This window comes from Enterobacter sp. JMULE2, assembly GCF_013337145.1.
GTDB classification, from domain to species: Bacteria; Pseudomonadota; Gammaproteobacteria; order Enterobacterales; family Enterobacteriaceae; genus Enterobacter; species Enterobacter mori.
This window is the reverse complement of sequence record NZ_SGWD01000015.1, coordinates 229,846-345,188: the sequence shown is the minus strand read 5'-3', so window position 1 is coordinate 345,188 and position 115,343 is coordinate 229,846. Positions and strand designations below refer to the sequence as shown.

General features: G+C 53.3%; 93 protein-coding genes, 5 tRNA genes, 3 rRNA genes and 1 pseudogene (2 of these 102 only partly in view). 68 read left to right on the top strand and 34 right to left on the bottom strand.

The window, feature by feature from the left end; genetic code table 11:
• Together rof and EXW94_RS19630 are read right to left on the bottom strand one after the other, a co-directional pair.
• A protein-coding gene (rof, locus tag EXW94_RS19635) for a Rho-binding antiterminator (RefSeq protein WP_010426685.1) crosses the window boundary here: on the bottom strand, positions 1-195 show its 5' portion. It extends 66 nt beyond the left edge of the window; 195 of the gene's 261 nt are visible here — the first part of the coding sequence; it begins with the start codon at positions 193-195; its stop codon lies off the left edge, out of view.
• On the bottom strand, positions 182-382 hold the full coding sequence (locus EXW94_RS19630; RefSeq protein WP_008501889.1) for a YaeP family protein: 201 nt from the start codon (positions 380-382) through the stop codon (positions 182-184). The genes rof and EXW94_RS19630 overlap by 14 nt, the downstream gene beginning before the upstream one ends.
• Before the next feature lie 196 nt (positions 383-578).
• Here EXW94_RS19630 and EXW94_RS19625 point away from each other — a divergent pair, with 196 nt between their 5' ends.
• Genes EXW94_RS19625 through nlpE form a run of 3 tightly spaced genes read left to right on the top strand, consistent with a single transcriptional unit; the run spans position 579 to position 2,276 of the window.
• Positions 579-1,124, top strand: a complete 546-nt coding sequence (locus EXW94_RS19625; protein ID WP_126545040.1) for a YaeQ family protein — start codon at positions 579-581, stop codon at positions 1,122-1,124.
• A complete protein-coding gene (gene arfB / locus EXW94_RS19620) occupies positions 1,121-1,543 on the top strand; it encodes an alternative ribosome rescue aminoacyl-tRNA hydrolase ArfB (RefSeq protein ID WP_120159259.1) in 423 nt (140 codons plus the stop codon). Before EXW94_RS19625 ends, arfB begins: the two co-directional genes overlap by 4 nt.
• 34 nt (positions 1,544-1,577) lie before the next feature.
• Positions 1,578-2,276, top strand: coding sequence for an envelope stress response activation lipoprotein NlpE (gene nlpE, locus EXW94_RS19615; protein WP_089599129.1), 699 nt, complete (start codon positions 1,578-1,580; stop codon positions 2,274-2,276).
• A gap of 50 nt (positions 2,277-2,326) precedes the next feature.
• On the opposite strand, the gene proS is transcribed toward nlpE, so the two are convergent.
• The 6 genes from proS to metN all read right to left on the bottom strand — a co-directional run bounded on the left by proS (position 2,327) and on the right by metN (position 7,905).
• The gene (gene proS / locus EXW94_RS19610; protein WP_120159260.1) at positions 2,327-4,045 is read right to left on the bottom strand and encodes a proline--tRNA ligase; all 1,719 of its coding nucleotides are present in this window, start codon (positions 4,043-4,045) and stop codon (positions 2,327-2,329) included.
• A 111-nt stretch (positions 4,046-4,156) separates the two neighbouring features.
• The gene (gene tsaA / locus EXW94_RS19605; RefSeq protein ID WP_120159261.1) at positions 4,157-4,864 is read right to left on the bottom strand and encodes a tRNA (N6-threonylcarbamoyladenosine(37)-N6)-methyltransferase TrmO; all 708 of its coding nucleotides are present in this window, start codon (positions 4,862-4,864) and stop codon (positions 4,157-4,159) included.
• Positions 4,861-5,265: an Rcs stress response system protein RcsF gene (gene rcsF / locus EXW94_RS19600; protein ID WP_010426664.1), complete on the bottom strand. Its 405-nt coding sequence runs from the start codon at positions 5,263-5,265 to the stop codon at positions 4,861-4,863. The genes tsaA and rcsF overlap by 4 nt, the downstream gene beginning before the upstream one ends.
• 106 nt (positions 5,266-5,371) lie before the next feature.
• Positions 5,372-6,187 (bottom strand): methionine ABC transporter substrate-binding lipoprotein MetQ, encoded by an 816-nt coding sequence (metQ, locus tag EXW94_RS19595; RefSeq protein ID WP_010426661.1) that lies wholly within the window; start codon positions 6,185-6,187, stop codon positions 5,372-5,374.
• 40 nt (positions 6,188-6,227) lie between these two features.
• A complete protein-coding gene (locus tag EXW94_RS19590; protein ID WP_003856130.1) occupies positions 6,228-6,881 on the bottom strand; it encodes a methionine ABC transporter permease MetI in 654 nt (217 codons plus the stop codon).
• Entirely contained in the window at positions 6,874-7,905 is a 1,032-nt protein-coding gene (gene metN / locus EXW94_RS19585) for a methionine ABC transporter ATP-binding protein MetN (protein WP_028015600.1), read from the bottom strand. The genes EXW94_RS19590 and metN overlap by 8 nt, the downstream gene beginning before the upstream one ends.
• Positions 7,906-8,093: 188 nt before the next feature.
• On the opposite strand from metN, the gene gmhB reads away from it, so the two are divergent.
• From gmhB to dkgB, 8 genes are all read left to right on the top strand, one after another.
• Positions 8,094-8,660, top strand: coding sequence for a D-glycero-beta-D-manno-heptose 1,7-bisphosphate 7-phosphatase (gene gmhB / locus EXW94_RS19580; protein WP_042713778.1), 567 nt, complete (start codon positions 8,094-8,096; stop codon positions 8,658-8,660).
• Between the two features lie 368 nt (positions 8,661-9,028).
• Positions 9,029-10,570, top strand: a 16S ribosomal RNA gene (locus EXW94_RS19575).
• Positions 10,571-10,638: 68 nt separating this feature from the next.
• Positions 10,639-10,715 (top strand) — tRNA-Ile (locus EXW94_RS19570).
• 110 nt (positions 10,716-10,825) lie between these two features.
• Positions 10,826-10,901: transfer RNA gene (locus tag EXW94_RS19565), tRNA-Ala, on the top strand.
• 181 nt (positions 10,902-11,082) lie between these two features.
• Positions 11,083-13,987 (top strand): 23S ribosomal RNA (locus EXW94_RS19560).
• 72 nt (positions 13,988-14,059) lie between these two features.
• Positions 14,060-14,175 (top strand): 5S ribosomal RNA (rrf, locus tag EXW94_RS19555).
• Together the 16S, 23S and 5S rRNA genes with 3 tRNA genes alongside form the textbook arrangement of a ribosomal RNA operon.
• Positions 14,176-14,231: 56 nt before the next feature.
• A tRNA-Asp gene (locus EXW94_RS19550) sits at positions 14,232-14,308 on the top strand.
• A 163-nt stretch (positions 14,309-14,471) separates the two neighbouring features.
• Positions 14,472-15,275, top strand: a complete 804-nt coding sequence (dkgB, locus tag EXW94_RS19545) for a 2,5-didehydrogluconate reductase DkgB (protein ID WP_174340791.1) — start codon at positions 14,472-14,474, stop codon at positions 15,273-15,275.
• Between the two features lie 22 nt (positions 15,276-15,297).
• Here dkgB and yafC read toward each other — a convergent pair whose 3' ends face one another.
• The gene (yafC, locus tag EXW94_RS19540) at positions 15,298-16,212 is read right to left on the bottom strand and encodes a DNA-binding transcriptional regulator YafC (RefSeq protein WP_174340790.1); all 915 of its coding nucleotides are present in this window, start codon (positions 16,210-16,212) and stop codon (positions 15,298-15,300) included.
• A gap of 104 nt (positions 16,213-16,316) precedes the next feature.
• On the opposite strand from yafC, the gene EXW94_RS19535 reads away from it, so the two are divergent.
• The 3 genes from EXW94_RS19535 to EXW94_RS19525 all read left to right on the top strand — a co-directional run bounded on the left by EXW94_RS19535 (position 16,317) and on the right by EXW94_RS19525 (position 19,285).
• Positions 16,317-17,492 carry an MFS transporter gene (locus EXW94_RS19535; protein ID WP_108418201.1) on the top strand — a complete coding sequence of 392 codons (1,176 nt, stop codon included), beginning with the start codon at positions 16,317-16,319 and terminating at the stop codon, positions 17,490-17,492.
• Between the two features lie 138 nt (positions 17,493-17,630).
• Positions 17,631-18,431, top strand: coding sequence for an endonuclease/exonuclease/phosphatase family protein (locus EXW94_RS19530; protein ID WP_042717509.1), 801 nt, complete (start codon positions 17,631-17,633; stop codon positions 18,429-18,431).
• Between the two features lie 77 nt (positions 18,432-18,508).
• Positions 18,509-19,285 carry a class I SAM-dependent methyltransferase gene (locus tag EXW94_RS19525; protein ID WP_126817865.1) on the top strand — a complete coding sequence of 259 codons (777 nt, stop codon included), beginning with the start codon at positions 18,509-18,511 and terminating at the stop codon, positions 19,283-19,285.
• A 53-nt stretch (positions 19,286-19,338) separates the two neighbouring features.
• On the opposite strand, the gene mltD is transcribed toward EXW94_RS19525, so the two are convergent.
• Together mltD and gloB are read right to left on the bottom strand one after the other, a co-directional pair.
• Positions 19,339-20,703: a murein transglycosylase D gene (gene mltD, locus EXW94_RS19520; RefSeq protein ID WP_089600679.1), complete on the bottom strand. Its 1,365-nt coding sequence runs from the start codon at positions 20,701-20,703 to the stop codon at positions 19,339-19,341.
• Positions 20,704-20,771: 68 nt separating this feature from the next.
• Positions 20,772-21,530 (bottom strand): hydroxyacylglutathione hydrolase, encoded by a 759-nt coding sequence (gloB, locus tag EXW94_RS19515; protein WP_174340789.1) that lies wholly within the window; start codon positions 21,528-21,530, stop codon positions 20,772-20,774.
• Between the two features lie 32 nt (positions 21,531-21,562).
• Between gloB and EXW94_RS19510 the strand changes: the two genes are divergently transcribed.
• Complete coding sequence (locus EXW94_RS19510) at positions 21,563-22,279, top strand: class I SAM-dependent methyltransferase (RefSeq protein ID WP_010426636.1); 717 nt, start codon at positions 21,563-21,565, stop codon at positions 22,277-22,279.
• Here EXW94_RS19510 and rnhA read toward each other — a convergent pair whose 3' ends face one another.
• The gene (gene rnhA / locus EXW94_RS19505) at positions 22,280-22,747 is read right to left on the bottom strand and encodes a ribonuclease HI (protein ID WP_010426635.1); all 468 of its coding nucleotides are present in this window, start codon (positions 22,745-22,747) and stop codon (positions 22,280-22,282) included. It lies immediately after the preceding gene.
• A gap of 64 nt (positions 22,748-22,811) precedes the next feature.
• Here rnhA and dnaQ point away from each other — a divergent pair, with 64 nt between their 5' ends.
• From dnaQ to EXW94_RS19485, 4 genes are all read left to right on the top strand, one after another.
• Positions 22,812-23,543 carry a DNA polymerase III subunit epsilon gene (gene dnaQ / locus EXW94_RS19500; RefSeq protein WP_199906608.1) on the top strand — a complete coding sequence of 244 codons (732 nt, stop codon included), beginning with the start codon at positions 22,812-22,814 and terminating at the stop codon, positions 23,541-23,543.
• A 132-nt stretch (positions 23,544-23,675) separates the two neighbouring features.
• Positions 23,676-23,752: transfer RNA gene (locus tag EXW94_RS19495), tRNA-Asp, on the top strand.
• A 467-nt stretch (positions 23,753-24,219) separates the two neighbouring features.
• Positions 24,220-37,254: an Ig-like domain-containing protein gene (locus tag EXW94_RS19490; protein ID WP_174340788.1), complete on the top strand. Its 13,035-nt coding sequence runs from the start codon at positions 24,220-24,222 to the stop codon at positions 37,252-37,254.
• Positions 37,255-37,344: 90 nt separating this feature from the next.
• On the top strand, positions 37,345-38,286 hold the full coding sequence (locus tag EXW94_RS19485; protein ID WP_108415632.1) for an OmpA family protein: 942 nt from the start codon (positions 37,345-37,347) through the stop codon (positions 38,284-38,286).
• Between the two features lie 91 nt (positions 38,287-38,377).
• Here EXW94_RS19485 and EXW94_RS19480 read toward each other — a convergent pair whose 3' ends face one another.
• Positions 38,378-39,073: a LuxR C-terminal-related transcriptional regulator gene (locus tag EXW94_RS19480; RefSeq protein WP_174340787.1), complete on the bottom strand. Its 696-nt coding sequence runs from the start codon at positions 39,071-39,073 to the stop codon at positions 38,378-38,380.
• Positions 39,074-39,562: 489 nt separating this feature from the next.
• On the opposite strand from EXW94_RS19480, the gene EXW94_RS19475 reads away from it, so the two are divergent.
• From EXW94_RS19475 to EXW94_RS19380, 20 genes are all read left to right on the top strand, one after another.
• A complete protein-coding gene (locus tag EXW94_RS19475) occupies positions 39,563-40,702 on the top strand; it encodes a polysaccharide export protein (RefSeq protein ID WP_100167202.1) in 1,140 nt (379 codons plus the stop codon).
• A 2-nt stretch (positions 40,703-40,704) separates the two neighbouring features.
• Positions 40,705-41,154 carry a protein tyrosine phosphatase gene (locus tag EXW94_RS19470; RefSeq protein ID WP_375336649.1) on the top strand — a complete coding sequence of 150 codons (450 nt, stop codon included), beginning with the start codon at positions 40,705-40,707 and terminating at the stop codon, positions 41,152-41,154.
• A 17-nt stretch (positions 41,155-41,171) separates the two neighbouring features.
• Positions 41,172-43,319, top strand: coding sequence for a polysaccharide biosynthesis tyrosine autokinase (locus EXW94_RS19465; protein ID WP_174340786.1), 2,148 nt, complete (start codon positions 41,172-41,174; stop codon positions 43,317-43,319).
• A 283-nt stretch (positions 43,320-43,602) separates the two neighbouring features.
• On the top strand, positions 43,603-47,475 hold the full coding sequence (locus EXW94_RS19460; RefSeq protein ID WP_174340785.1) for a filamentous hemagglutinin N-terminal domain-containing protein: 3,873 nt from the start codon (positions 43,603-43,605) through the stop codon (positions 47,473-47,475).
• A gap of 88 nt (positions 47,476-47,563) precedes the next feature.
• Positions 47,564-49,183 carry a ShlB/FhaC/HecB family hemolysin secretion/activation protein gene (locus EXW94_RS19455; RefSeq protein WP_174340784.1) on the top strand — a complete coding sequence of 540 codons (1,620 nt, stop codon included), beginning with the start codon at positions 47,564-47,566 and terminating at the stop codon, positions 49,181-49,183.
• Between the two features lie 17 nt (positions 49,184-49,200).
• Positions 49,201-49,569, top strand: coding sequence for a holo-ACP synthase (gene acpS / locus EXW94_RS19450; protein WP_010427837.1), 369 nt, complete (start codon positions 49,201-49,203; stop codon positions 49,567-49,569).
• Between the two features lie 20 nt (positions 49,570-49,589).
• Entirely contained in the window at positions 49,590-50,345 is a 756-nt protein-coding gene (locus EXW94_RS19445) for an SDR family NAD(P)-dependent oxidoreductase (protein WP_010427839.1), read from the top strand.
• 3 nt (positions 50,346-50,348) lie between these two features.
• Entirely contained in the window at positions 50,349-50,897 is a 549-nt protein-coding gene (locus EXW94_RS19440; RefSeq protein ID WP_010427841.1) for a 3-hydroxyacyl-ACP dehydratase FabZ family protein, read from the top strand.
• A 21-nt stretch (positions 50,898-50,918) separates the two neighbouring features.
• Positions 50,919-51,200, top strand: coding sequence for an acyl carrier protein (locus EXW94_RS19435; protein WP_029484982.1), 282 nt, complete (start codon positions 50,919-50,921; stop codon positions 51,198-51,200).
• A gap of 29 nt (positions 51,201-51,229) precedes the next feature.
• A complete protein-coding gene (locus EXW94_RS19430) occupies positions 51,230-52,390 on the top strand; it encodes an aminomethyltransferase family protein (protein WP_108415637.1) in 1,161 nt (386 codons plus the stop codon).
• Between the two features lie 100 nt (positions 52,391-52,490).
• Complete coding sequence (locus EXW94_RS19425; protein WP_174340783.1) at positions 52,491-55,049, top strand: beta-ketoacyl-[acyl-carrier-protein] synthase family protein; 2,559 nt, start codon at positions 52,491-52,493, stop codon at positions 55,047-55,049.
• 4 nt (positions 55,050-55,053) lie between these two features.
• Entirely contained in the window at positions 55,054-56,271 is a 1,218-nt protein-coding gene (locus EXW94_RS19420) for a beta-ketoacyl synthase (RefSeq protein ID WP_108415639.1), read from the top strand.
• A gap of 18 nt (positions 56,272-56,289) precedes the next feature.
• Entirely contained in the window at positions 56,290-57,240 is a 951-nt protein-coding gene (locus EXW94_RS19415) for an ATP-binding protein (protein WP_108415640.1), read from the top strand.
• A 10-nt stretch (positions 57,241-57,250) separates the two neighbouring features.
• Positions 57,251-57,958: an ABC transporter ATP-binding protein gene (locus EXW94_RS19410; RefSeq protein ID WP_089598145.1), complete on the top strand. Its 708-nt coding sequence runs from the start codon at positions 57,251-57,253 to the stop codon at positions 57,956-57,958.
• On the top strand, positions 57,942-58,589 hold the full coding sequence (locus EXW94_RS19405) for a hypothetical protein (RefSeq protein ID WP_126816704.1): 648 nt from the start codon (positions 57,942-57,944) through the stop codon (positions 58,587-58,589). The genes EXW94_RS19410 and EXW94_RS19405 overlap by 17 nt, the downstream gene beginning before the upstream one ends.
• The gene (locus EXW94_RS19400) at positions 58,590-59,900 is read left to right on the top strand and encodes an ABC transporter permease (RefSeq protein ID WP_010427857.1); all 1,311 of its coding nucleotides are present in this window, start codon (positions 58,590-58,592) and stop codon (positions 59,898-59,900) included.
• A gap of 24 nt (positions 59,901-59,924) precedes the next feature.
• Positions 59,925-60,698, top strand: coding sequence for an outer membrane lipoprotein-sorting protein (locus EXW94_RS19395; RefSeq protein WP_174340825.1), 774 nt, complete (start codon positions 59,925-59,927; stop codon positions 60,696-60,698).
• Positions 60,695-62,083: a hypothetical protein gene (locus EXW94_RS19390; protein ID WP_174340782.1), complete on the top strand. Its 1,389-nt coding sequence runs from the start codon at positions 60,695-60,697 to the stop codon at positions 62,081-62,083. The genes EXW94_RS19395 and EXW94_RS19390 overlap by 4 nt, the downstream gene beginning before the upstream one ends.
• 10 nt (positions 62,084-62,093) lie before the next feature.
• Positions 62,094-63,026, top strand: coding sequence for an ACP S-malonyltransferase (locus EXW94_RS19385; protein WP_010427862.1), 933 nt, complete (start codon positions 62,094-62,096; stop codon positions 63,024-63,026).
• Positions 63,027-63,036: 10 nt separating this feature from the next.
• Positions 63,037-64,026 carry a hypothetical protein gene (locus EXW94_RS19380; protein ID WP_174340781.1) on the top strand — a complete coding sequence of 330 codons (990 nt, stop codon included), beginning with the start codon at positions 63,037-63,039 and terminating at the stop codon, positions 64,024-64,026.
• Between the two features lie 72 nt (positions 64,027-64,098).
• Here EXW94_RS19380 and EXW94_RS19375 read toward each other — a convergent pair whose 3' ends face one another.
• The 5 genes from EXW94_RS19375 to EXW94_RS19355 all read right to left on the bottom strand — a co-directional run bounded on the left by EXW94_RS19375 (position 64,099) and on the right by EXW94_RS19355 (position 71,180).
• Positions 64,099-65,847 carry a TolC family protein gene (locus EXW94_RS19375; RefSeq protein WP_174340780.1) on the bottom strand — a complete coding sequence of 583 codons (1,749 nt, stop codon included), beginning with the start codon at positions 65,845-65,847 and terminating at the stop codon, positions 64,099-64,101.
• Positions 65,848-65,851: 4 nt separating this feature from the next.
• Positions 65,852-67,201, bottom strand: coding sequence for an HlyD family type I secretion periplasmic adaptor subunit (locus EXW94_RS19370; protein WP_108415646.1), 1,350 nt, complete (start codon positions 67,199-67,201; stop codon positions 65,852-65,854).
• Positions 67,198-69,447: a type I secretion system permease/ATPase gene (locus EXW94_RS19365; RefSeq protein ID WP_108415647.1), complete on the bottom strand. Its 2,250-nt coding sequence runs from the start codon at positions 69,445-69,447 to the stop codon at positions 67,198-67,200. The genes EXW94_RS19370 and EXW94_RS19365 overlap by 4 nt, the downstream gene beginning before the upstream one ends.
• A gap of 250 nt (positions 69,448-69,697) precedes the next feature.
• Entirely contained in the window at positions 69,698-70,333 is a 636-nt protein-coding gene (locus tag EXW94_RS19360; protein ID WP_226347927.1) for a hypothetical protein, read from the bottom strand.
• 184 nt (positions 70,334-70,517) lie between these two features.
• Positions 70,518-71,180, bottom strand: a complete 663-nt coding sequence (locus EXW94_RS19355) for a hypothetical protein (protein WP_226347926.1) — start codon at positions 71,178-71,180, stop codon at positions 70,518-70,520.
• Between the two features lie 810 nt (positions 71,181-71,990).
• Here EXW94_RS19355 and EXW94_RS19350 point away from each other — a divergent pair.
• Genes EXW94_RS19350 through EXW94_RS19320 form a run of 7 tightly spaced genes read left to right on the top strand, consistent with a single transcriptional unit; the run spans position 71,991 to position 79,765 of the window.
• Positions 71,991-72,710: a FadR/GntR family transcriptional regulator gene (locus tag EXW94_RS19350; RefSeq protein ID WP_174340779.1), complete on the top strand. Its 720-nt coding sequence runs from the start codon at positions 71,991-71,993 to the stop codon at positions 72,708-72,710.
• Entirely contained in the window at positions 72,707-73,720 is a 1,014-nt protein-coding gene (locus tag EXW94_RS19345; protein ID WP_120159498.1) for an ABC transporter ATP-binding protein, read from the top strand. Before EXW94_RS19350 ends, EXW94_RS19345 begins: the two co-directional genes overlap by 4 nt.
• Positions 73,717-74,799 (top strand): ABC transporter ATP-binding protein, encoded by a 1,083-nt coding sequence (locus EXW94_RS19340; RefSeq protein ID WP_174340778.1) that lies wholly within the window; start codon positions 73,717-73,719, stop codon positions 74,797-74,799. The genes EXW94_RS19345 and EXW94_RS19340 overlap by 4 nt, the downstream gene beginning before the upstream one ends.
• Before the next feature lie 2 nt (positions 74,800-74,801).
• A complete protein-coding gene (locus tag EXW94_RS19335; RefSeq protein WP_174340777.1) occupies positions 74,802-76,316 on the top strand; it encodes an ABC transporter substrate-binding protein in 1,515 nt (504 codons plus the stop codon).
• Positions 76,317-76,334: 18 nt separating this feature from the next.
• On the top strand, positions 76,335-77,276 hold the full coding sequence (locus EXW94_RS19330; protein ID WP_008500268.1) for an ABC transporter permease: 942 nt from the start codon (positions 76,335-76,337) through the stop codon (positions 77,274-77,276).
• A 2-nt stretch (positions 77,277-77,278) separates the two neighbouring features.
• Entirely contained in the window at positions 77,279-78,154 is an 876-nt protein-coding gene (locus tag EXW94_RS19325; RefSeq protein ID WP_063431376.1) for an ABC transporter permease, read from the top strand.
• Positions 78,155-78,163: 9 nt separating this feature from the next.
• Positions 78,164-79,765 (top strand): gamma-glutamyltransferase family protein, encoded by a 1,602-nt coding sequence (locus tag EXW94_RS19320; RefSeq protein ID WP_174340822.1) that lies wholly within the window; start codon positions 78,164-78,166, stop codon positions 79,763-79,765.
• Positions 79,766-79,850: 85 nt separating this feature from the next.
• On the opposite strand, the gene EXW94_RS19315 is transcribed toward EXW94_RS19320, so the two are convergent.
• Together EXW94_RS19315 and fadE are read right to left on the bottom strand one after the other, a co-directional pair.
• The gene (locus EXW94_RS19315; RefSeq protein WP_108415652.1) at positions 79,851-80,621 is read right to left on the bottom strand and encodes an amidohydrolase; all 771 of its coding nucleotides are present in this window, start codon (positions 80,619-80,621) and stop codon (positions 79,851-79,853) included.
• Between the two features lie 108 nt (positions 80,622-80,729).
• The gene (gene fadE, locus EXW94_RS19310) at positions 80,730-83,174 is read right to left on the bottom strand and encodes an acyl-CoA dehydrogenase FadE (protein ID WP_100167170.1); all 2,445 of its coding nucleotides are present in this window, start codon (positions 83,172-83,174) and stop codon (positions 80,730-80,732) included.
• Between the two features lie 239 nt (positions 83,175-83,413).
• Between fadE and lpcA the strand changes: the two genes are divergently transcribed.
• Positions 83,414-83,992 carry a D-sedoheptulose 7-phosphate isomerase gene (gene lpcA / locus EXW94_RS19305; protein WP_010427884.1) on the top strand — a complete coding sequence of 193 codons (579 nt, stop codon included), beginning with the start codon at positions 83,414-83,416 and terminating at the stop codon, positions 83,990-83,992.
• A 150-nt stretch (positions 83,993-84,142) separates the two neighbouring features.
• On the top strand, positions 84,143-84,910 hold the full coding sequence (locus EXW94_RS19300) for a class II glutamine amidotransferase (protein WP_010427885.1): 768 nt from the start codon (positions 84,143-84,145) through the stop codon (positions 84,908-84,910).
• Here the strand turns inward: EXW94_RS19300 and dpaA are convergent.
• Entirely contained in the window at positions 84,881-85,621 is a 741-nt protein-coding gene (gene dpaA / locus EXW94_RS19295; protein ID WP_174340776.1) for a peptidoglycan meso-diaminopimelic acid protein amidase, read from the bottom strand. The genes EXW94_RS19300 and dpaA overlap by 30 nt on opposite strands.
• A gap of 299 nt (positions 85,622-85,920) precedes the next feature.
• Between dpaA and EXW94_RS19290 the strand changes: the two genes are divergently transcribed.
• The 8 genes from EXW94_RS19290 (at position 85,921) to dinB (ending at position 93,127) form a co-directional block, all read left to right on the top strand.
• Entirely contained in the window at positions 85,921-87,264 is a 1,344-nt protein-coding gene (locus EXW94_RS19290) for a Na(+)-translocating NADH-quinone reductase subunit A (protein ID WP_174340775.1), read from the top strand.
• A 2-nt stretch (positions 87,265-87,266) separates the two neighbouring features.
• A complete protein-coding gene (locus EXW94_RS19285) occupies positions 87,267-88,502 on the top strand; it encodes an NADH:ubiquinone reductase (Na(+)-transporting) subunit B (RefSeq protein WP_174340774.1) in 1,236 nt (411 codons plus the stop codon).
• Positions 88,495-89,289: a Na(+)-translocating NADH-quinone reductase subunit C gene (locus EXW94_RS19280; protein WP_174340773.1), complete on the top strand. Its 795-nt coding sequence runs from the start codon at positions 88,495-88,497 to the stop codon at positions 89,287-89,289. Before EXW94_RS19285 ends, EXW94_RS19280 begins: the two co-directional genes overlap by 8 nt.
• Positions 89,282-89,920, top strand: coding sequence for an NADH:ubiquinone reductase (Na(+)-transporting) subunit D (locus tag EXW94_RS19275; protein WP_014882676.1), 639 nt, complete (start codon positions 89,282-89,284; stop codon positions 89,918-89,920). Before EXW94_RS19280 ends, EXW94_RS19275 begins: the two co-directional genes overlap by 8 nt.
• 6 nt (positions 89,921-89,926) lie before the next feature.
• Positions 89,927-90,523 carry an NADH:ubiquinone reductase (Na(+)-transporting) subunit E gene (gene nqrE, locus EXW94_RS19270; protein WP_003863217.1) on the top strand — a complete coding sequence of 199 codons (597 nt, stop codon included), beginning with the start codon at positions 89,927-89,929 and terminating at the stop codon, positions 90,521-90,523.
• Between the two features lie 10 nt (positions 90,524-90,533).
• Positions 90,534-91,757 carry an NADH:ubiquinone reductase (Na(+)-transporting) subunit F gene (gene nqrF / locus EXW94_RS19265; RefSeq protein ID WP_126816693.1) on the top strand — a complete coding sequence of 408 codons (1,224 nt, stop codon included), beginning with the start codon at positions 90,534-90,536 and terminating at the stop codon, positions 91,755-91,757.
• Between the two features lie 2 nt (positions 91,758-91,759).
• Positions 91,760-91,960 carry a (Na+)-NQR maturation NqrM gene (gene nqrM, locus EXW94_RS19260; protein WP_029484987.1) on the top strand — a complete coding sequence of 67 codons (201 nt, stop codon included), beginning with the start codon at positions 91,760-91,762 and terminating at the stop codon, positions 91,958-91,960.
• A 108-nt stretch (positions 91,961-92,068) separates the two neighbouring features.
• Positions 92,069-93,127, top strand: a complete 1,059-nt coding sequence (dinB, locus tag EXW94_RS19255; protein WP_174340772.1) for a DNA polymerase IV — start codon at positions 92,069-92,071, stop codon at positions 93,125-93,127.
• Positions 93,128-93,203: 76 nt separating this feature from the next.
• Here the strand turns inward: dinB and pepD are convergent, their stop codons facing one another.
• Entirely contained in the window at positions 93,204-94,661 is a 1,458-nt protein-coding gene (pepD, locus tag EXW94_RS19250; protein WP_010427902.1) for a cytosol nonspecific dipeptidase, read from the bottom strand.
• Positions 94,662-94,921: 260 nt separating this feature from the next.
• On the opposite strand from pepD, the gene gpt reads away from it, so the two are divergent.
• From gpt to crl, 3 genes are all read left to right on the top strand, one after another.
• Complete coding sequence (gene gpt / locus EXW94_RS19245) at positions 94,922-95,380, top strand: xanthine phosphoribosyltransferase (RefSeq protein WP_010427903.1); 459 nt, start codon at positions 94,922-94,924, stop codon at positions 95,378-95,380.
• Positions 95,381-95,484: 104 nt separating this feature from the next.
• Positions 95,485-96,729, top strand: coding sequence for an esterase FrsA (gene frsA / locus EXW94_RS19240; protein WP_108415658.1), 1,245 nt, complete (start codon positions 95,485-95,487; stop codon positions 96,727-96,729).
• Between the two features lie 57 nt (positions 96,730-96,786).
• Positions 96,787-97,188 (top strand): sigma factor-binding protein Crl, encoded by a 402-nt coding sequence (gene crl / locus EXW94_RS19235; protein WP_010427905.1) that lies wholly within the window; start codon positions 96,787-96,789, stop codon positions 97,186-97,188.
• A 110-nt stretch (positions 97,189-97,298) separates the two neighbouring features.
• Here the strand turns inward: crl and phoE are convergent, their stop codons facing one another.
• The gene (gene phoE, locus EXW94_RS19230) at positions 97,299-98,351 is read right to left on the bottom strand and encodes a phosphoporin PhoE (protein WP_010427906.1); all 1,053 of its coding nucleotides are present in this window, start codon (positions 98,349-98,351) and stop codon (positions 97,299-97,301) included.
• Positions 98,352-98,655: 304 nt separating this feature from the next.
• On the opposite strand from phoE, the gene proB reads away from it, so the two are divergent.
• The 3 genes from proB (at position 98,656) to EXW94_RS19215 (ending at position 101,211) form a co-directional block, all read left to right on the top strand.
• Complete coding sequence (gene proB, locus EXW94_RS19225) at positions 98,656-99,759, top strand: glutamate 5-kinase (RefSeq protein ID WP_089598125.1); 1,104 nt, start codon at positions 98,656-98,658, stop codon at positions 99,757-99,759.
• Positions 99,760-99,770: 11 nt separating this feature from the next.
• Positions 99,771-101,024: a glutamate-5-semialdehyde dehydrogenase gene (gene proA / locus EXW94_RS19220; protein ID WP_120159510.1), complete on the top strand. Its 1,254-nt coding sequence runs from the start codon at positions 99,771-99,773 to the stop codon at positions 101,022-101,024.
• Between the two features lie 111 nt (positions 101,025-101,135).
• Positions 101,136-101,211, top strand: a tRNA-Thr gene (locus EXW94_RS19215).
• 100 nt (positions 101,212-101,311) lie between these two features.
• Here the strand turns inward: EXW94_RS19215 and EXW94_RS19210 are convergent.
• The 10 genes from EXW94_RS19210 to EXW94_RS19165 form a co-directional block, all read right to left on the bottom strand.
• Positions 101,312-102,154: a DUF4942 domain-containing protein gene (locus EXW94_RS19210; protein ID WP_174340771.1), complete on the bottom strand. Its 843-nt coding sequence runs from the start codon at positions 102,152-102,154 to the stop codon at positions 101,312-101,314.
• Between the two features lie 83 nt (positions 102,155-102,237).
• A complete protein-coding gene (locus tag EXW94_RS19205; protein WP_174340770.1) occupies positions 102,238-102,441 on the bottom strand; it encodes a DUF957 domain-containing protein in 204 nt (67 codons plus the stop codon).
• Positions 102,442-102,469: 28 nt separating this feature from the next.
• The gene (locus EXW94_RS19200) at positions 102,470-102,961 is read right to left on the bottom strand and encodes a DUF5983 family protein (protein WP_174340769.1); all 492 of its coding nucleotides are present in this window, start codon (positions 102,959-102,961) and stop codon (positions 102,470-102,472) included.
• The gene (locus tag EXW94_RS19195) at positions 102,958-103,335 is read right to left on the bottom strand and encodes a TA system toxin CbtA family protein (RefSeq protein ID WP_174340768.1); all 378 of its coding nucleotides are present in this window, start codon (positions 103,333-103,335) and stop codon (positions 102,958-102,960) included. Before EXW94_RS19195 ends, EXW94_RS19200 begins: the two co-directional genes overlap by 4 nt.
• Before the next feature lie 130 nt (positions 103,336-103,465).
• Positions 103,466-103,834: a type IV toxin-antitoxin system YeeU family antitoxin gene (locus tag EXW94_RS19190; protein ID WP_217436505.1), complete on the bottom strand. Its 369-nt coding sequence runs from the start codon at positions 103,832-103,834 to the stop codon at positions 103,466-103,468.
• Positions 103,835-103,857: 23 nt separating this feature from the next.
• Positions 103,858-104,079 (bottom strand): DUF987 family protein, encoded by a 222-nt coding sequence (locus EXW94_RS19185; protein ID WP_174340767.1) that lies wholly within the window; start codon positions 104,077-104,079, stop codon positions 103,858-103,860.
• Between the two features lie 20 nt (positions 104,080-104,099).
• Positions 104,100-104,579, bottom strand: a complete 480-nt coding sequence (gene radC / locus EXW94_RS19180) for a DNA repair protein RadC (protein ID WP_174340766.1) — start codon at positions 104,577-104,579, stop codon at positions 104,100-104,102.
• Between the two features lie 11 nt (positions 104,580-104,590).
• Complete coding sequence (locus EXW94_RS19175) at positions 104,591-104,986, bottom strand: antirestriction protein (protein WP_254797862.1); 396 nt, start codon at positions 104,984-104,986, stop codon at positions 104,591-104,593.
• A 339-nt stretch (positions 104,987-105,325) separates the two neighbouring features.
• Positions 105,326-106,144, bottom strand: a complete 819-nt coding sequence (locus tag EXW94_RS19170; protein ID WP_174340764.1) for a DUF932 domain-containing protein — start codon at positions 106,142-106,144, stop codon at positions 105,326-105,328.
• A gap of 117 nt (positions 106,145-106,261) precedes the next feature.
• Positions 106,262-106,492: a DUF905 domain-containing protein gene (locus EXW94_RS19165; protein ID WP_174340763.1), complete on the bottom strand. Its 231-nt coding sequence runs from the start codon at positions 106,490-106,492 to the stop codon at positions 106,262-106,264.
• Between the two features lie 426 nt (positions 106,493-106,918).
• Here EXW94_RS19165 and EXW94_RS19160 point away from each other — a divergent pair, with 426 nt between their 5' ends.
• The 3 genes from EXW94_RS19160 (at position 106,919) to EXW94_RS19150 (ending at position 110,460) form a co-directional block, all read left to right on the top strand.
• Complete coding sequence (locus EXW94_RS19160) at positions 106,919-107,581, top strand: inovirus-type Gp2 protein (RefSeq protein ID WP_174340762.1); 663 nt, start codon at positions 106,919-106,921, stop codon at positions 107,579-107,581.
• A gap of 464 nt (positions 107,582-108,045) precedes the next feature.
• Complete coding sequence (locus EXW94_RS19155; RefSeq protein ID WP_174340761.1) at positions 108,046-108,660, top strand: inovirus-type Gp2 protein; 615 nt, start codon at positions 108,046-108,048, stop codon at positions 108,658-108,660.
• Between the two features lie 258 nt (positions 108,661-108,918).
• Entirely contained in the window at positions 108,919-110,460 is a 1,542-nt protein-coding gene (locus tag EXW94_RS19150; protein ID WP_174340760.1) for a YfjI family protein, read from the top strand.
• A gap of 142 nt (positions 110,461-110,602) precedes the next feature.
• On the opposite strand, the gene EXW94_RS19145 is transcribed toward EXW94_RS19150, so the two are convergent.
• The gene (locus EXW94_RS19145; protein WP_174340759.1) at positions 110,603-110,995 is read right to left on the bottom strand and encodes a helix-turn-helix transcriptional regulator; all 393 of its coding nucleotides are present in this window, start codon (positions 110,993-110,995) and stop codon (positions 110,603-110,605) included.
• Positions 110,996-111,534: 539 nt separating this feature from the next.
• Here EXW94_RS19145 and EXW94_RS19140 point away from each other — a divergent pair.
• The 3 genes and pseudogenes from EXW94_RS19140 to EXW94_RS19130 form a co-directional block, all read left to right on the top strand.
• Positions 111,535-112,302, top strand: coding sequence for a DUF6933 domain-containing protein (locus EXW94_RS19140; protein ID WP_174340758.1), 768 nt, complete (start codon positions 111,535-111,537; stop codon positions 112,300-112,302).
• A gap of 163 nt (positions 112,303-112,465) precedes the next feature.
• A pseudogene (locus EXW94_RS19135) lies at positions 112,466-113,298 on the top strand (transposase); the annotation flags it as partial.
• A gap of 282 nt (positions 113,299-113,580) precedes the next feature.
• Positions 113,581-115,343, top strand: partial view of a type VI secretion system Vgr family protein gene (locus tag EXW94_RS19130; protein WP_174340757.1) — the 5' portion only. 541 nt of this gene lie beyond the right edge of the window; 1,763 of the gene's 2,304 nt are visible here — the first part of the coding sequence; its start codon is at positions 113,581-113,583; the stop codon falls past the right edge of the window.

Genomic DNA, 115,343 nt, shown 5'->3' with positions numbered 1-115,343 from the left:
AAGCTCGCGCGTCGCGCCGGCATCTTCCACTATCAGATATTCCACATTCTTACGTGAAACCAAATCGCTGGCCTTCGCCTTCAACACTTCGCCATCTTTTAGCTCCAGCGTCAGTATTAAATGATGCTGGCAGGCGAGTTCGAGGTTGTCATAGTCATCACAATTGATGGGTTGATAAGTATCATTCATCGACATAATCGCTCACCAGTAAATTCGCCGCAGCATACGCTGCTTTTTCCCTGACCGACTCTGAAAGGCTCTCATCAGAGGCCACTTCATTAAGCACCTTCAATACACAGCCCAACGCGTCCGGGACATACCCTAGATCGCCGCTGGCGATTTCCGCATACCGTTTGCGAATTAACTCACAATAATTATTCACATCCCCTCCCGCCAGCGCACTGACTTACTGTGAGATATCATTAAGCCTACGAAGATAAACTCGGTTTAGCAAGGTGACTATACCATACTCATTTAAGCAATATCAGCGCCTTGATAGCGCACTATTCATCACCTCGTAACAGCGTTTTGCTCCGGTTTTCGCTACAATGTCAGCCTGAATCGAAAGGAGTTCTCTGATGGCGCTGAAAGCGACAATTTATAAAGCTGTGGTCAATGTGGCGGATCTTGACCGCAACCAGTTCCTTGATGCGTCATTGACGCTGGCGCGTCACCCCTCTGAAACCCAGGAACGCATGATGCTGCGCCTGCTGGCGTGGATTAAATACGCCGACGAGCGTTTGCAATTTACACGTGGTTTGAGTGCGGAAGATGAACCCGAAGCCTGGCTGCGCAACGATCATCTCGGTATCGATTTGTGGATTGAGCTTGGCCTGCCGGATGAGCGCAGGATTAAAAAGGCGTGCACCCAGTCCGCTGAGGTGGCGTTATTCGCGTATAATCAACGCGCTGCGGAGATCTGGTGGCAGCAAAACAAGAGCAAGTGCGGACAGTTTAAAAATCTCACCGTCTGGTATCTGGATGATGAGCAGCTGGCGCAACTGAGCGAGTTTGCTGGCCGAACGATGGTCCTGCAGGCGACGATTCAGGACGGTGCGATCTGGCTTTCTGATTCTCAGAATAATCTGGAAATCCATTTAACGGCGTGGCAACCGGCGTCATGATTGTTTTGTCCCGAAACGTCAGCATTCCGGATAACGAGCTGGAGATCACTGCCATCCGGGCGCAGGGCGCGGGCGGTCAGCACGTTAACAAGGCCTCAACGGCTATCCATTTGCGCTTTGACATTCGGGCCTCCAGCCTGCCAGAGTATTATAAAGAAAGTCTGCTTGCCGCCAGCCATCATCTGATCACCAGCGATGGCGTCATTGTGATTAAAGCGCAGGAGTACCGCAGCCAGGAGTTAAACCGGGAAGCGGCGATTGCGAGGCTGGTGGCGATGATTAAAGACTTAACGACAGTGCAGAAAAGCCGTCGGGCAACGCGGCCCACACGTGCATCGAAAGAGCGCCGGCTGTCGTCAAAGGCGCAGAAATCCACAGTGAAAGCACTACGCGGTAAAGTTCGTCGCCCTACAGAGTGACGAAAGGGAACACACTTTTCATAAGGAATTCATTGTGAAAAAAGTATTATGGTCAGCGCTGGCAGTGAGTACGCTGTTTGCGCTTTTTGGGTGTAACAACCGTTCGGAAACGCAGGTATTACAGCCTACGCAAACCGAAGAATTAAAGCCGATGCAGCAGAGCTGGCGTGGCGTATTGCCTTGTGCAGACTGTGAGGGCATTGAAACATCCCTGTTCCTGCAAAAAGACGGCACATGGGTAATGAACCAGCGCTATCAGGGCGCGAAAGAGCCTTCTTCGTTTGGGACTTACGGAACCTGGGCACGTACGGCTGAGAAGCTGGTCCTGACGGATACGACCGGTGAGAAAACCTGGTTCCGCCCTAAAGGTGACAGCATGGAAATGCTTGACCGTGAAGGCAATCCTATTGAGTCTCAGTTCAACTACACGCTCGCCCCGGTAAAAGCGGCACTGCCTGCTACGCCAATGGCGATGCGAGGAATGTATTTCTACATGGCAGATGCGGCAATCTTCACCGATTGCGTCACCGGTAAGAAAGTCAGCGTGGCAAACAATGCTCAGCTGGAGCGTGATTACGCCGTGGCGCGCGGCAACGACAGCAAGCCGGTTCTGCTGACGGTGGATGGTCACTTTACCCTGGAGCCGAACCCGGACAGCGGTGAGATGGTGAAAACACTGGTGGCCGATAAAGACGCGAAATTTGTTGCAGGTAAAAACTGCGACAGTAAATAAGCTGACGTCACGCCATTAAAAAACCCCGCCGGAGCGGGGTTTTTTGTTTCTTAACCTTTAATGGCTTTCACCAGGTAATCAAGAATGTCGCCAGTCTTGATCATCTGTTTCTCGCCGCTGCGACGGTATTTGTATTCAATCTCGTCGCTGTCGAGATTACGGTCGCCGATGACAACGGTGTGCGGAATACCGATCAGTTCCATATCAGCAAACATCACGCCAGGACGCTCTTTACGGTCATCCATCAGCACGTCGATGCCCTTGGCACGCAGCTCAGCGTAAAGTTTTTCCGCCAGTTCCTGCACGCGGTAAGACTTATGCATGTTCATTGGCAGAATCGCAACCTGGAACGGCGCGATGTTGTCCGGCCAGACGATGCCGCGCTCGTCGTAGTTTTGCTCGATAGCCGCAGCAACAACACGCGTCACCCCGATACCGTAGCAGCCCATTGTCAGAACCTGGTTACGGCCATCTTCGCCCTGAACGGCAGCGTTCATCGCGCGGGAGTATTTATCGCCTAACTGGAAGATATGACCCACTTCGATACCACGCTTGATCATCAGCGTACCCTGGCCGTCCGGGCTTGGATCGCCTGCAACCACGTTACGGATGTCAGCCACTTCTGGCGTCGCCACGTCGCGATCCCAGTTGATGCCGAAGTAGTGCTTACCGTCGATGTTTGCTCCAGCAGAGAAGTCGCTCATTGCGGCAACCGTGCGGTCAATAACAACCGGAACCGGCAGATTGACTGGACCCAGTGAACCTGGACCCGCATTTACAACGGCGCGGATTTCCGCTTCCGTGGCGAAGGTCAGCGGGCTGGCAACCTGCGGCAGCTTCTCGGCTTTCACTTCGTTCAGCTCGTGATCGCCACGGACCAGCAGGGCAACCAGCGGGTATGCGCTACCCTCGGTGGATTTCACCAGCAAGGTTTTTACCGTTTTCTCAATCGGCAGGTTGAACTGTTCAACCAGCTCAACGATGGTTTTGGCGTTTGGCGTATCAACCAGCTTCATCTCTTCGGTGGCAGCAGCGCGTGGCGTTTTTGGTGCCAATGCTTCAGCAAACTCGATGTTTGCCGCGTAATCAGAGGAGTCAGAGAAGATCACATCGTCTTCACCACTCTGTGCCAGTACCTGGAACTCATGGGATGCGCTACCGCCAATAGAACCGGTATCAGCCTGCACCGCGCGGAAATCCAGACCCATGCGGGAGAAGATTTTGCTGTACGCAGCGTACATGGCGTCGTAAGTCTCTTGCAGCGACTCCTGAGAAGTATGGAAAGAGTAGGCGTCTTTCATCAGGAATTCGCGAGAGCGCATGACGCCAAAGCGTGGACGCACTTCGTCACGGAATTTGGTCTGGATCTGGAAGAAGTTCAGCGGCAGCTGCTTGTATGAGCTCAGCTCATTACGGATCAGGTCGGTAATGACTTCTTCATGCGTTGGGCCGAGGACAAACGGACGATCGCCGCGATCGGCAATACGCAGCAGTTCCGGACCGTACTGCTCCCAGCGACCGCTCTCCTGCCACAGTTCAGAGGGTTGAACAACCGGCATTAACACCTCGATAGCACCGGCGTTGTTCATCTCTTCACGCACGATGTTTTCGACTTTTTTCAGGACGCGCACGCCGGTCGGCAGCCAGGTGTATAACCCGGAGGCCAGCTTGCGGATCATCCCGGCGCGCAGCATCAGCTGATGGCTGATCACTTCGGCGTCGGCAGGTGTCTCCTTTAACGTGGAGAGCAGATATTGGCTAGTACGCATGTTGTTACGGTTCCGTTTCGACGAGTAGAGCTGGCTTAAAGGCCAACCTGACACAAAAAAGTGGTTTAGTTTACCAGTGTGGCAAAGATGCCAAAAGAGAGGAGGTTAAAATTACCTGGGTTCCAGGGCAAACACTTCAAAACCTGCCCCGGTAACGCGCCAGCGGACGTTAAAATCCAGTAGCCAGACGGCATAGGTTTTACCGGCTTCCTCTTCTTTTCGGTAGGCGGGACGAGGGTCCTGCGCCAGTACTTCACCGATAAAGTCCCGAAGATGGGGATAACGCTTCTCGAGCTGATGTATCTGGACGGTGAGTTCAGGCGTGAAGTGTACCGGCATATCAGCCTGTGGGGCGTCCTGAGCATAACTTGCCCGGGCGTCCGGTAGCGCTTCAGCGAAAGGCAAATATGGCTTGATGTCGATAACCGGCGTGCCATCCACCAGGTCAAGACTGCCTAACTCGAGGATCACCTGATCCTTCTGACAGCGTATACCTTTCAGTTCAACCAGCGACATGCCGATGGGGTTGGGGCGAAAGGTCGAACGGGTGGCGAAAACGCCCATTCTTGCATTTCCTCCCAGACGGGGAGGGCGCACCGTAGGGCGCCAGCCACCTTCCATGGTCTGGTGAAATACAAAGACAACCCACAGGTGGCTGAAGGCGTCGAGCCCGCGTACCGCATCGGCCTGATTGTAGGGCGCGATCAGATGAAGCTCGCCGCCGCCCCGTGTCACCAGACCGGGCTGGCGCGGTACGGCGAATTTCTCTTTATAAGGAGAGTGGATAACGCCTATTTGCTCAAACTGAAATGCACTCATTTCGCCGTAATGTTTAGTGCAGAACCGATACAAACAGCCTGACGATAACATCCTGGCGTACCGCTGGTCACTTCACAGCTGTGCAGCAGCACCGCGTTGGCTTTCATTTTGGACGCGTTAATCTGCATACGCTTGCGGGCCGTTGGAATGTTTGGAGGAGAGTCCTGATTTGTTGCCTGGCAGGATTCGCCGCTCACTTCACCCAGTTCACGGAATGGCTTGCCCACGAGATCGTCGGCTTTAGTGATAATGCGTACCGGTGCAGGGCGAGGCGCTTTCGGTTTTGCTGGCTCCGCTTTAGGCGGGGTTGCTGTGCTTTGAACAGGTTCAACAGGAGATCTGCTTAGCATAGAACAGCCGCTCAGCATGAGTGCTAAGAGACAGATCGGTAAAGCACGCATAATAGTTCCTCAATGGATAATCAAAACAACGGATATTGAATCAGTTGCCTGCATAAATGACAAGACGGGCATAAGCCCGTCCTGATGATATTACACTGAGAGGAGATTACCAGCCTTTAACAGCACCGCCGTTAAACACCTTGTTGGCTTCCTGGTAAACTTCGTCAGACTGATAAGCCTGAACAAATTTCTTCACGTTTTCCGCGTCTTTGTTGTCTTCACGAGTCACGATCAGGTTGACGTATGGAGAGTCTTTATCTTCAACGAAGATGCCGTCTTTCGCAGGGGTCAGGCCGATCTGGCTGGCGTAGGTGGTGTTGATCACCGCCAGCGCGATCTGTGCATCGTCAAGTGAACGTGGCAACTGTGGTGCTTCCAGCTCAACCAGTTTCAGATTTTTCGGATTCTCGATAACGTCCAGTGCAGTCGGCAGCAAACCCACGCCGTCTTTCAGTTTAATCAGGCCCACTTTCTGCAGCAGCAGCAGGGAGCGACCGAGGTTTGTTGGGTCGTTAGGGATCGCGACCTGGGAGCCAGGCTGCAGTTCATCAAGCGATTTGATTTTTTTCGAGTAACCGGCAATTGGGTAAACGAAGGTGTTACCGGCCGCAACGAGCTTGTAGCCGCGATCTTTGATCTGCTGATCCAGGTATGGTTTGTGCTGGAAGGCGTTGGCGTCAATATCGCCTTTGCTCAGCGCTTCGTTCGGCAGCACGTAATCGTTGAAGGTTACCAGCTCAACGTCCAGACCATATTTTTCTTTCGCCACTTTCTGCGCAACTTCAGCAACCTGCTGCTCAGCACCCACGATAACGCCCACTTTAATGTGGTTTGGATCTTTTTCGTCCTGACCGCAACCCACCAGTGCCAGAGAGCCGATCAGCGCGCCTACCGCTGCAAGGGTCTTTAATTTAAACGCCATGTTTTATCCTTAACTCGTCGAGTTTGTGTTGTGTGTAACGTTATTTGTGAGTAACAGCCCGGACGATGCGATCGCCAGAGAATTGGATTAAGTAAACCAGCACAACCAGCAATACCAGAACGGTATTCATTACGGTAGCGTTATAACCAATATAGCCATATTGATAGCCGATCTGGCCTAAACCGCCAGCACCCACTGCGCCACCCATCGCCGAATAGCCGACCAGCGTGATGAGCGTGATGGTCGCTGCGTTCACCAGGCCAGGCAACGCTTCAGGCAGCAGCACTTTGCGTACGATCTGCATCGGCGTTGCGCCCATTGCGCGGGAGGCTTCGATCAGACCGGTTGGGATCTCCAGCAGGGCGTTTTCCACCATACGGGCGATAAACGGCGCTGCACCTACGGTTAGCGGAACGATGGCCGCCTGCAGACCGATAGACGTTCCGACGATCACGCGGGTAAACGGAATCATCCATACCAGCAGGATAATGAACGGGATGGAACGGAAGATATTCACCAGCGCAGAGAGGGTGCGATACAGCTTCGCGTTCTCAATGATTTGACCCGGACGCGTCACGTACAGCAGGACGCCGACCGGCAGACCAATCACAAAACCAAAGAAGCCCGATACAAAGGTCATTGCCAGCGTTTCCCAAACGCCGCGAACCAGCAGCCACATCATCGGCTCAGACATAACCCAGTACCTCTACTTTTACATGATGTTCTTGCAGCCAGGCAATCGCCGCCTGGGTTTCTTCTTGTGTCCCGTGCATTTCCGTCAGCATGATGCCGAACTTCACGCCACCGGCGTAATCCATCTGCGCGCTAATGATGTTGTTGTTCACATTAAAGCGACGTGCAGTTTCGGAAAGCAGTGGAGCGTCAACGGACTGACCGGTGAATTCCATACGCAGCATTGGGACGCTGTCTGCCGTTGCTTCTGTTTTCAGACGTTCCAGATAATCTTCCGGAATATCCAGATGCAGCGTGGACTGAATAAACTGCTGCGCCAGCGGAGTTTTCGGATGCGAGAACACTTCACTTACCGTGTCCTGCTCGATCAGTTCACCGTTACTGATGACCGCCACGCAGTCACAGATGCGTTTCACCACATCCATTTCGTGCGTAATAAGGAGGATCGTCAGGCCCAGGCGACGATTAATATCTTTCAGCAGTTCCAGAATCGAACGAGTGGTCGCCGGGTCCAGTGCGCTGGTCGCTTCATCGCACAGCAGCACCTTAGGATTACTTGCCAGCGCGCGGGCAATGGCCACACGCTGTTTCTGCCCACCGGACAGGTTCGCCGGGTAGCTATCATGTTTATCGCCCAGACCCACGAGGTCGAGCAGTTCGGTGACGCGACGCTTCACTTCTTCTTTAGGCGTGTTGTCCAGCTCCAGCGGTAATGCGACGTTACCGAAAACGGTACGGGAAGCCAGCAGGTTGAAGTGCTGGAAGATCATGCCAATCTGGCGGCGTGCTTTAGTGAGTTCTTTCTCTGAGAGGGCGGTAAGCTCTTGCCCGCCAACTTCAACGCTGCCCTGGGTTGGACGCTCAAGCAGGTTAACACAACGGATCAGCGTACTTTTACCTGCACCCGATGCGCCAATGACGCCATAAATTTGACCAGCAGGAACATGCAGGCTGACATTGTTCAACGCCTGAATGGTTCGGTTCCCCTGCTGGAACACTTTGGTGATATTGGAAAGTTTAATCATTAGATTATTTTTATCATATGTAAGTTAGCCGTGGCATTTTGTTCTGCCAGATACGGGTGATGACCGTAAACAAAACGGATGTTAAGGCATCCAGACGTCTAAATCAATCCAACTCTGTGCGATGAGCACTTTATTGCGCTGCGATTCATGAGATACTAGCGGAACATGCCTTTTTCAGGAGCAAACCGGTGGCAAAATCAGTACCCGCAATTTTTCTCGATCGTGATGGCACTATTAATGTGGATCATGGTTACGTCCACGAGATTGATGAGTTCGAGTTTATCGAGGGCGCAATAGATGCCATGCGCCAGCTGAAAGAGAGGGGTTATGCGCTGGTGGTTGTGACTAACCAGTCCGGTATTGCACGCGGTAAATTCACCGAAGCGCAGTTCGAGACGCTGACGGAATGGATGGACTGGTCGCTGGCCGATCGCGGTGTGGATCTCGACGGCATCTATTATTGTCCACATCACCCGCAGGGAACGGTAGAAGAGTATCGCCAGACCTGTGATTGCCGTAAACCGCATCCGGGGATGTTCATCTCTGCGCAGGAATTTCTGCACATTGATATGGCTGCCTCTTATATGGTGGGCGATAAACTGGAAGATATGCAGGCAGCTGCTGCTGCGGGTGTTGGGACCAAAATATTAGTTCGCACCGGTAAGCCAGTGACGCCAGAAGCAGAGAATGCAGCAGATTGGGTAATTAATAGTCTGGCAGACCTGCCTGAAGAGATTAAAAAGCACCAAAAATAGCCTTTTTGGTGAAAAGGTGAGCGGTCGAAATAAAAATGCATATTTCCGCTTGTCATTCCTCGGCGGCTCCCTATAATGCGCCTCCATCGACACGGAACATGTGAATCACTTCACAAACAACCGGGTCGGTTGAAGAGAAAAAATCCTGAAATAACGGGTTGACTCTGAAAGAGGAAAGCGTAATATACGCCACCTCGCAACGGTGAGCGAAAGCCGCGTTGCACTGCTCTTTAACAATTTATCAGACAATCTGTGTGGGCACTCAAAGTGACATGGATTCTTAATGTCTTCGGACAATAAATGAATACCAAGTCTCTGAGTGAACATACGTAATTCATTACGAAGTTTAATTCACGAGCATCAAACTTAAATTGAAGAGTTTGATCATGGCTCAGATTGAACGCTGGCGGCAGGCCTAACACATGCAAGTCGAGCGGCAGCGGGAAGTAGCTTGCTACTTTGCCGGCGAGCGGCGGACGGGTGAGTAATGTCTGGGAAACTGCCTGATGGAGGGGGATAACTACTGGAAACGGTAGCTAATACCGCATAATGTCGCAAGACCAAAGAGGGGGACCTTCGGGCCTCTTGCCATCAGATGTGCCCAGATGGGATTAGCTAGTAGGTGGGGTAACGGCTCACCTAGGCGACGATCCCTAGCTGGTCTGAGAGGATGACCAGCCACACTGGAACTGAGACACGGTCCAGACTCCTACGGGAGGCAGCAGTGGGGAATATTGCACAATGGGCGCAAGCCTGATGCAGCCATGCCGCGTGTATGAAGAAGGCCTTCGGGTTGTAAAGTACTTTCAGCGGGGAGGAAGGTGTTGAGGTTAATAACCTCAGCAATTGACGTTACCCGCAGAAGAAGCACCGGCTAACTCCGTGCCAGCAGCCGCGGTAATACGGAGGGTGCAAGCGTTAATCGGAATTACTGGGCGTAAAGCGCACGCAGGCGGTCTGTCAAGTCGGATGTGAAATCCCCGGGCTCAACCTGGGAACTGCATTCGAAACTGGCAGGCTAGAGTCTTGTAGAGGGGGGTAGAATTCCAGGTGTAGCGGTGAAATGCGTAGAGATCTGGAGGAATACCGGTGGCGAAGGCGGCCCCCTGGACAAAGACTGACGCTCAGGTGCGAAAGCGTGGGGAGCAAACAGGATTAGATACCCTGGTAGTCCACGCCGTAAACGATGTCGACTTGGAGGTTGTGCCCTTGAGGCGTGGCTTCCGGAGCTAACGCGTTAAGTCGACCGCCTGGGGAGTACGGCCGCAAGGTTAAAACTCAAATGAATTGACGGGGGCCCGCACAAGCGGTGGAGCATGTGGTTTAATTCGATGCAACGCGAAGAACCTTACCTACTCTTGACATCCAGAGAACTTTCCAGAGATGGATTGGTGCCTTCGGGAACTCTGAGACAGGTGCTGCATGGCTGTCGTCAGCTCGTGTTGTGAAATGTTGGGTTAAGTCCCGCAACGAGCGCAACCCTTATCCTTTGTTGCCAGCGGTTCGGCCGGGAACTCAAAGGAGACTGCCAGTGATAAACTGGAGGAAGGTGGGGATGACGTCAAGTCATCATGGCCCTTACGAGTAGGGCTACACACGTGCTACAATGGCGCATACAAAGAGAAGCGACCTCGCGAGAGCAAGCGGACCTCATAAAGTGCGTCGTAGTCCGGATTGGAGTCTGCAACTCGACTCCATGAAGTCGGAATCGCTAGTAATCGTAGATCAGAATGCTACGGTGAATACGTTCCCGGGCCTTGTACACACCGCCCGTCACACCATGGGAGTGGGTTGCAAAAGAAGTAGGTAGCTTAACCTTCGGGAGGGCGCTTACCACTTTGTGATTCATGACTGGGGTGAAGTCGTAACAAGGTAACCGTAGGGGAACCTGCGGTTGGATCACCTCCTTACCTTAAAGAACCTGCCTTTGTAGTGCTCACACAGATTGTCTGATGAAAATAGCAGTAAAAATCTCTGCAGGCTTGTAGCTCAGGTGGTTAGAGCGCACCCCTGATAAGGGTGAGGTCGGTGGTTCAAGTCCACTCAGGCCTACCAAATACTTCCTGATACTGCGTTGCGGAACAACTCGCATACTTCAGTATGCTTCGTTATTCCACGCCTTGTCTCAGAAAGCATTACCGGTACAGAGATTAGCATTTTGCGATGGGGTTATAGCTCAGCTGGGAGAGCGCCTGCCTTGCACGCAGGAGGTCTGCGGTTCGATCCCGCATAGCTCCACCATCCTTTTACTGCGAACACAAGAAAACTTCAGAGTGAACCTGAAAAGGTGCACTGCGAAGTTTTGCTCTTTAAAAATCTGGATCAAGCTGAAAATTGAAACGACACACATGTTATGTGTGTTCGAGTCTCTCAAATTTTCGCAAGTCGGTGATGAATCGAAAGAAACATCTTCGGGTTGTGAGGTTAAGCGACTAAGCGTACACGGTGGATGCCCTGGCAGTCAGAGGCGATGAAGGACGTGCTAATCTGCGAAAAGCGCCGGCGAGGTGATATGAACCTTTGACCCGGCGATGTCCGAATGGGGAAACCCAGTGTGTTCCGACACACTATCGTTAACTGAATACATAGGTTAACGAGGCGAACCGGGGGAACTGAAACATCTAAGTACCCCGAGGAAAAGAAATCAACCGAGATTCCCCCAGTAGCGGCGAGCGAACGGGGAGCAGCCCAGAGTCTGAATCAGCTTGTGTGTTAGTGGAAGCGTCTGGAAAGTCGCAGGGTACAGGGTGATACTCCCGTACACGAAAGCACACTTGCTGTGAACTCGAAGAGTAGGGCGGGACACGTGGTATCCTGTCTGAATATGGGGGGACCATCCTCCAAGGCTAAATACTCCTGACTGACCGATAGTGAACCAGTACCGTGAGGGAAAGGCGAAAAGAACCCCGGCGAGGGGAGTGAAAAAGAACCTGAAACCGTGTACGTACAAGCAGTGGGAGCCTACTTGTTAGGTGACTGCGTACCTTTTGTATAATGGGTCAGCGACTTATATTCTGTAGCAAGGTTAACCGTATAGGGGAGCCGAAGGGAAACCGAGTCTTAACTGGGCGTTAAGTTGCAGGGTATAGACCCGAAACCCGGTGATCTAGCCATGGGCAGGTTGAAGGTTGGGTAACACTAACTGGAGGACCGAACCGACTAATGTTGAAAAATTAGCGGATGACTTGTGGCTGGGGGTGAAAGGCCAATCAAACCGGGAGATAGCTGGTTCTCCCCGAAAGCTATTTAGGTAGCGCCTCGTGAACTCATCTTCGGGGGTAGAGCACTGTTTCGGCTAGGGGGCCATCCCGGCTTACCAACCCGATGCAAACTACGAATACCGAAGAATGTTATCACGGGAGACACACGGCGGGTGCTAACGTCCGTCGTGAAGAGGGAAACAACCCAGACCGCCAGCTAAGGTCCCAAAGTCATGGTTAAGTGGGAAACGATGTGGGAAGGCACAGACAGCCAGGATGTTGGCTTAGAAGCAGCCATCATTTAAAGAAAGCGTAATAGCTCACTGGTCGAGTCGGCCTGCGCGGAAGATGTAACGGGGCTAAACCATGCACCGAAGCTGCGGCAGCGACACTATGTGTTGTTGGGTAGGGGAGCGTTCTGTAAGCCGTTGAAGGTGGCCTGTGAGGGTTGCTGGAGGTATCAGAAGTGCGAATGCTGACATAAGTAACGATAATGCGGGTGAAAAGCCCGCACGCCGGAAGACCAAGGGTTCCTGTCCAACGTTAATCGGGGCAGGGTGAGTCGACCCCTAAGGCGAGGCCGAAAGGCGTAGTCGATGGGAAACAGGTTAATATTCCTGTACTTGGTGTTACTGCGAAGGGGGGACGGAGAAGGCTATGTTAGCCGGGCGACGGTTGTCCCGGTTTAAGCATGTAGGCGGAGGTTCCAGGTAAATCCGGTACCTTATTAACGCTGAGGTGTGATGACGAGGCACTACGGTGCTGAAGTAACAAATGCCCTGCTTCCAGGAAAAGCCTCTAAGCATCAGGTAACATCAAATCGTACCCCAAACCGACACAGGTGGTCAGGTAGAGAATACCAAGGCGCTTGAGAGAACTCGGGTGAAGGAACTAGGCAAAATGGTGCCGTAACTTCGGGAGAAGGCACGCTGATATGTAGGTGAAGCCCCTGCGGGTGGAGCTGAAATCAGTCGAAGATACCAGCTGGCTGCAACTGTTTATTAAAAACACAGCACTGTGCAAACACGAAAGTGGACGTATACGGTGTGACGCCTGCCCGGTGCCGGAAGGTTAATTGATGGGGTTAGCGGCAACGCGAAGCTCTTGATCGAAGCCCCGGTAAACGGCGGCCGTAACTATAACGGTCCTAAGGTAGCGAAATTCCTTGTCGGGTAAGTTCCGACCTGCACGAATGGCGTAATGATGGCCAGGCTGTCTCCACCCGAGACTCAGTGAAATTGAACTCGCTGTGAAGATGCAGTGTACCCGCGGCAAGACGGAAAGACCCCGTGAACCTTTACTATAGCTTGACACTGAACACTGGTCCTTGATGTGTAGGATAGGTGGGAGGCTTTGAAGCGTGGACGCCAGTCTGCGTGGAGCCGCCCTTGAAATACCACCCTTTAATGGCTGGTGTTCTAACGTAGACCCGTGATCCGGGTTGCGGACAGTGTCTGGTGGGTAGTTTGACTGGGGCGGTCTCCTCCCAAAGAGTAACGGAGGAGCACGAAGGTTAGCTAATCCTGGTCGGACATCAGGAGGTTAGTGCAATGGCATAAGCTAGCTTGACTGCGAGAGTGACGGCTCGAGCAGGTGCGAAAGCAGGTCATAGTGATCCGGTGGTTCTGAATGGAAGGGCCATCGCTCAACGGATAAAAGGTACTCCGGGGATAACAGGCTGATACCGCCCAAGAGTTCATATCGACGGCGGTGTTTGGCACCTCGATGTCGGCTCATCACATCCTGGGGCTGAAGTAGGTCCCAAGGGTATGGCTGTTCGCCATTTAAAGTGGTACGCGAGCTGGGTTTAGAACGTCGTGAGACAGTTCGGTCCCTATCTGCCGTGGGCGCTGGAGAATTGAGGGGGGCTGCTCCTAGTACGAGAGGACCGGAGTGGACGCATCACTGGTGTTCGGGTTGTCATGCCAATGGCATTGCCCGGTAGCTAAATGCGGAAGAGATAAGTGCTGAAAGCATCTAAGCACGAAACTTGCCCCGAGATGAGTTCTCCCTGACCCTTTAAGGGTCCTGAAGGAACGTTGAAGACTACGACGTTGATAGGTCGGGTGTGTAAGCGCAGCGATGCGTTGAGCTAACCGATACTAATGAACCGTGAGGCTTAACCTTACAACGCCGAAGGTGTTTTGGCGAAGAGACAGACACGATATTTTCAGCCTGATACAGATTTAACAGAATTTGCCTGGCGGCTTTAGCGCGGTGGTCCCACCTGACCCCATGCCGAACTCAGAAGTGAAACGCCGTAGCGCCGATGGTAGTGTGGGGTCTCCCCATGTGAGAGTAGGGAACTGCCAGGCATCAAATTAAGTAGTAAGCCGGTGCATTAATCCGGTGGTTACAAGCAGTCTTCGGTGGAGCGGTAGTTCAGTCGGTTAGAATACCTGCCTGTCACGCAGGGGGTCGCGGGTTCGAGTCCCGTCCGTTCCGCCACTTATTAAAAGCCCTGAGCTAACGCTCAGGGCTTTTTTCTTATCTGCCGTTTAATTATTGCGAAATTAGCAAAAATCCTCTGCTTTCTGCGCTCTTTTTCTTCATAACACTACCCGCCATAATCTTCCTCAGTTTACGAACATAATGATTAACGAGGAATAACATGACTATCCCTGCATTTGGTCTGGGCACTTTCCGCCTGAAAGACGACGTTGTAATTGCATCTGTAAAAACTGCACTTGAACTTGGCTATCGCACCGTTGATACGGCGCAGATTTATGAAAACGAAGCGGCTGTTGGCCAGGCACTTGAAGAGAGCGGCGTACCGCGCAGCGACCTTTTCATCACCACCAAGATCTGGATTGAGAATCTCAGTAAAGATAAGCTGATCCCAAGTCTGAAAGAGAGCCTGAAAAAACTGCGTACTGACTATGTGGACCTGACGCTGGTTCACTGGCCATCACCGAATGATGCCGTCCCGGTGGAAGAATTCATGCAGGCGCTGCTGGAAGCGAAAAAGCAGGGCTTAACGCGTGAAATTGGTATCTCCAACTTTACTATCCCGCTGATGGAAAAAGCGATTGCTGCTGTTGGCGCAGAAAATATTGCGACCAACCAAATTGAACTGTCCCCATACCTGCAAAACCGCAAAGTGGTGGACTGGGCAAAACAGCACGGTATCCATATTACTTCTTACATGACGCTGGCGTACGGTAAAGCGCTGAAAGATGAGGAGATTACCCGTATCGCGGAGAAACACAACGCGACAGCGGCCCAGGTGATCCTGGCATGGGCAATGGATGAAGGTTATGCCGTGATCCCGTCCTCAACCAAGCGTGAAAACCTGGCAAGCAACCTGTTAGCACTGGATCTCCAGCTGGACGAAGATGATAAAAAAGCGATCGCGGCACTGGATTGCAACGATCGTCTGGTGAGCCCGGAAGGGTTAGCGCCGAACTGGGATTAATATTGACCCAACCCTCTGTATTCTAAAACCCTCGCACAGCTCCTTCGGGAGCTGTTTTTATATGTTCGCTCAGGAAGTCGATAAAGGCACGAATACGTGTACTGACGGCTCTGTCGCTGTAATAAACCGCGCTAAAAGGCATCTCTACCGGCAGACGTTTATCTGCCATCAGCTCCACAAGCTCTCCGCGTGCGATCTCTTTATCAATCATGTAATCAGACAAACAGGCGATACCATTTCCGGTAAGGCACAGCTGTTTTAGCGTTTCCCCACTGTTTGAGGATAATCCGCAGGTAATTTCATGAAGCTGACCATCATGACAGGCGACAGGCCAGGTATTTAGCGACACCGGTTCCGTAAAGCCCAGACACAGATGTTGTGCCAGCTCTTCTACCGTTTCGGGCTTTCCATGCTCAGCAATATACTGCGGCGACGCGATGATTTTACGGTAGCTGGCAAAGAGGGGGCGAGCACGTAAGCTTGAATCAGTCAGGGTTCCCGCCCGGATCGCGACATCAACTTTGCGTTCAATAAGATTGATAAAGGTTTCGGAGGACACCAGCGATAACGTCATCTCTGGATAACGTTCGCGGAAGGGCCTGATTAGCGGCATCAGAAAATGCAAAACCACAGGTGTTGCCGCATCGATACGCAGCAATCCACGCGGTGTGCTGCGCGATTCCATAATCTCTGTCTCCGCTGCGGCCATCTCCTGCAGGACGGACTGCACGCGGCGGAAATAACGCTCACCTTCTTCCGTCAGGCTCAGCTGTCGTGTTGTTCGGTTGAGCAAACTCACCCCAAGCTTCATCTCCAGCTTTTTAACCGAGCGACTGATCGCGGAATTTGCCTGACCCAGCTGTTCCGCTGCGCGGCTAAAGCTACCGCTCTCGACGACGGCGACAAAGATTGTTAGCTCTTCCGAGGTTGCTTTCATTGTTGCACCACCTGCAAAATTCAATTGATATTCTGACCATTTTTGTTATTTAAGCACTGGCGCATACTTCCTGTCATCTTAATCCTGTAAAGACGGAGTATTTTATGCCACTGGCGCTACTTGCCCTCACGATCAGTGCCTTTGCGATAGGCACGACCGAGTTCGTTATTGTCGGATTGGTTCCTACCATCGCTAATCAACTTGCCATCTCGCTCCCTTCTGCGGGCTTGCTGGTGTCAATCTATGCGTTGGGTGTTGCTGTTGGTGCACCTGTACTGACCGCGCTGACAGGGCGTTTCCCGCGTAAACAGCTGTTAGTTGCCCTGATGGTGCTCTTCACCGCTGGCAACTTGCTGGCCTGGCAGGCGCCGGACTACACCACGCTGGTGATTGCCCGCCTTCTGACCGGCCTCGCGCATGGCGTGTTCTTCTCCATCGGTTCAACCATTGCAACCAGCCTGGTGCCTAAAGAGAAAGCCGCATCCGCTATCGCCATCATGTTTGGTGGGTTAACCGTTGCGTTGGTCACTGGGGTGCCGTTAGGTACCTTTATTGGCCAACATTTTGGCTGGCGTGAAACTTTCCTGGCCGTATCACTGCTGGGCGTGATTGCCCTGGTCGCCAGTATGCTGTTGGTACCATCCAATATCCCTGGCCGGGCGAGCGCAAGCCTGAGCGATCAGTTGAAGGTGCTCACGCATCCGCGTCTGCTGATCATTTACGCCGTTACGGCTCTTGGCTATGGTGGCGTGTTCACTGCTTTCACCTTCCTGGCACCCATGATGCAGGATCTGGCGGGCTTCTCCCCAACGGCGGTAAGCTGGATTTTGCTGGGTTACGGTATTTCTGTCGCGATTGGTAACATCTGGGGCGGCAAACTTGCGGATAAGCATGGTGCGGTACCGGCTCTTAAATTTATCTTCGCAGCGTTGGTTATTCTACTGATGATTTTCCAGTTCACCGCATCGATTCAGTACGCCGCGCTGATCACCGTGCTGGTTATGGGGATCTTCGCCTTTGGTAACGTGCCGGGTCTGCAGGTGTACGTGGTGCAAAAGGCCGAACTGTATACGCCAAATGCGGTAGATGTTGCATCGGGCCTGAACATTGCCGCATTCAATATCGGTATCGCGATCGGTTCCATCGTAGGCGGACAAACCGTAGAACACTTCGGGTTAACCCAAACGCCGTGGATTGGTGCGGTCATTGTACTTGTCGCTTTCCTGCTGATTGGCCTCAGTGGACGGCTTGATAAACCGGCTCGCGTGGCGCTTGGGTAAGTAGCAGTAAGTGCTTGCTTACAAAACTGGAAAGCGGTTTCTCAGTAATTGCGTTGAAAGTGTGACCTAAAATCCCTATAACATTAGAACCAGTCCGTTTTTCCAGGCTGGTTCACGTTATAGAGGCCGTTTCCAAAAGTGCGAAAAAATACCTATGCCATGCGTTATGTTGCCGGAATGCCCGCGGAGAGGATCTTGCCTCCGGGGTCGTTTGCGAGCCTTAGCCAGGCATTGCCAGCCGGTACACCCTTAAGCAGTGACGAAAAAATCCGGGTACTGGTCTGGAACATCTTCAAGCAGCAGCGCGCGGAGTGGTTGTCCGTACTGAAGAATTTCGGTAAAGATGCGCATCTGGTTCTCTTGCAAGAGGCACAAACCACGCCGGAGCTGGTCAGGTTTGCAACGACTAACTATCTTGCCGCCGATCAGGTCCCTGCGTTCGTCTTACCGCAGCACCCCTCTGGGGTGATGACTCTGTCAGCCGCGCATCCGGTCTATTGCTGCCCGCTGCGTGAACGTGAGCCGATTTTGCGCCTGGCCAAGTCGGCGCTGGTGACGGTCTATCCGTTACCGGATACGCGCCTGTTGATGGTGGTAAACATCCATGCGGTGAACTTTAGCCTGGGGGTGGATGTGTATAGTAAGCAGTTACTCCCAATTGGCGATCAGATAGCCCATCACAGCGGGCCGATCATTATGGCCGGGGACTTTAATGCCTGGAGCCGCCCGCGCATGAATGCGTTGTACCGCTTTGCGCGCGAAATGTCGCTGCGTGAGGTCCGTTTTAGCGACGATCAGCGCAAGAAAGCGTTTGGTCGTCCTCTCGATTTTGTCTTCTATCGTGGTTTGAATGTGCATGATGCCTCCGTTCTGGTAACGCGCGCTTCCGATCACAATCCTCTACTCGTTGAATTCAGTCCCGGCAAACCTGATAAATAATGGTGCGTCAGGTCTGCCGTGGGGCAGGCCTCTGCGGGTGCTGCCCTTTACTTTTTAACCAACAAAAGGACAGTACGATGACAACAACAACACACACCCATCATGACAACGTAGAAAAACAGTTTGGTTCTCAGGCAAGTGCTTATCTGAGCAGCGCCGTGCATGCGTCTGGGCGCGATCTGGTGCGTCTCGGGGAGCGTCTGGCGGCATTCCCACAGGCACACGTGCTGGATTTAGGGTGTGGAGCAGGGCATGCCAGCTTTACGGCCGCACAGCAGGTGGCACAGGTGACCGCGTATGATTTATCCAGCCAGATGCTCGAGGTGGTCGCAGAAGCTGCAAAAGCCAAAGGGCTGAGCAACGTGGCTACGCGCCAGGGTTACGCCGAATCGTTGCCTTTCGACGATGCGTCGTTTGATGTGGTCATTAGCCGCTACTCCGCCCACCACTGGCATGATGTCGGCCAGGCCTTACGGGAAGTGAAGCGCGTATTGAAGCCGGGAGGCGTCTTCATCATTATGGACGTCATGTCTCCGGGTCATCCGGTGCGGGATATCTGGCTGCAAACGGTTGAAGCGCTGCGCGACACTTCTCACGTGCAGAACTACTCCAGCGGTCAATGGTTATCGCTGATAACGGAGGCCGGGTTGATTTCCCGCTCGCTGATAACAGACCGCTTGCCGCTGGAATATAACGCCTGGATCGCACGTATGCGCACGCCGGAAGCGCTGAGCCGGGCGATTCGTATATATCAGGAAAGCGCATCTGCGGAAGTGAAGGCTTACTTTGAACTGCAGGAAGATGGCTCGTTCACCAGCGACACCATTATGGCTGAAGCGCAAAAGGCGGGTTAAAACAAAAAAGGCACCGAGGGGAATCGGTGCCTTTTTATCTCAGGAATGTCTCATCACGAATCTGGCGTCGCGCTGTTTTTCACAAACAGCGTTAGCTGGTCACCCGGTTGCAGATTGTCAGTATCATTATTCCAGCGCATTACATCTTTGATGTTCACGCCGTGACGTTTTGCGATACTGGACAGCGAATCACCCTTACGAACGCGATAGGTAATACTGTCGCTGTTCCTGGCAAGACGCTGTGCGCTGCTACCCGCACCCACCGTCAGAGTTTGACCCACTTTCAGACCGGAGCTGCGCAGGTTATTCCACTGCTGCAGATCTTTCGCATTCACGCCAAGACGTGATGCAATGCCCGAAAGCGTATCACCTGAACGCACCTTATAGCTGCGGCTGGAAACGGGAGAGGTATCGGCGATCAGCGTAGACTGAACGGCGGCAATCTCACCAGAAGCCAGAGACTCACGTAATTGTTCAGCATGCTTCTGCGGAACCATCACATACCGTGGGCCATTTGCTCCCAGGGTTGAGCCTTTAACGCCTGCATTAAAGGTTTTCAGTTTACTGACCGACATACCCGTCATATCGGCAACCTGTTGAATATCAACCGGGCTGCTGAGGCGAACGCGCGCCAGTGCACGACTTTCGTCTGGTGTTGGCAGTTGTACACCGTAACGCTTGCTGTTCTTGAGAATATCGCTCAGGGCCAGCATCTTCGGTACGTAAACCTTGGTTTCCTGTGGCAGTGAGAGCGACCAGAAATCGGTAGATTTACCACGCGCTCTGTTCGCTTTCATTGCCTTCAGTACACGACCTTCACCGCTGTTATACGCTGCGACCGTTAACAACCAGTCACCGTCAAACATCTTGTTCAGACGTTCCATCATGTCGAGAGCGGCTGTCGTTGAAGCGACAACATCACGACGCGCATCATAGCTGCGGGTCTGTTTCAAACCATAATTGCGCCCAGTGCTCGGAATGATCTGCCAAATGCCTGCGGCATTGGCGCCAGACGTTGCGTGTGGGTCAAAAGCGCTCTCCACTATGGGTAGGAGTACCAGCTCCATAGGCATGTTACGTTTCTTAACTTGCCCGGCTATCCAGTACATATACGGCTCTGCCCGTAACGTTACATCGTGGAGATAGCTCTTATTTCTTAAATACTTCTGCTTCTGTTCGCGAATCCGGCTGTTTTCCGGAATTCCCATCTTTAGCTCGTCGCCAATAGAGGCCCACAAGTCTTGTTCCTGCGCGAAAGTTGTCCCATCGTCCAACCAGCGCGCCTGACTTGTAAACTTCCCTGCTTCCCCTTGACCAGCTGCAGAAAGGCTCTGTGCGTGCTGTTGTACGTTGCTGCCATTTTGCGACTGGCAACCTACAAGCAGGACAGAGGCGAGTAATATCGCTTTTGCCTTCATGTGTGTGTCAATAGTTGCTTAAAAGACGAGCGATGATAACGGCGAAATTTTGAAAAGGCAACCCGCAATTATCTGAAGTTATCTTTCTTTGACCTTAACCATGCAAAACGCTGCTCTGGTTGTTGCAACTTTGTTTCTTGGTTAATTTTATTAATTAAATCAATATCATCAGTTCGTAAAAATAAATTTATTTCTCGCTCGTTTTTCAGAATAACGGGTAGTGTTTTTTGGTTTTTTGCACGTAACTCCTTCACTTTCTGGTAATAATCTAAAATCGCCAGATCGTCCGGCAAAATGCTCGCGGCAAACTTCATATTTCCTAATGTATATTCATGTGCGCAACAAATGAGGGTATCGTCAGGTAATGCGTTAATCTTCTGTAATGACTGATACATCTGGGCTGGCGTCCCTTCGAATAGCCTTCCACAGCCGCCTGAAAAGAGTGTGTCACCGCAAAATAGATAAGGTTTTCTGTAGAAACACAGATGTCCAGAAGTGTGACCTGGCGTAGCAAATACGGAAAATTCGTATCCCAGTATGAGGATATTTTCGCCTTCTTCGACTAGTTGCGTCGTGCCCTTATCTTGTGTTTCAGCCGGTCCATACACCACAAGATGCGGGAAGGCCGCCACAAGATCGGGAACGCCGCCCACGTGATCGTTATGGTGATGAGTAAGAAGGATGGCCTGGGGATGCCAGCCATTTTCTTCGATTGCCTGCAAAACCGGCGCGGATTCACCCGGATCGACAATGATACATCTGCGATCGTCATCGACTAATACCCAGATGTAATTGTCCTGAAAGGCTGGAATACTGATAAGATTCATACATTACCTCTAACTGCGTGGCGGATGTGTGGATGAAACCGGCAAGGATACCTCAGACTGTCGCAGCACCGGAACGTTGGGCTGACCTGCCCTGGGGTGAGTACTATCGCGAGGCGTTAGAACAGCAGCTTAAGCCGTGGCTCGCGAAAATGTATGGCTTTCACCTGCTTAAGATTGGCAATCTCAGCGCGGAAATCAATACCGAAAGCTGCGCTATCTCGCATCAGGTCAACGTTTCGCTCGCGGGATTGCCTGTTCAGGTGAAAGCAGACCCGCTGCATTTACCTTTTGCCGAAAAATCCGTTGATGCTTGTCTGCTGGCGCATACGTTGCCCTGGTGCAGCGATCCCCATCGCCTGCTGCGCGAAGCTGACCGTGTGCTGATTGATGATGGCTGGCTAATACTCAGCGGTTTCAATCCACTGAGCCTGATGGGTCTGCGCAAGCTCGTCCCGGTTTTACGCCGCACCCCGCCGTATAACAGCCGCATGTTCACGATGATGCGCCAGCTGGACTGGCTTTCACTGCTTAACTTTGAGGTGCTCGGCTACGGGGGATTTCAGGTACTGCCCTGGTCACGGCAGGGAGGCGTTGTGCTAAGTACCCATTTGCCCGCCCTGGGCTGTATGCAGTTTATCGTGGCGCGTAAGCGAACAATTCCTTTGACGCTGAATCCGATGAAGCAAAGCAAATCGAAAACGCAAATTCGTCAGACCGTCGGCGCCACGCGGCAGTATCGAAAACCCTGATCAGGATTCAGGCTGGTAGCCCGCATCCTCATGCGCGGGATTGGACGCAGCCGCACGAGCCAGTTCGTCGCAGCGTTCGTTCTCAGGGTGACCTGCGTGGCCTTTTACCCATTCCCACTTGATTTGGTGCTGACCTAAGGCCGCATCCAGACGCTTCCAGAGGTCGACATTCTTGACCGGCTTTTTATCTGCCGTTTTCCAGCCGCGCTTTTTCCAGTTATGGATCCACTGGGTGATGCCCTGGCGCACGTACTGGCTGTCGGTGCTCAGCACCACGTCGCAATGTTCCTTTAAGGCTTCCAGCGCCACAATGGCCGCCATCAACTCCATGCGGTTGTTGGTGGTGAGAAAATAGCCTTCACTAAAAGTTTTTTCGTGCTGGCGATAACGCATAATCGCGCCATAACCGCCCGGGCCCGGATTGCCGAGACAAGATCCATCGGTGAAAATTTCTACCTGTTTACGCATCTCTGGTAGACTTCCTGTATTCGAAACGTTCAGTTAAACGATAAGTCTGACATAAATGACCGCTATGAGCACTGCAATTACTCGCCAGATTGTTCTTGATACCGAAACCACCGGTATGAACCAGATCGGCGCACACTATGAAGGGCACAAGATCATCGAGATCGGTGCTGTTGAAGTGGTGAACCGTCGTCTAACGGGCAACAACTTTCACGTTTACCTCAAACCTGACCGGCTGGTGGACCCGGAAGCGTTCGGCGTTCACGGTATTGCGGATGAGTTCTTGCTGGATAAACCGACCTTTGCAGATGTCGCGGATGAATTCCTTGAGTACATCAAAGGTGCAGAACTCGTCATCCATAACGCATCGTTCGATATCGGCTTTATGGATTATGAATTCAGCAAGCTTAATCGTGATATTCCGAAGACCAACACGTTCTGTAAAGTGACGGACAGTCTGGCGCTGGCAAGGAAGATGTTTCCCGGCAAGCGTAACAGCCTCGATGCACTCTGCTCGCGCTATGAAATAGACAACACTAAGCGAACGCTGCACGGCGCATTGCTCGATGCCCAGATCCTGGCGGATGTTTATCTGACGATGACCGGCGGTCAGACGTCGATGAAATTCAGTATGGAAAATGAGTCCCAGCAGACGCGGGACGCAGGGGGCATTCAGCGCGTTGTGCGTCAGGCGAGTCGTTTGCGGGTTGTGTTAGCCAGCGATGAAGAGCTGCTTAGCCATGAATCTCGGCTCGATCTGGTGCAGAAGAAGGGCGGAAGCTGCATGTGGCGCGCCTGAAAAGAGACCGAAACGTTTGTTAAATCACCGTTTGGGTGAATTTTGCAGCAAACGATTCAAAACGTGAGAAAAAGCGTTGACGAGTCCAGAGGCAAACCGTAATATGCGCCTCGTTCCCCAAGCGGGAACAGTGGAGCGGTAGTTCAGTCGGTTAGAATACCTGCCTGTCACGCAGGGGGTCGCGGGTTCGAGTCCCGTCCGTTCCGCCACTATTCAGGCCCACGTTATTTATAACGTGGGCCTTTTTCATTTCTGCATTCCGATCATTTCCTCTTCAGTCTCCACCCTTGCCACTTCCGCAGTGGTTCGACATACCACGTCCCTTACTTTTTCTCTTATTTAATAAGATATCTTTATATTTTTAATATATTACTTTTATTTCTGTTTTATTTTGGTGTAAGTTAATTACGATTAATTCTCGCTCCTTTTATTATTTCATATCCTCTCATTAATTCCCTGTCCGGTGTTAACTATTCCTAATGCTGCGTATATTTCTGTGTGGTTTTTTCCTAAGCATATAAAGAAACCAGACATGATATTTTTAAGCATCATGTCAATGAACCCAATAGACATGAATTATGTATGGAAGACATAAGTGCAAAGCAGTAAAGGATGTAATCACAGAAGTGCTTATATGTCCTTAATTTAGCGAGTGAAATTCACCAAGGACTTTTATATGACGGAAAGTAAAGTCATTTTAGCAGTGAACAGCGGAGACGGAAAAACTCGGTTGTTGACAGCGGACGCAGGCCGGACGGTTAAGATAAAGCTGATCGCCGGCAATAAGTATCTGCTGAAGAACGTCAATGACGACTTCGCACCAGAAAATATTACCCTTCAACGTGTAGGTAAAGCATTACATATTATTCAGGAAGGGGACACACAGCCTAGCATCATCATTGAGGATTACTTCGATGGTGATAAAAATAACCCAACGCTGATGGGTATGGCAGAAGATGGACTTCTGTATGCCTATATTCCCGTGTCAGGCGAAAGCTACGATACTGGCTATCTCATTGCGGATGGCAGCATGTCTCCGGTTGCCCTGGGCGGCGATCCGTTAGGTGCTGGTGGCCCAATTCTGACGGCCCCTGATGACGACAACGACATGCTGTTCGGCATGCTGGGATGGTTTGCGCTTGCGGCGGCGGGCGTAGGGGCGGCTTTTGCGCTGTCCGAACTCGATGACGAGGATGGCGACAAGCACGCTACACCTGAAAAGCCGAGCATTGGCCAGACAATTGATGATGAAGGCTCTATCAAAGGCCCTCTGAAATCAGGTGACGTGACCGATGACACCAAACCGTCTTTGACGGGGAAAGGAAATCCGGGCGATACCATCCATATCATCGATAATGATAAGGAAATCGGGTCTGTCATCGTCGATGACGAAGGCGAGTGGAGCTATACGCCAGACAAACCGCTGAGCGACGGCGAACATGACCTCTCCGTTGTGGTTGAAGATCCTGACGGAAACAAAAGCCCACCTTCTGACCCGATCACCATCGTTGTCGATACCGTTGCGCCAGATGCGCCAACGATTGAACACATCATGGATAAGGTGGGTAAAGTCACCGGCGAAATTCTTGACGACACCTACACCGACGATCCAAAACCGGAAATGAGCGGCACCGGTGAAGCGGGCGCGACGATTACTATTTACGATAACGGTAAAAAGATCGGCGAAACCACGGTCAACGACGATGGACGTTGGTATTTCAAACCTTCCGAAAACCTGGCGGACGGCAACCACAGCATTACGGTCAGCCAGACGGATAAAGCGGGCAACGTCAGCAAGCCTTCAGATGAACGTGAATTCATTGTTCTGACCGAACCTCCTGGGAAAGCAGAAACGCCTGAAGTTAATGACAATACGGGTCCTGTAACGGGTCCCCTTAAGCCAGGCGACGTGACTGATGACAGCAAGCCGTCCTTCAGTGGTGAAGGCACGCCGGGCAATACCATCGTTATCAAAGATAACGATAAAGAGATCGGCTCGGTTATCGTCGACGACGAAGGGAAATGGACTTACACGCCTGAGAAAGATCTCAGCGAGGGTGAGCACAATGTTGAGGTGATTGAGGAAGATCCGCTGGGTAATGTCGGCGAGCCTTCCGATCCTATTCAGATCATTGTTGACACTACGCCGCCAGCAAAACCGGATATGGTTGATGCTGAGGATAATACCGGTCCGATTACCGGTCAGCTGAAGGGCGGTGACGTCACTGACGAAACGCGTCCGGTATTCAGCGGTAAAGGTGAACCTGGCGATACCGTGACCATTTATGATGGTGACGAGGTTCTGGGCTCTACCGTCATTGACGATGAAGGCAACTGGACGCTGACACCAGAGAAACCGCTGGGCGAAGGCGACCACAGCATCACCGTTACGCAAACGGATAAGGCGGGCAACACCAGCGATCCCTCGGAAGCGCTGGAGTTTGAAGTTGACACTACCGCGCCTGATGCTTCAGCAAATGTTCTGAAAATTACTGCCGTAGCGGATGACGTGGGCGATCGTCAGGGCAACGTTGCCAGTGGTGAAATCACCGATGACAGCAAACCGCTCATTAGCGGTATCGGCGAAGCAGGCAACACCGTATTCGTCTACACCACCGACTCATCCGGTAAACACCTGATTGGTTCAGCGGTTGTGGGCAGCGATGGTACCTGGAGCCTGACGCCATCAACCCCGCTGACGGAAGGTCTGAACAAGCTGACCCTGGAGACGCAGGATCCGGCGGGTAACCGCGTTGCGGGCGATGCGCCGTCTTACGACATCAATCTGCTGATCCCGGTCAGCACCAATCCGTCCATCAACAGCGTGGTGGACAACTCAGAGCCGCACGTTGGTCCGCTGCAGAAAGGCGAATCCACCAACGACACCACCCCGACCCTGAGCGGCAGCGCTGCGCCGGGCGATACCGTGTCTATTCTCGACAACGGTAAAGTGATTGGCTCCGTCACCGCGGACAGCAACGGCAAGTGGACGTTCACGCCGGACACCGCGCTGGCTGACGGCAAGCACACCTTCACCGTCACCGCGACCGACGCGGCAGGCAACGCGCGCACCAGCGGCAGCTTCCCGATTGTTATCGACACCACGGCACCGGCTCCGGCGGACAATATCATCCTTGATGATAACGTGGGCGACAAACAGGGACCGGTAGGCGAGGGTGACACCACCGACGACCAGTCTCCAACCCTGAGCGGCGAAGCCGAGCCGGGCAGCGTGGTCGATATCTACGACAACGACGAGAAGATTGGCTCCGTTATCGTTGATGACGAAGGCAAATGGTCCTATACGCCGGACAAACCGCTGGATAAAGGTGACCACGAGCTCACCACCACGGTCACCGATCCGTCAGGCAACACCAGTGAACCGTCTCCGGGAATCTCCTTCACCGTCGATCCGGATCCAAACCAGGTCACCGTAGGTGAAGTGGTGGACGATCAGGGCCCGATCGTGGGTAACCTGAAACCAGGCAACGTGACGGATGATGTGCGTCCGGAACTGGGCGGTAAAGGCAAGCCAGGCAGCACCGTGACCATCAAAGATGGCGACGACGTTCTGGGCTCCACCGTTGTCGATCCAGATGGCAACTGGACGTTCACGCCAGATCAGGATCTGGCTGACGGCGATCACAGCCTGACCGTGGTGTCCAAAGATCCGGCGGGTAACGAGGTGACCTCACCGTCCTTCGATATCACCGTCGATGCGACCGCACCGGAAAAACCAGTGCTGGGATCTGCAACGGATGACGTGGGCACTATCCGCGGCGATCTGAGCAATGGCAGCACCACCGACGACGCAAACCCAACCTTCAACGGTTCCGCAGAGCCGGGCAGCCGTGTCGATATTTACGACAATGGTGAGCATATCGGTTCGACGGTTGCTGATGATAAAGGCGCATGGCAGTTTACGCCGACCACGCCGCTGCCAGAGGGTGAGCACCATATCACCACTACCGCAACGGATGAGGCGGGCAACACCAGCCCTGAGTCTGATGATTTTGTGCTGGTGACGGACTATACGCCACCTGCGGCAACCAGCGATGTACTGAACATTACCTCCGTGATGGATGACGTCGGCGGCCGTCAGGGTAATATCGCCAGCGGCGAGGTTACCGACGACAGCAAGCCGGTTATCAACGGTATCGGCGAAGCGGGCAGCACCGTATTCGTCTACAGCACGGATGCAAACGGCAAACACCTGCTGGGCTCAGCCGTGGTTGATAGCGAAGGCAATTGGACGCTGGCGCTGGATACTCCGCTGGTGGAAGGGCTGAATCAACTGACGCTCGAAACTCAGGACGCAGTAGGCAACCGTGTTGCGGGTGAAGCACCGTCTTACGACATTACCGTTCTGATCCCGGTCAGCACCGAGCCGTCCATCAACAGCGTGGTGGACAACTCAGAGCCGCACGTTGGTCCGCTGCAGAAAGGCGAATCCACCAACGACACCACTCCAACCCTGAGCGGCAGCGCTGCGCCGGGCGATACCGTGTCTATTCTCGACAACGGTAAAGTGATTGGCTCCGTCACCGCGGACAGCAACGGCAAGTGGACGTTCACGCCGGACACCGCGCTGGCTGACGGCAAGCACACCTTCACCGTCACCGCGACCGACGCGGCAGGCAACGCGCGCACCAGCGGCAGCTTCCCGATTGTTATCGACACCACGGCACCGGCTCCGGCGGACAATATCATCCTTGATGATAACGTGGGCGACAAACAGGGACCGGTAGGCGAGGGTGACACCACCGACGACCAGTCTCCAACCCTGAGCGGCGAAGCCGAGCCGGGCAGCGTGGTCGATATCTACGACAACGACGAGAAGATTGGCTCCGTTATCGTTGATGACGAAGGCAAGTGGTCCTATACGCCGGACAAACCGCTGGATAAAGGTGACCATGAGCTCACCACCACGGTCACCGATCCGTCAGGCAACACCAGTGAACCGTCTCCGGGCATCTCCTTCACCGTCGATCCGGATCCAAACCAGGTCACCGTAGGTGAAGTGGTGGACGATCAGGGCCCGATCGTGGGTAACCTGAAGCCAGGCAACGTGACCGATGATGCGCGTCCAGAACTGGGCGGTAAAGGCAAGCCAGGCAGCACCGTGACCATCAAAGATGGCGACGACGTTCTGGGCTCTACCGTTGTCGATCCGGATGGCAACTGGACGTTCACGCCAGATCAGGATCTTGCTGAGGGCGATCACAGCCTGACCGTAGTGTCCAAAGACCCGGCGGGTAACGACGTTACGTCTCCAGCCTTCGATATCACGGTAGATACCGTGGCACCGGAAAAACCGGTCGTGGGCCTTGCGACAGATGACGTGGGCTCCAGCCGTGGCGATCTCAGCAGCGGCAGCACCACCGATGACGCGAACCCAACCTTCAAAGGTTCCGCAGAGCCGGGCAGCCGTGTTGATATTTATGACAACGGCGAGCTGATTGGCTCCACTGTTGTGGATGAGAATGGTGGCTGGCAGTTCACGCCAACCACAGCGCTGCCGGAAGGCGAGCACCATATCACCACCACCGCAACCGATGAGGCGGGTAACACCAGTCCGGAATCAGATGACTTTGTGCTGATCACCGACTATACCGCACCAGACGCCAGTAAAGTGGTTATCACCGAAGTCTATGACGACGTGAAAGCGTCAGGCGTGGGCGCAGAGCCAGGCAACACCATCACCGTGTACAACGGCGACAAGGTGATTGGCACCGCGAAGGTACAGGCAGACGGCACCTGGTCCCTCGAACCGACCACCCCGCTGCCGGACGGCAAATACACCCTGACGGCGAAAGAGACCGACAGCGTGGGCAACGTCTCCGGTCCGTCCGCGGAATACGTCATCAACGTGGCCACCGTGCCGCCGCAGGCGCCGACGCTGGACACCGTGTATGACGACGTGGCACCGCACGCCGACTACCTGCAGAAGGGCGACGTCACCAACGACACCACCCCGACCCTGAGCGGCAGCAGCGGCGTGATCGGCGGCACCATCAGCATCTACGATAACGGTCGCCTGATCGGCACCGCCACCGTGGGCAGCAACGGCAGCTGGAGCTTCACGCCGGACACGGCGCTGGCTGACGGCAACCACAGCTTCACCGCCACCGTCACCGACGGCGTGGGACGCACCAGCGAGCCAACCGGCGGCTTCGGTATCGTGGTGGATACAAAAGCACCGGACGCGGCCTCTGACCTGCTGGTCACCGACAACGTCGGCGCCTACCAGGGCCCGGTCGTGAGCGGCGACACCACCGATGACAACACCCCGACCCTGAGCGGCAAGGCCGAGCCGGGCAGCACGGTGAACATCATCGACAACGGCCAGGTTATCGGCTCCACGAAGGTGAACCCGGACGGTACCTGGAGCTTCACCCCGGATCAGGCGCTCTCCAACGGCGAGCATGACCTGACCACCACCGTGACCGATCCGTCAGGCAACACCGGACCGGAAGGCTCGCACGTGGTCATTACCGTTGACGTGGTCCCGGGCAAGGTGGAAATCACCGGCGTGACCGACGACGTCGGCAGCGTGACCGGCAGCCTGTCCCAGAACGCGGTCACCGACGATACCCGTCCGCAAATCAGCGGCACGGCGAAGGCGGGCAGCACCGTGACCATCATGGACGGCAGCAACGTGCTGGGCACCACCACCGCGGGCGCGGACGGCACCTGGAGCTTCACGCCGAGCGTGGATCTGGGTCGCGGCGAGCACAGCTTCACCGCCACGGCGAAGGATCCGATGGGCAACGAGTCAAGCAGCAGCAGCTGGACCGTGACCATCGATACCGATGCGCCGGTGAAACCGACCATCGACGCGGCGCTGGACGACGTGGGCACCGTACAGGGCGCACTGTCTGACGGCAGCAGCACCGACGACCCGACGCCGACCCTGAGCGGCAAGGCGGAAGCGGGCAGCACCGTAAAGATCTACGATCAGAACGGCCTGCTGGGCGAAGTGACGGCGAAAGCCGACGGCACCTGGAGCTTCTCACCGGTCGCGAAGCTGCCGGAAGGCGAGCACCGCTTCCACGTGACGGCGACGGACAAGGCGGGTAATACCAGCGCAGCGTCCGACGATTTCGTGCTGAACCTGGACTACACCGCACCGGATGCAAGCAAAGTGAGCATCACTGACGTGGTGGATGACTTTGGTTCTGTGACCGGCTCCGTGACGTCAGGCGGTAAGACTGACGATAACACGCCGCTGATCAAAGGCACCGGCGCGGAAGCGGGCAACACCATCACCGTGTACAACGGCGACAAGGTGATTGGCACCGCCAAAGTGCAGGCAGACGGCACCTGGGAACTGCAGGTCACCAAGGCGCTGCCTGACGGCACCTATAACCTGACGGTTAAAGAGACCGACAGCGTGGGTAACACCACGGCGGCTTCACCGGAATACATTATTCAGATCGATGCAGGCGGTCAGCCGCTGCCACCGACCCTGAGCAGTGTCGAAGATGACGTCGCGCCGCATACCGGTCCATTGCAGAAGGATGCGACAACCAACGACAACACCCTGCTTCTGACCGGTACTGCGGAAGCCAACGTGACGGTTCGCATTTACGGCGGCCCGAATGGCACCACCTTACTGGGTGAAACGCAGGCTGATGCCCAGGGCAAATGGAGCTTCAACACGCCGAAACTGGCGGACGGTGTTCATACGTTTGTGGCGGAAGCCATTAACGACATCGGACAGGTGAGCCCGCAAACCGGCGGATTCCCGGTCACGGTGGATACCAGCGCGCCGGGTGAAGTCACTGGCTTCATCGTTAGCGATAACGAAGGTCCGAAGACTGGCGTATTGTCCAATGGCGACACCACTGACGATGCGACGCCGACCATCAGCGGTAAAGCAGAGCCTGGCAGCGTTGTTCACGTCTACGTGAACGGTCAGGAAAACGGCACCGCGGTGGCAGACGCTAACGGTAACTGGACCTACACCACCGGTTCACTGGCGGATGGGGAATACACCTTCACCGCGCGCGCTGAGGATTCAGCGGGCAACCTGGGTGCAGAAAATGCTGGCGTCACCGTCACGCTTGATACCTCCAGCGTACCGGTCACTATCGTTCGCGTGATGGACGATAAAGGCACCGTAACTGGCGAACTGAAGGCCAATGACGTGACTGACGATGCCCGTCCGGACATTATCGGTAAGGCGAAAGCAGGCAGCATCGTGACCATCAAAGATGGCAGCGTGGTGCTGGGCACCGTGACGGCAGATGCCAGCGGTAACTGGACATTCACACCAACCAGCGATCTGGGCGATGGCGTACATAACATTACGGCGACCGCTAAAGATCTGACCGGTAAAGAGGATACCTCCAGCACCTTCAGCTTCGAAATTGACAGTAAAGCACCGAATCGTCCGAGCATTGATTACGCGGAAGATCAGGTGGGTACCGTTAAGGACGACCTGAACAGCAACGACGTGACTGACGATCCACAGCCAATCCTGCACGGTACGGCCGAAGCGAACAGCACCGTCAACATCTACTCCGTTGATGGCACGCTGTTGGGTTCAGTCACCGCGAACAGCAGCGGCGCGTGGAACTTCAAGCCGGGCAGTAAGTTGCCAGAAGGGAAAAACACCTTCTATGTGACGGCGACGGATAAAGCCGGAAACGTCAGCGACAAGTCTGCGGACTTCGTGCTGACCACCGACTACACCGCGCCGGATGCGAGCAAAGTGACCATCGATTCCGTCACGGATAACGTGGGTAACGTTCAGGGGATTGTTGCGGATGGCGGCGTTCTGGACGATTCACGTCCGGTGATCCGCGGCTCTGGTGCTGAAGTGGGCAACGTCATTACGGTCTACACCACCGATAAAGACGGCAACACGAAGGTACTGGGTACCACCACGGTTGATCAGAACGGCAAATGGGAACTGACGCCATCTGAGTCTCTGTACGGTGACTCCATCAACAAACTGACCGTGACGGAAACCGATCGGGTTGGCAACGTGGCGAAACCGGCTGACAGCTATGACGTCATTATGTCCGATACCCCGGATGCGCCAGCGATCGTTAACGTTCTGGACGATACTGGCACAACCGTTATCAACCTGGCCAACAATGCGTTGACCAAAGACGATACGCCGACCCTGAACGGGACTGCGGACGGTGCTGCGGGCGATACGATCACCATCTACAACGGCAGTCAGGTTGTAGGTAAAACAACGCTGAATAGCAATGGCACCTGGAGCTTCACGCCATCTCCGGCACTGGCTGACGGTAGCTACACCTTTACGGTGACCAATACCAACAGCGCGGGTCAGGAGAGCGATCGCAGCGGTTCGTTCACGGTAACCATTGATTCAACAGCACCGAATCCGGTTTCCGGTCTGCAGGTGTCTGACGATCAGGGTGCCTGGAAAGGTCAGTTGACCGAGGGCATGACCACGGACGACAACAAACCGACCTTCACCGGTAAAGCGGAGCAGGGCAGCACGGTCACTATCTATGATAATGGCCAGGCGATCGGTTCAGTCACCGTCACCAACCCTGACGGTAGCTGGCAGTTCACCCCGTCCACGCCGCTGGTTGATGGCGAACACCAGTTCGCGACTCAGGTAACGGATCCGGCGGGTAACAGCAGTGCGATCGTTGACGATATCACCGTTAACGTCTCCACGGGCGCAAGCTATCTGCAGCTGCTGCAGGTGGTGGATGATGTCCAGGAAGCGGGTGGTTCTCGCGTGCTTCGCGATGGTGAAGTCACGAACGATAGCCAGGTACAGCTGGTCGGTAAGGCGACGGCAGGCAGCACCATTATCATCACCGATGTCGGTGGCGTTCAGCTGGGTACCGTGAAAGCGGATGCCAATGGTAACTGGGAATTCACGCCGATGAGTAGCCTGAGCGATGGCGCGCATACCCTGCGCATCACCGGGACCGATCCGTCGAATAACCCGCTCACGCCGATCGACTTCGATCTGGTTGTGGACACGGTTGCGCCTGTTGCACCGGTTATTACCAACGTGCTGGACGATGTGGATCCGGTTCAGGGTTCCGTTGCTCACGGCAAGCCGACCAACGACACCACGCCGGAAATTACCGGTACGGCAGAGAAGGGCAGCACGGTGAATGTGTACCATCAGGTGGATGCGACAACCCGCATTCTGCTGGGTACCGCCGTGGCCGATAGCACAACGGGTCAGTGGACGCTGCAAATCAGCGACGCGAACAAGCTGGCTGAAGGCACCTGGAATCTGGTTGCAACCTCCACGGATGCAGCAGGCAACGTCAGTACGCCAAGCAACACCTGGACGATTGTTGTCGATACCACCGTGTCTGACGCGGTTATCAACATCAGCTCGATCTCGGAAGACCGTGGTGCTTCAGACGCTGACTTCATCACCAGCGATAACACGCTGTTGATTAACGGTGAGCTGAACAAAGCCCTGCAGGCGGACGAGTGGGTTGAGATTAGCCTCGACAACGGTGTGACCTGGACGCGTGCTTCAACGGTAACCGGCACATCCTGGACTGTGGATATGCAGAGCACGCCGCTGAACGATGGTGCGTACACCATTCAGGCTCGCGTGGTGGATAACGCCGGTAACGTCGGCAGCACCGATTCTCAGGCGCTGCAGGTGGCATCGGGCGGCAGTGACATGAACGGTCTGTCTACGACAACCAAAGTGACTACCGATACCAGCCATGGTCTGACGACCGGGGATCACTTCAGCCATGCCGCAACGGCGACTAACGGCGACATGGTCACCCGTGACCGTACCGTCACCCTTAGCGGTAACCTGAGCGCGGCGCTGCAGGCTGGCGAACATCTGCAGATCTCTCTGGATAACGGAAAGACCTGGAAAACGCTGGCACTCAACGGCCAGAGCTGGAGCTATGAACTGCCGGAAGCGACGGCAAGCACCACCCACAGCTTCAAGCTGCAGGTGATTGACGTTGCGGGTAACCCGGGTACGAACACGAAGTTTGCGGATAGCTACAACGTGGTCATCGATCTGGATTCGCCTGATGCCATCACGATGGCGCCGGATGTGCCTCAGCACACCAGCACGGGAGATTCGTTCACCTTCTCCAGCGGTCAGTATGGTCGCGTTGAAGCGGGGGCAATTGTCTCTCTGGTGAGCGACGTCAACAGCAACGGCACCTATCAGGAAGGCCTGGATCAGATCATCGGCTTCGCGAAAGCAAACGCCGACGGCTCCTGGAGCCTGAATACGACCCTGCCTGCGGGCGCGCATAACCTGGCCTTTGTGGTCTGGGATGAGGCGGGCAACCGCTCAAGCATGAGCGCAAGCACCAGCACGGGCGTCACCGAAGGTGGTGGTAGTACGCTGATTGAACAGACCTGGGGTGGCACAACCGATGCGGACAGCCGTGGCCTGAACGCCGCTGCGGTCACCATCAGCCAGGACGGTTTGTGGTCGTTCTTCCAGAGTGCCCGCGGCACGTCAGGAAGCACAACGGCTAACGCCGGACGAGTGTACGACTCCGTCACGCGTGAAGACTACGATTCGACGTACCTTGCACAGCCGTCCACCGACAACGGTGCGGGTTACAACGTAGATAGCACGTCGTACAGCCGTTATGTGAACTCCGCAGCCTTTGCGGACATCAACCGCGATGGTTATGCCGACGTAATGTCTCAGATCAGTAGCTATAGTAACGCGGGTCGTACCGCCTACTGGCTGCAGAACGCCGATGGTAGTTACTCTGCGAAGGCACTGGATCAAGGCACTCTGAACCACCTCGGTGGCGTGATTTCCTATGACCGTGAAGGTGATGGTTATCTGGACTTTGTGCTGGGTGACTCGGAAGCGGACTCCATCTCGTTCATCAAGAATGAGCAGGGTACGCTGAGTTACGAGGACAACGCCGGCTTCTCTGACGGACACCCAGGCGGGGCATTGCCAACGGCGTTGAGCGTGCTGCACGAAGTGGGCGCTGTGGATATCGATAATAACGGTACCGTAGATATTACGGCACATATCGACTACAACGGCGCAGGCAGCTTCGTTGGTAACAACTCACGCGGTCTGGGGATCTTGTATAACCAGACTACCGGAACGTCGAAGACCAACTTCGGTGAAGTCGGCTACTACGCGAACGTGTTCCGTGACGATGGCCATGAAGACTACGGTAACTTGTCTATCTCCATGACATATGCGGATTACAACAACGACGGTTGGTTGGATCTGTTCCTGAGCCGTGGTTCGAAGGGCAGTTCTAACAGCGACGAGAGCCGTATCTATCTCAACGATGGTACCGGCAAGCTCAATGCAACCGACGGTCAGGCGCAGTGGTTTGGCGATAACGTTGATGGCGGTACGTCGCTGGCAGTGGACTGGAACCACGACGGTAAGATGGACATCATCGAAGTGCCGCGCTCTGGCGTGACAGGCTCGCCGATGCTGTATACCAATACCGGCAGCAACAACTGGGGGACCAATAAGGTTAGCCTGACGGGTAGCACGACGTTCAACAACATGACCGGTGCCGTGGCGCTTGACTACGACTGGGACGGTTCGATGGACCTGGTGCTGTACCGTTCGGGTGCGGACGCTGATGTGGTGGCAAGAGACGATGCGGGACGCACGATGCTGGTGAAAAACACCAATATCGCGGCGGACGGCACCAGCCTGCAGATCCGTATTGTTGACGGTAACGGCATCAATACCTTCTACAGCAACACCGTGAAGCTCTATAACTCGGCGGGCGAGCTTGTCGCTACCCAGCTGATTAACCCGCAGTCCTCCGGCTCCAGCAACAGCATGGGTCTGGTGAGCTTCTTCGGACTGGATCCGAACGAAGTTTACTCCGTGCAGATGCTGCGTATTACCGACGGTAAAGCGGATCACGTTGGCGCAACGGGCAGCATTGGCGGTTACACCAACGGTACGGTGAATGAGAACTGGGGTGGCCTGACAACAGGTAAAGCCCACGACTCCTACGTGCTGACGGCGGAAAGCGGCAGCGCCGCGAACAACACCACTGGCAACAGCGGGATCGTGGGTACGGGCTATAACGACACCTTCTTCGGTTCGGCGGGTAACGACACCTACAACGGTGGCGGCGGCTGGAACCAGATTGTGAGCGGCAAGCCAGTCTGGAGTGAAACTGCGGGTATGGACGTGGTTGACTACAGCCGTTCTACCAGTGCGGTTAACGCCAACCTGTGGACAGGTACTGCAACCGGTAACGGCACCGATAAGCTTCTCAGCATTGAGGGACTGGTCGGGTCAAACCAGCAGGATACCTTCACGGATAACTCCGCGAACAACCTGTTCGAAGGTCGTGGTGGCAATGATGCCTTCTACCTGGTCAACGGCGGTAACGACACGCTGATGTACAAGGTGCTGGCAGGAATGACCAACGACGGTACCGGCGGCAACGGCCACGACACGATCCACGGCTTCAAGGTGGGTAATCTGGTGAAAGACAGTGATGCAGATCTGCTCGATATGAGCGAGCTGCTTGACTACAAGGGCTCTGTCTCCTTCTTCGAGGACGATGGAAAACTGGAGCTGGATTACTCCTCTCGCGGCGTGCTTGATTACGTCAAGGTGGAGGTTGTCGGAAGCGATACCGTGATCAGTATCGACCGTGACGGTCAGGGCGGACAACATGGCTTTACGCAGGTTGTCACACTGGCTGACGTTCAAACCGATCTGGTTACGCTGCTGCAGAATAACCAAATAATGATGTAACCCAGTAAAACCCGCCATCTTCGGATGGCGGGCTTTCTGCGCATATCTGAAGTAATACGATCAATCACTGGGTGAATCAGGAATTTGAAAATGAAAATAACCCCTCGGAATTTTAAAAAAATAAACCTGGCGTTCTGTGTCGCTGCTGCATTAAGTGCATTTATGGCCAACCCCGCTTATTCAGCTGAAAAAGTGGAAAAGGCCATTGATTTACCGGTAGTGATCAAACCGACGCCAAAAAATACGGCACCGCAACCTTATCGTCCGGTGGCGGGCGTGACGCCTGAGCTGGCACAGGTTGTCGTCTATTACCCACAGGGCACAGTTCCTGCAGCGGTCTATGTTGACCGCGAGCTGCAGTCCGTGTTGTTACCAGGGCAGTTTACCGTTCTGTGTGCGGCACCGGGCGCGCACACGGTGGAGTCATTCTTCAACGATCACCCGACGTACCAGGGCAAGCAAAACCCTCAGCAACAGTTGAGCACCGAAAGCGCGCAGACCTATTTTATTCAGGTTAATCCGGGCACTGCGGGCAATACAGCGGCGCTGGAGGAACGTTCGCGTGCGGAAACGCTTCTGAAAAATATGCACAAGCAGACCAAAATTATTAACCGTGCATCTCAGGTCAAACCCTGTGATTACGTGAATAACACCGGCGTAGTGCTCATTCAGGAACAGGTGCTGTTCCGCTTTGCGGCGAGCAACTCGGCGGGAATTTTTGCGGAATCTCGTAAGAAGCTGGATGACGTGGTGAAGTTTATCCGTCAGGCGAATAACGTTCGTGAGATCCAGATCGTGGGCTATACCGATGCGATTGGTAGCCGTGAGGCCAACCAGCGTCTGTCTGAAGCACGTGCGAATACCGTTCGTTCGTTGCTGATCGAGAAAGGGATCAAGCCAGAGATGATCAACAACACCGTTGGTCAGGGCGTGGCGCAGAGCGCTGAAGGCTGCGGTACAAATGCCAGCCAGCAGGCGGCAGGCTGTAACGTTAACAGCCGTCGTGTGGAAATTTTAGTGAAAAGCCACTAAGCCGCGTGTATGACTAAAATACGGATCGCAGAGATGCTATCCGTATTTTTTTATTGGTATATCAAAGAGAAAGGTTCTGAAAAACGAGGTGTCATGCAAACTGTGGTTCGTGGGTTTTGATCTTCGCATTGGTGTACAGCTTTTTCTTTTCTCTGATTATCTCATGCTCAATTGACGCTTTAATGATCTCGCCGCAGGAGTATATTTTCTTTAAAGAGTTAAAGCCCAGCTGTTTCATTATGTTGTTGGTGTACGTATAGGTGGTTTTGGGCTTAATGTTGTGCACGATACTGATATCATCAATGGAATAACCCGCAATCATCAGCTTTAACACAGAGAACTCCATATGCGTCAGTTCGATGTATTTCTTGATAATCTTGTTTTTGCTTGGGTGGCGCTGCGTATGCATTTTTTTTATGATCTCATCGTTCGTGAGATTGTTGATATTCACAAGGCGATGCTTGTAATGAGAGCAAATGCAGGAAAACAGCTCCGGAAAAATATCCGAGTGATAAGCAATAATGATTTCTGAAATGGCTGCGTTATTTGTTTTTCTGCGTAGAGAAATCAGCCAGTGGAAATAAACAATATTGCTGTATATGGAGTCAGGTAAAACCAGGTACAACGTATAAAAAGACCCTCTCCTGACCTCTTTCGCCCAGGCAAACAAGTTTCTTTGGTCATCAAACGAGATAATGTTCTCTTTACTGAATGTACCGGATAGCAAGTGACTCAGGCCGATATTACTGAAGTTACATCGGGATAAAATAACTCTGGAGGTATCCATGGGTATTCCTTTAGTGAACTATACCCGTCATACTTCAAGTTGCCTGTGCGTTGGCTGTCCTCGCTCACCCCAGTCACGTACCTATGTACGCTCCTGGGGATTCGCTGCGTCGCCGCCTTCATGCAACTCGAATTATTTAGGCTATAAAATGGAAAAAAGTCCATCTTCGTAATCTTTGCATACCGACAGACAGGTATTACGGTATGAATATATTTATATTCTACACGATATAAATAAACGCTTGATTGAGAAGACTCCCTCACTAAATGGGAATTGTTTACCTAAGTCGCACGGTTTTGCTTTTAGACATTAATGTAAGAATGCGAGGTTTTCAACCAGGAATATTCCACGTATGCAGGACAGATAAAACGGGGAGCGTTATAATTTCAACAGTTACGATTCACGTGTATTACTCCTCGTTAGCGACGTTTTGTGTGATGGAAAATTAAAAAGGGAATGTCATTGTTCAGAGGTGACATTGAGAAAAGCATGAAGAAAATTTCAGTTCTGTTTATTTTAACCTCTATTATTTTGCTTGCAGGCTGCCAGATTGCACCGGGCAGCCATATTGATACGTCCGGGAAAAACATTGTTCAGGCACAGGATGATAAAACGCTCAACGACGTCGATATCAATGTGTATCCCGTTACGCCAGCCCTGATCGAGCGGCTACGGGAAAACGTGATGGTTGCGCAGGGTAATGCCGAGCTGAACAAGCGTCTGGACGCGTATGAGTACCGTATTGGCGTGGGCGATATCATTATGGTGACGGTGTGGGAACACCCGGAGCTCACCACGCCGTCAGGCCAGTATCGCAGCGCCAGCGACACCGGCAACTGGGTACATTCAGACGGGACCATTTTTTATCCTTACATCGGCAAAATTGCCGTGAAGGACAAAACGGTGACCGAAGTGAGGGAGATGATCACCGAGCATCTGGCTAAATATATTGAATCCCCGCAGGTCGATGTGGGGATCGCCGCATTCCGCTCGCAAAAAGTGACAGTCTCAGGCGAGGTGAATCAATCCGGCCAGCAACCTATTACCAACGTGCCGCTGACCATTATTGATGCGGTAAATCAGGCGGGCGGGCTGACCGAGAATGCAGACTGGGGCAACGTGGTATTAACCCAGGGCGGTAAGAAGTCGAAGGTCTCCCTGCAGGCGCTCATGCAGTATGGGGATTTGCAGCAAAATAAACTGCTCTACCCTGGCGATATTCTCTATATCCCGCGCAATGACGACTTAAAGGTCTTTGTTATGGGGGATGTCGTCAAGCAAACCACCATGAAAATGGATCGTTCCGGCATGACGCTGACAGAAGCGCTGGGGAATGCGGAAGGGATCAATCAAATGACAAGCGATGCCAGCGGCATTTTTGTCATTCGTTCTGAGGCGAAACCTGATGCAGAAGCGGGGAAACAAGCGGCTATTTATCAGCTCGACGCGCGTGATGCCACCGCGCTGGTATTGGGCACGGAATTTAAGCTTAAACCATACGATATTGTCTATGTCACGACGGCGCCGGTTGCACGCTGGAACAGGGTGATTAACCAGTTAATGCCAACCATTAATGGTATCTACAGCCTGACGGAAACCACGCGCTTTGTCAGAAACTGGGGTAACTAATCGTGTATGGGCGATATACCTCCATCCTGGTCGTCTGCACCGGCAATATCTGTCGTTCCCCGGCGGGGGAACGGATATTGCGTTCGCGCTTACCCGGCATGAGGGTGGACTCTGCCGGTATTTCAGCGTTAACAGGGGAACCGGCGGATCCCGTCATGCGGCAGTCGGCCAGCAAACAGGGTTTTTCTATAGAGGGCCATCTTGCCCGACAGCTTACGCCTGCTATGTGCCGCGAATACGATCTGATCCTGACCATGGATAAGCATCATATTGAAGCGGTTACACAACTGGCGATGGAAGCCCGGGGTAAGACCTTTTTATTCGGATATTGGCTCCAGCAACTGGAAATTTCAGATCCTTATCGCCGGGGAGCTGAAATATCCGACATTATTTTCAAACAACTTTTTTCCGCTGCCGAAGAATGGGTCAAGGTTTTCCAGCAGGTTAAATAATCAAGGCTGATTAGAGTATGTATAACAAACACGTTAGCAATGCCCCTCCCGATCCTGTTCAGCGGGAGGAGGACATTGATATTGTTCAAATCCTTAAGGTGCTGTTTTACAGCAAAGTCTGGATAGCGGCGACGACCATTCTGTTTATCATTATGGGGATTATTATTGCTAACATCTCGACGCCGATTTACAAGAGCGATGCGTTAATTCAGGTTGAGAAGAATTCCTCTTTAGGCATTTTAAACAAGCTGTCTACCATGCTCCCGGAAGGTTCCGGAGTCAGTTCTGAATCCGAAGTATCGTTACTCAAATCACGCTTAGTGATGGGTAAAACGGTACGTGATTTGAAGCTGGATATTGTCGTAAGAGAAAAAACCTATCCTGTTGCGAATGCCACTCTGCAGCGTCTGTTGGGTCATGAACCGGCGACGCTCGATATTGCCTATTTGTCCGTACCGGAAAAATGGATGAATACCCCCCTGAATCTGGACATCGCGGTTTCTGGAGACTTCGCCCTGCACGTGGGGGATGCCGTCGTGAAAGGTAAAGTGGGTGTACCTGTTCAGGCCAGCGGTATTGAGCTTCTGATCGAATCGGCCAAACTCACGGAAAACACCGCGTTCAGTGTGACAAAGCGCAATGAGCATTCGGTCATTGAAGAGCTCAAAGAGCGCGTCTCCATTGATACCAAGTCGGGGGGGAATGGCATGCTGCACCTGAGCATGATCGGCCCCGACCCGGTGACGATCAGCCAGATCCTGGACAGTATTGCTCAGAACTATCTGGCGCAGGACGTTGAGCGCAAATCAGCAGAGGCAAGCAAAAGCCTGGCGTTTTTAAATAAGCAGCTGTTGCAGATCAAAAGCAATCTGGTTAACGCCGAGAGTAAACTGAATGAATTCAGAAAGAATAATGAGTCCGTTGACCTGTCATTAGAAGCCAAATTCATTCTGGATAACGTCGTCTCTATTGATACGCAGCTCAATGAACTGACCTTTAAAGAGGCGGAAATTTCCAAGCTGTATAAGCGTACTCACCCGGCCTATAAAGCGTTGTCTGAGAAAAAAGCCATTCTGGTTGCGGAAAAAGAAAAGCTGAACCAGCGTATTAGCGAGATGCCCAGCACCCAGCAAGAAATTTTAAGCATGACCCGCGATGTCCAGATGGGTAATGATATTTATATGATTTTGCTGAATAAACAGCACGAGCTTAATATCAGTAAGGCCAGTACCCTGGGGAATGTGCGTATTATTGACCATGCGGTCACGCAGCAGAAACCGGTGAAACCGAAAAAAATATTGATTGTTCTCTTATCAGCCTTAATGGGGTTCCTCTTTTCCTCCGGGGTCATCCTTGTTCGCAACATGCTGATAAAAGGGATCCGGCAACCTGCTGAGCTGGAGAAACGTGGCATTCCTGTCCTTGCCGTTGTTCCCCTGGCACCTGAGTTAACGAAGCGCAGGCGGTGCCGCGCCATTCCGACTTATCAGTCTGACGAACTGCTGGCGAAATCGACGCCAACGTCGCTGGCGGTCGAAGCGTTAAGGGGGCTGCGTACCAGCCTCCATTTTGCGATGCTGAAATCGGACAACAAAATATTAATGATCTCCGGGACGTCGCCCGGGGTCGGTAAATCTTTCGTGAGTTCTAACCTCGCCGTACTGATGGCGCAGGCGGGTACGCGGGTATTGTTGATCGACTGCGATTTACGACGAGGGTATTTGCACCGTGTTTTCTCTGCGGCAGAAAATGGGGCAGGGCTTGCGGATTATTTATCTCAGGACGTTAATATTTCGACTGTTATTCAGCACACGGAATACCCGGAAGTGGATTTTATTGGTCGCGGACGAATGACCAATAATCCTGCTGAGCTTTTTATGTCTGAGAAATTCAAGACGCTGCTCACGTCGTGCTCAACGCAATATGACGTGATTATCATTGATACCCCGCCGATCCTGAGCGTGACGGATGCGTCCATTGTTGGCCGATATGCATCAACATCCCTGATGGTGGTGCGCTTTGAGCAGAACTCCCTGAAAGAGGTGGAGGCAGGGCTGCGCCGCTTCGATCAAAATGGCATCGCCATCCAGGGCACCATATTTAATGGCGTAGAGAAGCGCGCCGCTGAACCTTACACCTACGGCGACTATTCCTATCAGGAATAAAATCTAGTAACGGAACAGGTCAACACTATCCGGGATGTATAAAATTCCGAATATTGGATGACTTGTTCCTAATCAAAAGTTCCATATATGTGGTGCAGTCTGAATGCCAATTCAGATCAAAAATGACAGAATTAGCCTCAATTCTATGCTCTTAAATTCTAATTAATGAAATGGAAGGAAACCACAGGAGGTCAATCATCATAGGATGTGAAGTAATTATTTAGAGTGGCGAAGTTATATTTCTAAAAGAATGTAATGATTCCGTAATAAAGAGTAGGTAATAATGAAAAGTAAAAAGAATAATGTCTTTCAATTAGAGCTTAAGTGGCACCCTGTTGCCGCTTCGGTTCTGCTCGCTCTGCCATTTGTTGCGCACACAGCAGAGATCAGCATGAAGAACGGTATCGTTGCTTCTGCTGGAAACGTGCCTGTCATTAACATTAACAAAGCCAACGATAAGGGGCTTTCGCATAATGTGTATGACAAGTTAAACGTGGACAAGAACGGTCTGATCTTCAATAACAGTGCTGCAGGATCGAATACCGTTCTGGCAGGCCAGATTCAGGGTAACAGCAACCTGACCTCCGGCTCAGCGAAAGTTATTCTCAACGAAGTGACCTCGAAAAATGCCTCTGCTATTAACGGCATGATGGAAGTCGCAGGTGATAAGGCAGATTTAATTATCGCCAACCCGAACGGTATTACCGTTAACGGTGGTGGTTCAATTAACACCAGTAAATTGACCCTGACGACCGGTACGCCGGATATTCAGAATGACCAGCTGGCGGGTTACTCCGTCAACGGTGGCACCATTACCCTGGGTAAACTGAATAACTCCAGCCCAACTGAAATTCTGTCTCGTAATGTCGTTGTGACGGATAAAGTCACCGCTAACGAGCTGAACGTTGTGGCGGGCAATAACTACGTTAACGCTGCAGGCCAGGTGACCGGGTCGGTAACCGCTGCCGGTACGCGTAATGCCAATAGCATTGACGTTGCTGCGCTGGGCGGCATGTACGCCAACAAGATCAACCTCGTCAGCACCGAAAGCGGTGTCGGCGTCCGTAACCAGGGCGTTATTGCGGGTGGTCTCAATGGGGTCAATATTGACGCCAACGGCCAGCTGCTGAATAACAATGCACGCATTGAGTCCTCTGGTCAGATCAATATCAAAACCAATGGCGCACTGAGCAACACCACCGGGGATATTACCTCCGTCGGTACCATCGCGCTGGACACCAACAAAAACAGCCTCAACAACAGCCGTTCGGGCAACATCTCGACGATGGCTGACCTCTATGTCAACAGCGGCGCTGTCGACAACACCAACGGCAAAATGGCGGCGGCGGGTATGCTGGCGGCCGACACCAACGGCAATACCTTAACCAACTACGGTAAAGGCAATGCGGTTGGGATTGAAGCCGGTATCGTGGCGTTAAAAACCGGTACGCTGAACAACAGCAACGGTCAGATTAAGGGCGGATACGTTGGCCTTGAGTCTGCCGCGGTGAACAACAACAGCGGTTTGGTTGACTCCCTGGGCGATGTGAACGTTGTCAGCGGCGGCAACGTCGACAACAACAGAGGTATCATCCGTTCCGCGGGCGGCTTCACGAAAATCGCAGCCAAAGGTGCGGTCAACAACGGCTCGACCAAAACGGCCGATACCGCCAGCGATGACTCTTTAGGCATTATCGCCGAGAAGGGCGTGCAGATTGCGGCGAACAGCATCAATAACAACGGTGGGCAGATGGCGTCGAATGGCGATATCTCCCTGGAAAGTGCCGGCGCTATTGATAACTACTCCGGCAAGCTGAACTCCACCAGCAAAGTGATCGCCAAAGCGGCCTCTATGCGTAACGACAACGGCGGCGTGGCGGGTAAAACCGGCGTTAGCATTGCGGTGGGTGGCAACATCACGAACTACATTGGCGTTTACAGCTCTGAAGAGGGCGATGTTGCTCTGGCATCCAATGCCCTGAACAACCGCGGCGGCTTCATTATGGGACAAAACGTTTCCATTAATGCCAACGCAGGCGTGAACAACAACACGGCGTTCATCGTTGCAAGCAAAGTATTAAGCGTCACTGCGGGCGATAACATCGAAAACCGCTACGGTACCGATTTCGGTTCTGCGTTCGGCACCTACTTCGGTATGCCGCAGCAGAACGGCGGTATGGTCGGTAAAGAAGGCGTTTCGCTCTCCGGGAATTACATCTACAACAACCAGAGCCGTATTGTTGCTGAAGATGGCCCACTGACCCTGCTGGCAAAAGGCAACGTGGATAACTCCCGCGCACTGCTGGTGAGCGGCGGAGATGCCACCATCAAGGTTGGCGGTTCGCTGAACAACAACTACTCCACCCTCTACAGCGCGGGCAACATGGCTATCGAGGCCAACAGCCTGAGCAACTACAGCGACGGCGCGCTCGAAGACAACAATGCAACGGGCGTGATTGCGGCGGATAAGAACCTGACCATGAATCTGAAGGGCAGCCTGACCAACTATGGTTGGATCAGCAGCCTGGGCGATGCCATCGTCAACATTCTGAACGGCTCTTTCACCAACCGTAATACCGTTTCTGCTGAGAAATCACTGACGGTATCCGCGCTGACCGGTATCGAAAACCTGAAAGATATCGCCGCTGGCGAGAATCTGGTGGTGAATTCCCAGCGTGGCGTGACCAACAGCTCCAACAGCAACATGGTTGGCGATAAGGTTACGATCGCCGCGGGTTATGACATCAATAACCGCGGGAACATCGTTGCTGACAGCAGCCTGGCAATGAGCGCGAAAGGTAACATCTATAACGATCTGAATATGATCAGCTATGGTGACGCGACCTTAAGTGCCAATACCATTGATAACAACTCGCGCAAAATCAAAGCGGTCGGTGATTTAACGCTGACTGCCGCCGGGAACGTGAATAACAGCCGCGGTGAAATCAGCTCTGAGACTGGCGACGTGACTATCACTGCAGGTGGAACGGTTGATAACTACTACGGTCAGATCCTGTCCGGTAGCGACATTGCCCTGAAAGCGAACCGACTGAATAACGATTACGGTCGGGTTGCAGCAAACGGCAATATCGATCTGGCGCTGACAGGTAATTTCGACAGCAACCGTGGTTCAGTTCTTTCGCAGGCGGGTAACATCAAGCTGGCGGCCAACACCGTTGATAACAACAATGGTCTGATCGCAGGTAAGAACGTTACCGTCGATGCAAAAGGCACTGTGTACAACAACACCGCAATGATCGTGGCGGACAATAAGCTCTCCGTTAACGCGGCAGGGAATATTGAAAACCGTGACGGTAACAACTTTGTTCGTAATCATGGCGAAACCTTCGGCGTGACGGGCGATGTTGGCGGCATGATTGGTCGTGAAGGCGTGTCGCTTTCCGGTCAGAACGTCTACAACAACAACAGCAGCATCATCGCGGATGAAGGTGCGCTGAGCGTGCTGTCCAAAGGGACGCTGGATAACACCCGTGCGATGCTGGTAAGCGGTGCAGATGCTGTTATCAAAGCAGCGGGTACGTTCTATAACAACTATGCTACCACCTACAGCGCGGGCAACCTGGACGTGACCGCAGGTTCGCTGAGCAACTACAGCGATGGCAGCATGGAGAACAACACGGCCACCGGCGTTATCGCATCAGACAAGAACGTTAATCTGACTGTCGATAACAGCGTGACCAACTACGGCTGGATCAGCGGTAAAGGCGATCTGAACTTCAATATCCTGAAAGGCGCACTGACTAACCGCAATGCCATCTCTTCAGGTAACGCACTGGCAATTAATGCCCTGAACGGTGTTGAGAACTATAAAGACATCGTGGGTGTGACCAGCGCGAAAATTGATACACAGCGTCATGTGACCAATAACGCCAACAGCAATATCCTTGCGCAGAATATCGCGATTAATGCCGGTACCGACATTAATAACCGCGGTAATATCGTGAGCGATTATACCCTGCTGGTGAAAACAGCGGGCAATATCTATAACTACCTGAATATGGTGAGTTATGGTGTTGCCGGTGTCACCGTCAACAACTTGACTAACAGCGGTAGCAACGCCGTATTTGGCGGCCTGTCTGGTATGGAACTTAATGCAAATAAAGTGACCAATACCGGCGACGTTGTAGGTATGTAATTTGTAAGGTGTAACACAAGGCAGCAGCTATCGCCTGATAGCGCAAAGTCAGAACGAGACCCTGCTGCCTTTTTTTCTGAGAAAGTTAATGAAATCGCGATTTAAATTTTTACCCTTATTGTTGCTGTTAAGTTTTCATGCCTTCGCGGAAGAGGGTATTAATAACCTGATTAAACAGCAGCAAAATGCCGATTTGAATACTTTCAAAGAACAAAAGGTATACCGGCAGGACGTTTATTCCAGTACCGAACGTAAAGTATTCAGGCTGAATGATTTACCGCAAGAAGAGAACTGCTTCACGATTAGGTCTCTGGTTCTTGAAAATGATTTTCTTCAGCGTAAGACCGACAGGGCAATCAAAAAAGAGATCCTCGGCCGCTGTGTAGGCAGTATTGGCGTGGTGAAAATTGCCGCGGCGCTGCAAGATTTTTATATCGATGCGGGTTACATCACCACCCGTATTACGATCCCAACGCAAAACATTGCGTCCGGCACGCTGAAGCTTGACGTGAGTGCAGGGAAAATTGAAAAGATTATTGTCGACAGTAACGACATTAATCCGCTGATGCTGCCTTTTGCGAAAGAAGACATCCTGAATATTCGCGATATTGAGCAGGGGCTGGAAAACCTCCAGCAGGAGCCGGGTGTTGACGTCAAAATCAACATCGAACCGGGCACAAAGCAGGGATATAGCACGATTCACATCAACACGAACCGTGAAAAAAACTGGAGCGTGCGGGCGAGCTATAACAACTGGGGTGTGAAAGAAACGGGGCAGTATCTGACCTCTGCAGTGGGTTACCTGTACAACACTGCCCGCTTCAGCGACCTGTTTTATCTCGCGGGAACAAAAAGCACCAATGGCCGCTATGAAAGTGTGAGTGGTTACTACGCGCTGCCGGTAGGCTACTGGAACTATTCTCTGTTCTACAGCACCAGCAAGTCGCGTCAGACCCTACCGCTTTTCTACACCACCGTGGACTATGCGGGGAAAAGTGATTACGCAAACCTCAAAGCATCACGCGTGCTCTATCGGGATAAAACCCGCAAGGTGAGCGGCAGCGCCGAGCTGATACGCCGGAAATCCGGATATACGGTGGAGGGGGAAGAGCTGGTCTTGCAGAAGCGCGATATGGATAACGTCAAGGTTGGCGTTAACTATAAGCAGCAGTTAGTGAATGCTCACTGGGATTCGTCGCTCTCCTGGCAGCGATTCCTGAGCTGGTTCGGGGCGGAACATACGCCCGATATGATCTATGGCAACGTCAGCCCTGTCAGCCAGCTTGTTAATGTTGAAAGCAACTATACCCGCCAGCTCGGCGGCAATGTGTATAACGCTTTTTTTTTGGCGCAATACGCGCCGCGCGAGCTGACGCTGCAGGACCAAATGACGATGGGCGACCGCTGGAGCGTGCGCGGGTTTGAAAACAGCGTGGGTCTCACCGGGAACAGCGGATACTACCTGCAAAATACCGTTTATCGTCCGGTGCGGGGCATAGACGCTAACTACTATTTGGGTGTCGACGCAGGCCATATAAGACGGGACAGCCTCTACGGCGAAGAGATTATCATCGGCAGCACAATAGGTATTCAGGGTAACGTCAAAAGCCTGGCGTACGATTCGTCAATCTCCATGCCGGTAAAATACCCGGGCAGCATGGACGTGAATAAATTTAATTTTAATCTGAATGTTTCTTATCAGCTCTGAACAGGGAAGTACGAAAAATGCGTATCGGCACGGACATCGTGGAAGTTTCGCGAATAGAGCGGGCGATAAAAAACTGGCAAACCGATTTTTTACATCGCGTCTTTACCCAACAGGAAAATATAAAAATTAACCGCGAAGACCCGAATTATGAACGAGCCTCGGGATTCTGGGCGGCAAAAGAGGCGGTCGTCAAAGCGCTCGGCTGTGGATATCGCGACGGGATCACCTTTAAGGATATCGAAATTGGCCATGACGAATTGGGATGCCCCCATTTTATTTTTTCCGGGCGAGTAAAAGAGATGCTTGTCGAAAAGCAGCTCGAGAATGCCTCGCTCAGTATTTCGCATTGTCAGAATTATGCGACTGCCGTTGTCATACTTTATTAACCTAACTATTTGTGAATATTATGTATCAATATAACGATCTTAAGGAAAAGACGGTTCTGGTCACCGGAGCGAGCGGAGATATTGGTCTGGCGATCTGCGCGAAGTTTCTCGATCAGGACTGCGATGTTTACGCGCTGTATAAATCAAATGCTACGCAGTTAACGGAGCTGAAAGAGACGCATCCGGCGGGCAGCAAGCTGTCTATTATTCAGTGCGATCTCGCCGATCCGCAGAGCGTTTCTGCACTCTGTTCTCACCTGACGGAAGCCGTCGGCAAGCTGGATGTGCTGGTAAACAATGCCGGTATTGTGAAAGACAGCCTCTTTGCCTCAATGAGCTTTGATGATTTCAGCCAGGTGGTGGACACCAACCTGTTCAGTATTTTCCGCCTGACCAAAGAGGCGTTAATGCTGCTGCGTTCTTCAGAAAACCCGGCCATCATCAACGTCGCGTCCATTGCGGCCATTATCCCAAGCGTCGGGCAGGCGAACTACAGCGCGTCTAAAGGGGCGATTCTGGGCTTCACCCGCACGCTGGCTGCCGAACTGGCACCTTACGGCGTGCGCGTCAACGCCATCGCGCCGGGGATGATTGAATCCAAAATGGTGAAGAAAGTCTCCCGCACGGTGGTGCGCGGCGTGACCGCCTCTATTCCGCTGCGTCGTCTGGGCAAATGTGACGAGGTGGCCAATACCGTCGTCTATTTGGGCTCGACAGCGTCCAGTTACATTGTGGGCCAAACCATCGTTATCGATGGCGGCCTGGTGATGCGGTGAGTTATGTCTAAATACGTTATCCCCTCGAAGATCTTTCTGGAAATGGGCGGCTGGCGTCAGCCGCTGCTGATGGTCGACAGAATTGATGACTTCAAATACGGCGAAAATGGCTTTGTGAAGGTGACGAAGCACATCACCTATAACGAGCCTTATCTGCTCGGGCACTTCCCGGACGATCCGATCATGCCCGGGGTGATTATTTCTGAAATCTTTGGTCAGGCCAGTGAGTACCTCTCGTTCCTCACCGATATCTGCGATATCTACAGCGAAACGTACGGTGGTGAACTCAAATCGTTACGCGATATCCATGCGCTCATCACGCGTGATGAGATGCGGGAGATCATCCGCACCCGTCGCGCGCAGGTGCGCGGCGTACTGGCTGCCCAGAATTTAAAATTTAAAGACATTGCCTACCCTGGCGACTCGATTGAAGTCACCAGCAAGCTGGCATTTTCTGATGCTCATGGCTTTAAGCACTATTCCGTGACGGCGAACGTCGGGAAGCGATTAATCAGCCACGGCACCATTATTAATTACCGCGAAAGTAAGTAAACCCCTGAGAGAGTTAATACCATGACAACAATGAAAAATGAAATTGACCAGCGCAAGGATGTGCTGATGACAATTAAAACCGAGATTATTCAGCGTTTAAATATTCAGCGCGATGAATCTCAAATTGATGATGATACAGCCCTGTTTGGCAATGGCTTAAAGCTGGATTCCGTCGATGCAACGGAAATCGTGGTCATGCTGGATAAAGTTTTCGATATTAAAGTTAACGAAAGCGACGATCCTTCTTATATGAGAAGTATCAATAATCTGGCGACGTTTATCATCCAGAAGAAAAAAGCTTAATTTATCTTTGCGAATAACAGGATCCCGTTATGAAGTCTCTTTATGATTTCCATTTGAAAAACAATGCGAAAATGGGCATTTACAACAATGCCAACGTTCCTTCTGCCTATCACGACCCGATGGTGGAATACAAAGCCGTACGTGAAAATGCCCTGCTGGTGGACTATTCACACATGTCCATCGTCAGCGTGATGGGTGATGACGCATGGGCCCTGGTGAATAACCTGGTCTCTGCCGATGTCTCTATTATTCGTGACGAGCAGGGGATCTACTCTCTGGTGCTAAATGAAGACGGTACCGTCCGCGGCGACGTGTACGTGCTCTGTTCATCCGACGGCTATTACATCCTGTCTGAAAACATCCCGTCATCTGAGCTGATCGCGGGTCTGAATGCCCTTCTGGAAAAAGCCGACGAGCTGGATATCCAGGAAACCCCGGAAATTGCCGACATGCGTGAGCAGAGCTGGGGCGCAATCATGGTTGAAGGGCCTTACTCCTGGGAGCTGATGTCCGAGATCCACGGTTTCGACGTCATCGGCCTGCCTTACTACGAGTACATGAATACCGATAACGAACTGATGGTATTCCGCTGCGGCAAACACGGCGAGTTCGCCTACATGGTTGTGGGCCAGCAGGAACAGCTGCTGGATCAGTGGCAGCAGCTGCTGGAGCACGGTAGCAAATACCAGCTGCAGACCGGCGGGCTGGACTACCAGAAAATTGTGCGTATCGAAAACCCAGGCTGGGATGACGCGCTGTGGGCTGGCTACAACCTTAACCCGGTAGAGCTGCAGCTGCAGTGGGCCGTGCAGTACGACAAAGAAGGCTTTGTGGGTAAAGACGCCGTTGAAGAACTGTCTCACGGTGAAGGCGCGCGCAAGGTTATCGGCATGATCGTCGAAGGGGAATGCGCGGGCATTGCTTCAGGCGACAGCGTGCTGGTTGACGGTCAGGCTGTGGGTAACGTTGTGAAAGCGGTCTTCTCTCCGGCGCTGCAGTGCTTCATTGCGCTGGCACTGCTGGAAAATGAATACGCATGGTCTGATATCAGCGGTTTCGCTATTCAAACGAATACGCAAACCGTCGCGGCAAAAACCAAAGGTATGCCATTTATTTATAACCTGAGCATGCTGGTTAATCCGACTGAGCACAGCTTTATCGACGCGTCTAAAGCGAAAAGCGCGCTGTAATTCATTATTCATCTTTAACAGTGAGTGAGATATCCGTGGGCAATATAACGCCACGGATCCTTTCTCGCTGTTTAGTGTCTGTACACGGTGGTACATAGTTATGAAGACAAACCGGAAACGCGTTGTTATTACCGGGATTGGGATCCTTTCCTCACTGGCAGAAAACCTTCAGGATTTTAGAGACGCATTATTAAATAAAAAAAATGGCGTCACCGACAGCGTGCGTTTTTCAAAATGGTTTGAAAACGCCCGCGCGGCTGAAGTGTTACATGATATTGATTATTCAGAATTACCGGATGACGTTATTGCGTCACTGGATAATGCTGCACTCTGGGCTTATAAGGTCGGTAAAGACGCGCTGAATCAGGCGGGGCTGGCCGAGAACAAGACGCACCTGAAAGAGACGGGCCTGATTGTGGGCGTCTCCTCCGCGGGCACCGAGGCGTTCTTACCGCTGTTTGAACAACGCATGGAAGATTTCTCCCTGCGTAAAGCGCTGTTCTCCGGCGGTTTCTCTTCCTGCTGTTCCAGCGTCTCTACGCTGCTCGGACTGCAGGGCGGGGTAGAACTGGTTGCGACCGCCTGTACGGCCAGCCCTAACGCGGTCGGCATGGCGTTTGACTATATCCAGAACGGCAAAAGCAAAACGATGCTGGCCGTCGGGACAGAGCCGATCTACCTGCCAACCTTCGCCGGCTTTTATGCCCTGAACGTCATGCATCCGGAAGCCTGTACGCCGTTTTCCGGCAACTCCGGCATGTCGATTGGTGAAGGCGCGGGCGCCGTGGTGCTGGAAGAGTACGAGCACGCCGTCGCGCGCGGTGCCACCATTTACGGTGAAATCCTCTCCTACGCCACCTCCTGCGATGCGTTCCACGAAACCGGACCGGATCCGCGCGCCAGCGGTGCCGTACAGGTGATGCATAAGGCGATGGAAAACGCGGGCGTCACCCCGGAGCAGATTGAGTATGTCAACGCCCACGGTACCGGCACTGAAGCGAACGACCGCATCGAAACGCTGGCAATGAAAAAGGTGTTCGCCAACAACGAGAAGCTGTTGGTCAGCTCTACCAAGTCTTACTTTGGCCATAACATCGGTGCGGCGGGTATCGTCGAACTGATCGCGTGTCTGGTGACGCTGCCGGATAACCGCGTTCTGCCGACGCTGAACTTCAACAACGCGCGTCCAAACTGCGATCTGGACTACGTGCCAAACGACTTCCGCGACCAGAAAATCAACCTCTTCATGAAGAACAATTATGCCTTTGGCGGTAATAACTGCAGCATGATTATCAGCATGGATCCGTGTTCTGTTCCGGTCAGCACCTACGACGAAAAACGCGTGGCAATCTCCGGTCTGGGGGCCGTCTCTGCGATTGGTCACACCGTTAACGAGATCCTCGATAACGTCTGGAAGCAGAACCATACCGTTGAACTGGGCGGCGTCACCTTCCCGGAAGACACGCTGGAAGAGGCGAAAGAGCTGCTGGATGTGCTTGAATCAACCCGTCAGTTTGAGACGCTGTTTGGTGAAGAGTTCAGCGTGCTGACGGCCACCCGTCCGGAAGCGAACGAACACTTTAAAACCTTCCAGGTCACCGGCCTTGAGCCGCGTAAGCATCTGCGTCGCTTTGACCCGCGTAAAGCCACCCGTGGCGGCACCTTCGCGCTGATTGCACTGTCCGAAGCGCTGGAACAGGCGAAGCGTAAAATTAAACGCGATGGCGATGCGCTAGGCATGGTAATGGGAATGTCCAGCGGCCCGCAGGAAACCACCTACAAATACCTGCAAAGCCTGAAGCCAGACCCGCGCAAGGTCAGAACCTCTGAGTTCCCGGGCTCGCTGATGAACTCAATCCCTACGTTCTGCGGTATTTCCGAAGGGATCAAGGGCTACACCACCACCCTGGCGACCGGGGAGAATGCGGCATTAGGCGCATTAACCTACGGCTACGAAATCGTGCGTCAGGATCTGCAGCCGCAGGTGCTGGTGGGCGGTGCGGACGAGTATTTCCCGTCGATGTCACTTTATATGGATGCCGTCACCCGCAAGCTCCATATGACCTCTGACGCTCGCGACTACCACATCTACGGTAACGATTCGAAGGGCTACATTCCCGGCGAAGGTGCCTGCATGCTGCTGCTGGAAGATCCGCAGCGCGCCGCAGAGCGTGGTGCTGAGGTGCTGGCAGAAGTAGTCGGTTACGGTAAAGCCTGTAGCAACAGCTACTTCGATGCCTCTCAGCAGGACGAGAAATCCGCCTCCATGGCGCTGGCGATTACCCGTGCGCTGAAGGATGCCGGCGTCACGGCGCAGGAGATCGATCTGGTCTGCGGCACCAGCAACGGTAGCGATGAAAGCTCACGCATTGAAATCGATGCCATCGTTGAAGCCTTCGCTCAGGCCAAACCGGACGTGCCGATCGTGAACTATAACGCCTGCTTTGGCTTTGTCGCGTCTGCTGCCGGGCTGCTTAACCTGGCCGTCATCATTGACTGTATTAAGAAGCAGGCGGTTCCCGCCATTCCTCATACCGTTGAGTTCTTCGATAAGCGAATCAACTTCGTTCGTGAACCGTTGAAGCTCGCCCTGAAGCACGTGCTGCTGGTGGGCGCGACGGAAGGCGGCAACTACTACGCGTTTGTGATTAAAGGATAATATTGTGGATAATGCCGCTATCATTTCGGGGTTCAGTTCCTGTCTGCCGTTTGCCGAAGACAGTATTCAGCTTATTCAAAATCTGAAGCTGGGCAAACGTGTTGAAAGAAAGCCCTGGTTTAAATCCGACGACGAGGCAATTAAGTGTGGGTTCGATGGCAATAAGCATATTGCCACGCTGGATCATACGGATGATAGCGCATTAGATCTGCTTTATCGTCTGATCGACGATGCACTCGCCCAGGCCGGATTAGATGTTCAATGGCTGGCCGGGTGCAACGCCCGCGTTTATTTAACTGGCATCGGCCCTCGGGTCGATGGCATGGCTTTCAAGAGTTTCTATAACAAAAATGATATTGAAGATATTCATCTGACAAAATCATTAATGACCCTGCACGTCGATAATATGTCTCAGGATCGTATTGCCGGAAATCTTGCGCGTAAATATCACCTGCAGTATTTACCGCCCAATATGAACTGCACCAGTAATTCAGCGATGACGGCGGTGCATTTAGGTTGCCAGGCAATTGAGCATGGCGGCGTTGATATTGTGCTGGTGGTGAACTGCTCAAAAATTAAAACCCAGGATATCTGGTTCCTCGATACCCAGTCGATGCTGGATACGCACCTGGTCCAGCCGTTCGGTGAAAACAGTAAAGGCGTTCTTTTTGCTGAGGGATACAGCGCGATCCTGCTGGAAAATGCGCGCCACCGACGCGCCAGAAAAGCAGGGCATGGGATACGACTGCAAACTACCTACACGCAGATCAGTGCCGGAAGAAGCAATGACAGTTCCTGGCTCAGCACCAATGTATTAAAGGTGATGCAGGCCGCGATGAAAAAAGCGGACCTCAGCACGGAAGATCTGTGCGCGATTATGCCGCACGGCAACGGCTCATCCATCAGTGATAAAGCGGAAGCAAAAGCGATAGAGGTCTTTGCTGAGGGAAATACCCTTCCGGTTCTGGCCTATAAAGGCCAGATTGGCTATACCGCCACCGGCTCAGGCATCGTCGATTTAATTATTGGTCACCATACGTTATCGCAGAAAGAGCTGATTTCACCCGTGGGCAACGACGCCATTATTGATAGCGTTGCGCAGCATGTTGTTATTGACCGCGGCATCATTGGGCACCACAAAAACCATCTGCTTAAGGTAGGGGTTGGCGTGGATGGTTCAATTATCGGTGCCGTGATGTCTGATATTCATCGAGGCCTTTGAACGATTATGGAGAGCCCTATGTATTTATCCTCATTTTCGCTTATTGAGCCGGAAGATAAATTTTATTTCTATCAACCCAGCTGGTTAAACGCCTGGGAAGCACACTTATACAATAAGGCGATGAAATCCACCCACGCTCATGGCTGGGGATTAAAACGTTTTGGTACGCAGCCGGATCTCTATCCCGGTGAAATGATCCGTAACCCGCAATATCAAAAATACCTTGAGGCGATGGAGCAGGCGGCGGATGACGCGCTTATGGCGCTGCCCACTAAAGAGCGGATGCGGTTATTGAAGCAGCGCACGGCATTTATTTATGTCGACGCCTGGGGGGAATCCGGGCCGTTTGAGAATATTTCCAGCGCGCTGCATATCTCAACGATCGACACGCTGCCCAAAAATCTGGTCAAGAAATTCTCGGTTAACGCTCCCACCTGCAAGCTCCGCGGTGAGAAGCAATCCTTCGTGCAGGCCCTCAGCCTGGCCAACGACTACCTGAGCTGGGATGTGTTTGATTTTGTCGTGATCTGCACGGCGTACCGGGCGATCCCGATCCTGGTGTTTTCTGATGAAGACATTGCCCTCAAGTGGGGAGAGAAGCGTAAAGGCAAGGCCGAAGACGTCAATTTAACGGTTGAACGCGCCGGGTGTTTCATCTTCAGCCAGCAGGAAAGCGCTATCCGGGTGAAGGGTGGGCAATACGTCATGGCCGATGCCATTGAGCACACTCAGGTTCCTGAACAGATTGCATTTTCGGGCCTGCGAAAAGACCTGCTGTCTCGCTCGACGCTGCCCGCGAAGAACACGCTGGATCTGGTTGATCTCTACGGTGCCAGCGGCTGCCTGACTCCAGCGTTAAGTTTTGCCTGGCTCAAACAACATGCTGATTTTTCGGGGCGATTAAGAACCATCGTTCCCGACAAGCAGTTTGGTTACAGCTATTTCGACATTGAATATTGCAAGGAATAACGACATCTCCATGAGCGGAATAATTAAAGAACTCCCAACGATATCGCTGAACAATATCTATAAGAGTTATGGCTCGGGCGAAGGCAAAGTCGATGCCCTGAAAAATATCAATCTGGAAATAGAAAAAGGCGAATTTCTGGCGCTCTGCGGGCCTTCCGGCAGCGGCAAAAGTACGTTGTTAAATATCCTGTCGGGAATTGATAAACCCACCGTCGGTTCGGTGATGTTTCTGAAAAAATTACTGAATCATCTGCCGGAAGACCAATTATCGGCGATCCGCGGCAAGCATTTGGGTTTTATTTTTCAGTTTTTCAATCTGATACCGGTACTGAGTGTTTTCGATAACGTTTTTTTCCCGCTGGTGTTAAACGGCCACGTCGGGAAAAAAGAGGCCAAAGAGCGGGCGCTGCACTTCATCGACAGCGTCGGGCTTGCGGGATTCACCGAGCGTAAACCGGGCCAGCTTTCGGGCGGCCAGCAGCAGCGCGTGGCCATCGCCCGGGCGCTGGCGCACGACCCGCAGGTGGTCATTGCCGATGAGCCGACCGGAAACCTCGATCTGGTCACCGGGGAGGCCATTCTGGATCTTCTGCTGAAAATTAACCAGGAGACGCGCACCACTTTTATTATTTCCACGCATTCAAGCCAGCTTAAAGAGCGTGCGCGGCGCGTGGTTGAAATTAAGGACGGAGTTTTAGTTCATGATTCACAATCGTAATTTTTTCCTTCTTTGCTGGTTTTTGCTGTGCCTGGCCTATGTCGGGAACATCAAAGCCGCACCGGCGCCCGTCGCCGAGCATGTCATTAAGAGCGGTTTTCCGCAGGAAGCGGACATGCTTGCAGAGATGACGCAGTCGCTCTTTAAAGAATACAAAGCCAACGACAATCCTCTTTCGCTGGTTTTCTATGCCTACGGAACGTTGCGTCAGGCCGATCGCGCTCTCCAGACCAACGATTTTATTCGCGCATCTGAGTACGGGAAAACGGGCTTTTTCTATCTGGACGAGGCGGTTGATCTGTATGAAGACAACATGCTGGTGCGCTATATGCGTGCCCGGGTCGATGCCTGGCTGCCTGCGTCAATCGGGCGCTGCGTGGTGACGTTAAACGATACGGAAAAAATGCTGAATACGCCTGACGTATTCAATGCCGGGCTGGTGGAACACATCAACGAAATGCGTTATCGCGCGCTGTTGAGTTGCAAACGCAAGCGGCAGGCAGACGCGTTACTGGCAGAGATTGAACTGCGTAATGCGAATACGGCATCGTCTCTGGCATCGGGCAGTGCGCCAGAGTGGGATATCAACGAAGTGACAGAAGTATTGTTGCCGCTGGCGAAAGGGAAATAAATGTCCGGGGAAATGGTGTTAGCGAATAGCGTTGTGTTGTTGATCCTGCTTTTTGTCCTCTGGTGTGTCGTATTCCGATCGCGGGACGTGAAGTTTGCTTTTTTAAATCTGTTTCGCCACAAAAGGCGATCGTTTTCGACCATGGCGGCCATCATGCTGGGCGGCGTGTCGATTTTCCTGTACGGCGGGTTTATTGATTACTCTTTCTGGATTTTGAAAGAGCAAACGATTCGAACCAATATTGGTCATGTGCAAATTTATAACAAAAATTATTTTGAGACCTCTAATAAAAACAAAAGCCTGATCGACGATTATCCGGCATTAAAGAAAGCGATTCTTAACGATCCGGCTCTGGCTGAGGATATCTCGACGCTCTCTGGTCAGCTGGAGTTCACCGGCGTTATTTCACAGTATGAGAGTGAAACCTCCAGCTATTTTTCCGCGCTGGGCGTTGAACCGCTACCTGCACTGAAGCTGGGCTCGTTTGATAAATTAATCACCGGCAGCGATCTGTCCCGCATCCGCACGGACGAAATCACGCTGGGAAGCGGCCTGGCGAAAACGCTGAATGCGCATTACGACGACTGGCTGGACGTGCTGGTGGTCAATACGCAGGGCGGGCAGGGCGCGCTCTCCATGAAGCTACGCGGCATCTTTGAATCCGGGATCAAAGACTACGATGACGTGGCGATGAAAATTCCGCTGGGTACGGCTCAACGTATTATGGGCACTAACAGCGTGAGTAAAGTGCTGATCCTGCTGAAAGAGGACGATACTGCCGCGTTCACGGCGAAACTGCGTGGCTTTATTGCCGAGCATAACTTACCGCTGATCGTAAAAGACTGGAAAGACGCCTCGATATTTTATCAGCAGGTGGAAGGGCTGTTATCCGGGATCTATTTCTTTATTAAGCTCATTGTCGGTCTGATTGTCATCTTCATGATCGGTAATTCGATGACGATGAATATTATCGAGCGCACCCGTGAAATTACGACGCTCAGAGCCATCGGCCTCAAACCGCTGCATGTGACCCGCCTGTTTTTACTGGAAGGGATTTTCATCGGCATTATCGGCGCGATTGGCAGTCTGGCGATAGGTTACGCCATTGCCAGCGTCATTAATCTGTACGGTATCGCGATGCCACCGTCGCCGGGGCAATCGCAGGGCTATACCGCATTTATTAAAACCGACAGCGTCGCGCTTAACTGGATAACCTTGGTATTGCCGATCCTGACCGCCACGGGGGCCTCGGTATTACCCGCATTACGTGCTTCACGGCTCAATATTTCGGACGCATTTAAATTCTCGTAAGGAAGCGATATGAAACGCAGTGTTATGGCCTCACTCCTTTTGGGTGCCTGTCTGTTTTCGGCAGGGGCGCACTCCGCCTCTGCCGATGACAAGGCGGTGGATATTATTCGTCGTGCGGATGAAGTCCGTTCGCCAAATAAACCCTTTCGCTACACCCTCACCATCCATGAATTTAAAACGGGTGCTACGCAGCCCGACAATAAACAGGTGCTGGATATCTCCATGCGCTTTATGAAGCCAGAAGGCGAGATGAAAGCGGATGCCCGCTCCCTGGCGCGCTTTATTTATCCGCCGCGCGACAAGGGAAAGGTGCTGCTCTCTGACTGGTACGATTTATGGTTCTACACGCCAGAACTCCGCCGTCCTGTTCCCGTCTCTCGCCAGCAGCGTCTGATTGGGCAAATTTCCAATGGCGACGTCATTGTCACCAACTTTGAATATGCCTACGACGCCACGCTGAAGGGGGAAGAGCCTTGCGGCGAAACGCAGTGCTATAAGCTGGAGCTGGTGCGTAAATCGGCTGAAGTGACCTGGCCGAAGGTGGACTATTACGTTGAAAAAGAGGGGGATAACCGTCCTTATAAAGCAGCCTATTTCTCTCTGGACAATAAGTTAATTAAAGAAGTGCTGTATCAGGATTTCCAGATGGTATTAGGCAAAATGCGCCCGATGAAAATCGTGGTGAAAGAGGCGCGCCACGGCAAGAGCTATTCCGTCATGACCTACAGCGATGTGCGTTATGAATCGTTACCTGAATCGGCGTTCACCCGCGAGTCTATTCAGCGAGGCGTGAAATGAAGCGCACGTTAACAGGCTTAACCCTAATGCTCGCCGCGCTGCCCGTCAGCGTATTCGCGGATTGTCTGTCCGGCAGTGACGTTGCAAAGAACACGTCTGTCACGCTGTATGAGCAGGTGTCTGTCGTTAAAAAACAGATTTCGGAGTGGCGAATCAATGGCCGAAACCCGTACACCCGACACAATATCTACAACGATGCCGGGGTGAATGTCGCAAGCCGCTGTTCGCTGATTGAGGATACGCTTGAACTGGATTTATCCCTCTATGGGCTAACCTGGTATTCCCCGCGTAAGCTCGGTGCGTTTGAAGAAGATGACCGCCGTTCACGTCTGTTAATTGAGCGCCTTAAGCTGGTCTACACCCTGTCGGACAGCCTGCAGCTTGAGGTCGGGAAGCTTCCGTCCAGGCCGGGGCTCTTCTTCCTGCGCTCGCCTTCGGATCTCACGCCGCATTATTACGACGGTGCAAAACCGACGCGGCTTTACGATCCCCAGCTCCGCTCGGCTTATCAGTCTTCCTCCTGGGCTGCAACGCTGACGATGGATAACCGGGACGAGTCGCTTTCGCTGACGATGATCCCGAAGCTGGCGACGGTGGATGAATACTATCTGACCTCCGGGAACTGGTCTGCGAATCAGCGTGGCAACAGCAGTGAGTCCTGGCTGCTGAGCTATACCTCCCATGTCTTCCGTGACCATACGCCGGGGATGCGCGTCCTGATGGGCGACTCGCTGTCGGTCGCGCTTTCAGACAGTTACAACTACACCCCTCAGCTCACGCTCAATGCCGACGTGGCGTGGCATGCGGAGCAGCGCTGGCGTCATCTGTCTGAAGAGAAAAGCGCGGAGCTGGAGCGGTATCAGTTCCCCACCTCGCTGTATGAAACAAAAGAGAAACAGGGCGTTGAGCTGGCCGTGGGCGGGCAATATACCTCTGATACCTTCAACGTTTTCGGCCTGGAATACTATTACCAGAGCGAAGGTTATTCGCGATCAGAATGGCGCAAGCAGCGCGATCTGATGACCTTTTTGAACACCGGCACAGGCTATGCACCGCTCGACAGGGCATATGATTCCTATAAATACCTGATGGCCTCCGAGATAAGCAATACCGGGAACAAAGGCATGCTGCAGGGAAAACATTATCTCAACGCCTGGTCCAGCGTGCAGTTCACGCATCAGATTACCGCACAGCCCTATTTCATCCTTAACCTGTTGGATAAAAGCACCATGGCAGGGCTACACCTCAGCGCACCGCTGACGTTTATTGATGACCAGCTGGAAGCGTATACCGGCGTCTATTCCGCACTGGGTAGCGCAAATTCTGAGTTTGCATTCTTCGGTGATGTCGCCGGTGGTTATGTTGGCTTTAAGTATTATTTATAAGGAAATGACTATGACGCTTGATAATGCATCGCAGCCTGTCGTGCTGCTGTTTTCCGGGCAAGGGAACCCGGTAATCGGGATGGGCAGCGATCTGTGGGATCTGAATTCGACGACGAAACAGATCTGGGATTGCGCCAGCGATATTTCTGGCCTCGATCTTCGCCGACTCTGCCTGAAGGGGCCGATGAACAGATTGATCCAGACCACGGTACAGCAGCTGGCCGTCACGGCGATCAACGTATCGCTCTATAGCCTTTGCCGTGAGCGTTTCCCCAACCTTCGGGTGACGGGGGCCTGCGGCCACAGCGTCGGGGAATACAGTGCGCTCTATGCGGCGGGGGCAGTCTCTCTGGAGACCTTATTCCGCACCCTGCATTTCCGTGCCAGCACCATGGATGCGGTGAGCAAAAAGCAGAAAGGGGCAATGATCGCGCTGAAAGGGGCGGATTTTGCCACCCTGAGCGACATCATCACCCGTTCCGGGATTGCGCTGGATATCAGCTGTGACAACACGCCGCGCCAGCAGGTTATCGGCGGGACACCGGCGGCACTGAGCGACTTCGCCCAGGTACTGGCGGATGAGGGCTATGAGCCGATCAAACTCGGCGTCAGCGGTGCCTGGCACACGCGTTTAATGGAAGAGGGCGTCCAGCTGATGCGGGATTTCCTCGCCGGACAACCTTTCACCTCACCCGCGTATGATGTGCTGATGAACGTGACGGGCAGAATGGAAATCGTGCCGGAAAACATCAAAGAAAATCTGTCGTTGCACCTGACCCACACGGTGAAATGGAACGATTCTGTCGCCAGATTTATCAACCATTCAGAGCGTCCGCTGTTCCTGGAGATGAGTAACAAACCTTATCTCGGTCAAATGCTGAATGATTTTGCCGGTTTTAATGCCGAACGCGTCCTGCACTGCAGAAAAGCATTAGAGATGTAATGGTCGAGATATGATTCCAGATTATTTAACGTTCATTCGCTTTCAGGATAAAAGGAACCTTCTTTTTATCTCTATCGTGACCTTGATCCTGATGGGTTTTTACTGGAAAAACTCCGGGTTCTCCTTTACCCGGCAGGATGCCTGGCTGGCGAGCGGTATTTTTGCGCTGATCCTGTATAGCTTCATTGCCGATCTCAAGGCGTTCTGGGCCTATAAGTGCGTGGTCAAAAATGTCGATTTATCTGTGTTTCTGCAGAAAGAGAATAAGCCGGTGAATGCGATGATTGTCGAACCTGTGATGGTGCTCGCGATCGCCACGCTGGTTTTCGCAGGCATTATTGCGCTGATGCTCACCCTGGCTCAGCCAGGGATCGTGCTGCTGACGCTGACCATCGTCGCGCCGCTCATCGTCTGGGGAATGTTTGCGGCGATGCGTTCGATCTACATCCGACAGGTCATCGCCTCGGCGCGGGACAAAGGGAAATATAAACGTCTGTCCCATTATGTCGCCATTGCCGTCGTCATGAACCTGCTGACGATTAGCCCCTTACGGAACAGTGAACAGTTCGATCGCTATGGCCGTTACTTCACCCTCGAGTCCATCATTACCATGCTGGTGCTCTGCGCGGTGGTGCTGGCCATTAATCTGCTGTTTTTACGGTTCACGAAGCGGTATATCTTCCTGGGGCATCTTTTCCTTAACGAGATCGACCTATTTTTCTCCCCGACGATCCCCTGGCGCAGCCTGTCCGAAAAACCTTTGTGGCTGAGGCTGGTGATGCTGGTGGGTGTGGAGTTTGTCTGGTCGGCCGTGGTGGGATTGCTGCTCACGCTGCTGGGGTGGAAGGTGTGGTTTGAGGTGTACTTCCTGCTGAGCTACCTGCCTTGTCTGGCCTATTACACCCTCCACGCCTGGTGGAAATGGCATAACGATTTCATGATGTCGAGCGACATGTATTTGCGCTGGGCGGAGATCGATAAAGAAAACGCCCTCTGGTAAGACGCGAAGGGCAATAAAAAAGCCAGACCCTCAGCAATGAGGGTCTGGCTTTTTTTATCAGGTCGATACGGCTCAGGCTATCCGCATCCAGGTGAGCATCATCGCGGCGCTGGCAATGACGTTCACGTTGGAAATGTACCCATCATAACGATTATTAATGGCGGAAAGCTGGTTGTTAAAGTGGTCGTTTTCAGCGGTCAGCACATCAAGCAACGTGCGTTTTCCGAGGTGATACCACTGCTGGTAGAACATCTGGCGCACGCGGTCAGTTTCGCCTGAGAGACGCTCGTAATCATCTGCACGCAGGAATGATGAGTCGCGTACCTGCACCTGATAGTTAATCTGATACTCCAGATCGCGGTAGCTCACTTCATATTGCTGCTGCGCCACGTTGGCTTTTGCGCGGGCCGTCATCTGAGCGGCGCGCTGAGAGCCGCCGCTAAACGCCTCCCACTCCACGTTCAGGCCGGTATACCAGCCCGCTTCATTACCGTTACCGTCCTTGGCGGTGCTCTTGGAGACCACCCAGTTTACCTGCGGCAGCGCAGCCGATTTAATGCTTTCTGCTTCCGATTCCGCCGCGCGGACTTTGGACTGCAGGTTAAGCATCATCGGGTTCTTGTCCAGCGAGCCGATGGCGACGGATGCCGGGATAATCGTATCCTGCCAGCTCAAATTCTCTGGCAGCACAGGCTCTGCGCCAAGCAGGCGCACAAGCTTGATTTTACTGGCACTCAGCTGATGCTCGATGTTGTCGAGACTCGCCTGAGCGGACATCAGTTTCGCTTTCGCCTGCACCAGTTCGCTTTCTCTGCCGCGGTCCGCCTGGGTGATTTGCGACAGCATGTTGACCAGCTCTTTCATGCGGCCAACATAGTTCTTCGCCACCTGTTTACTTTGCTGGTACCGACTCATGTTCATCAGCTCGGACACGGTGTTATAGGCCAGCTGCTCGCGAGAATACTCTTTGGAATAGCGGGCCGCTTTTGCCGTTTCCAGCGAGTTATCGACCTGATGGCTGATTCGTCCCCAGTCGATCACGGGGGTGTTGACGGATACCGTCCCGCTGGAGTCGCTGATATGCGTATTGTTGGACGACTGGCGGTCTCCCCCCACGGTTGTCAGCGGCGACGTTACGCCCAGCCGCACCTGCGGCATACGCTGGCCTTTGACCTGATCCACCATGTAGTCCGAGGCCAGAACCTCAGAGGAGGCCGCACGCAGCTCAGGGCTGTACGCCAGCGCTCTTGCCACCATGCTGCGCAGGAATTCCCGCGAATCATTGGTGCTGGCACCGTTGAAATAGCCTTGCGACATGCCGCTAGTGGCGCGGAGGCTTGCCGATGCGCCCTGTTGGCGAACGTTCGCGTAGGCCGGTTCGGGCTTATAGTATTCTTTAACGGGCGGGAAGAAATCGTAATTCGTTTTCAGTGCCGCTTTGTTACTCGTACTGTTCTCGAGCTTCGGCTCAGGTGCCACTGTTTGCTGCGTCGCGGCGTAGCTTGCCGGTCGTGATGCGGGGTACGTTTGCGTAGGTACGGTTTTATGCGTACTGGCGTACTGCGACTGCGTGCGCATCGAGGGCAGTGAAGTCCGTTGAACCGTCCCCGGCGTGCTCGCGCGTACCGCAGGCTGCGCTGGCGTCTGCGCGGCGCGGGTTAACTGTGACTGTGTGCGCATCGGCGGCAGCGAGGACAGGTCTTTTTTAACCTGCGCCACGTCAGCCGCGTGGAGCTGAATGACAAAAGAAGAGCAGGGCAAACAGAGTGCAACCGCAGTGGCTACCCTGGCCCAACGACGCTCTTTACGTGCCTTAACCATAAAATTATCTCTCTCTGAATGCTTCGCGCGCTTTCAGTATCGGTTTGAGGATGTAAGACAAAATGGTCTTCTCCCCGGTTCTGATTTCAACGTTCGCCACCATGCCTGGTATGATTGGGAACTCCTTGTCTTTAACCTGCAATGCCGCCCGATTGGTGCGGACGAAGACCCGGTAATAGGTCGAATCGCCACGTCCCTGACGCGCTTTTTCCTCATCAATCAGGGTGTCGGAACTCAGGTGCTCGACGACGCCGGTTAACCCGCCGTAAATGGCGTAGTCGTAGGCGGTAATTTTTACCGTGGCGGGCAGCCCCGGATGGATAAAGGCCACATCGGACGGTTTGATTTTGGCTTCGACCAGCAGGTTATCTTCGAGCGGGATGATGGTCATGATTTCCGCCCCTTGCTGGATAACGCCGCCGCGCGTGGTCACGCGAATGTTGTTGACGGTGCCGCGTACCGGCGCAACCACCGTGGTTCGGTTCATCACATCCTGACGCCCGCGCAGGATCTCTTCCGCCTGCGCCAGTTCAGATTCCAGCCGGTTAAGCTCGCTGTTGGCGTCGGAGCGGAAGCGGTTGGTCCGCTCTGCGATCTGCAGGCTGAACTCGTTGGCCTGACGCTTCAGGCGCAGGATCTCCACATCTGACATCAGCCCTTTACGGGCCAGCGGCTCTGACAGGCTGACCTCGTTTTGCGCCAGGGACAGGCTGCGCTGTAAGGCCTGAACGCTCTCGTTCAGGGTTTTGAGGCGCGCGTTATAGGCCTGGGTTTCATCACGCACGATAGACTCAATTCCGGCGATGTCGGGCGGGAAGGACAACGGCGTGTCGTAAGCTTCCGCGCGAAGGCGGGCAATGCTGCCCTTAAGCCCCTGCACTTTAGAGAGGGATTCACCGTAGCTGGCCCCGGCGCGGGTCGGGTCAATTTTCAGCAGAATTTGCCCTTTCTCGACGATATCCCCCTCCTGAACGTTCAGCTCCTCAAGAATGCCCCCTTCCAGGCTCTGAATGAGCTGCTCGCGGCTGGCCGGGATCACTTTGCCATCGCCACGGGTGATCTCCTCAACCCGGGCGAAATGCGCCCACACCAGCGACACCACCACCACCAGGGCGATGGTGTAGAGCATGATCATGCTGAACGGGGTTTTCTGTGCGATCAGCGCGCCCTGCAGGTCATGCATGAATTTCAAATCGTCTGCTTTGACCTTTCCTGTGGCCTGCGGTTTTTGCACTGCCAGCTGCGTGTTCCCGCCGTTGCCGTCTACCTTTCTCAACGCCGTGGAGGATGCATCCGTCCCGGAGTCGGCCTCTCCCTTTGAGGCGTTATGATTCACTTCGTCCTCGTTCATCATCCATTTACACCTTGTTTCTGTTGCTTCTCTTCAACCGAATGCATCGCTTGTTTTTTCTTCATCACATTCTCATTCAGGCTGGCCATCACCTGATCTTTTGGCCCGTCTTTTACGACATGCCCGTCTTCCAGCACAATCAGACGCTCAACCAGGCTCAGTACCGACATGCGATGGGTCACAATGATCAGCGTTTGCCCTTGTGTCGCCTCTTTGAGCCGACGCAGGAACAGCGTTTCGGTCATGGCATCCATTGAGCTGGTGGGTTCATCCATTAGCAGGACCTTTGGGCGCAGCAGCAGGCAGCGGGCCAGGGCGACAAGCTGTTTTTGTCCACCGGAAAGGCAGTTGCCCATTTCGCCAATTGGCATGTCAAAACCCAGCGGGTGTCTGGCGGCCACGTGATCCAGCCCGGTCAGACGCACGACGCGCAGGAACTCCTCCGTGCTTACGCCGGGGTTGCCAATGATGATGTTGTAGCGCAGCGTGCCGAAAAAGAGACGGCAATCCTGGCCGACATAGCCCACCGCGGCTCGCCAGTCCGCCGGGTCAATCTGGGTGGCATCTACGCCGTCAATGAACATCTGGCCGCTGCTTTGTTGATACAGGCGGGCCATCACGCGCAACAGCGTCGATTTTCCGCTGCCGATTTTGCCCAGCACGGCGATTTGCTCACCGGCTTCAACATTGATGTTGATGTTGTCGAGGATGCGCGGCGCAACCATCATGCCCGGCACCGGATAGGTAAAGCCCACCTTGTTGAGGCGCATGCTGCCGGTGAAATTCGGCGTCGGCAGATAATTGAGCAAGGCATCGCGGTCGGTCGGTGTTTCCATCAGCTGGTTCAGCGATTTCAGCGCGGTTTTGGCATGCTGATAGCGCAGCGCTAACCCGACAACCGACGCCAGCGGCGCAAGCGAGCGGCTGGAAAGGATCACCACCCCAATCATCGCCCCCATCGACAGCTCGCCAGCGTGAATGAGATACACGCCAAGAACGACGATGCAGACCGTCGTGATTTGCTGCACGAAAGAGACAAAGTTGGTCGTCAGCATCGAGAGATAACGCGTTTTCATCGACGACGCGGCTGCCAGAGCGCTGAAATCATCCCAGCGTTTTTGCATCACCCCTTCGCCTTGTGCCGCTTTCAGCGCTTCCAGCCCTTCAATGCTCTCAATCAGCAAACCCTGCTTCAGTGAGATTTCGCGGACGTTCTCTTCCATGTAGCGGCCCAGCGGCCACTGGATGATGATGCTGACAATCAAAATCAGCGGCATCGCGACTAACGGCACGATCGCCAGCGGGCCGCCAATCAGGTAGATGACGAACATGAAGAGGGCGCAAAACGGCAGGTCGGACAAGGTTGCCAGCGTTGCTGAGGTAATAAAGTCGCGCACGGCCTCAAAATCACGCAGCTGGTTGGCAAAGGTGCCCGAGGACTGTGGCTTGTATTCCATTCGCATCGACATCACCTGACGGAACAGTTTTGCCCCGAGTATCAGGTCCGCTTTTTTCCCGGCGATGTCGATCAGGTAGGCTCGAATTTGTCGGCTACAGAACTCAAACACAATGGCAATCACCACGCCAATCGCCAGCGACCACAGCGTCACGTAGGCCTGCGTGGGAATGACGCGGTCATAGACGTTCATGGTAAAGAAGGTGCCTGCCAGCGTGAGAATATTCGCCAGCAGAGCGGCCAGCGCCGCGCTGTAGAAGTAATGGCGGTAGCGCCATAGCGTCGAATAGAGCCAATGCCCTTCCGCCTGAGCCTGCGGCAACAGCTGATCGTCTGCACGCTCGTCCAGCGTCGGCTTGCGCGTCGTGACGAGGGCATAACCGCCGTAGACGTCGTTTAACTCCGCCTCCGTCACGACAACGGTTCCTTCGTTTTCCGGTACCACAATCTTATAAGTATGTTCTCCGCGTTTTCCGTTACGCGCGGTAAGAATGCAATAGGTCCCGTCTTTACGTGCTATCAGTAAAGGAAATAGCCAGGAGGAGAGGGTGCTCAGATCGCGCTTTACCCAACCGGCAGATATTCCCATCTGGTCAAGCATGCGCAATGCCATTTCTGGCTCAAGCTTGTCGCTTTTTGGCAGGCCAGCATAGAGGACTTCTTTGCTGGCAAACTTAGCATGATGTATACAAAGCCATTCAACACCCCACAGAAGGGAATCTTTTCGGGGATCTTCAATATTATTGAAGTCGTGCTCTGAATTAATTTCAACGGTGGAAAGATGCGTGCTCATTATCGAATCCAGACCTGTAGTGACGTTCCTCACTTAGAATTAAAAAAGTAAAGAATGTGCGATTTAAAAAACGACCAGAAACATCCATGAATACGATGAGTGGTAGCGGATTGTTTATGCTGAAAATACAAGCGCTGGCAATATCTTAGTGTATGAGTTAAGCATCAGGCACACAATAAGGATAAGTAACCACTCGCTTAGGAATAATTTACATCTCGGCAGGTAAATGTCTGTTTCCTGCGTATACTATTCAACTGGCAAGTCTTGATATGGGAACGCCAAGTTTATTCTCTATACGTATTTTCATGGCGTAGATATTTTTTACGTTAGTCGCATTTTTCATGGCGATTTTTTTTGGCAGTTGTCCCTTATACAATTCAGCAAAAAGCGCGTATTCATTTGTACTTAACTTTGCCTTTTTCTCCGAGGGGCGTGTGATCTTGCCCATAAAGGATTGATTAATCTTGGTTTTGATATCTTCTGTCACATCATCATGAAAAATGACCGCGCTGATGACCGTTTCGCTCGTGTCGTTGTAAAACCAGTAGTGCGCGATAGCGGCCATTTTTTTATCCGTGATTAAAATCAATCTGGAGTTTTTAAACTGACTTAACCAGTTGTTTGTTAAGAAGTAATTTATGTTTTTATAGTTAAAGTCAATAACCACAATAGGCTGTGAAATCACTTTTGAATTAATATTGCTAAAATATTGCAGCAGTCCCTCAATCAAGAATGAGTTATTCTCTGGCCAAATGTAAAATTCTACACCGGTACACTCTACATTCTTTTTTGTTTGTACAGATGTATAGACGCATTTATTCACGCATCCATAGCAGCGCATTGCGTTGTTGCGGTGTTCAATATTATTAATAATCACTCTATCCATTAAGTCAAACGCAGTGCGTCCATATTATAAATATTAAATTTGATATAATATATCAACATTCATCTTAAAATTGCATTACGGATGAAAACGGGTAGCAGTAAGATTACTCGCGGTCGTACCAGGAATTTTCGACAGCGAGTATTTTACTGCATGATGCCATGCCAGCCGTTTTTTTCAGTATACGTCAGCTTGCGAGTCGCGTAATTGACACACCCAGCTTGCGTTCGATTCTGTTTTTCATCGCATAGGTGTTCTTGACACTGGTTCCGTTTCGGTATGCGATTTTCTTGGGTGTCCATCCGTTGAAAAGAAACGCAAACAGGCTGTATTCATTCTGGCTCAGTTTTGGCCTGCTGCCTGCGGGCTTAATCGTTTTCGCGAGGAAGGTTTTCTGCAGTTTTGTTGCCACCTCCTCGGCCGTGTCGTCGTAAAAGATCACCGAGCTTATCGTCGTCTCGGACGTGTCGTTGTAAAACCAGTAATGGGCAATGGCGGTCATCTTTTTATCGGTGACAAGAATCAGTCTCATGTTCTTGAACTGATCCAGCCAGTTGTCTGACAGGAAGTAATTAATATTTTTATGGCTAAAATCAATAATCACCACAGGCTGAGTAATGTATTTATCATTTACGTCAGTGAAATGATGACGAATGCCTTCAACAAGAAAACTATTATTGTCAGGCCAGATGTAATACTCAAGACCCGTGCACTCTTTAATTTCATGCAGTGCGGAATTGTCAAAATGACATTTTTTATCACAACCATAGCAATGCATAGATGGCGTATGACAGACGGGCAGTCTATCAGTGGAAGATAAATAGATTGGGTTGTTAGTCGCACTGTACATATTTTACCTCACACGCACTGAATCGATACATTAATAATGGGGAGATGTTTAGCGAAATTGCTTTCGTTCTTTAGGAATAATCATACAGACCACCAGGTAAAATTCTTAATTAAATAATATTAATTGTCGCTCTGGTACTCTTATTAAGATTTAAATTCATTAAAAACAGTTGGTTATGGGTTTTCTTAAATGGAAATGTGACATGTGAAATGTTTATTTAGCGTTGTGGTTGTTGTCGTTTTGTTGATTTTTTATGATGTGCTCTTTACGTCGTGGAATGTATGTTGAGATATCGGAAATATCGACCGTTACGTCCCTGGACTTTATTAACTAAAGTAATCAGAGTTGATATTTTAAATATCTGAAATGGTCTGTTGGCAAAAATAAAAAATAGAATAATGACAAGCGTATTTTAATGACCGGGATCGGCGAAAGAAGAGGGTGAAGATATCAATAATGAGAACGCTCGCCCTTAGGGGGCAAAGTTGCGCATATGACATAACCGTTGGTTAACACAATAAAAACAATTTAGGTGCATAAAATTAACAATTGATCGTTTTTGGTGCATATGTTGCACTATTTTTGTGCATTCCCTGGCATGTATGCGTGTTGGCGTGTGTCTGTGCCCGACCGAATCGATTAAAATAATATATTAAAAATCATCACCTTAATTTTACCCCTGTCATTTGTATTTGAACCAATGGCGAATTGGTTCGTTTATTGCTTAATCATTAGCACGATAAGTAGCGCGTCATATCAATAACTTATCGTTAATAAAAATAAAGTCATGATGAAAGCGAGCGAACCAATATGGAAAAACCGTCACGGTTTCTGGCCAATTCCAGCACCGCGCTTGAGCAGCTGCGCGGGTTAATCAACCAGCATGAGTCAACACCAGGCATTCCGCTGCCCACGGAACGTGAGCTGTCGGATACTCTCGGCGTAGGGCGACGTGAAGTCCGTCGTGCGCTGGACGTGCTGGAAGAAGAGGGGCGTATCTGGCGAAAGCAGGGGAAAGGGACCTTTATTGGCCCGGCAGCTCCTGTTGAACCGCTGGCCCTTCAGGGATTGGTTCAGCAGACTAACCTGCTGGAAGTGATGGAAGCTCGTCTACAGCTTGAACCCGGCTTAGCCCGGCTTGCGGCACTGCGTGCCACCAGGGAAAACCTCGCGCTCATGCAGCGCATGCTGGAACGCATTGATAAGGTCAGCCCGGATGACCGCGATCTCAACGAACTGTGGGATAGCGCCTTTCATCGCGCCATTGCCGAAGCCGCAGGCAACCGCCTGATGCTCGGGCTTTTTGATGCGATTGATGCCGTCCGCCGGGAACCCGGCTGGCAGCATCTGCGTGAACTTGCCCGCACGCCAGAACGTGTCGACAGCTACAACGACCACCATCACAAGATCATGGCCGCGATTATCCATCGTCAGCCTAATGAAGCCGCCGCCGCGATGCGCGAGCACCTGCTCAGCCTGCAGGCCGCGCTGATTCAGGCGATCCACCTTGAGGACGATTTCACGCTATGACGACCCTACCCTTTAAGGACGCCACGCCCGTATTGCGGCTGAATAATCTCAACGTCAGGTTTTCCGGCTCGCCGGTGAGCGTGCTTGACGGCATTTCCCTGACGGTCAAAGCGGGCGAAACGCTGGCGCTGGTGGGGGAGTCCGGCTGCGGAAAAAGTATCACCTCATTAGCGCTGATGGGGTTACTGCCCGCCAGCGCGCAGATTGTCAGCGGTGAGATGCAGTTTCGTCGTCATGACCTGCGCAAGCTCTCGCCGCGGGAATATGCCGATCTGCGCGGCAGCGAGCTGGCGATGATTTTCCAGGAGCCCATGACCTCGCTCAATCCGGCGTTTACGCTGGGCGATCAGCTCAGCGAAGCGGTCATACGCCACCAGAACGTTTCGCGCGCCGAGGCGATGAAGGTCGCGCTGCAGATCCTCGAGAAGGTGCAGATCCCGGCGGCAGAGATGCGCCTCAGAGCCTATCCGCATCAGCTCTCCGGCGGTATGCGCCAGCGGGTGATGATTGCGATGGCGCTGATTAACCACCCTAAACTGCTGATTGCTGATGAGCCCACCACCGCGCTGGACGTCACCATTCAGGCGCAAATCCTCGCCTTGCTCAACACCCTGAAAGCGGAAACCGGCACGGCGGTGCTGATGATCACCCACGATTTAGGCGTGGTGGCGGAAGTCGCCCAGCAGGTCGCGGTGATGTATGCCGGGCAGGTGGTGGAGCAGGGCAGCGTCGAGGCGATATTCGCCGACCCGCAGCACCCGTACACCATCGGCCTGATGGGCTCGATTCCTTCTCTTGGGGCGCGTAAAGGGCAACTCTCCACCATTCCCGGCGCGGTACCGCTGCCGGAATCCATGCCTGAAGGCTGCCGTTTCGCAACGCGCTGCCCGTTTGCTCAGACGCGCTGCCACGCTGAAAAACCGCAGCTTACTACGCTCGGCGCGGGCCATCAGGTTGCCTGCTTCCGCGTGCCGCTCGAACAGCACATTGCCCTGGGAGAAATCGCATGACCATCCCCATTCTTGAAGCCCGCGACCTGAGTAAACGCTTCCCCGGTCCGAAAAAGCTCTTTGCCCCGGCACGCTTTGTCACGGCGGTCGATCGCGTCTCACTTTCGGTGATGCCGGGCGAAACGCTGGCGATTGTCGGCGAGTCCGGCTCCGGGAAATCTACCCTCGGACGTCTGCTGCTGCGCCTGCTGGCCGCCAGCGAAGGGCGCGTGTTTTATCAGGGGGAGGAGATCACCGACGCCTCCGGTGCCCGTCTTAACCAGCTCCGGCGCGAGCTACAGATTATCTTTCAGGATCCCTTCGCCTCGCTGAACCCGCGCATGACGGTGGAGCAGATTGTCGGTGAGCCACTGTGGCTGCATCAGAACATGAAAAAAGCGGACCGCCAGTATCGCGTCGCCGAACTGCTTAAAACCGTTGGTCTGCCTGCCGCCTGGGCCGGGCGTTACCCGCACGAGTTTTCCGGCGGTCAGCGCCAGCGTATCGGCATCGCGCGCGCGCTGGCCTCGGGGCCGAAGCTGCTGCTGGGTGACGAGCCGGTATCCGCGCTGGACGTCTCCGTTCAGGCGCAGGTGGTCAACCTGCTGGAAAGCCTGAAGCACCAGCTGGGGCTGACGATGGTGATTGTCGCCCACGGTCTGGCGGTGATCCGCCATATGAGCGACCGCGTGGCGGTCATGTACCTTGGGCAAATCGTTGAGCTTGCCACCGTCGATGAGATTTTTGACGCACCGCTGCACCCCTATACCCAGGCGCTGATTGCGTCTGCACCGCAGATGCAGCCGGGCGTTGAGCGCGATGCGCCGCTGCTGCAGGGGGATCTGCCCAACCCGGCCAGTCCGCCGTCCGGCTGCCGTTTCCACACCCGCTGCCCGTACGTTACCGATGAATGTCGCCAGGTCGAGCCGATTAATCAGGTGCTCGACGGGGGCCGTCAGGTTGCCTGCCACCGCTGGCAGGAAATTAACCGCGATCGCAACGTTATCCAGATTGCTCCGCCATCCGCCGCTTTTCTGCGCCGCCGCGCGCTGTTTGAACACGCGGCCACTCACTCGTCCCTTCCTTCAAGGAACTCATGATAATGACAATGCGTAATTCTCTTTTGACCGTACTGGGAAGTGTTATGTTGCTTGGCGCGGCGCTGCCCGCCCATTCTGAAAGCGTGCTGCGAATCGGTCTGGGCGCTGACCCGGACATGCTCGACCCGCATCTGGCGCGCACCTACTATGGCCGCTTCGTCTTTGCCTCTCTCTGCGACAGGCTGGTGGACGTGGATGAAAACCTGAAGGTTGTCCCCGGTCTGGCTAAAGACTGGGCGTGGAGCGAGGACGGTAAAACCCTGACGCTCAATCTGCGAGACGGGGTCACCTTCCACGACGGTGAGAAATTCGATGCCGCCGCCGCAAAATACAACCTCGACCGCGCCCTGACCCTGAAAGGCTCCCTGCGTAAAAGCGAGATCTCGTCGGTGGAGTCGGTAGAGGTCACCGGCCCGATGCAGATTGCGCTGCACCTGAAAACGCCGGATGCCGCGCTGCTGATGCAGCTCACCGACCGCGCGGGCGCGATGATGGCCCCCGAGGCGGCGAAAAAGCCTGACTTTGCCGCCCATCCGGTTTGTTCCGGCCCGTACAAGTTCGACAGCCGCGTGTCCCAGGACCGCATCGTTCTGACCCGTTTCGACAACTACTGGAACAAAGGTGCTTACCACTTCGACAAAATTATCTATCTGCCGATCCCGGATGCCTCCGTGCGCCTCGCGAACCTCCGTGCGGGCGATCTTGATCTGACCGAAGGCATCGCCGCCAGCGACGTTAAAACCGTCGAAGCCGACAGCAAGCTGGTGCTGGCGAAGGTGACCGGTCTGGGCTATCAGGGCATCACCTTCAATATCAACAACGGCAAGGTACCGGCGAACGATCCGTTCAAGGACGCTCGCGTGCGCGAGGCGTTTTCTCAGGCCATCGACCGCGATGCGTTAAACCAGGTGGTCTTTGAGGGGCTCTACACCCCGGCCAACCAGGCGTTTTCACCGGTCAGCCCGTATCACGTTAACCTGCCGGTCCCGCCGCGTGACGTCGACAAAGCCAAAGCGCTGCTGAAAGCGGCAGGCATCACCGCACCGCTGACCGTCAACCTGCTGGTGCCAAACAACCCAACCTCGCAGCAGGTGGGTCAGGTATTGCAGGCGATGGTCGCCGAAGCCGGTTTCACCCTGAACCTGCAAATGACCGAATTTGCCACGCTGCTGGATCGCCAGCAGAGCGGTGACTATCAGCTGAGCTTCTCCGGCTGGTCGGGACGCCCGGATCCGGACGGCAGCATCTACGGCTTTATCAATAGCAAAGGCACGCTTAACGACGGCCGCTACAGCAACGCGCAGGTTGATGAATGGCTGACCCAGGCGCGCCAGAGCACCGACCAGACCGCACGCCAGCCGCTGTACGACAAGGTGGTGAAGCAGCTCCAGACCGATATGCCGATTGCCTACCTCTACTTTGAGCCGCGCATTTTTGGCCTGAACAAAAGCGTGCAGGGCTTTAAGCCGTACCCGGACGGCATCGTGCGTCTGGCCGGTTTGACGCTGGCGAAATAAACGTCCTGAGGAGAACCCATGCTGGAACTGATTTGCAAACGTCTGCTGCTGGCCGTCCCGACGCTATTGCTGGTGAGCATGATGGTGTTCGGGCTGCAAAAGCTGCTGCCCGGCGACCCGCTGATCGCCATGGCCGGGGAGGAGCGCGATCCGGCCGTCATCGCCCAGCTGCGCGCGGAGCTGAACCTCGATGCGCCGATCCCCGTGCAGTATTTTCACTGGCTGACGCGGGCGCTGCAGGGCGATCTGGGCGTCTCCTTACGCACGCACGAGCCGGTGACGCAGCTCATCGCCAGCAAGCTGCCGGTCACGCTGGAGCTGTCGCTGCTGGCGATGATTATCGCGCTGGTGTTTGGCATCAGTATGGGGATCCTCGCGGCGGTGAACAAAAACAGCTGGGTCGATCACGGGGCGAACTTCGTGGCGATCTCGGGGATCTCGATCCCGCACTTCTGGCTGGGGATCCTGCTGATTCTGGTCTTTTCGGTAAACCTGCAGTGGCTACCCGCGTCCGGCTATGTGCCGTTCAGTGAAGATCCGCTCCAGAACCTGCGCACGCTGCTGCTGCCCGCGTCCGTGCTCGGAACGGGGCTCGCGGCAACGCTGATGCGCCACACCCGCGCCTCGATGATTGCGGTACTGAAGGCGGACTACATCCGCACCGCGCGGGCGAAAGGGCTGCTGCCGAAGGCGGTGATCCTGAAGCACGCGTTCCGCAACGCGCTTGTGCCGGTGATCACCCTCACCACGCTGCTGTTCGGCGAACTGCTGGGCGGCGCGGTGCTGACCGAGCAGGTCTTCACCATTCCGGGCTTCGGCAAGATGATCGTCGACTCGGTATTTAACCGTGACTACGCGGTGGTGCAGGGCGTGGTGCTGATCGTGGCGATTGGCTTCCTGATGCTCAACCTGCTGGCCGACGTGCTCTACGTCCTTATCAACCCGAAAATGCGAGGTTAACCATGGCGGAACTGACAACGCAAACCGTTGCCCCCGCGCTGCCGCGCGCGCAGAACCGGGTGCTGAAGAAATTCCTCGGCAATAAAAGCGCGGTGATTGGCGCGGTGGTCGTGGGATTCTTTGTGCTGGTGGCGCTGCTGGCACCGTGGATTGCCCCGTTCGACCCGGTTAAAGCCAACTTTCTGGCGGTGCGCAAAGCGCCGTCGGCGATGTACTGGTTCGGCACCGACGAGCTGGGGCGCGACATTTTATCCCGCATTATCTGGGGGGCGCGCACCTCGCTGATGGCGGGCTGTATGTCGGTGGTGATTGCGGTGGTTATCGGCGTGCCGCTGGGGCTGGTGGCGGGCTACTTCCAGAAGATGTGGGACGGGGTGATCTCGCGCTTTATCGAGGCGCTGCTGGCCTGTCCGTTCCTGATCATGGCGATCGCGCTGGGGGCATTTTTGGGCCCGAGCCTGACCAACGCGATGATCGCCATCGGTCTTTCGGCGATGCCGATCTTCGCCCGCCTGACGCGCGGCCAGGTGATCGCCATTCGCAACGAAGAGTATATCGACGGCGCGCGGGCGATTGGCCTGCCGGATCGCTGGATCATCATTAAATACGTCCTGCCAAACGTGATGTCGCCGATCCTGGTGCAGGCCACGCTGGCGATTGCCTCGGCGATTATCGCCGAAGCCAGCCTGTCGTTTTTAGGGCTGGGACAGCAGCCGCCCAATCCGTCCTGGGGGTCCATGCTCAATACCGCGAAAGGGTTTCTTGAGCAGGCGCCGTGGATGTCCGTGTTCCCCGGTGTGGCGATTTTCCTTGCCGTGCAGGGCTTTAATTTACTCGGCGACGGGCTGCGCGATGCGCTCGATCCGCGCCACGACTAAGGAGTCATGATGACCAAAGCGCTTGATTTTACGTCCGGTTACGCTTCACGACGCCCGCCGATGCTGGGCCATAACGCGGTTGCGACATCGCAGCCGCTGGCGGCACAGGCAGGCATGAAGATGCTGCAGCTGGGCGGGAATGCCGTCGATGCGGCCATTGCCACCGCGATGGCGCTGACGGTGGTTGAGCCGACCGGCAACGGGATCGGCAGCGACGCCTTTGCCATCGTCTGGGACGGTGAAAAGCTGCACGGTCTGAACGCGTCCGGTCGTTCGCCTGCGAGCTGGCATGCGGATCTGTTTGCCGGTAAAACCGCAGTGCCGGAAATCGGCTGGGACGCGGTGACCGTGCCGGGGGCGGTATCCGGCTGGGTCGCGCTGGCGGAACGCTTCGGCACGCTGCCGTTGACCACGCTGGCGCAGCCCGCCATTGACTATGCGCGCAACGGCTTCCCGGTCTCCCCGCTAATTGGCCATCTCTGGCAGCGCGGCTATAACAAGCTGAAGGATCAGCCGGGCTTCAGCGCCTGCTTCGCACCGGAAGGCCGCGCCCCGTGCGTGGGGGAAATCTTCCGTAACCCGGCGCAGGCGAACTCGCTGGAGCTGATTGCGAAAACCAACGGCGACGCGTTTTATCGCGGCGAGCTGGCGCAGAAAATTGCCGCCTTTGCTAAAGAGCACGGCGCGCACCTGACGGCTGAGGATCTGGCAAACCATCGCGTGGACTGGGTTGAGCTGCTGTCGCGCGACTTCGCGGGCGGTTCGGTGCAGGAGCTGCCGCCAAACGGCCAGGGGATCGCCACGCTGATTGCGCTCGGCATTCTTGAGCAGTGCGGCATTGAGAAGCATCATCCGGATTCCGTGCAGTCTCTTCATCTCTCCATCGAGGCGATGAAGCTGGCGCTGGCGGATCTCGACCGCTACGTGGCGGATGAAGAACACATGGCGTTCGCGGCGAAAGAGCTGCTAAGCGACCCTTATCTGAAGTCGCGCGCGGCGCTTATCGATCACGATAAGGCCTCTGATTTTGTCTACGGTTCCCCGACGCAGAGCGGCACGGTCTACATCAGCACCGCCGACGCCAGCGGGATGATGGTCTCGTTTATTCAGTCCAACTATATGGGCTTTGGATCAGGCATTGTGGTGCCGGACACCGGGATCAGCCTGCAAAACCGGGGCTGCGGGTTTGTGCTGGATCCACATCACCCGAACGCGCTGGCGGGCAGCAAGCGTCCGTTCCATACCATCATTCCGGGCTTTGCGATGGACGGCAACGGCCAGCCGCTGATGTCCTTTGGCGTGATGGGCGGCCCGATGCAGGCGCAGGGGCACATGCAGATGGCGCTGCGCATTATGCTGCACGGACAAAACCCGCAGGCGGCGATTGACGCCCCGCGCTGGCGCGTGGTGCAGGGCAGGGAGGTGATCGTTGAATCAACGTTCGATCGCAATACGATTGCCGCGCTGCGCGAACGGGGGCATCAGATCGTGGTGGAAGATCCGCTTCAGGATTACAACTTCGGCGGTGCGCAGGTGATTTACCGCCTGCCGGAAGGCCACTACGTCGCCGCGACGGAAAGCCGCAAAGACGGGCAGGCGTTGGTGAGTTAATTAACGCCCGGTGGCGCTGCGCTGACCGGGCCTACGCTGTGCTCTATGTAGGCCGGGTAAGGCGTAGCCGCCACCCGGCTTTTTTTCACCCAATACTGAACGGATCCGCATCCTGCCACGCCGGAAACTTCTCCCGGTACTCCTGCAACGCCGTCAACGACAGCTCGGCATCAATACGCGTCGCCTGATGCGGCTCGGCGGTGGCAATAATTTCTCCCTGCGGATTCACCACCCGGCTGTCGCCACGGTAGTGATGCCCGTTGCCGTCGGTTCCCACGCGGTTACAGCCCACCACGTACGCCTGGTTCTCTATAGCGCGCGCCGCCAGCAGCGTCTGCCAGTGCAGGGAGCGGGGCGCAGGCCAGTTGGCGACATACAGCGCCAGGTCGTAATCGTTGCGGTTGCGCGACCACACCGGGAAGCGCAGGTCGTAGCAGACCAGCGGCAAAATACGCCAGCCGCGCCATTCAAACACCACGCGCTCGTCACCGGCTTCATAGTGATGGTGCTCATCCGCCATGCGGAACAGGTGGCGCTTATCGTAGAAGTGCACCTTTCCTTCCGGCTCCACCAGCAGGAAGCGGTTCACCGGTCCGCGTTCGGTTTGTAGCGCGGCGCTACCGGCAATTAACGCGTTGGTCTCCTGCGCTTTGGTCTGCATCCAGGCGACCACCTCGTCCTGAGGCATCGACTGTTTCGCCGCTTCCATGGCAAAACCTGTAGTGAACATCTCCGGCAGGACAATCACATCACGCCCGGTAATCTCTTCCAGTTGACGATCAAAGTGGCGCAGGTTGGCGGGGCCATCCATCCACACTAAAGGTTGCTGCAAAATCGAAATCTTCAAACCAGGCACGATACAGACTCCTCAAAAGACCGCTTTTTGACACTGTAGCACGTCATTACGAGAAAATGTGGCAATAAAAAACCCCGCGCGAGGCGGGGTTTGTACAAGCGAAACGCGTTACGCTGCTTCAGGTTTGCGGTGCTTCTCCGGGAGCTTTACCGGCTGCGTCGCCAGCTCGTCCGGTTCGAAATCATCCACGTTAATACTGCGCAGACGGCTCTCTTCGGCTTTCACCAGCAGAGCGGCTTCATCTTTATTGATGATGCCACCGGCCAGCGCCTGTTTTGCCAGTTCGTCCAGACGGGTAAACGGCAGGTTTTTGCCCAGCTGTTTACAGATCTTCTGGTGAATCGGATCGGCAGCCATCACGTCCAGCAGCGCCTCTTCCAGCAGACCCACCGGGTTATGCGGCGTCGGCTCAAGATACTGACCACGACCGATACGGGAGCGGGTTGCGCTCGGTACCTGCAGGATCTTCGCTACCTTGTGGTCCAGCTTGTCGGACGGTGCCAGATGGTGACGACCGGTTGGGAAGATCACCGCGCGCAGGGCACCCGCCACGAAGCGGTTCGGGAAGTTCGCCAGCAGGTCGTCAATCGCCTGTTCGGCCTGATACATCGCATCCTGCACGCCCCAGTGCACCAGCGGCAGATCCGCTTCCTGACGGCCTTCGTCGTCGTAGCGCTTCAGGACCGCCGAGGCCAGGAAGATCTGGCTCAGCACATCGCCCAGACGAGCAGAGATACGTTCGCGACGCTTCAGGCTACCGCCCAGCACCGCCATGGAGACGTCAGACAGCAGAGCCAGGTTGGCGCTCAGTCGGTTCAGATGCTGGTAGTAACGTTTGGTCGCATCGCCGGTTGGCGTCGCGCTAGTGAGGCCGCGCGTCAGGCCCAGCCAGAAGCTGCGCACCTTGTTGCTGCCCACGTGACCGATATGTTTGAACAGCAGCTTATCGAAGGCATCCACGTCGTTGTTCTGCGCAGCGGCCATCTCTTCCAGTACGTACGGATGGCAGCGAATGGCGCCCTGACCGAAGATCATCATGCTGCGGGTCAGGATGTTTGCCCCTTCCACGGTGATGGCAATCGGTGCGCCCTGATAGCCGCGCGCCAGGAAGTTGCCTTCGCCGAGCATAATGCCTTTACCGCCTGCGATATCCATCGCGTCAATGATCGACTGCTGCGCGCGGTGGGTACAGTGGTACTTCACAATCGCGGACAGCACAGCCGGTTTTTCGCCCAGCATAATGCCGTAGGTAATCAGAGAAGCAGCGGCATCCATCACGTAGGCATTGCCCGCGATACGCGCCAGCGGCTCTTCGATACCTTCCATCTTGCCGATGGAGATTTTGAACTGACGGCGGATGTGCGCGTACGCACCAATCCCCATCGCGACCGACTTCAGACCGCCGGTTGAGTTCGACGGCAGGGTAATGCCGCGACCCACAGACAGACATTCCACCAGCATACGCCAGCCCTGACCGGCCATTTTCGGACCGCCGATGATGTAGTCAATCGGCACGAAGATATCCTGGCCGCGGGTTGGACCGTTCTGGAACGGCACGTTCAGCGGGAAGTGACGACGACCAATTTCAACGCCTGGGGTAGAGGTTGGGATCAGCGCACAGGTAATGCCCAGATCTTCATCGCCGCCCAGCAGTTTTTCCGGGTCAGAGAGCTTAAAGGCCAGACCCAGTACGGTGGCAATAGGCGCCAGGGTGATATAACGCTTGTTCCAGGTCAGGCGCATGCCCAGCACCTGTTCGCCCTGCCATTCGCCCATGCAGACCACGCCGGTATCCGGGATCGCACCTGCATCGGAGCCCGCTTCCGGGCTGGTCAACGCGAAGCAAGGGATTTCCTGACCGCGTGCCAGACGCGGCAGGTAGTGATCTTTCTGCTCTTCGGTACCGTAATGCTGCAGCAGTTCGCCCGGGCCTAAGGAGTTAGGCACGCCAACGGTAATCGCCAGGATCCCGGAAACGCCCGCCAGCTTTTGCAGGACGCGAGCCTGAGCGTAAGCGGAGAACTCCAGACCGCCGTACTCTTTCTTGATGATCATCGCGAAGAAGCGATGTTCTTTCAGATACGCCCACAGCTCTGGCGGCAGATCGGCCATTTCATGGGTGATGGCAAAGTCGTTTGCCATGCGGCACGCTTCTTCCACCGGGCCGTCAATAAAGGCCTGCTCTTCAGCGGTCAGACGCGGCTGCGGATAGTTGTGCAGCTTTTTCCAGTCAGGATTGCCCTGGAACAGATCGCCTTCCCACCAGGTGGTGCCCGCATCAATCGCTTCTTTCTCAGTGCGTGACATTGGCGGCATCACTTTGCGGAAGCCTTTGAACACCGGCGCGGAGATCATCGACTTACGCATCGGTGCCAGGTTAAACGGCAGAAGAATGATGGCAAGAGGGACTAAAAGCCAGATATTCCAGAGGCCTGCGACGCCAAGCGCAGCCGTCCAGGCCAGAAGAATCAGGCTGCTCAGGAATAAACTTACGCGGTGATAGAACAGCACACCGAGCAGTACAACGGTTGCGAGAATGCTCAAAATCATCATAAAGAAAAGCTCCCTTGCTTGTAGGAGGTCTGACCACTTGTGATGATATGGTTGTAGTTGATGTAAATTCCTTTAGCAATGTGTTTACAAAATAATTACAACCTGGTTCACATTGTTCGCGTTTTCGTCGGCACGAAAAAACAAAACGCCGGACGATTCGCATGGCTTTAGCTTCTCGCTTTTGACGCTATCCGGTACACTCCACTGTGTTATTTCATCAATACTGAAGGATTATCCTCATGTACCAGGATCTTATTCGTAACGAACTGAACGAAGCGGCGGAAACGCTGGCGAACTTTCTGAAAGATGATGCCAATATTCACGCTATTCAGCGCGCAGCGGTCCTGCTGGCCGACAGCTTCAAAGCCGGTGGCAAAGTGCTCTCCTGCGGTAACGGTGGCTCCCACTGTGACGCCATGCACTTCGCCGAAGAGCTGACCGGACGCTATCGCGAAAACCGTCCGGGCTACCCGGCGATTGCGATTTCCGACGTGAGCCACATCTCCTGCGTAGGCAACGACTTCGGTTACGACCACATCTTCTCCCGCTACGTTGAAGCGGTAGGCCGTGAAGGCGACGTGCTGCTGGGGATCTCGACCTCTGGCAACTCCGGCAACGTGATCAAAGCGATCGCCGCCGCGCGTGAAAAAGGGATGAAAGTCATCACCCTGACAGGTAAAGATGGCGGTAAGATGGACGGTACAGCGGACGTTGAAATCCGCGTTCCGCACTTCGGTTATGCTGACCGTATTCAGGAAATTCACATCAAAGTGATCCATATCCTGATCCAACTGATCGAAAAAGAGATGGTTAAGTAAGAAGGCTATTTTATTTGCCATTTTGAATCCGGGCAGTGCTCGAAATCCTCACGTACTACGTGTACGCTCCGGTTTCTGCGCGCTGTCCGAATCCAAACTGGCTGCAACAATTACGCCTTCCCGCGTTAAGGCGTTTTGTGGAGGTGTTGTATGTGCGAACTGCTCGGGATGAGCGCTAATGTGCCAACCGATATCTGCTTTAGTTTCACCGGGCTGGTTCAGCGCGGTGGAGGAACCGGGCCGCATAAAGACGGCTGGGGCATCACCTTCTACGAAGGCAAAGGGTGTCGCACGTTCAAAGATCCACAGCCTAGCTTCAACTCACCGATTGCCAAACTGGTGCAGGACTACCCCATCAAGTCCCGCTCGGTGATCGCCCACATCCGTCAGGCAAACCGCGGCGAAGTGGCGCTGGAAAATACCCATCCGTTTACCCGTGAACTGTGGGGCCGTAACTGGACCTACGCGCACAACGGGCAGCTTACGGGCTATAAGTCGCTGGAGACGGGCAATTTCCGCCCGGTCGGCGAAACGGACAGCGAAAAAGCCTTCTGCTGGCTGCTGCACAAGCTGACGGAGCGCTATCCCCGCACGCCCGGCAACATGGCCGCCGTATTCAAATATATCGCGACGCTGGCGTCTGAACTGCGTGAAAAAGGCGTGTTCAACATGCTGCTTTCTGACGGGCGCTATGTGATGGCGTTCTGCTCAACGAATCTGTTCTGGATCACCCGCCGCGCGCCGTTTGGCGTTGCGACGCTGCTCGATCAGGATGTGGAGATAGACTTTCAGAAGGAGACCACACCGAACGATGTGGTCACTGTTATCGCAACGCAGCCGCTGACGGGCAACGAAACCTGGCAAAAGATTATGCCAGGCGAGTGGGTGCTATTTTGTCTCGGGGACCGTGTAATTTGACGCCAGCTGCGGGTGGACGACTTCGTGGCTCAGCGGCTTGCTGACCACGTAACGACCATCGACGATAGAGACCACCGGTGGCTTGCGGGTCTGCTCAAAGTAGTCGTAACCTGGCTTCAGCTGTTTCCAGAAATCCGCGTAGTAGGAGTACTTATGACGCGCCATGTTGGCGTCCGTCATGCGGAACGGATAGATGCTGACCTGTACGTTAGGCTGCCCAAAGACCAGCGCGCCCGTGACAAACTGGAAAATCTCATCAATGCCGGAGTCGGTCATCGCATAACAGCCGACAGACACGCAGGCACCGTGGATCATCAGGTATTTACCTTCATAACCGTGTGCACGGTCATAGGCATTCGGGAAGCCAATGTTAATGGCTTTATAGAAGCGGCTGTCAGGTTTTAGCTGACTACGCTGAACATTGTAAAACCCTTCCGGACTTTTGAAATCGCCCTGACGCTGTTTTGGCCCCAGACCACCGGAGTAGTTACAAATTTTGTAACTATCAAGCAGCTGATATGTCTCGCCCATTTTCACAAACAGATCGAGAGTGCGTTCTTCCTTGAAGATTTGAATATAAACCGGGGATCCCATCAGCTGTTGTTTATATTCTTTGCTAACCGGTGTCGTTGAGCTATTACTGCTGAGCAGTCCGGCAAACGACATGCACGGCATCAGAAGCATCGCAATGAACAATGCGATTTTACGCATACTACTAGTTCCTTGATAAAACCATGACCAAATTGCCAGGACGGCAAAAGAGACCCGAAATCAGATTAATCTGGACAGGAGCGCTCACATTAGCACCGATAAAGATTTTCGCAAGAGCCAACCTTTGTGTTTACAAATTAGTTTTACTTTATAACCCATTCAAATCGCCCTGACTCCAGGAACTTTGCGTAATAGCTCGCATTTTGGCGCGTCAGGAGGCGGATCCTCTGCCCCCTTTGGGACGAAAATGGTACACTTCACCCCCTCTGGATTGTTGTTCATGGATACCTGCTAACTACATGTTTAGAATAAGAAAAGGACTTGATCTGCCGATTTCCGGTGTGCCCGATCAGCACGTCGCGCAAGGGGCCAGCATTCGTCATGTCGCTATTTTGGGCGACGATTATGTGGGGATGCGCCCGGCGATGCTGGTGCAAGAGGGCGATCGCGTCATCAAAGGCCAGGCGCTCTTCGAGGATAAAAAAAATCCGGGCGTCTTGTTTACGGCCCCGGCCAGCGGCACCGTTGTGGCGATTCATCGCGGTGAACGCCGCGTGTTGCAATCCGTTGTGATCCGCCTTGAAGGCGATGAGCAGCGCGAGTTTGCGCGTTTTGATGTGGCCGACCTCGCGACACTCAGCCGCGAATCCGTGCAGGCGCAGCTGCTGGCGTCGGGGTTGTGGACGTCACTTCGCACCCGCCCCTTTAGCAAGTCACCGGTTCCGGGAACCGTACCTGCGGCTATTTTCGTTACCGCCATCGACACCAATCCGCTCAGTGCGGATCCGCAGCCTATTATCCTGGCGCAGCGCAAGGCGTTTGATGCCGGGTTGACCCTTTTAACGCGTCTGACGCCCGGGAAGGTTCATGTCTGCCAGGCGAGCGGCGGCAAGCTTGGCGGCCATCCACAGGGGCAGGTAACGTTTAATGAATTTGCTGGCCCGCATCCGGCGGGGCTGGTGGGCACACACATCCACTTCCTTGAACCGGTGAGCCTGACAAAACAGGTCTGGCATCTGAATTATCAGGATGTGATTGCCATAGGTACGCTCTTTACCACGGGTGAGCTGTGTGCTGAACGCACGATCGCCATTGGTGGACCGCAGGCGACAAACCCACGTCTGGTGAAGACGCTATTAGGTGCAGATATCAATGAGCTGCTGACCGATGAAACCAAAGCGGGTGAAAACCGCCTGATTTCCGGTTCGGTACTCAGTGGCCGTCATGCCGTTGGCGCGCAGGCTTATCTGGGGCGCTTCCATCTGCAGGTGAGCATCGTTCAGGAAGGGCGTGAGAAAGAGCTGTTCGGCTGGGTTCTGCCTGGTGCAGAAAAATACTCCGTCACCCGCACCACGCTGGGTCACTTCCTGCGCCATAAGCTTTTCAACTTCTCCACCAGCACCCACGGCGGTGAGCGTGCGATGGTACCCATTGGTAACTACGAGCGCGTAATGCCGCTGGATATTCTGCCTACCGTGCTGCTGCGCGATCTCCTTGCTGGCGATACCGACGGCGCGCAGGCGCTGGGCTGCTTGGAGCTGGACGAAGAAGATCTGGCGCTCTGTACCTATGTGTGTCCAGGCAAATACGAATACGGACCCGTATTGCGCGAGGTGTTAACCCGCATTGAGCAGGAAGGATAACGATGGGCTTAAAACACCTCTTTGAAAAAATTGAGCCGCACTTTACCGAAGGGAAGCTCAAAAAGTACTACCCGCTGTATGAAGCGACAACGACCATTTTCTACACGCCGGGGCTGGTGACGAAAGGGGCGGCGCACGTGCGCGACGCCATCGATCTCAAGCGAATGATGCTCCTGGTATGGTTTGCCGTCTTCCCGGCCATGTTCTGGGGCATGTACAACGTCGGCTTGCAGACCATTCCGGCACTGCACCACATGTACGATGCACAGCAGCTGGCGCAGGTGATCCAGTCCGACTGGCATTACCGTCTGGCGCAGTCGCTGGGGGTAAGCTTTGCGCCCGACGCGGGCTGGCTGAGTATGATGACGCTGGGCGCGGTCTTCTTCCTGCCAATCTATATCACGGTCTTTATCGTGGGCGGCTTCTGGGAAGTGCTGTTTGCCATTATTCGCAAACATGAGATCAACGAAGGCTTCTTCGTGACCTCTATTCTGTTTGCTCTGATTGTTCCGCCAACGCTGCCGCTCTGGCAGGCGGCGATGGGGATCAGCTTTGGCGTGGTGATTGCCAAAGAGATCTTCGGCGGGACCGGACGCAACTTCCTCAACCCGGCGCTGGCGGGGCGCGCGTTCCTGTTCTTTGCTTACCCGGCGCAGATCTCCGGCGACCTGGTGTGGACGGCAGCCGACGGTTTCTCCGGCGCGACGCCGCTTTCACAGTGGGCGGCAGGCGGCGGCGAAACGTTGGTTAACAATGCTACCGGCCAGCCGGTCACCTGGTTCGATGCCTTTATAGGCAACATTCCGGGTTCCATTGGCGAAGTGTCTACCCTGATGATTTTGCTTGGTGGCGCAATCATTCTCTTTGGTCGTGTGGCCTCCTGGCGCATCGTCGCAGGTGTCATGCTTGGCATGGTGCTTACCGCCACGCTGTTCAATCTCATTGGTTCAAGCACTAACCCGATGTTCTCCATGCCGTGGTACTGGCACCTGGTGCTGGGAGGCTTTGCGTTTGGCATGATGTTCATGGCGACCGATCCCGTCTCGGCCTCGTTTACCGATAGAGGTAAATGGTGTTACGGCGTGCTCATTGGCGCGATGTGCGTTCTGATCCGCGTGGTCAATCCGGCGTATCCTGAAGGGATGATGTTGGCCATTCTGTTTGCCAACCTGTTTGCGCCGCTGTTCGATTACCTGGTGGTGCGGGCCAACATTAAGCGGAGGAAGGCGCGTGGCTGAGGTTAAAAATAACGACAGCATCAGCAAAACGCTGCTGGTGGTGCTGGTACTGTGTCTGGTCTGTTCCATTGTGGTTGCGGGGTCTGCCGTGGGGTTAAAACCGCTGCAGCAGGAGCAACGCGCGCTGGATAAACAGCGTAACATTCTCGCCGTGGCCGGGCTGATGCAGGAAGGCATGACGAAGGACGACGTCGCAGACGTGTTTGCCGAACGTATTACCGCGCGGCTGGTGGATCTAAAAACCGGTGAGCTGATGGATAAAGACCCGGCGAAGTATAACCAGGCGCTGGCGCTGAAAGATCCGCAGATGAGCACCGTGCTTGACGCATCGCAGGATCCGGCAGGTATAAAGCGCCGCAGCAACATCGCGGAGATCTACCTGGTGCGTGACGAACAACAGCGCGTGCAGGAAGTGGTTTTGCCCATCTACGGTAACGGGCTGTGGTCAATGATGTACGCCTTTGTGGCACTGGATACCGATGGCCGCACGGTCAAAGGCATTACCTATTACGATCAGGGCGAAACGCCGGGGCTGGGTGGCGAAGTGGAAAACCCTAACTGGCGCGCGCAGTTTGTCGGCAAAAAAGTGCTCGACGATAGCGGTCAGCCTGCTCTGAGAGTCGTGAAAGGGGGGGCGCGTCCCGGGGATGAATTCGCCGTTGACGGCCTTTCAGGGGCGACGCTCACCTCAAACGGGGTGCAGCACAGTTTTGATTTCTGGATGGGCGAACTTGGCTTTGGCCCCTTCCTGAAAAATGTACGTGAAGGAGCGCTGAATAATGGCTGATACGGGCGAACTGAAAGAAGTTAAAAAGGTGCTGATTGGCCCACTTTTAGCCAATAACCCGATAACGTTACAGGTGCTGGGCGTCTGTTCAGCCCTGGCAGTGACGACCAAGCTGGAAACGGCGGTGGTGATGACGCTGGCGGTCACGCTGGTTACGGCGTTTTCCAGCATGTTTATCTCGATGATCCGCCACCACATCCCCAACAGCGTGAGGATCATCGTGCAGATGGCGATCATCGCCTCGCTGGTGATCGTGGTCGATCAGTTGCTGCGCGCTTTTGCCTACGAAACATCAAAACAGCTTTCGGTGTTTGTCGGGTTGATTATCACCAACTGTATCGTGATGGGCCGCGCAGAGGCTTACGCCATGAAGATGCCGCCGCTCGCGAGCTTTATGGACGGTATCGGCAACGGCCTCGGCTACGGCGTGATCCTCCTGACGGTAGGGTTCCTGCGTGAGCTGATTGGCAGCGGCAAGCTGTTTGGCATCACGGTGCTGGACACGGTGCAGAACGGCGGCTGGTATCTGCCGAACGGCCTGTTCCTGCTCGCGCCAAGCGCATTTTTCATTATCGGTTTGCTGATCTGGCTGATTCGTACGTTGAAGCCTGAACAGCAGGAAAAGGAGTAACCGACAATGGCTCATTACCTGAGTTTATTTGTGCGCGCGGTGTTTGTTGAAAACATGGCGCTCGCGTTTTTCCTCGGCATGTGTACGTTCCTCGCCGTGTCTAAAAAGGTCTCCACGGCATTTGGCCTGGGCGTGGCGGTCACCGTTGTGTTGGGGCTTTCGGTTCCGATTAACAACCTGGTGTTCAACTTCGTGCTGCGGGACGGCGCGCTGGTGGAAGGGGTCGATCTCAGCTTCCTCAACTTCATCACCTTTATCGGCGTGATCGCGGCGCTGGTGCAAATCCTTGAGATGATCCTCGATAAGTATTTCCCGTCGCTGTACAACGCGCTGGGGATCTTCCTGCCGCTGATCGCGGTGAACTGCGCCATCTTCGGCGGCGTCTCGTTTATGGTTCAGCGCGATTACAACTTCAGCGAATCCGTGGTCTATGGCTTCGGTTCCGGCATCGGCTGGATGCTGGCGATTGTGACCATGGCGGGGATCCGCGAAAAAATGAAATATGCCAACGTGCCTGCGGGTCTGCGCGGCTTAGGGATCACCTTTATCACCACCGGCCTGATGGCGTTGGGCTTTATGTCCTTCTCCGGTGTGCAGCTATAAGGGCTAACAGATGGAAATTATTCTTGGCGTGGTGATGTTCACGCTGATTGTTCTGGTGCTGTCAGGGCTGATTCTGGCGGCGCGTGCGAAGCTGGTGAACGCCGGTGATGTCATTATTGATATCAACGATGACCCGCAAAATCAGATCCGTACCCCGGCAGGGGACAAACTGCTCAATACGCTCTCGGGCAATGGGATCTTTGTCTCGTCAGCCTGTGGCGGCGGTGGCTCATGCGGGCAGTGCCGTGTGACGGTGAAAGAGGGCGGCGGTGATATCCTGCCAACTGAACTTTCCCATATCACGAAGCGTGAAGCGAAAGAGGGGTGCCGTCTGGCCTGCCAGGTCGCGGTGCGCCAGAACATGAAGATTGAGCTGCCGGAAGAGATCTTCGGCGTTAAAAAATGGGAGTGCGAAGTTATCTCTAACGATAACAAAGCCACCTTCATTAAAGAGCTTAAGCTGCGTGTCCCTGAAGGGGAGAGCGTTCCGTTCCGCGCGGGCGGGTATATCCAGATTGATTGTCCGGCGCACACCGTAGCGTATGCCGACTTCGACGTGCCCGAGGAGTATCGGGCCGACTGGGACAAATTCAATCTCTTCCGCTTTGTTTCCGAAGTAAAAGAGCCGGCGTTGCGCGCTTACTCCATGGCTAACTATCCGGAAGAGAAGGGCATTATCATGCTCAACGTGCGTATCGCCACGCCGCCGCCGAATGTGCCGAATGCACCGCCGGGCGTGATGTCGTCGTATATCTGGTCCCTTAAGCCAGGCGACAAAGTGACGATCTCCGGTCCGTTCGGTGAGTTCTTTGCCAAAGATACCGATGCGGAAATGGTCTTTATCGGCGGCGGTGCCGGTATGGCCCCGATGCGCTCGCACATCTTTGACCAGCTCAAACGTCTAAGCAGCAAGCGTAAAATCAGCTTCTGGTACGGGGCACGCTCCCTGCGCGAGATGTTCTACGACGACGAGTTTGAACAGCTGGCGCGTGAGAACCCTAACTTTACCTTCCACGTGGCGCTTTCCGATCCGCAGCCGGAAGATAACTGGACGGGCTATACGGGCTTCATCCACAACGTGCTGTACGAAAACTACCTCAAACAGCACCCGGCACCGGAAGACTGCGAGTTCTATATGTGTGGTCCGCCGATGATGAACGCCGCCGTGATTAAGATGCTTAAAGATCTTGGCGTCGAAGATGAGAACATCATGCTTGATGACTTTGGAGGCTGATGATGCTGACGTTTCTGGCAACATTCGCGGTGTTTGTGCTGGTGGTGCTCGGCATGTCGTTAGGCTGGATCATCAAGCGTAAAAGCATTCAGGGCAGCTGTGGCGGTATTTCATCCCTTGGGATGGAAAAGGTGTGCGACTGCCCGGAACCGTGCGATGCGCGGAAAAAAAGAATGGCCCGCGAGCAGCAGCGTATCATTTAAGTGTATGTGAGCCGGGTAAGGCAAAGCCGCCACCCGGCGTTTTCACATCTGCTTCTCAATCCTCATTTATTTACTGTATACTTATCCAGTGATGAGTGAGGGCTTACTATGCGCAAAATAATCCATGTCGATATGGACTGCTTTTTTGCCGCAGTGGAGATGCGTGACAACCCGGCGCTGCGGGATATTCCCATCGCCATTGGCGGCAGCCGCGTGCAGCGCGGTGTGATCAGCACCGCCAACTATCCCGCGCGCAAATTTGGCGTGCGCAGCGCCATGCCGACTGCGATGGCCTTAAAGCTTTGCCCTCATCTCACGCTCCTGCCCGGTCGGTTTGATGCTTATAAAGAGGCCTCAATTCATATTCGGGAAATCTTCTCCCGCTACACCTCACTGATAGAACCGCTGTCGCTGGACGAAGCCTATCTGGATGTGACCGACAGCGTGCATTGCCACGGCTCCGCCACGCTGATGGCCCAGGAGATCCGCCAGACGATATTCAACGAGCTGAACCTGACCGCATCAGCGGGCGTCGCACCCGTTAAATTCCTCGCCAAAATCGCCTCCGATTTAAATAAACCCAACGGTCAGTACGTCATCACGCCTGAAGAGGTGCCTGCATTTTTAAAAACGCTGCCGCTCGGCAAAATCCCCGGGGTCGGAAAAGTCTCCGCCGCTAAGCTGGAAAGCATGGGGCTACGGACCTGCGAAGACGTGCAGCGAAGCGATCTCGCCATGCTGCTGAAGCGCTTTGGGAAGTTTGGTCGCGTGCTGTGGGAGCGCAGTCAGGGCATTGACGATCGCGATGTGAACAGCGAACGGCTACGGAAATCCGTCGGCGTTGAGCGCACCCTCATTGAAGATATTCATGACTGGTCCGAGTGCGAGGCCATTATCACGGAACAGCTTTACCCTGAGCTGGAGCGACGCTTAACCAAGGTGAAGCCGGACCTGCTGATCGCCCGTCAGGGCATCAAGCTAAAATTCAACGATTTCCAGCAGACCACGCAGGAACACGTCTGGCCGCGTCTGAATAAAGACGATCTGATTGCGACCGCAAAAAAGGCATGGGAAGAGCGCCGGGGCGGGCGAGGGGTGAGGCTGTTGGGATTGCACGTCACGCTGCTGGACCCGCAGCTGGAACGACAGCTGGTATTGGGATTGTAAAAAAGCCCGGTGCGCTACGCTTACCGGGCCTATGTTTTTCACGCTCTCCCTGTGGGAGAGGGCTGGGGTGAGGGTATTACTTAGCAGGAATCGCTTTCAGCAGTTCAGTCAGCAGCGTCCAGTAGTGACCGACGCTTTCGATATGAACCTGCTCATCCGGCGAGTGCGGACCGGTGATGGTTGGTCCGATAGACACCATGTCCATGTCAGGATACGGCTTCTTGAACAGACCGCATTCCAGACCGGCGTGGATAACCTGAATGTTCGGGGTGCTGTTGAACAGACGCTGGTATGTTTCACGCACCAGTGCCATGACCGGAGAGCTTGCGTCCGGCTGCCAGCCCGGGTAGCTGCCTTTCGCGGAGGTTTTTGCGCCCGCCAGCGTGCCCAGAGACTCCAGCATGCTCACTACGTACTCTTTACCGCTGTCGATCAGGGAACGGATAAGGCAGATGATCTCTGCGCTGTCGTCGCCCATGGTCACCACGCCCACGTTCAGGGAGGTTTCTACCACACCTTTCGCGACGTCAGAGTTGCGGATCACGCCGTTTGGCGTCGCATTCAGCAGCTGAACGAAGGTGTCACGAGACTGTGCGGTCAGGGCGGCTTTATCCGTGGTCACGGATTCCAGCACTACGGTCAGGTTCTTCTCTTTCTCAGAAAGTTCGTTTTTCAGGATATCAAGATAAACGCTGGAGAGCTTTTTCAGCTCGTCTGCTTTTGCCGCAGGAACGGCTACGGTGGCGAAGGCTTCACGTGGGATCGCGTTGCGCAGGGTACCGCCGTTGAAGTCGACCAGACGCAGATCCAGCTCAGCCGCGTGACCCGCCAGGAAGCGTGCCAGCAGTTTATTGGCATTGCCGAGACCCAGATGAATATCACCGCCGGAGTGGCCGCCTTTCAGCCCTTTCAGCGTCAGCTTGAAGGTCTGGTAGCCTGCGGGAATCGCTTCACGAGACAGCGGCAGGGTAGAAATGAAATCAATCCCGCCCGCGCAGCCCATGTAGATCTCGCCTTCTTCTTCGGAGTCGGTGTTGATCAGGATATCCGCCTGCAGCCAGTTGGCCTGCAGACCGAACGCGCCGTCCATGCCTGCTTCTTCGGTCATGGTCAGCAGCACTTCCAGTGGACCGTGCTCAACGCTGTCGTCAGCCAGCACCGCCAGCGCAGAGGCCATACCGATGCCGTTATCCGCGCCCAGGGTGGTGCCGCGCGCTTTCACCCACTCGCCGTCGATGTACGGTTGAATCGGGTCTTTAGTGAAGTCGTGAACGGTGTCGTTGTTTTTCTGCGGAACCATGTCCAGGTGCGCCTGCAGCACAACCGGTTTACGGTTTTCCATGCCTGCAGTGGCGGGCTTGCGGATCAGAATGTTGCCAACCTGGTCGCGCTCGGCGTGCAGACCTTTTTCCTTCGCCCAACCCATAATGTGTTCGGCAAGCTGTTCTTCATGGTAGGAAGGGTGTGGAATGGAACAGATTTTGGCAAAAATATCCCACAGCGGTTGTGGAGATAATTGAGACAGTTCAGACACGATAAGTCTCCTTGTCGATGCGCTGCAAACTGGGTTGCAGGTCACAGGGTTAGCAGGTTAATAGTTACCACAAGACAGGCTTGCGAGATGCTTCTGAGAATACCACTTTCTCCGACGGCGGGTAGCATAAAGCATGTAAAAACTCAGGCTCGGGGCGCTAAACACTGGTTTTTAGTGCGTCAGATCTCTATAATCTCGCGCAACCTATTTCCCCCTCGAACACTTTTTAAGCCGTATATAAACAGGCTGGGACACTTCACATGAGCGAAAAATACGTCGTCACCTGGGACATGTTGCAGATTCACGCACGCAAACTGGCTGCGCGTCTGATGCCTTCCGAGCAGTGGAAAGGCATTATTGCCGTTAGCCGCGGCGGTCTGGTACCGGGGGCGCTGTTGGCACGTGAGCTGGGTATTCGTCATGTCGATACCGTATGTATCTCCAGCTATGACCACGACAACCAGCGCGAGCTGACCGTGCTGAAACGCGCGGAAGGCGACGGTGAAGGCTTCATCGTTATTGACGATCTGGTCGATACCGGTGGTACCGCGGTGGCTATCCGTGAAATGTATCCAAAAGCGCACTTCGTCACGATCTTCGCTAAACCGGCGGGTCGCCCACTGGTTGACGATTACGTGATTGATATCCCGCAGGATACCTGGATTGAACAGCCATGGGATATGGGCGTGGTCTTCGTACCGCCTATTTCAGGCCGTTAATCCCAGTACGTAACTTTACACGCCCGGCAATGCCGGGCGTTGTTCTTTTTATCCTGCCACGCGTTACAATGGACGTTATATGACGTATCCATGGAGGCAACGCAATGACGCAGGCGAATCTCACCGAAACTCTCTTTAAACCCCGTTTCAAACACCCTGAAACGTCGACGCTGGTGCGTCGGTTTAATCCGGGGACCATGCCTGCCGTCCAGTCTGCGTTAGACGGTAAAAACGTGCCCCACTGGTATCGCATGATTAACCGCCTGATGTGGATCTGGCGTGGTATCGATCCGCGTGAAATCCTTGACGTGCAGGCGCGTATCGTCATGAGCGAATCTGAACGGACCGACAGCGAGCTTTACGATACGGTGGTGGGCTATCGCGGCGGCAACTGGATCTATGAATGGTCGAAGCAGGCGATGCTCTGGCAGCAAAAAGCCAGCCAGGAAGAGGATGCCACGCGCAGCGGCAAGCACTGGCTGCATGCGGCCAATCTTTATGCCATTGCCGCGTATCCACATCTGAAAGGTGATGAGCTGGCGGAGCAGGCTCAGGCGCTGGCGAACCGTGCATATGAAGAGGCGGCGCAGCGTTTGCCGGGCCAGATGCGCGAGCTTGAGTTCAGCATTCCAGGTGGCGCACCCGTCACCGGGTTCCTGCATATGCCGGAAGGCGACGGCCCGTTCCCGACCGTACTGATGTGCGGTGGGCTGGATTCCCTGCAAATTGATTATTACAGCCTGTTTGAGCGCTACTTCGCACCAAAAGGGATTGCGATGCTGACGCTCGACATGCCTTCTATTGGCTTCTCGTCGAAGTGGAAATTGACTCAGGACTCGAGCCTGCTGCACCAGCATGCGCTTAAAGCACTGGAGAATATTCCCTGGGTTGACCATACCCGCGTGGCGGCTTTTGGCTTCCGATTTGGGGCGAACGTTGCGGTGCGTCTGGCCTATCTTGAATCCTCGCGCCTGAAGGCTGTGGCCTGTCTGGGCCCGGTGGTTCACGCGCTGCTCAGCGATCCTGCCCGTCAGGGCAGCGTGCCGGAGATGTACCTTGATGTGCTGGCCAGTCGTCTTGGCATGCATGATGCATCAGACGAAGCGCTGCGCGTTGAGCTCAATCGTTACTCGTTAAAAACGCAGGGGTTGCTGGGACGCCGCTGCCCAACGCCGATGCTGTCAGGTTTCTGGAAAAACGATCCGTTTAGTCCGGAAGAAGAGTCGCGCTTAATCACGTCGTCATCTTCGGATGGCAAGTTGCTTGAAGTGCCATTCAGCCCGGTGTATCAGAATTTTGACAAGGCGTTAAAAGAGATTACACGCTGGATCGCGCAGAGATTGTGTTAATAGATTGCTAAATTTTGATGGTTTGGTAAAACAGTGGCTTCACAAAAGGAGATCGCAATGACGTTACCGAGTGGACATCCGAAAAGTAGACTGATCAAGAAGTTCATGGCTCTTGGCCCGTATATTCGAGAAGAGCAGTGTGAAGAGAATCGCTTTTTTTTCGACTGCCTGGCTGTTTGCGTCAACGTGAAGCCTGCACCCGAAAAACGTGAATTCTGGGGCTGGTGGATGGAAATGGAAGCAGAGGAAAAACGCTTTACCTACAGCTACCAGTTTGGCCTGTTTAACAAAGACGGTTACTGGCAAGCGGCACCTATTAAAGATCAGGAAGTGATCGACCGCCTGGAACATACGCTGAAAGAGTATCTCGGCAAGGCTAGCGCGCTGCTGGCAACGCTGGATCTGAAGCTGGAGCCTGCGGATGATTTTTCCAGCGAGGCGGTTAAGCTGACCGCCTGATAGTCTTCTCCCTCTCCCTGTGGGAGAGGGCCGGGGTGAGGGCACCAGACCGTCTTAATCCCCGATAATAAAAAAACCGGCATCAAGCCGGTTTTTTTATTTCCACAAAATCAGAACTGGTACGTCATACCCAGGGCGACGATATCATCGCTGCTTACACCCAGTTTATTGTCGTCATCAATCTGGTTGATTTTATAATCAACAAACGCGGACATGTTTTTGTTGAAATAATAGGTTGCGCCCACGTCGATATATTTCACGATATCTTCGTCGCCAATGCCTTCGATGTCTTTGCCTTTAGACTGAACATAGCCAACGGATGGACGCAGGCCAAAGTCAAACTGATATTGCGCAACCACTTCGAAGTTTTGCGCTTTATTCGCGAAACCACCGGAGATTGGGGCCATATTGCGGGTTTCTGAATAAATAGTAGCCAGATAAATATCATTGGCATCATATTTCAGGCCGGTTGCCCAGCCTTCGGCTTTTTTACCTTCACCGCGCGTCAGCAGGTTCTGCTCGTTGGTGCGATCGGAGTTAGCATAAGCACCAATGACAGAGAAATCGCTGCCGCCGAAGTCATAGCTCAGAGACGTACCGAAGCCATCCCCGTTCTGCTTTTTCACGTCGCGGTTTTCATTTTTGCCCTGGTATTGCAGGGTCATATCCAGACCGTCCACCACGCCAAAGAAGTCGGTGTTACGATAGGTGGCAAGACCGGAGGCACGCTTGGTCATGAAGTTGTCGGTTTGCGCCAGACCATCGCCGCCGAACTCAGGGAACATATCGGTGTAGGATGCGACGTCATACAGCGCCCCGAGGTTACGACCATAATCCAGAGAACCAAAGTCTTTTAATTTAAGCCCGGCAAACGCCAGACGCGTTTTCTGAGAAGAGTCGCTCTCTGCTTTGTTTCCGGCAAATTCTGCTTCCCAGCGGCCATAGCCCGTCAGCTGATCGTTAATCTGCGTTTCACCTTTAAAGCCGAAACGCACGTACGTCTGGTCACCGTCTTTAGCGTCATCATCACTGAGGTAGTGCATTGCTTTTACTTTGCCGTACACGTCCAGTTTATTACCGTTCTTATTATAAACCTCTGCTGCGTGAACAGATGCGGAAGCCACAACTCCCATTACCACTAATGCCAGAGTGCTCTTTTTCATTTTCAATCCTGAGTTTTATATACGCGCTAATATTCGCTGAACGCTAAGCCGACGCTTATGTTCCGTGAAAAAACAGGAAGGGTTTTATCGTCCGCGGGTGAACGTTTTATGACAATTTAAGAATATGTTTAAAAAAGTATGTTTTAATTTTTCAGTAATAAATTTGTCAAAATCAGCCGCTACGCTTCCTGATCCCGCGCAATAAAGTGTTTTGCTTTGTGCTAAGGCAGTTGGCAACGGGGCTGAGTCCTGTTAAAACGTTCGTTCGACATCATTTTCCCTTATCGTTGAACGGCAGAGAATCATGAGTGACAGCCAGACGCTGGTGGTAAAACTCGGTACCAGTGTGTTAACAGGCGGATCGCGCCGCCTTAATCGCGCCCACATTGTTGAGCTTGTACGTCAGTGCGCTCAGCTGCATGCCGCAGGGCATCGTATTGTTATCGTGACCTCCGGGGCGATTGCCGCCGGGCGTGAACATCTGGGTTACCCCGAACTCCCCGCGACGATAGCCTCTAAACAGCTGCTGGCCGCCGTGGGGCAAAGCCGACTCATTCAACTCTGGGAACAGTTGTTCTCTATCTATGGTATTCATGTCGGGCAGATGCTGCTGACGCGTGCGGATATGGAAGACAGAGAGCGTTTCCTGAACGCGCGCGATACGCTGCGCGCGCTGCTGGACAACAATATTGTTCCGGTTATTAATGAAAACGACGCCGTGGCCACCGCTGAAATTAAAGTGGGTGATAACGATAACCTCTCTGCGCTGGCGGCGATTCTGGCCGGTGCCGATAAACTCCTGCTTCTGACCGATCAGCAGGGGCTGTTCACCGCCGACCCGCGTTCTAACCCTGAAGCCGAACTGATTACCGATGTTCACGGCATTGACGATGCCCTGCGCGCCATCGCCGGTGACAGCGTTTCAGGCCTCGGAACCGGCGGAATGGGCACCAAGCTGCAGGCCGCCGACGTCGCGTGCCGTGCCGGTATCGACACCATCATTGCTGCGGGCAGCCGTCCAGGCGTGATTGGCGACGTGATGGAAGGCATCTCTGTCGGCACCCGCTTCCACGCCCAGGAATCCCCGCTGGAAAACCGCAAACGCTGGATATTTGGTGCGCCTCCTGCGGGTGAACTCGTCGTCGATGAAGGGGCCACTGCCGCGATTCTGGAACGAGGGAGTTCATTACTTCCTAAAGGAATTAAAAGCGTGACAGGCAACTTCTCCCGTGGTGAAGTGATCCGCATCCGTAGCCTTGAAGGCCGCGACATCGCCCACGGCGTAAGCCGCTATAACAGCGACGCGCTGCGCCGCATCGCGGGCCACCATTCGCAGCAAATCGATGCCATTCTTGGCTACGAGTATGGCCCGGTTGCCGTACATCGCGATGACATGATTATTCGTTAAGGAGCCAGAATATGCTGGAACAAATGGGCGCAGCCGCGAAGGCCGCCTCTTACAAACTGGCGCTCCTTTCCAGCCGCGAGAAAAACCGTGTGCTGGAAAAAATCGCTGATTATCTGGAATCACAGTCCCAGGAAATTTTGCTCGCCAACGAGCAGGATCTGTTGGAAGCCCGTCGCAACGGTTTGAGCGAAGCGATGCTTGACCGTCTGGCGCTGACGCCGGCACGCCTGAAAGGCATCGCCGACGATGTCCGTCAGGTCTGTAATCTGGCCGATCCGGTAGGGCAGGTCATTGATGGTGGGCTGCTCGACAGCGGTTTACGTCTTGAGCGCCGCCGCGTGCCGCTCGGCGTGATCGGCGTCATTTACGAAGCCCGCCCAAACGTCACCGTTGACGTCGCCTCTCTGTGCCTGAAAACCGGTAACGCCGCTATTCTGCGCGGTGGAAAAGAGACATGGCGCACCAATGCCGCGACGGTGAAAGTCATTCAGCAGGCGCTGGAAGAGTGTGGCTTACCGGCGGGGGCCGTACAGGCGATCGAGAGCCCGGACCGCGCGCTGGTCAACGAAATGCTGCGCATGGACAAATACATCGACATGCTGATCCCACGCGGTGGCGCAGGCCTGCACAAACTCTGCCGCGAGCAGTCGACCATTCCGGTGATCACCGGCGGTATCGGCGTGTGCCATATCGTGGTCGACGACAGCGCTGAGATTGAACCGGCGCTGAAGATTATCGTTAACGCGAAAACCCAGCGTCCAAGCACCTGTAACACCGTAGAAACGCTGCTGGTGCATCAGGATATTGCGAACACCTTCCTGCCAGCTCTGAGCAAGCAGATGGCAGAGAGCGGCGTGACGCTGCACGCCGACGCCAACGCGCTCGCGCTGCTGCAGGATGGCCCGGCTAACGTCGTTCCCGTCAACGCGGAGCAGTACGACGACGAATTCCTGTCGCTGGATCTGAACGTGAAAGTGGTTGCGGATCTCGACGACGCCATTGCGCACATTCGTGAACACGGCACCCAGCATTCGGACGCGATCCTGACGCGTACGCTGCGCAATGCCGATCGCTTCGTGAACGAAGTGGATTCCTCCGCGGTGTATGTGAATGCCTCAACCCGCTTCACCGACGGCGGCCAGTTCGGCCTCGGCGCTGAGGTGGCGGTTAGCACGCAGAAACTGCACGCGCGCGGTCCGATGGGACTGGAAGCGCTGACCACCTACAAGTGGATCGGCTTCGGTGACGATACGATTCGTGCGTAAATAACTGCGGGTGATGCAAAAGTAGCCGTTTGATTCAAAAGGGCATTGACGCATCACCCGTATAGATCTAACCTTTTGCCCCGTGGTTACACTCGTAACCGGCCTCTCAGGGCCGATATAGCTCAGTTGGTAGAGCAGCGCATTCGTAATGCGAAGGTCGTAGGTTCGACTCCTATTATCGGCACCATATGAATCAATAAGTTACATCAAATTTTCTTTCCGATTACACCACTATCCTTTTTCATGTAACTGCTGATGTAAGTGATTTGCATCAACGAAAATCAACACTATCTCCCTGCTATCATCCCCGGATAGTGCTTCGCTACAATGTCGTTCATCTTCTCAACCAAATCCTGACGCTTGAAAATGATGTGTCCTGTTCCCTTCTGGAAATAGCGTATCGAAACGTACTCGTCTTCGAAAACGGAGGAATGTTGTTTGCTGATATGGGTATCCAGTCTCACGGCAAGATCGTTGCGATTTTCAGGAACAGGTTTACCATCCAGCAGATTCAGCATGCGATCCAAATCCGATAGCTGATCGCGTCTGCGGCCATGCCGAAAATGAAATCCCCAGCGGTCGTACTGAACCAGCCCTTCGACGATGACCTTCTTGCCAAACTTGCAGGGCGAATTCGACTTATAGTCCCAGCTTAAGCCTTTAAACACGTTGATAACGCCACGCTCAAACACCTCAGCTTTGCTCTGATGCAACTGTTCAAAGGTGCTGAGAATATTTGCTTCGCTGATGGCGGGAATATCGTCTTTCTCCAGACTGCCGTACCATTCGTCACGCGCCTGAGCATCCATCAGCGCGATCATGCCGGATTTCTTCATCAAATCACGCCAGATACTGCGATCGATATTGTTAGTGACGGCTTTCATGGCGACTTCTGGCGATTCGATTAACCAGCTTCCGTAGCGGTGTCCTTCCCGCATCGCCCAGTCGTTGGAAGTACCGCCGCCGATACTTCTGGTCAGTGTCGAGATTTCTTCAAGCTGGTGGATCAGCGTTTCAACCCTCTCAAGCGCGTTATTACGTCCTGTGACGATGCGCTCAATGCTGGTGGAACTGATAACTTCAGTATGGTCAGTCAAAACTTCGGGTTCGGTGAGGGTAAGTTCAGGCATAAGTTAGTTCCTTGATATAAACGCAAAACGCCAGCCGGGTAAGGACTGGCGCTTGTATGTGGGTGATAAGTAAGGTTCGGAGGCTAATCTGTACTGGCCTGTTGCAGAAGGTGGAGATGCCGGAGAGCGAGAACCTCCTTTCGCGCCTTTTCTATCCAGGGCAACAGTGTTGCCGAATCGGTCCTGTCTTCGTCGTTGTCGAAAATAATGTCGGTGTCGCAACTGATATTGTCCTGCAGCCAGTCGATCAGAATATCGAGCGCCGCTTCGGTGGTTAATGCCAGCATGAGCTTTCCTTGTGATAAGTGAGGTTGGTTACCAGTCGAAGGTCTCAAAACCTGGTAGCAGTTCACCAAAGGCATCGAGATGGATGATCCCCAGCTGGTATCGACGCATCAGGGTGACAATTAACCGGCGACCGGCTTTCGACAATCCGCGTCGTTTCAGCTGCAGAATCGGGAATGCCCACGCATCAAGGCGAATGAGATAACCCGATCCCGTGTAGCCCACCCATTCAGAGTCATCAAAGTCCAGCACCTGGCGTGATAGCCGGTGCAGAAGGTCGTTATCTTCGCGAGTGATATGGGCAGTACTGCACTGGATGCCGTTATACCGGCAGCTAATTGGTAGCGGATCTTCAATTAACAGCTTTCCAGGTTCGTCAGCTATGCGCAGCGAGTAGCCGTTCTGGTTTAGCGTATCAATCAGGGCGGCCAGCTCAATACCATCGATATCCACGGCGATCCGGCCCGCATTCAGGGCCAGTACATTAACGGTATCGGCTTCCACTGTGAGGGACAGTTTCATGGCTGCTCCCCGGAGGACTGTCCACTGATGGCGCAGGTCACCGCTTTATAGCCGGTCCGTTGCATCAGGCCGGTGGCCTTTCTGGCCCGGAGTATGTCGATTGTGCTGATGAACGGAGACTGATGCTGAATGGAAAAACCGGGACGATCAATTCGTACCAGTTCATATTTTTCAACATGAAAATTGAGTGCATCTGCCAGTGAAATCCCGGCGTCAATATGCTGCTGGATCACATTGCCATCACCAAACTGTGTATCGTTAAGCGAAAGGCCGTAATGCCTTTCCAGCAGATACGTAAGAAGTTGCTGCCAGATTTCGACTGGTGACGGGCGTGACGGTGCCTTCCGCGTCGGGAGGGTGGGTAAGGTTTGCATAACGTTGATCTCTGTTAAATAAATAAGGCGCTGTTCGCAGGGAACGTATTACGGTGAAGGAGGCTGGTGAATTACGGTGTTTTTCAGGGAAAACACTTACTGCCGCATGGCGTCAGGTGCGGCATGCTCATTAGCCTCCGGGTTGTGCTTCAGGTGGTGTCGGGTAAATCGCTATATAAATGTACCCGTGCGAACCGAGGGAGTCGGCTTCGCAGGTCAGGCCTTTTGCATACAAGGTGACGCAGTGCTGATGACGGGGATTGAGCTCACCGGAAACCAGCATTAATTCAAGCTGTTTGAGCAGCACCGGAAATGCCTGGTCCAGATGGCGTAAGTCCGCATCGCTGAAGGTTCCGGTGATACTGGCGCGGTCGGCGAGATAGTGCAGCCGGTTGCTCTCCTGTACCAGTCGTGCGCCAAAACAGGGTGTGATACTGCGTTTTAGACCCCACCAGGGTTCTGTAATATCGTGGTTTACTGCCGGTATTTTATTCGACAATTTTAGCTTTCCTTAAGCGTGTGTTAATTCAGAGTGACGCACCGCAGAGTGACATACGGGCCGCTGCGGTCCTGACGGCGCTCCGCGAAGACCGCGAGCACGCCGCAGATGTTCTGGACCTCCCGACCGTAGTAATGGCAGATGCTGCCGCGCCATTGGTACTTTCCTCTACAGAAACGAAACAACCGGGCCTGCGGATGCTGGCGGTATATCGTCATCGCCTGACGTTTGGGAATGATTTTCATAGCGTTCTTTTCCTGTCGTGCTACAGCCAGCCCCTTTCAGAAAAGGAGATAATATCCATCCCGCCCACGACCAGATGGTCCAGCAGACGGATGTCCACCAGGTCCAGCGCCTTTTTAAGACGTTCGGTGACCCACCTGTCAGCCTCGCTGGGCTCTGCGTTGCCTGAGGGGTGGCAGTGCGCGACGAGAATGGCGGCAGCGTTATGTTTCAGAGCCGCCTTCACGACTTCGCGGGGATGAACCTGGGTATGGCTGATGGTGCCGGTGAAGAGGGTTTCATGCGCAATCAGCCGGTGCTGGTTATCAAGGAAGAGCGCGGTAAACGCTTCACGCTCCAGCGTCGCGAGCTGCAGACGCAGCCAGTCACGTACCGCGTGGCTTGAGTTGAATGCCGCGCCGGGTTCGCGTAGCTGGCCTTCCAGCAGGGTTAATGCCTTCCTGACCGTCAGCTGGTCGGCGGGAGCCAGTTCACGGGCGAACAGCGGGAGTTGTTGTTCCATCGTGCCATACCTCAGTCGATGATATGCATAATGCCGCTGCACTCGTCATGGTTGAGCGCGTAATCGCGCAGGCGATAATAGTGCTCCGTCATGGCATCGCATCCGGTGCGCATGGCGTGGTGGCAGTATGCCATCATGCAGACGGCAATCCCGGCGGCTTCGGCGCTGAGCTCAGCGTCGTTACCGTTCATGACGTTGAACAGCGCCCACGGTTCGTTGTTATCCGGCTCCGGTGCCATAAACGCGCCGCCGTTGCTGAGCGTATAAAAATTCCAGATACCGCCGTGGTAGTCCGCGCAGAAGCGGTCCATCCAGGCGAAGACGGTGGGTTCAAGGATTATCCACTGTGGAATACTGCCGAAGTGCTGCGGCCAGAATGCAACACGCAGTTCATCGGGCACCGGCATGCACGCAATGTTGCGGGCAGTGGAGGGTGGTGAGATAAGGCACTCAGCGGTATCGTTTGTCATGGCCGGTATGTTTTTCATGTAGTTTCCTTTGTATTTTCATATGGGTGTTGAGAAGAAGTGACGGACAGGACTGCACATAGCCATCCTCATCAGAGCGGGAGGGCCAGTAGCCCTCCGGGAGGCTTAAGCTGCACAGGCTGAATTCACCGGGGCGATAAAGAAGGTGTGAGCACCAGGCGCACAGATCGTCATCGGAGATGGAGCGGCAGCCGGGATTGTTCTCCAGGACGGTCGGATAAGGGAGGGCCTGGCGAGCGTTATCAGGCAGCGGTGGCATCAGCTCAGCGCCTGCTGTAGTTCTTCCGCCATCACCCAGAGTGCCCGGTTGAGCTTAATGTCGCCGTCGATACCATTTACGGCACGAGTTCGACTACTGCGCCCCTGCGCATTGCGTCCTGATAATCCCCCTTTGATCAGGTTCTCCTGGATTCGCTGATATACCGTCCAGAGATCATCGCTACGATCTTCATAACGGCGGGGATTCAGCACCTGAGAAACAGTGACGGGCTGGTGTTCTTCACCAAAGCGATAAGTGATAGCGGCATTAGCCAGCGCATGTTGTGCTGGTGGCGGTAATAAAAGCGACTGCATGGCATCGCGTTTTTCTTCGACACGATCAAACACGCCCAGGACCTCATAAGCGCCCTCAATGACTTTCTCCACCACGTCTCCCTTGTGCGGAACCCGGACCTCACCAAACGACTGACCACAGACCAGACCGTTGGCACAGACGGCTCTGAAAAGACCGGGGAGCATTTGATAGCTGGATGAACCATCATGGGAATTGAGCAGAATGATTTCCGGTACTTGCTTACTGGCGATCTGACCTGCACGTCGTAACCGCAGCATATGTTTGGTATGTTCGCGTTTACTCAAATCACGAACGCGAGTCTGGCACGCGAAGAATGGCTGAAATCCTTCACGTTTCAGGTTTTCGAGCAGAGTAATTGTGGGGATATAACTGTAGCGGTCAGAGCGGGATTCATGTTTAGTTTCACTGAAAATACTGGGTACATGGTGCATGAGTTCTTCGTGGGTTAAAGGGCGGTCACGGCGTATCTGATTAATCCGACCAAAGCGGGAAGCTAAACGCATGGGAAACTCCTTTTGATAACGGTATAAAGCAAAACAGACCACATTCCCGAAGGAACGCAGTCTGTTTACGTGTTGATGGCGATTATTGCTGGTGGTTAATTAAGTGCTGGTGTTTGATTATTGACAAGGAATGCCATCACTTTCGATAAACTTATTCAGCCAGTAGCCCGCGTCAGGTTCAACGTTCCAGGCTCGCCAGACCATAAAGCCGCTATTGCGAACGACCAGACGAAAATGAGTTGATTGATCATCTTCAATGGTTACGTTCTGATAAACCGCTACGACAGCTTCAGCCTGTTCACGACTAAATGAACCTGAAGGTAAAACAGGGATAGATGATTCATCCATAAGGTTATCTCTCCGAAATATAATTCAGAATTGTTTATTCTCTGGAGTGATATAGATGTGAATAAATCTGTAGGTTAACATCAGTGATATAGCTCCATTTTTATGTCACCTAACTTTCTGTGTTTATAATATTTTCTTTTAATTGATAACCCAACTGGCAGTAGAGGTTGATGAGGTCACTTAACTGTCATAGATCCTCGGTAATAGTATTATTGTAGTCATGGTTAATTATAATAAACTAAAATAGCTTATTAGGTAACTAATGAGCTAAAACAAATAATCATATTCTAGCTGTAAGTATTCACTTGTTAACCATGCGAGTAATCAAGATAGCAATACGTAAAGCTATTAACCTAATAGCTAAGTTGTTAGTTTTAATACTATGTAACTCTCAACATACAAATAAAACAATCAGGAGCATTGTTAATGAGATTCAAAGACCCTAAAAATACTATTACTACAAAATACGGTAAAGGTAATCTACATCACCAACGTAGAATCAAACAAACCATGCTTAAGGCATTAACTCATCACTCCAGAGTATCCCTGTTCAGACTGGATCTCCATTATCCTGATACTGATATCCATTACGTTATGGACTATGAGGCGATATCACGATTCTTCAAATACCTCAATGAGCAATTACCAGCTTTTCAAAAAAGAAAACTAAAGCAACTTAAGCTTACTAAACCAGATGGTTATATCCATAACACTAAAATAGGTCATAACTGGGTAAGAGAATATGGGAAGGAAACCTACTTCATTGGTAAGAAACTCCATTACCACGTTATGTTGCTTTTAAATGCAGATGCTTTCAACAGTATTAGGTACAACAAAGGTGATACGGAAAATCTTTACACAGTGATTGCTAAATGCTGGCTGAAAGCTATTGAAGTCTATGATCTAAAGTATTCTAAGTTGGTTCATATCCCTAAGAATCCTGTTTATGAGTTTAACCGAAATGATCTTGCTGAAAAGGGTATAGACGGTATCTATGATTCGATGAAAGGTAGACTTGATTATTTAATTAAGCATAAGGGGAAAGATGTTTTTAACGGTAAGAGAAGTTTTGGTTGTAGTCAGGGTTAGGATTATTTACTGATACCGGGGAAGGAGGGGGGAGAGTCATGGGTAATAATTTATCTAATAAGAAGCGTTCTGAGGTGTTTAATAATTCAGATAAGCAATGTATCAATTCGAAGAAGAAAACCGCTCAGAGAGCGTTACAGTTCGTTTTAGACTGGGTTACAACGGTGTTTCTGTAATTTATATTTAAATTTGGTTGTTTTTATTATTTGTTCTTTATTTCAAAAGTTGTTATTAAACGCTGCTTTTGAATGTGACATTAGTTTTTAAAGTCAATAAGGATAATATTTACTGTAAAGCATTGTAAGCGATGCAAACGTTTATTCGATGATTCTATCGATTGCTTTAATTAAATCGCATAGAGAGCCTTACAGTGCGTTTTAGAGCATGTCCAGATACGGTTCTTATAAAACAGATAAGGGGATTGCATTATTTGCTAAAAAATCACATAAGAGTAGAGGTTAATAATGGCTGAAAATAATCATGGACTAATGAGCTCAACAGAAACTGTCAGTGTTAAAGAAAAGATAAAACAAGTATTGACTAAAGCTTTTTCTGCGCATGACGATATCATAATGGTCAAAATTATACTGAACTTTCCGGACAAACGTATTTACTTTAAAGGTGGCGATGATGCTATTGAGCGCTTCCTTGGGATCGCTAAAGAACGGATCCCGGCATATGTCATTACCAGAAAGTCTGAGGGGGTGGCTATCAGCGATACTTCAATCTTCTATCTGTGGAAAAAGAATAGCGATAATGCTCATACCAGCTACACGCTGCTGCTTTTGCTTAATCATGACACGTTGAGCTATCCGGGGGCATTTGCGCTTGATGAAGGGCGGTTCTTTACAATGATTAGGCATTGCTGGCGCTCGGCTCTTGGAATGGATGCGGCACATCACAATTTACTGCTTCACCTGACCCCAATGATGGCATCCCGTCTTGAAAGCACTGTTTGCGAGAATGACCAGGTGGAGTTATTACGGGAGATACTGTTATCGAAACGTTGCATCGATAATGGTAGCCTATACGAACAAAACTCCCAGAACACTGGAGTATTTGGCTGGAGCTACGATTAAGTAATACTTTACTTTTTTGCTCAGGTTACAGACATGGATATCAATTATTTTCTTGTGCCAGGGAATAGGGGATATAACTGTCATAAAACGGTTGAGATATTTCAAAGTAGATTGGTGTGGATTAGCGTAGATTTATACGAATCAAAGCGAAATAGTATATTTTAAAGGGGCTGGAACCTTTACATTATAAAAACAGTTCGCTATTGTTGGCTCCAGATACCAGCTGTTGGTATCCCTTAAGATGTGAGATCTCAAAAAATGAAACTGTATCCACCTGGGAAAACTGTATTTCCCGATGGGGCTTTACCTGACTTTTTTAGAAAGCCAGTGGCTGAACTTTGCCATAAATATAAAGCTCCAAAACCATTGATAGTAACATCAATATTATCATTAGCTTCACTGGCATGCCAGGGGTTAATATTAGTAAAAATACCAAATGTTGGGGTTAAACCTACATCACTTTACTTTATAACAATAGCCGATTCTGGGGAGAGGAAGTCTACAGTCGATAAAGCAGTCTATAAGGTCATTATAGATCATGACAAGAAAAATGCGGCCGAGTACCAACTTGCAATGGCTGAGTTCAAACGTAAAGCTAAATTGCATGCGTTCAAAGAAAGTCTGGTAACAGCGTCCATAAAAAGGAAGCAAAAGGCTGGAGTTGACTACGGAAGCGATTTTCAGGAACTGGAAGAGCTTTCTCTTGATGAACTAACGGAGCCTGCTCGACAACGTTTTGTGTACAGCAACACAGACCTGACTGGTGAAGGATTACTGGAGGCATTAGCTGCAGAAACAAGATCTGCAATTATAAACTATGCTGAGGGGATCTTACTACTTCATGGAAAAGCAGCAAGAATAGATGGGTTCCTTAACACGAACTGGGATGGGGAGGATTACGAGAAACGCAGACAATCGCGGGATATATACATTACTGACACTCGAATTACAATGTCGGTGATGGCTCAAAAAGATGTGTTTTTTGAGTATTTAGCTAAACATGGTAAACGGGCTCGTTCATCTGGTTTTTTTGCAAGAGCATTAATGTCTTTTCCTGACTCTACTATGGGGACTCGTTTTAATTACCCTGGTGAAGTTCATGATATGATTCATTTGCAGCGCTTTCATAAACGAGCTGAACAGTTGCTTGATATGCAAAAAGGTAATCCGGAGAAAAAGGTACTCGTATTTTCACCATCAGCTGCTCAAAAGATTTGTCATTATTCTAATCAGATTGAGATGAGATTACCGCAGGGGGGGCAACTTGAAGATGTGACAGATTTTGCTTCAAAACATGTTGAAAATGTATGTCGCACTGCCGCAATTCTTCATTATTTCGGTAATGAAGATGCGGGTAAAGAAATCTCCGAGGTCACACTGGACGAAGCTATTGAGATTAATACTTACTATCTGTTGTCGGCTCAATGGATTATGTCAATGGGGATTAATACACCACGTAGCGATGCGTCAGAGCTGCTGCACTGGATGATGAAAAATGGGCCGAGATGTGGATATGCATTTAGCATGACTTATCTCCAGCGAAATTTGTCACCGAAGCGCTTGCGTAAAAAAGAGCTCCTCAATCTTGCGCTTGACATACTTGCTTCTAACGGTTACATAAAAACTCTGGAGGAGTTTAACCCGAAAAATGGTGCTAAATCCACTCACATAATTGTTGAGGCAGGCCGTGTGAGTCAGAACACTCATGTTGATTCCTTCTCAGGCCATACAACTTACTATATTGCTGGTGAGCATTGTGAAAGCAGATCCTTTCCTCACTTACATGATCAAATAATTTGAGTTAACATATTCCCAGCCCGATATATTCGGGCTGTTTTTCGTGTAAATTTCCTGTTTCATTTTGACTTCAGTCGCGTTTTAGGGGGATAGTTGGGCGATTTAGCACAGCTAGCCTGGGTAAGACGACATACCCGCTAACTGCTCAACGCTTTCTTGTAAGCGCATAGCTCGTAAACGTGCCTTCTACACCTCGCTGCTTAAATGCCTCAATGATATTTTGTCGCTGTTCTGGCGAGAGTGCATCGAATAAGTTGTCCCACCATATTTGTTGCTCCTTGGTTGACACGACCTTCTCTTCTTCACCAGTGAGCAGCCATGACAACGATCTTCCAGAGTGGCGGGAAATCCACAGTAATTTTTCACCACCAGGTATAGTGCTTCCTGCAAGGTATTTTGTGAGGAGTGATGCACTCACACCACAGCCAGCAGCAAATGCACCGTTGCTCTCATTTGCTATTGCTAGCTTCAACCGCTTATGAAAGTTTTCAATCCCGACAGGTACTTGAGCACCAGTTATGCCATCGTTAACAGCCATCTTTGCAAACCTTATAGTAAAATATTAAAAGAATAGTGAGCATTATTTTACTTGCGTTGTTGTTTTTTTGCACACCATATTGTATTGGTGGTTTTTTTGTTAAATTAAATCAATAATTATCAGTGTGTTGCTGCTGTTTGGCTGGGCTGTTGGTGACCTGGTAAGGGGCTTTTTATTTTAATTTATTTGAAAATAGTAAATTATTTGGTGTAGGTATTGGCTGCTTTGCTAAAGACTGGTGATGGTATTGCATTGCTCATACTGGCATCTGTACTGTGGAATGGGCGGATCGGTGTGGTAACAATCGCTCCCCGGCAACACGTTACCTCACCGACTAAGCCCCTCATCTTTCGTGTACTGCGACTGTAGTTGTGATTTGCTAACCAGTGGTGCACGGGTAAAATGGCGTATCTACAGATTCAGAGGAACAGAAGCCTACGGCTGTTAGATATGGACTGCCATAACCTGCTGTTGTCCTGGGGGGCTCGTAATACAATACCCAACCACGATTACCATGCTGCCGACAAGGAGATACTGCCATGATGGTTATCAACTGTTCCGCTGCTGCGGCGGCACACCTTTATACCAGATATAAAAAAGATCACGATGAGGGGTTCTTTGAACCCGTATCTTCAGTGCATGAATCTATTATTGAACGGCAGGAAAGATTAGCCCCATCAGGCACTATCCAGTGGGTTGTGCATGCCGTCAAAATCGGGCGTTCTACTTGTCTGATCGCGATGGAGTTTACCACCCGTTGGGTACACGTTATTCATCAGGTCCGAAAAGGTGATGTGAATGGCTTCGTTGAACGACTCAATGGCCGGTTAATCAACGGTATCGAATGGCTGGGTGCTGATTTTTCACTGTTTACAACTGAACAGCTGGAAGCATCGATTGATCGCTATTTTAAGGTGCATCGCGAGCTTCGCTTTTATCAGCAGACCGATCGTAGTGTGATCACGCACATCAATCAGGTCAACGCACGCTATCAAGACGTGTATCACAGCATTGGTGCATTTCCCGGCGATGAAGAAACCGCGCTTGAGTTCGATCTGCGATTTAACCGCGACTGGCGCTGCCGTAAGGGGGAGCCATTCGACCTTATGGTGGACGAAAAGATGCTGATACAATGGATAACGCATTATTCTGATTCAAAAGGTAAAGACGCAGAGACGGTAATTGCCTGGATTAAGGATGCCAGGCATCAGATTCGGATGAATCGTAATGGCTCTTCAGGCGACAGTGTGAATGGCAGCAATGTTATCAATATTGAAGACCGCACGACAAATCATAAGCTTCATTAGACTGACCACAGCCAGAAGTGACGATGACCTTTTGGTACTATGAGCACAAGTTTGGAACAAGTTAAACGTATTTGATGTAGCCCCCTGAAACACCAGACAGTAGCTGTATCTCCAGATAAGAGATAGGCTTGAATATATGTCTAACACTAACGCCAATTTTGAGATGACCGGGATCCTGTTAGGGCAAGAAGCCCGCAAACGTAAGACTCCTCAGGAGAAAATCGCTATTATCCAGCAGACGATGGAGCCAGGAATGAATGTCTCCCACGTCGCTCGTCTGCATGGTATCCAGCCCAGCCTGCTGTTCAAGTGGAAGAAACAATACCAGGAAGGCAGCCTCACTGCCGTTGCGGCCGGGGAGGAAGTCGTTCCTGCCTCTGAGCTTGCAGCAGCACTGAAACAGGTTCGGGAACTACAGCGCCTTCTGGGCAAGAAGACAATGGAAGTTGAGATCCTGAAAGAAGCAGTGGAGTACGGTCAGTCGCGAAAATGGATAGCGCACGCGCCCTTGCTGCCAAAGGACGGGGAATAGCCCTGGTCAGCCGCACCATGGGCGTGTCGCGTGCGCAGCTGTCACTGCGGATGAACCGTTCTGCCGACTGGCTGGACAGGCGCGGTAACCGGCGTAATGACGAGGCTGACGGTGAAATACTGTCGGCTATCCTCAACATTATCAGCGATATGCCGAGTTATGGTTATCGACGCGTGTGGGGCATCCTGCGCAAGCAACGTCGCTCAGAGGGACAGCCACCTGTGAATGCCAAACGTCTTTACAGGATAATGAGCGAGCATAACCTGTTGTTGTTGCATGACAAACCAGAGCGCCCGAAGCGTGAACATAAGGGTAAAATCGCAGTTGCAGAAAGCAATATGCGCTGGTGTTCAGATGGCTTCGAGTTCGGCTGTGACAACGGCGAAAAACTGCGTGTAACGTTCGCGCTGGACTGCTGCGACCGTGATGTAAAGCGAGTGATGGCGACAATGAACGGAATCGATCCGCATGATATTGAGAAAATGCGTTCAGAAGCCAGAGAGCACAGTAGCAACGTAGTGGACATCGCGAATCTAAGAAAGGGGCCGAAGTAGCTTAACGAGATTGAGACACCTAGTCGGTATAGCGATTAAAAAAACATCCGCCTGATTATTCATGGTAAATATGGTTATTGTTAAATTATAGCCTTATGTAATTGTTGTTAATTTCCATTACAGAATCAGTATTGTATATTCCTTCAGCAGGGGTAAAGTGATGCCCGGAAAATCTCTGAAAGGATTACAGATATGGATTTTGCAGAGGCCATTGCCGATACGGGGCAATCCCGCTACAGCCTGTACATCAATGACAGCCGCGCAGAGCCTGACGTGCTGCGCTTTCGTGGACGTGAAGCGCTAAGCGAACCCTTTAGCTGGCGCATTGAGTTCACCACACAACAGGATGATATTGACGGAACGGACGTACTGAAAAAATACGCCACCTTCCGTATGCGCAGCGGTAAAACGGTGGAGGGCGTGATTACCGACTTTGAAGCGCTGGGGACAACGGCAGACCAGTCTCATTACAGCGTTACCCTCAGTTCCCGCCTTGCCCTGCTGTCTCACACCCGCCGCTGCGCCGTTTACCAGAATGTTTCCGTACCTGAGCTTGTGGAAACGCTGTTACGGGCGCACGGGCTTGAAGGCAGCGATTTTGAGTTTCGTCTTGAGCATACTTATCCGGCCCGCGAGCTGATTACCCAGTGGCGCGAAACCGACCTTCAGTTTATCCAGCGTCTGCTGTCTGAAGTGGGCATATGGTTCCGTTGCGGCCTCAATGGCTCCACCGGGCTGGATACGGTCATTTTTGCCGACAGTCAGCTTTATTACACCTTTAATGTCATCCTGCCATTTAACGAGCCCTCCGGACTGTATGACGGCGCAGAGGAGTCCGTCTGGGGGCTGCGAACGTGGCATAAGGTCGTCACCGGGCAGGTGCAGACCCGCAGCCACAATTACCGGGATGCTGCCATGCCGATGGATTCTGTCGTTGCCGTACGCAACGAGGCTACAACCACCGGGAAGCATTACCGCTACGGTGATAATTTTCTGAACCCCGGAGACGACCACCCTGCAGCCATACCGGAAACCGAAAGCGGCGCGTTTTATGCCCGACTTCATCACGAGCGCGAACTAAACAAATCCGCCCGGCTTCACGTCTTCAGTAACGCCTCACATCTGACGCCAGGACAGGTGCTGGAGACACCCGGCAGCGGACTTTCCGATTTGCGCGAAGGGATGGTAATCACGCTCACGACCTTCATCGCCTCACGCGATTCTCGTCTGCATACGTCTGTCTGGGGCATCCCTTATACCGAACGTTACTGCTATCGCCCGCCCGCCATACCGCGCCCGGAGATTTCTGGCACGCTGCCTGCGCGGGTGGAAAGCCGCGATGTGCATGAACCTTATTCGCACCTCGATGATACGGGGCGCTATCGCGTAAAACTGGATTTCAGCCGCGAGGATGCAGAACCCGGCTTTAACTACCTGTGGGTACGTCAGGCAAAACCGTATGCCGGGGATACTTACGGTTGGCATATGCCGCTGGTGGACGGTACGGAAGTCGGGATTGCCTTCGATCATGGTGACCCGGATAAACCGTATATCGCTCATGCCTTCCACGATTCAGAACATGCTGACGTGGTGAACCGCGACAACCGCAGCCAGAACATTCTGCGCACGGCAGGCGCGAATGAACTCCGGATGGAGGATAAGCGACAGGAAGAACACATTGCCCTGTCCACCCCATCTGGCGCAACGCAGCTTAATCAGGGGCATATCACCAACGCGCAGGGGGAACAGCGCGGCAGCGGCTTTGAACTGCGCACCGATGAACACGGGGTTATTCGTGTGGCTAAGGGGCTGTTTATCACGGCTGACGGGCAGCATAAAGCCGTGGGCGATGTGCTGGATATGGATACCGCCCTGCGTGAGATTGAACTCCTTCAGCAGCAACTAAAAGCCCTGTCTCTCGCGGCTGCACAGGCGCAGGCGCTGGAGGCCGATAT

Excerpts from the sequence above, each read along its gene's own strand:
- EXW94_RS19625 (WP_126545040.1), top strand. The coding sequence starts at position 579 with ATGGCGCTGAAAGCGACAATTTATAAAGCTGTGGTCAATGTGGCGGAT.
- arfB (WP_120159259.1), top strand. The coding sequence starts at position 1,121 with ATGATTGTTTTGTCCCGAAACGTCAGCATTCCGGATAACGAGCTGGAG.
- proS (WP_120159260.1), bottom strand. The coding sequence starts at position 4,045 with ATGCGTACTAGCCAATATCTGCTCTCCACGTTAAAGGAGACACCTGCC.
- tsaA (WP_120159261.1), bottom strand. The coding sequence starts at position 4,864 with ATGAGTGCATTTCAGTTTGAGCAAATAGGCGTTATCCACTCTCCTTAT.
- rcsF (WP_010426664.1), bottom strand. The coding sequence starts at position 5,265 with ATGCGTGCTTTACCGATCTGTCTCTTAGCACTCATGCTGAGCGGCTGT.
- metQ (WP_010426661.1), bottom strand. The coding sequence starts at position 6,187 with ATGGCGTTTAAATTAAAGACCCTTGCAGCGGTAGGCGCGCTGATCGGC.
- EXW94_RS19590 (WP_003856130.1), bottom strand. The coding sequence starts at position 6,881 with ATGTCTGAGCCGATGATGTGGCTGCTGGTTCGCGGCGTTTGGGAAACG.
- metN (WP_028015600.1), bottom strand. The coding sequence starts at position 7,905 with ATGATTAAACTTTCCAATATCACCAAAGTGTTCCAGCAGGGGAACCGA.
- dkgB (WP_174340791.1), top strand. The coding sequence starts at position 14,472 with ATGACTATCCCTGCATTTGGTCTGGGCACTTTCCGCCTGAAAGACGAC.
- yafC (WP_174340790.1), bottom strand. The coding sequence starts at position 16,212 with ATGAAAGCAACCTCGGAAGAGCTAACAATCTTTGTCGCCGTCGTCGAG.
- EXW94_RS19535 (WP_108418201.1), top strand. The coding sequence starts at position 16,317 with ATGCCACTGGCGCTACTTGCCCTCACGATCAGTGCCTTTGCGATAGGC.
- EXW94_RS19525 (WP_126817865.1), top strand. The coding sequence starts at position 18,509 with ATGACAACAACAACACACACCCATCATGACAACGTAGAAAAACAGTTT.
- mltD (WP_089600679.1), bottom strand. The coding sequence starts at position 20,703 with ATGAAGGCAAAAGCGATATTACTCGCCTCTGTCCTGCTTGTAGGTTGC.
- gloB (WP_174340789.1), bottom strand. The coding sequence starts at position 21,530 with ATGAATCTTATCAGTATTCCAGCCTTTCAGGACAATTACATCTGGGTA.
- EXW94_RS19510 (WP_010426636.1), top strand. The coding sequence starts at position 21,563 with ATGAAACCGGCAAGGATACCTCAGACTGTCGCAGCACCGGAACGTTGG.
- rnhA (WP_010426635.1), bottom strand. The coding sequence starts at position 22,747 with ATGCGTAAACAGGTAGAAATTTTCACCGATGGATCTTGTCTCGGCAAT.
- dnaQ (WP_199906608.1), top strand. The coding sequence starts at position 22,812 with ATGAGCACTGCAATTACTCGCCAGATTGTTCTTGATACCGAAACCACC.
- EXW94_RS19490 (WP_174340788.1), top strand. The coding sequence starts at position 24,220 with ATGACGGAAAGTAAAGTCATTTTAGCAGTGAACAGCGGAGACGGAAAA.
- EXW94_RS19485 (WP_108415632.1), top strand. The coding sequence starts at position 37,345 with ATGAAAATAACCCCTCGGAATTTTAAAAAAATAAACCTGGCGTTCTGT.
- EXW94_RS19480 (WP_174340787.1), bottom strand. The coding sequence starts at position 39,073 with ATGGATACCTCCAGAGTTATTTTATCCCGATGTAACTTCAGTAATATC.
- EXW94_RS19475 (WP_100167202.1), top strand. The coding sequence starts at position 39,563 with ATGAAGAAAATTTCAGTTCTGTTTATTTTAACCTCTATTATTTTGCTT.
- EXW94_RS19465 (WP_174340786.1), top strand. The coding sequence starts at position 41,172 with ATGTATAACAAACACGTTAGCAATGCCCCTCCCGATCCTGTTCAGCGG.
- EXW94_RS19460 (WP_174340785.1), top strand. The coding sequence starts at position 43,603 with ATGAAAAGTAAAAAGAATAATGTCTTTCAATTAGAGCTTAAGTGGCAC.
- EXW94_RS19455 (WP_174340784.1), top strand. The coding sequence starts at position 47,564 with ATGAAATCGCGATTTAAATTTTTACCCTTATTGTTGCTGTTAAGTTTT.
- acpS (WP_010427837.1), top strand. The coding sequence starts at position 49,201 with ATGCGTATCGGCACGGACATCGTGGAAGTTTCGCGAATAGAGCGGGCG.
- EXW94_RS19445 (WP_010427839.1), top strand. The coding sequence starts at position 49,590 with ATGTATCAATATAACGATCTTAAGGAAAAGACGGTTCTGGTCACCGGA.
- EXW94_RS19440 (WP_010427841.1), top strand. The coding sequence starts at position 50,349 with ATGTCTAAATACGTTATCCCCTCGAAGATCTTTCTGGAAATGGGCGGC.
- EXW94_RS19435 (WP_029484982.1), top strand. The coding sequence starts at position 50,919 with ATGACAACAATGAAAAATGAAATTGACCAGCGCAAGGATGTGCTGATG.
- EXW94_RS19430 (WP_108415637.1), top strand. The coding sequence starts at position 51,230 with ATGAAGTCTCTTTATGATTTCCATTTGAAAAACAATGCGAAAATGGGC.
- EXW94_RS19425 (WP_174340783.1), top strand. The coding sequence starts at position 52,491 with ATGAAGACAAACCGGAAACGCGTTGTTATTACCGGGATTGGGATCCTT.
- EXW94_RS19415 (WP_108415640.1), top strand. The coding sequence starts at position 56,290 with ATGTATTTATCCTCATTTTCGCTTATTGAGCCGGAAGATAAATTTTAT.
- EXW94_RS19410 (WP_089598145.1), top strand. The coding sequence starts at position 57,251 with ATGAGCGGAATAATTAAAGAACTCCCAACGATATCGCTGAACAATATC.
- EXW94_RS19405 (WP_126816704.1), top strand. The coding sequence starts at position 57,942 with ATGATTCACAATCGTAATTTTTTCCTTCTTTGCTGGTTTTTGCTGTGC.
- EXW94_RS19400 (WP_010427857.1), top strand. The coding sequence starts at position 58,590 with ATGTCCGGGGAAATGGTGTTAGCGAATAGCGTTGTGTTGTTGATCCTG.
- EXW94_RS19395 (WP_174340825.1), top strand. The coding sequence starts at position 59,925 with ATGGCCTCACTCCTTTTGGGTGCCTGTCTGTTTTCGGCAGGGGCGCAC.
- EXW94_RS19390 (WP_174340782.1), top strand. The coding sequence starts at position 60,695 with ATGAAGCGCACGTTAACAGGCTTAACCCTAATGCTCGCCGCGCTGCCC.
- EXW94_RS19385 (WP_010427862.1), top strand. The coding sequence starts at position 62,094 with ATGACGCTTGATAATGCATCGCAGCCTGTCGTGCTGCTGTTTTCCGGG.
- EXW94_RS19380 (WP_174340781.1), top strand. The coding sequence starts at position 63,037 with ATGATTCCAGATTATTTAACGTTCATTCGCTTTCAGGATAAAAGGAAC.
- EXW94_RS19375 (WP_174340780.1), bottom strand. The coding sequence starts at position 65,847 with ATGGTTAAGGCACGTAAAGAGCGTCGTTGGGCCAGGGTAGCCACTGCG.
- EXW94_RS19370 (WP_108415646.1), bottom strand. The coding sequence starts at position 67,201 with ATGATGAACGAGGACGAAGTGAATCATAACGCCTCAAAGGGAGAGGCC.
- EXW94_RS19365 (WP_108415647.1), bottom strand. The coding sequence starts at position 69,447 with ATGAGCACGCATCTTTCCACCGTTGAAATTAATTCAGAGCACGACTTC.
- EXW94_RS19360 (WP_226347927.1), bottom strand. The coding sequence starts at position 70,333 with ATGGATAGAGTGATTATTAATAATATTGAACACCGCAACAACGCAATG.
- EXW94_RS19355 (WP_226347926.1), bottom strand. The coding sequence starts at position 71,180 with ATGTACAGTGCGACTAACAACCCAATCTATTTATCTTCCACTGATAGA.
- EXW94_RS19350 (WP_174340779.1), top strand. The coding sequence starts at position 71,991 with ATGGAAAAACCGTCACGGTTTCTGGCCAATTCCAGCACCGCGCTTGAG.
- EXW94_RS19345 (WP_120159498.1), top strand. The coding sequence starts at position 72,707 with ATGACGACCCTACCCTTTAAGGACGCCACGCCCGTATTGCGGCTGAAT.
- EXW94_RS19340 (WP_174340778.1), top strand. The coding sequence starts at position 73,717 with ATGACCATCCCCATTCTTGAAGCCCGCGACCTGAGTAAACGCTTCCCC.
- EXW94_RS19335 (WP_174340777.1), top strand. The coding sequence starts at position 74,802 with ATGACAATGCGTAATTCTCTTTTGACCGTACTGGGAAGTGTTATGTTG.
- EXW94_RS19330 (WP_008500268.1), top strand. The coding sequence starts at position 76,335 with ATGCTGGAACTGATTTGCAAACGTCTGCTGCTGGCCGTCCCGACGCTA.
- EXW94_RS19325 (WP_063431376.1), top strand. The coding sequence starts at position 77,279 with ATGGCGGAACTGACAACGCAAACCGTTGCCCCCGCGCTGCCGCGCGCG.
- EXW94_RS19320 (WP_174340822.1), top strand. The coding sequence starts at position 78,164 with ATGACCAAAGCGCTTGATTTTACGTCCGGTTACGCTTCACGACGCCCG.
- fadE (WP_100167170.1), bottom strand. The coding sequence starts at position 83,174 with ATGATGATTTTGAGCATTCTCGCAACCGTTGTACTGCTCGGTGTGCTG.
- lpcA (WP_010427884.1), top strand. The coding sequence starts at position 83,414 with ATGTACCAGGATCTTATTCGTAACGAACTGAACGAAGCGGCGGAAACG.
- EXW94_RS19300 (WP_010427885.1), top strand. The coding sequence starts at position 84,143 with ATGTGCGAACTGCTCGGGATGAGCGCTAATGTGCCAACCGATATCTGC.
- dpaA (WP_174340776.1), bottom strand. The coding sequence starts at position 85,621 with ATGCGTAAAATCGCATTGTTCATTGCGATGCTTCTGATGCCGTGCATG.
- EXW94_RS19290 (WP_174340775.1), top strand. The coding sequence starts at position 85,921 with ATGTTTAGAATAAGAAAAGGACTTGATCTGCCGATTTCCGGTGTGCCC.
- EXW94_RS19285 (WP_174340774.1), top strand. The coding sequence starts at position 87,267 with ATGGGCTTAAAACACCTCTTTGAAAAAATTGAGCCGCACTTTACCGAA.
- EXW94_RS19275 (WP_014882676.1), top strand. The coding sequence starts at position 89,282 with ATGGCTGATACGGGCGAACTGAAAGAAGTTAAAAAGGTGCTGATTGGC.
- nqrE (WP_003863217.1), top strand. The coding sequence starts at position 89,927 with ATGGCTCATTACCTGAGTTTATTTGTGCGCGCGGTGTTTGTTGAAAAC.
- nqrF (WP_126816693.1), top strand. The coding sequence starts at position 90,534 with ATGGAAATTATTCTTGGCGTGGTGATGTTCACGCTGATTGTTCTGGTG.
- nqrM (WP_029484987.1), top strand. The coding sequence starts at position 91,760 with ATGCTGACGTTTCTGGCAACATTCGCGGTGTTTGTGCTGGTGGTGCTC.
- dinB (WP_174340772.1), top strand. The coding sequence starts at position 92,069 with ATGCGCAAAATAATCCATGTCGATATGGACTGCTTTTTTGCCGCAGTG.
- gpt (WP_010427903.1), top strand. The coding sequence starts at position 94,922 with ATGAGCGAAAAATACGTCGTCACCTGGGACATGTTGCAGATTCACGCA.
- frsA (WP_108415658.1), top strand. The coding sequence starts at position 95,485 with ATGACGCAGGCGAATCTCACCGAAACTCTCTTTAAACCCCGTTTCAAA.
- crl (WP_010427905.1), top strand. The coding sequence starts at position 96,787 with ATGACGTTACCGAGTGGACATCCGAAAAGTAGACTGATCAAGAAGTTC.
- phoE (WP_010427906.1), bottom strand. The coding sequence starts at position 98,351 with ATGAAAAAGAGCACTCTGGCATTAGTGGTAATGGGAGTTGTGGCTTCC.
- proB (WP_089598125.1), top strand. The coding sequence starts at position 98,656 with ATGAGTGACAGCCAGACGCTGGTGGTAAAACTCGGTACCAGTGTGTTA.
- proA (WP_120159510.1), top strand. The coding sequence starts at position 99,771 with ATGCTGGAACAAATGGGCGCAGCCGCGAAGGCCGCCTCTTACAAACTG.
- EXW94_RS19210 (WP_174340771.1), bottom strand. The coding sequence starts at position 102,154 with ATGCCTGAACTTACCCTCACCGAACCCGAAGTTTTGACTGACCATACT.
- EXW94_RS19205 (WP_174340770.1), bottom strand. The coding sequence starts at position 102,441 with ATGCTGGCATTAACCACCGAAGCGGCGCTCGATATTCTGATCGACTGG.
- EXW94_RS19200 (WP_174340769.1), bottom strand. The coding sequence starts at position 102,961 with ATGAAACTGTCCCTCACAGTGGAAGCCGATACCGTTAATGTACTGGCC.
- EXW94_RS19195 (WP_174340768.1), bottom strand. The coding sequence starts at position 103,335 with ATGCAAACCTTACCCACCCTCCCGACGCGGAAGGCACCGTCACGCCCG.
- EXW94_RS19185 (WP_174340767.1), bottom strand. The coding sequence starts at position 104,079 with ATGAAAATCATTCCCAAACGTCAGGCGATGACGATATACCGCCAGCAT.
- radC (WP_174340766.1), bottom strand. The coding sequence starts at position 104,579 with ATGGAACAACAACTCCCGCTGTTCGCCCGTGAACTGGCTCCCGCCGAC.
- EXW94_RS19175 (WP_254797862.1), bottom strand. The coding sequence starts at position 104,986 with ATGCCGGTGCCCGATGAACTGCGTGTTGCATTCTGGCCGCAGCACTTC.
- EXW94_RS19170 (WP_174340764.1), bottom strand. The coding sequence starts at position 106,144 with ATGCGTTTAGCTTCCCGCTTTGGTCGGATTAATCAGATACGCCGTGAC.
- EXW94_RS19165 (WP_174340763.1), bottom strand. The coding sequence starts at position 106,492 with ATGGATGAATCATCTATCCCTGTTTTACCTTCAGGTTCATTTAGTCGT.
- EXW94_RS19160 (WP_174340762.1), top strand. The coding sequence starts at position 106,919 with ATGAGATTCAAAGACCCTAAAAATACTATTACTACAAAATACGGTAAA.
- EXW94_RS19155 (WP_174340761.1), top strand. The coding sequence starts at position 108,046 with ATGGCTGAAAATAATCATGGACTAATGAGCTCAACAGAAACTGTCAGT.
- EXW94_RS19150 (WP_174340760.1), top strand. The coding sequence starts at position 108,919 with ATGAAACTGTATCCACCTGGGAAAACTGTATTTCCCGATGGGGCTTTA.
- EXW94_RS19145 (WP_174340759.1), bottom strand. The coding sequence starts at position 110,995 with ATGGCTGTTAACGATGGCATAACTGGTGCTCAAGTACCTGTCGGGATT.
- EXW94_RS19140 (WP_174340758.1), top strand. The coding sequence starts at position 111,535 with ATGATGGTTATCAACTGTTCCGCTGCTGCGGCGGCACACCTTTATACC.